The 89,043-nt window shown below is 40.8% G+C and carries 70 protein-coding genes; 47 read left to right on the plus strand and 23 right to left on the minus strand.

Features of this window, described 5'->3' with window-relative positions; all coding sequences use genetic code 11:
• Positions 1–132: 132 nt before the first annotated feature.
• The gene (locus H5180_RS15050; RefSeq protein ID WP_182758493.1) at positions 133–1,575 is read right to left on the minus strand and encodes a diguanylate cyclase domain-containing protein; all 1,443 of its coding nucleotides are present in this window, start codon (positions 1,573–1,575) and stop codon (positions 133–135) included.
• A 217-nt stretch (positions 1,576–1,792) separates the two neighbouring features.
• Between H5180_RS15050 and H5180_RS15055 the strand changes: the two genes are divergently transcribed.
• The gene (locus H5180_RS15055; protein ID WP_145236287.1) at positions 1,793–2,680 is read left to right on the plus strand and encodes a cation diffusion facilitator family transporter; all 888 of its coding nucleotides are present in this window, start codon (positions 1,793–1,795) and stop codon (positions 2,678–2,680) included.
• 76 nt (positions 2,681–2,756) lie between these two features.
• Positions 2,757–5,534, plus strand: a complete 2,778-nt coding sequence (locus tag H5180_RS15060; RefSeq protein WP_145236284.1) for an ATP-binding protein — start codon at positions 2,757–2,759, stop codon at positions 5,532–5,534.
• Positions 5,535–5,538: 4 nt separating this feature from the next.
• Here the strand turns inward: H5180_RS15060 and H5180_RS15065 are convergent, their stop codons facing one another.
• A complete protein-coding gene (locus H5180_RS15065; protein ID WP_310736505.1) occupies positions 5,539–10,077 on the minus strand; it encodes an EAL domain-containing protein in 4,539 nt (1,512 codons plus the stop codon).
• 133 nt (positions 10,078–10,210) lie between these two features.
• Here H5180_RS15065 and H5180_RS15070 point away from each other — a divergent pair, with 133 nt between their 5' ends.
• From H5180_RS15070 to H5180_RS15080, 3 genes are all read left to right on the plus strand, one after another.
• A complete protein-coding gene (locus H5180_RS15070; RefSeq protein WP_145236281.1) occupies positions 10,211–10,774 on the plus strand; it encodes a hydrolase in 564 nt (187 codons plus the stop codon).
• Positions 10,775–10,873: 99 nt separating this feature from the next.
• Complete coding sequence (locus H5180_RS15075) at positions 10,874–13,030, plus strand: TonB-dependent siderophore receptor (protein WP_182758495.1); 2,157 nt, start codon at positions 10,874–10,876, stop codon at positions 13,028–13,030.
• A gap of 17 nt (positions 13,031–13,047) precedes the next feature.
• The gene (locus tag H5180_RS15080) at positions 13,048–14,241 is read left to right on the plus strand and encodes a PepSY domain-containing protein (protein WP_182758496.1); all 1,194 of its coding nucleotides are present in this window, start codon (positions 13,048–13,050) and stop codon (positions 14,239–14,241) included.
• 13 nt (positions 14,242–14,254) lie between these two features.
• On the opposite strand, the gene H5180_RS15085 is transcribed toward H5180_RS15080, so the two are convergent.
• Together H5180_RS15085 and H5180_RS15090 are read right to left on the minus strand one after the other, a co-directional pair.
• On the minus strand, positions 14,255–14,812 hold the full coding sequence (locus H5180_RS15085) for a TMEM165/GDT1 family protein (protein WP_145236272.1): 558 nt from the start codon (positions 14,810–14,812) through the stop codon (positions 14,255–14,257).
• Positions 14,813–15,106: 294 nt separating this feature from the next.
• Positions 15,107–15,964, minus strand: a complete 858-nt coding sequence (locus tag H5180_RS15090; RefSeq protein ID WP_182758498.1) for a LytTR family DNA-binding domain-containing protein — start codon at positions 15,962–15,964, stop codon at positions 15,107–15,109.
• A gap of 103 nt (positions 15,965–16,067) precedes the next feature.
• Between H5180_RS15090 and H5180_RS15095 the strand changes: the two genes are divergently transcribed.
• From H5180_RS15095 to H5180_RS15110, 4 genes are all read left to right on the plus strand, one after another.
• On the plus strand, positions 16,068–18,116 hold the full coding sequence (locus tag H5180_RS15095; protein WP_182758500.1) for a TonB-dependent siderophore receptor: 2,049 nt from the start codon (positions 16,068–16,070) through the stop codon (positions 18,114–18,116).
• Positions 18,117–18,512: 396 nt separating this feature from the next.
• Positions 18,513–19,259, plus strand: coding sequence for a type 1 glutamine amidotransferase domain-containing protein (locus H5180_RS15100; protein ID WP_145236262.1), 747 nt, complete (start codon positions 18,513–18,515; stop codon positions 19,257–19,259).
• Positions 19,260–19,559: 300 nt separating this feature from the next.
• The gene (locus H5180_RS15105) at positions 19,560–20,186 is read left to right on the plus strand and encodes a YceI family protein (protein ID WP_259397088.1); all 627 of its coding nucleotides are present in this window, start codon (positions 19,560–19,562) and stop codon (positions 20,184–20,186) included.
• 231 nt (positions 20,187–20,417) lie between these two features.
• Entirely contained in the window at positions 20,418–20,612 is a 195-nt protein-coding gene (locus H5180_RS15110) for a (2Fe-2S)-binding protein (protein WP_145236256.1), read from the plus strand.
• A gap of 98 nt (positions 20,613–20,710) precedes the next feature.
• Here H5180_RS15110 and bfr (H5180_RS15115) read toward each other — a convergent pair whose 3' ends face one another.
• From bfr (H5180_RS15115) to H5180_RS15140, 6 genes are all read right to left on the minus strand, one after another.
• The gene (bfr, locus tag H5180_RS15115) at positions 20,711–21,175 is read right to left on the minus strand and encodes a bacterioferritin (protein ID WP_145236253.1); all 465 of its coding nucleotides are present in this window, start codon (positions 21,173–21,175) and stop codon (positions 20,711–20,713) included.
• Positions 21,176–21,185: 10 nt separating this feature from the next.
• Positions 21,186–21,659: a bacterioferritin gene (gene bfr, locus H5180_RS15120; protein ID WP_149980077.1), complete on the minus strand. Its 474-nt coding sequence runs from the start codon at positions 21,657–21,659 to the stop codon at positions 21,186–21,188.
• Positions 21,660–21,881: 222 nt separating this feature from the next.
• Positions 21,882–24,020 carry a TonB-dependent receptor gene (locus H5180_RS15125; protein WP_182758502.1) on the minus strand — a complete coding sequence of 713 codons (2,139 nt, stop codon included), beginning with the start codon at positions 24,018–24,020 and terminating at the stop codon, positions 21,882–21,884.
• 123 nt (positions 24,021–24,143) lie between these two features.
• On the minus strand, positions 24,144–24,425 hold the full coding sequence (locus H5180_RS15130; protein WP_182730858.1) for a hypothetical protein: 282 nt from the start codon (positions 24,423–24,425) through the stop codon (positions 24,144–24,146).
• Between the two features lie 289 nt (positions 24,426–24,714).
• Complete coding sequence (locus H5180_RS15135; protein WP_182758528.1) at positions 24,715–25,788, minus strand: PepSY domain-containing protein; 1,074 nt, start codon at positions 25,786–25,788, stop codon at positions 24,715–24,717.
• A gap of 112 nt (positions 25,789–25,900) precedes the next feature.
• Positions 25,901–26,764 carry a cation diffusion facilitator family transporter gene (locus tag H5180_RS15140; RefSeq protein WP_145236243.1) on the minus strand — a complete coding sequence of 288 codons (864 nt, stop codon included), beginning with the start codon at positions 26,762–26,764 and terminating at the stop codon, positions 25,901–25,903.
• A gap of 166 nt (positions 26,765–26,930) precedes the next feature.
• Between H5180_RS15140 and H5180_RS15145 the strand changes: the two genes are divergently transcribed.
• The 11 genes from H5180_RS15145 (at position 26,931) to H5180_RS15195 (ending at position 42,237) form a co-directional block, all read left to right on the plus strand.
• On the plus strand, positions 26,931–27,311 hold the full coding sequence (locus H5180_RS15145) for a hypothetical protein (protein ID WP_182758504.1): 381 nt from the start codon (positions 26,931–26,933) through the stop codon (positions 27,309–27,311).
• Between the two features lie 53 nt (positions 27,312–27,364).
• Positions 27,365–28,624 (plus strand): TolC family protein, encoded by a 1,260-nt coding sequence (locus H5180_RS15150; protein WP_145236236.1) that lies wholly within the window; start codon positions 27,365–27,367, stop codon positions 28,622–28,624.
• A complete protein-coding gene (locus tag H5180_RS15155; RefSeq protein WP_145236232.1) occupies positions 28,621–29,841 on the plus strand; it encodes an efflux RND transporter periplasmic adaptor subunit in 1,221 nt (406 codons plus the stop codon). Before H5180_RS15150 ends, H5180_RS15155 begins: the two co-directional genes overlap by 4 nt.
• An 11-nt stretch (positions 29,842–29,852) precedes the next feature.
• Positions 29,853–32,993, plus strand: coding sequence for an efflux RND transporter permease subunit (locus tag H5180_RS15160; protein ID WP_145236229.1), 3,141 nt, complete (start codon positions 29,853–29,855; stop codon positions 32,991–32,993).
• 112 nt (positions 32,994–33,105) lie between these two features.
• The gene (locus H5180_RS15165; RefSeq protein ID WP_182758505.1) at positions 33,106–37,848 is read left to right on the plus strand and encodes a PAS domain-containing protein; all 4,743 of its coding nucleotides are present in this window, start codon (positions 33,106–33,108) and stop codon (positions 37,846–37,848) included.
• A 27-nt stretch (positions 37,849–37,875) separates the two neighbouring features.
• Positions 37,876–38,367: a GNAT family N-acetyltransferase gene (locus tag H5180_RS15170; protein WP_149980086.1), complete on the plus strand. Its 492-nt coding sequence runs from the start codon at positions 37,876–37,878 to the stop codon at positions 38,365–38,367.
• 90 nt (positions 38,368–38,457) lie between these two features.
• Positions 38,458–38,964, plus strand: a complete 507-nt coding sequence (locus tag H5180_RS15175; RefSeq protein ID WP_182758507.1) for a hypothetical protein — start codon at positions 38,458–38,460, stop codon at positions 38,962–38,964.
• 31 nt (positions 38,965–38,995) lie between these two features.
• Positions 38,996–39,622 (plus strand): superoxide dismutase, encoded by a 627-nt coding sequence (locus H5180_RS15180; protein WP_145236217.1) that lies wholly within the window; start codon positions 38,996–38,998, stop codon positions 39,620–39,622.
• A gap of 78 nt (positions 39,623–39,700) precedes the next feature.
• The gene (locus H5180_RS15185) at positions 39,701–41,062 is read left to right on the plus strand and encodes a DNA-3-methyladenine glycosylase 2 family protein (protein WP_182758508.1); all 1,362 of its coding nucleotides are present in this window, start codon (positions 39,701–39,703) and stop codon (positions 41,060–41,062) included.
• Positions 41,059–41,532, plus strand: a complete 474-nt coding sequence (locus H5180_RS15190; RefSeq protein WP_145236211.1) for a methylated-DNA--[protein]-cysteine S-methyltransferase — start codon at positions 41,059–41,061, stop codon at positions 41,530–41,532. The genes H5180_RS15185 and H5180_RS15190 overlap by 4 nt, the downstream gene beginning before the upstream one ends.
• Positions 41,533–41,646: 114 nt before the next feature.
• A complete protein-coding gene (locus tag H5180_RS15195; RefSeq protein ID WP_145236208.1) occupies positions 41,647–42,237 on the plus strand; it encodes a thymidine kinase in 591 nt (196 codons plus the stop codon).
• On the opposite strand, the gene ltaE is transcribed toward H5180_RS15195, so the two are convergent.
• Positions 42,214–43,227 carry a low-specificity L-threonine aldolase gene (ltaE, locus tag H5180_RS15200; protein WP_145236205.1) on the minus strand — a complete coding sequence of 338 codons (1,014 nt, stop codon included), beginning with the start codon at positions 43,225–43,227 and terminating at the stop codon, positions 42,214–42,216. The genes H5180_RS15195 and ltaE overlap by 24 nt on opposite strands.
• Complete coding sequence (gene rlmF / locus H5180_RS15205) at positions 43,224–44,171, minus strand: 23S rRNA (adenine(1618)-N(6))-methyltransferase RlmF (protein WP_182758509.1); 948 nt, start codon at positions 44,169–44,171, stop codon at positions 43,224–43,226. Before rlmF ends, ltaE begins: the two co-directional genes overlap by 4 nt.
• Before the next feature lie 123 nt (positions 44,172–44,294).
• Between rlmF and H5180_RS15210 the strand changes: the two genes are divergently transcribed.
• Positions 44,295–45,209 (plus strand): alpha/beta hydrolase, encoded by a 915-nt coding sequence (locus tag H5180_RS15210; RefSeq protein WP_182758511.1) that lies wholly within the window; start codon positions 44,295–44,297, stop codon positions 45,207–45,209.
• Here H5180_RS15210 and H5180_RS15215 read toward each other — a convergent pair.
• The 3 genes from H5180_RS15215 to H5180_RS15225 all read right to left on the minus strand — a co-directional run bounded on the left by H5180_RS15215 (position 45,163) and on the right by H5180_RS15225 (position 49,782).
• On the minus strand, positions 45,163–46,617 hold the full coding sequence (locus tag H5180_RS15215) for a sulfotransferase (RefSeq protein WP_182734085.1): 1,455 nt from the start codon (positions 46,615–46,617) through the stop codon (positions 45,163–45,165). The genes H5180_RS15210 and H5180_RS15215 overlap by 47 nt on opposite strands.
• A 107-nt stretch (positions 46,618–46,724) precedes the next feature.
• Complete coding sequence (locus H5180_RS15220) at positions 46,725–49,301, minus strand: TonB-dependent siderophore receptor (RefSeq protein WP_145236193.1); 2,577 nt, start codon at positions 49,299–49,301, stop codon at positions 46,725–46,727.
• A gap of 310 nt (positions 49,302–49,611) precedes the next feature.
• A complete protein-coding gene (locus tag H5180_RS15225) occupies positions 49,612–49,782 on the minus strand; it encodes an oxidoreductase-like domain-containing protein (RefSeq protein ID WP_145236189.1) in 171 nt (56 codons plus the stop codon).
• 162 nt (positions 49,783–49,944) lie between these two features.
• Between H5180_RS15225 and H5180_RS15230 the strand changes: the two genes are divergently transcribed.
• Positions 49,945–50,394 carry a hypothetical protein gene (locus H5180_RS15230; RefSeq protein WP_145236186.1) on the plus strand — a complete coding sequence of 150 codons (450 nt, stop codon included), beginning with the start codon at positions 49,945–49,947 and terminating at the stop codon, positions 50,392–50,394.
• Between the two features lie 94 nt (positions 50,395–50,488).
• Positions 50,489–51,850: a M17 family metallopeptidase gene (locus tag H5180_RS15235; RefSeq protein WP_182758513.1), complete on the plus strand. Its 1,362-nt coding sequence runs from the start codon at positions 50,489–50,491 to the stop codon at positions 51,848–51,850.
• A gap of 20 nt (positions 51,851–51,870) precedes the next feature.
• Here the strand turns inward: H5180_RS15235 and H5180_RS15240 are convergent, their stop codons facing one another.
• Both H5180_RS15240 and H5180_RS15245 read right to left on the minus strand, forming a co-directional pair.
• Entirely contained in the window at positions 51,871–52,257 is a 387-nt protein-coding gene (locus H5180_RS15240; protein ID WP_145236314.1) for a VOC family protein, read from the minus strand.
• Between the two features lie 55 nt (positions 52,258–52,312).
• Positions 52,313–53,389, minus strand: a complete 1,077-nt coding sequence (locus H5180_RS15245) for a ketoacyl-ACP synthase III (RefSeq protein ID WP_145236180.1) — start codon at positions 53,387–53,389, stop codon at positions 52,313–52,315.
• A gap of 153 nt (positions 53,390–53,542) precedes the next feature.
• Here H5180_RS15245 and H5180_RS15250 point away from each other — a divergent pair, with 153 nt between their 5' ends.
• The 13 genes from H5180_RS15250 to H5180_RS15310 all read left to right on the plus strand — a co-directional run bounded on the left by H5180_RS15250 (position 53,543) and on the right by H5180_RS15310 (position 67,950).
• Complete coding sequence (locus H5180_RS15250; protein WP_145236178.1) at positions 53,543–54,856, plus strand: amidohydrolase family protein; 1,314 nt, start codon at positions 53,543–53,545, stop codon at positions 54,854–54,856.
• A gap of 8 nt (positions 54,857–54,864) precedes the next feature.
• The gene (locus H5180_RS15255; protein WP_145236175.1) at positions 54,865–55,269 is read left to right on the plus strand and encodes a DUF4440 domain-containing protein; all 405 of its coding nucleotides are present in this window, start codon (positions 54,865–54,867) and stop codon (positions 55,267–55,269) included.
• A gap of 70 nt (positions 55,270–55,339) precedes the next feature.
• Positions 55,340–56,581 (plus strand): ATP-binding protein, encoded by a 1,242-nt coding sequence (locus H5180_RS15260; protein WP_145236312.1) that lies wholly within the window; start codon positions 55,340–55,342, stop codon positions 56,579–56,581.
• On the plus strand, positions 56,578–57,108 hold the full coding sequence (locus H5180_RS15265) for a response regulator transcription factor (RefSeq protein WP_145236172.1): 531 nt from the start codon (positions 56,578–56,580) through the stop codon (positions 57,106–57,108). Before H5180_RS15260 ends, H5180_RS15265 begins: the two co-directional genes overlap by 4 nt.
• Before the next feature lie 284 nt (positions 57,109–57,392).
• Complete coding sequence (locus H5180_RS15270; RefSeq protein ID WP_145236169.1) at positions 57,393–57,797, plus strand: DUF1761 domain-containing protein; 405 nt, start codon at positions 57,393–57,395, stop codon at positions 57,795–57,797.
• 43 nt (positions 57,798–57,840) lie between these two features.
• Positions 57,841–58,092 carry a hypothetical protein gene (locus tag H5180_RS15275; RefSeq protein WP_145236166.1) on the plus strand — a complete coding sequence of 84 codons (252 nt, stop codon included), beginning with the start codon at positions 57,841–57,843 and terminating at the stop codon, positions 58,090–58,092.
• A 143-nt stretch (positions 58,093–58,235) separates the two neighbouring features.
• A complete protein-coding gene (locus H5180_RS15280; protein ID WP_145236163.1) occupies positions 58,236–58,499 on the plus strand; it encodes a hypothetical protein in 264 nt (87 codons plus the stop codon).
• 118 nt (positions 58,500–58,617) lie between these two features.
• Positions 58,618–60,594 carry a TonB-dependent receptor gene (locus H5180_RS15285; RefSeq protein WP_182732495.1) on the plus strand — a complete coding sequence of 659 codons (1,977 nt, stop codon included), beginning with the start codon at positions 58,618–58,620 and terminating at the stop codon, positions 60,592–60,594.
• 36 nt (positions 60,595–60,630) lie between these two features.
• Positions 60,631–62,367: a cache domain-containing protein gene (locus H5180_RS15290; protein ID WP_145236157.1), complete on the plus strand. Its 1,737-nt coding sequence runs from the start codon at positions 60,631–60,633 to the stop codon at positions 62,365–62,367.
• Positions 62,364–63,731 carry a sigma-54 dependent transcriptional regulator gene (locus H5180_RS15295; RefSeq protein WP_145236154.1) on the plus strand — a complete coding sequence of 456 codons (1,368 nt, stop codon included), beginning with the start codon at positions 62,364–62,366 and terminating at the stop codon, positions 63,729–63,731. The genes H5180_RS15290 and H5180_RS15295 overlap by 4 nt, the downstream gene beginning before the upstream one ends.
• A gap of 228 nt (positions 63,732–63,959) precedes the next feature.
• Positions 63,960–64,922 (plus strand): porin, encoded by a 963-nt coding sequence (locus H5180_RS15300; RefSeq protein WP_145236151.1) that lies wholly within the window; start codon positions 63,960–63,962, stop codon positions 64,920–64,922.
• Positions 64,923–64,933: 11 nt separating this feature from the next.
• Positions 64,934–66,409 carry a DASS family sodium-coupled anion symporter gene (locus tag H5180_RS15305; RefSeq protein ID WP_145236148.1) on the plus strand — a complete coding sequence of 492 codons (1,476 nt, stop codon included), beginning with the start codon at positions 64,934–64,936 and terminating at the stop codon, positions 66,407–66,409.
• Between the two features lie 110 nt (positions 66,410–66,519).
• A complete protein-coding gene (locus H5180_RS15310; protein WP_259399579.1) occupies positions 66,520–67,950 on the plus strand; it encodes a coniferyl aldehyde dehydrogenase in 1,431 nt (476 codons plus the stop codon).
• A gap of 40 nt (positions 67,951–67,990) precedes the next feature.
• Here the strand turns inward: H5180_RS15310 and H5180_RS15315 are convergent, their stop codons facing one another.
• Positions 67,991–68,716: a tetratricopeptide repeat protein gene (locus tag H5180_RS15315; RefSeq protein WP_182758515.1), complete on the minus strand. Its 726-nt coding sequence runs from the start codon at positions 68,714–68,716 to the stop codon at positions 67,991–67,993.
• A gap of 532 nt (positions 68,717–69,248) precedes the next feature.
• On the opposite strand from H5180_RS15315, the gene H5180_RS15320 reads away from it, so the two are divergent.
• Positions 69,249–70,115, plus strand: a complete 867-nt coding sequence (locus tag H5180_RS15320) for a DUF6279 family lipoprotein (RefSeq protein ID WP_182758517.1) — start codon at positions 69,249–69,251, stop codon at positions 70,113–70,115.
• A 129-nt stretch (positions 70,116–70,244) separates the two neighbouring features.
• On the plus strand, positions 70,245–71,282 hold the full coding sequence (locus tag H5180_RS15325) for a GGDEF domain-containing protein (protein WP_182758518.1): 1,038 nt from the start codon (positions 70,245–70,247) through the stop codon (positions 71,280–71,282).
• On the opposite strand, the gene H5180_RS15330 is transcribed toward H5180_RS15325, so the two are convergent.
• The gene (locus tag H5180_RS15330) at positions 71,279–72,223 is read right to left on the minus strand and encodes a LysR family transcriptional regulator (protein WP_145236132.1); all 945 of its coding nucleotides are present in this window, start codon (positions 72,221–72,223) and stop codon (positions 71,279–71,281) included. The two genes, H5180_RS15325 and H5180_RS15330, sit on opposite strands and share 4 nt — an antisense overlap.
• Positions 72,224–72,341: 118 nt before the next feature.
• On the opposite strand from H5180_RS15330, the gene H5180_RS15335 reads away from it, so the two are divergent.
• From H5180_RS15335 to H5180_RS15360, 6 genes are all read left to right on the plus strand, one after another.
• Complete coding sequence (locus H5180_RS15335; protein ID WP_149980115.1) at positions 72,342–73,508, plus strand: efflux RND transporter periplasmic adaptor subunit; 1,167 nt, start codon at positions 72,342–72,344, stop codon at positions 73,506–73,508.
• 8 nt (positions 73,509–73,516) lie between these two features.
• Complete coding sequence (locus H5180_RS15340) at positions 73,517–76,672, plus strand: efflux RND transporter permease subunit (protein WP_182734104.1); 3,156 nt, start codon at positions 73,517–73,519, stop codon at positions 76,670–76,672.
• Complete coding sequence (locus tag H5180_RS15345; protein ID WP_182758519.1) at positions 76,665–78,041, plus strand: TolC family protein; 1,377 nt, start codon at positions 76,665–76,667, stop codon at positions 78,039–78,041. The genes H5180_RS15340 and H5180_RS15345 overlap by 8 nt, the downstream gene beginning before the upstream one ends.
• A gap of 17 nt (positions 78,042–78,058) precedes the next feature.
• Entirely contained in the window at positions 78,059–79,084 is a 1,026-nt protein-coding gene (locus H5180_RS15350) for a zinc-binding dehydrogenase (RefSeq protein ID WP_182732503.1), read from the plus strand.
• An 84-nt stretch (positions 79,085–79,168) separates the two neighbouring features.
• Positions 79,169–79,573 (plus strand): NUDIX hydrolase, encoded by a 405-nt coding sequence (locus tag H5180_RS15355; protein ID WP_149980118.1) that lies wholly within the window; start codon positions 79,169–79,171, stop codon positions 79,571–79,573.
• A 41-nt stretch (positions 79,574–79,614) separates the two neighbouring features.
• Positions 79,615–79,938 carry a GNAT family N-acetyltransferase gene (locus tag H5180_RS15360; RefSeq protein ID WP_182758521.1) on the plus strand — a complete coding sequence of 108 codons (324 nt, stop codon included), beginning with the start codon at positions 79,615–79,617 and terminating at the stop codon, positions 79,936–79,938.
• Positions 79,939–80,040: 102 nt separating this feature from the next.
• Here H5180_RS15360 and H5180_RS15365 read toward each other — a convergent pair whose 3' ends face one another.
• The 3 genes from H5180_RS15365 to H5180_RS15375 are packed head-to-tail and all read right to left on the minus strand — an operon-like array spanning position 80,041 to position 83,555.
• Entirely contained in the window at positions 80,041–80,664 is a 624-nt protein-coding gene (locus tag H5180_RS15365; protein WP_182758522.1) for a membrane integrity-associated transporter subunit PqiC, read from the minus strand.
• Positions 80,664–82,319, minus strand: a complete 1,656-nt coding sequence (pqiB, locus tag H5180_RS15370; RefSeq protein ID WP_182734109.1) for an intermembrane transport protein PqiB — start codon at positions 82,317–82,319, stop codon at positions 80,664–80,666. The genes H5180_RS15365 and pqiB overlap by 1 nt, the downstream gene beginning before the upstream one ends.
• A gap of 9 nt (positions 82,320–82,328) precedes the next feature.
• A complete protein-coding gene (locus tag H5180_RS15375; protein ID WP_145236310.1) occupies positions 82,329–83,555 on the minus strand; it encodes a paraquat-inducible protein A in 1,227 nt (408 codons plus the stop codon).
• A 149-nt stretch (positions 83,556–83,704) separates the two neighbouring features.
• Between H5180_RS15375 and H5180_RS15380 the strand changes: the two genes are divergently transcribed.
• Complete coding sequence (locus H5180_RS15380) at positions 83,705–84,481, plus strand: ABC transporter substrate-binding protein (RefSeq protein ID WP_145236099.1); 777 nt, start codon at positions 83,705–83,707, stop codon at positions 84,479–84,481.
• On the opposite strand, the gene H5180_RS15385 is transcribed toward H5180_RS15380, so the two are convergent.
• Entirely contained in the window at positions 84,470–85,285 is an 816-nt protein-coding gene (locus tag H5180_RS15385; protein WP_182758524.1) for a thioesterase family protein, read from the minus strand. The two genes, H5180_RS15380 and H5180_RS15385, sit on opposite strands and share 12 nt — an antisense overlap.
• 244 nt (positions 85,286–85,529) lie before the next feature.
• Between H5180_RS15385 and dnaK the strand changes: the two genes are divergently transcribed.
• Both dnaK and dnaJ read left to right on the plus strand, forming a co-directional pair.
• Positions 85,530–87,446 (plus strand): molecular chaperone DnaK, encoded by a 1,917-nt coding sequence (gene dnaK / locus H5180_RS15390; protein WP_182732509.1) that lies wholly within the window; start codon positions 85,530–85,532, stop codon positions 87,444–87,446.
• A 187-nt stretch (positions 87,447–87,633) separates the two neighbouring features.
• Positions 87,634–88,776: a molecular chaperone DnaJ gene (gene dnaJ, locus H5180_RS15395; RefSeq protein ID WP_145236090.1), complete on the plus strand. Its 1,143-nt coding sequence runs from the start codon at positions 87,634–87,636 to the stop codon at positions 88,774–88,776.
• Positions 88,777–89,043: the final 267 nt, after the last annotated feature.

Here is an 89,043-nt window from a genome sequence, read left to right on the forward strand (position 1 = left end):
AATCAATAGCAACTAAATTACAATGTGCCATGTATGGACTCCTAATTTGGTAAAAGATTCTCTGCAGTTTCTTTATACCGTACTCTCCCGTTAATGGGGAGGAGTCCATACATCTGCTACGAATACATGGCTCTAATGCTCTTCATCAAAGATTTGAATTTGATTGCGGCCTGATTTTTTTGCTACGTAGAGTGCGCTGTCGGCGGCGAGGATCATCATATCTGCGGTGGTATGTTTATCTGGTGTACAGCTGTAACATCCGATGCTGAGGGTGAGGTGGTCGGCGATGTTTGAATTTGGGTGCAGGATATTTAGTTGACTGATTTGCTGTTGCAGTAATTTGGCAAATTTTAAACAGTGGGTTTTATCAATGCTGGGTAACACAATTGCAAATTCTTCTCCGCCGTAGCGGGCTGCTAAATCACCTTGTCGCTTACATAAGTTATGTAGTGCATGGGCAACTTGTTTGAGCGCTTCATCGCCTTGCTGGTGGCCATGATTGTCGTTATAAAGTTTAAAATAATCGATATCACAAATGACTAAACTCAATGGTTGATTTGAGCGTGTTGCACGTTGAATTTCATTAAGTAATGTTTGATCAAAACAGCGACGATTGGCGATATTTGTTAGGCTGTCGAGGTTTGCTTGTGATTGCAGTTCTTGGTTGACCAATAGTAATTGTTGTTGAGCTTGCTCTAAGCGTTGTTTATACAGAACGTTTTTGAGTGCATTGGCAATAATTTCACCCACCAGTTTGATCCGCATAAGATCGGTGTCGGTCCAGTGGCGTATATGTGTTACGCAATCACAGCCAATAAAACCAAACAAGGAGTTCTCAGAGCGAAGCCCAATGCATAAAACAGATTTGATCCCTTCGGATTCAAATTCAGCTTTTTCGGCTGCAGCGGCTGGAGGGAGTAAATTAACATTCGGTACCTTAAAAACGTGCTTTTCGTTCATCATAGTAAAAAAGTACGGTAGTAAATCTTGCTGAATACCTTGCAGCTTTTCTTTAAATGGCTTGATCTGTGTATTAACCCATTCATGGGTATTACTCATTTCTTTGCCGTCTTCGCTAAATTGAAATAAATAGCTGCGGTCAGCATCACAAAATGTACCTATGGTTTTTAAAGCACTTTCGATTTGTTGGTCTAGATTATCTATCTGTATATCAATTAGTTGCGTTGATATTTTTGCTATTACTTCGTCAAAGTCAGCTTGCACAGAACACGATGAGTGTGATTTTAACACCAGCATCATTAATTGTGGGCCAATTAGACTGTAGGTGACTGTTACACAGGATATTGTGTGTTTTGTGGCGATATTATAGGTTTGTTCGGTGTTATTTTGGGGAGTTAAAAAGGTGTGATAATCAACAATCGTGTGGTTTTCTGTTTGTTTAATAGATAAGTGCTGAAACGCTTTTTCTACTGGACTTATTGCCGGCATTAAATTTAGTAACTGTTGGCTCAATGCATTGGCGTGCAGCGTGTCTGTTTGTTGATCAAACAATACGATTGCAAGTGGTAAGGCTTGTAAAGATTGCCAAATTTCGTCTACAGAATACTGTCTCACTGGATTTCCAACTTCCTATTAACAAATTAAGCTTACATTCAATTTTAAGAAAATGGTACTTTAATTAGCCGTTTTATATATAAATTAACTCGATATTAAGTTTTTAGTGCGTTTGACTGATGGAAGTACTACAATTGATACTGTATATCATTACTCTTTTAACGTTTTTTAGAATGATGACTCTTAGCACACTAAAGCACAGGTAAAACCGCCTTTCATGACCGACATTACAACTCACCAAGCATCACGACGCAGATTATTAATTGCATTAGCCATCACTAGCTCATTTATGATTATCCAAGTGATTGGTGCCTATTATGCAAACTCTCTTGCTGTATTAGCCGATGCAGGGCATTTATTTGTTCATAATAGTTCTTTATTTATTGCTTTGATCGCATCGAGCTTAGCGATTCATTTAGCTAAAAACTACAACGATGGTTATCAAAAAGCAGAGTTGACCGGTGGTTTGATCAATGGCTGTTTATATTTGGCGATCAGCCTGGTGATTTTATACGAAGGCGGCGAGCGCTTTGTACATCACCATGAAGGACAAGGGCCAGTTGTAAATAGTTATTTAATGTCGGTTATTGCCGCCACTGGATTTTTATTTCACGGTGCCGCAGCATGGGTATTATATAAAGGTAGAAAGGCCAGCTTTAATGTTTATGCGGTATTTTTACATTCATTTTTTGATTTGATTTCAACCGTGTCTACGTTTATCGCCGGTATACTTATTTATCTAACGGGTTGGAGTGTTATTGATATTTTATCAAGCATGTTGATTGCGTTATTTGTTTTGTTTACAGGCGTAAAAGTAATTGTTGGTTGTGTTAAAGGTCTGCGTTTAAATAAAGCAAAACTACCTGATGTGGCCGATATTGAAAGTGCCATAGGGCAAGTTGAGCACGTAGAAAATGTACATAATGTTACGGTTATGCGCCGCGATAAGGAGTTAGTTGTAGGGGCGCATGTGGTACTTAAACAACATTGCACTAAAGAAAAACATGATGAAGCATGTCGACTTAAAGTTGAGCAATTGTTAGCCCAGCAATTTAATGTTGGTAATAGCGTTTTACAAATCGAAAGCCATGGTTGTCAGCATTAAATACAAGTAGTTAACTTGGCAAAATGCGTTTTTTCTTTTACTTTTAGATATAGTCTATTTTATTCGGAAGCAAACATTGCCGTTTTCTCAGCATCGATATTTTGCATTTAGCTGCACCATACTTTTGGGCGTGTTGGCCGGCTTTGTTAATTTACTGCCATTTTGGTTTCTAGACAGCTCTGAATTTTTATTTGGTCAGCTTTTTGTTTTAATTTGTTTGTTGCTATTTGGCTTACGCTACGCGTTAATTGCTTGCGCTATCAGTGCGGCTTTTATTTTTTATCGCTGGGGGCATTGTTGGCCATCAATCGTATTTGTTGGCGAAGTACTTTGGCTGTATCATTTTAGCTTTAAAGCCGCACGGCTGCTGTTTATCCGCGGTATTATTTATTGGCTGTTAATAGGTATTCCACTGCTGGGGCTAATTGGTTATTTTATCATTGAGCTACCCATACTTGCTATAGTAACAGCCTTAGTTAAGTACTTCTTAAATGCCGCTATTGTTTTATGTGTTATTGATTTATTGAGCTTTTTCTTTATTCAGCAGGTATGGCAAAAGCGACCAAATTCGTTGTATAAAATTCTTAATTACATTGTAAGCATTCTCATCATTTTAGTGGTGTTATTAACCTCCATTGTACTTACCAACAATCATTACGCGCGTATCGAATACGAAGTGAAGGCGCAGCTTTCTGAAAAATCTGAAGACATTGCCGAAAAAATCGACCTGTATTTAAATGACTATCGCCGTGGCATCGTATTAACTGCAAAAGCCATAGAGCAGGGGGTTGATAAACAGTTAGCACTGAGTCATTTGATGGCACTATACCCTAACTTTCTTACATCAATGGTTACGGATGAAAACGCAATTGCGCGGATATTTTACCCACTTAGTTTACAAGAAAGCTTAAAAGGTATCGATTTATCGGTTGCCGATCGGGATTACTTTACAATAGGTAAAGACTCGCCAACAGGCTATATTTCTAATGTTTTTAGGGGCCGAGGATTTGGTAATGAACCTATTGTTGGTGTTGCTGCACCAGTGCATATTAACGGGCGTTTTCGGGGAGTTGTTGAAGGCTCGTTAGTGTTGGGCTCATTTTTGCAATTTAGGCCAACCATATTTGATAATGATGGTGAATTGATAATTCTTGATGCCAAAAAACACGTGGTATTTAGCACCTTGCCTAATCATTATTCGGTATTGACTCAGCTCACTGAAGATAAATTTACCCAGTTAAAAGGTGATCAACAAGCCATTATGACCACCGACATTGATGGTGAACAATATTACGTAAAAATATATTTATCACAGCATCAAGGCTGGTATGTGGCAAGCTTATTAAAACGTAAATACGCTAATCTTGTGGCGGCAAGTGCGTGGGGGCAATCACTGTTACTGACTTTTGTGGTGATTATTTTGATCAGTATTTTTATCACCCAGTTGAGCCGTTGGTTGGTAAGGCCAATAGAAGAGCTTACCGAACAAATCGATGCCTTTGATCCTAAAGCTGATATCAGTGATTTACAGACTCAAAATAATGCGTGGCTGGAAGTACTGAGTTTACAGCAGCAATTTGCAACTTTAGCATTTAAATTGACCAGCAACTTTAAAGATCTAGAACAAGTAAATACTGAAAATGCAGCACTTAATCTGCATTTAAAACAGTTTAATGTAGAGTTAGAGTATCAAGTAAATGAAAAAACAGATGAATTAGTTAAAGCTGTGGCAACTGCAAATCAGGCCAGTAAAGCTAAATCACAATTTTTAGCGAATATGAGTCATGAAATTCGCACCCCGTTGAACGGTATTATGGGGCTGACTGATATTTTACTTAATGCTGATGACGTGAAGTTGGAATACCGTGAACAGTTGCAAATGATACAGCAAAGCGCAAAAAATCTATTATTGATTTTAAACGATATTTTAGATTTTTCTAAAATTGAGGCGGGGGCGGTCAAACTAGATATTCATATAGTTAATGTACGAAAACTGCTTACCCAGTTAGCGCAGGTGTTTACAAATACTGGCGTACAGCCAGGCGTTGAATTTGTCTTAAATATTGCCCCGTCAGTACCAGATGTAGTGCAGTTAGATTCACTAAGGTTAAGCCAAATTGTCAATAACTTGTTGAGTAATGCAGGGAAATTCACGAAAACTGGTAGTATAACTATGAACATTGATTATGCTGATAATCATTTGTTTGTGGCTGTAATAGACACCGGTATTGGTATTTCTGGGCAGCAGCAATCATCGTTGTTTAGTGAGTTTACTCAAGCCGATATTTCAACCACGCGGCAATATGGTGGTACTGGTTTAGGCTTGGCTATTTGTAAGCGAATAGTTCAGTTAATGGGGGGCAAGCTTAAATTACACAGCGAGATTGGCAAAGGCAGTTGCTTTACTATCACCATTCCTGTTGAGGTGGCGCAACTCAGTGACGAAGTTGACATACAGCAAAACATCCCTGATTTAACTGGATTGAAAGTATTACTGGTAGAAGATAACCAAATCAATCAAATCGTTATTGCTAAAATGCTCAGTGATACTCATTGCACCTTAGAGGTTGCTAACGATGGTGAAAAAGCACTGGCGTGCTTACAACACAACATGGCCGATATTATTTTGATGGATTGCCAAATGCCTATTATGGATGGGTACCAGTGCACAGCTGAAATCCGTAACAATGGTGCTCAATTTGGCCCTGTGGTTATTATAGCCATTACTGCTAATGCTTTTGAAGACGATCAAAAACGTTGTTTAGAAGTGGGTATGGACGATTTTATTGCCAAACCGGTCGATCGTGCCCAACTTTTTCAATGCCTTAAAAAGTGGGCTGATACATTGAGTTAACTAGCTATGTAGTTTGCAATTTCTCTTGCAGTGCTTGGATATACGCATCGCTAATGAGAATCTCGGCAGTTGTTGGTTTTGCAAAGTAATAGCCTTGAAGGTCATCGCAGCCGATACTGTTTAAAAAGCGTATTTGCTCAATTGTTTCTACACCCTCTGCAATGCAATACAGATTTAGGTTTTCAGCTAAGGTATGGATTGTTCTGATAATTGACTCATTATTGCTATCTCGCCCGATATTACGCACAAAGCTTTGATCAATTTTAATCACATCAATTGGAAATTGACTTAAATACGTTAAAGATGAATACCCGGTGCCAAAATCATCCAATAACAATTTAAAACCAGCGCTTCTGAGTGCTTGCAGCTGCTTAGCCGCTTTGTTTTTGTCATCAAGCAAGGTGTTTTCGGTGATCTCTAAACGTAACTGAACAGGTTTTATATGATGCTGATTTAGAATAAGTAATAAGCGTTCGGCTAAATTAGACTTTAAAATATGCACTGGTGATAAGTTTAAAGATAGGTAAAACCGCGGATTAGCTTTAAATAATGGTGCGAGATCTTCAAGTGCACGGGTCAGCGCTTGCTCGGTGAGTACATCGATTAAACCAGTTTCTTCAGCAATAGGAATAAACACTGCTGGGGATATCAATTCAGCCTGATGCTGCCAACGCATTAAGAGCTCTACACCTTTGATTTTTTTACTTTTATTGTTAACAATTGGCTGGTAATTATTAAAAAACAAATCGTCCTTGTAGGCGTCTTTTAAAGCATTTTCGAGCAGCAGCTTTTGGGTGATTTGGTTATTCATTTGTTCAGTGAAAAACTTAAAGCCGTTGCGGCCCGATTGTTTTGCATGCATCATCGCTATATCGGCATTACGAATAAGCTCATCGGTGGTATCGGCATCAAATGGGTAGAGTGCCACACCGATACTGGCCGAGATATTAATTGCAAAATCGTTGATCACCACCCGTTTTGCAAGCTCTGCAGTTAGGCTACGTACTAAGTTACTTAAACTTTGTGGTGAGTCTAAGTTTTTAATCAATAACAAAAATTCGTCACCACTTTGACGCCCGACAATGGCATTATTATCAAGCATGCTATTCATTCGATGGGTAATATCACATAATAGCTGATCGCCAACCGCATGACCAAACGAGTCATTCACCGGTTTGAATTTATCTAAATCTATAAACAGCAAAGCAACAAGGCTCGCGCGCGTATCGGCATCTTTGATCGCATGCGATATCTTTTGATACATTAATGTTCTGTTTGGCAGCTTAGTTAATGGATCATAGTTTGCCAGATAACGAAGCTCATTTTCAGCACGTTTTTGCTCAGTTAAATCAGAAATAACTACCACATAATAGCTCACCACATTACTGTCTTTTGCCACTGCGGTAATACTGATATGAATGGGGTGCGACGGATTTATCTTAGTTTTTATATATGCGTCACCGCGCCAGTTCTGCTTTGGCTGCAATGATTTTAGAATATTGATGAAGTCGACATATTGTTTTTTACCCAGTGCCGCTAAAAACCTTTTTAGCTCAAGCTTTGCTGGTTTTTTTTGCATTGAGAAGGCTTCAGCAAAGCTATTATTAACAGAAAATGGAATGAGTTGACTGTCTAAAATAAGTAGCCAATCGTTTATTTGACTAAAGGCTTCACCTAATACCGCAGCTTGATGTGCTGTAGCACGCTGCTCTGTAATATTAGTATAAATTCCAGCTAATCTTGTAGGATAGCCTTGCTCATTCGTTTCTATCACTTTACCTATGTCGTGGTACCAAAGCCAGTTTCCATTAGCATGTTGAAGCCGATACGTGACCTGCCATTGTTGAGCATTTTTTTGAGTGATGAATATATGCCAATCATGCAGTATTTTGCGCTTATCATCAGGGTGTATTAATGCGCAAAAATCGTCAAAATTAAACTTCTGAGGCAAAGTTTGATAGCCTAGTTCGTGTTTTAAGCGCTGCTGTTTTATCCAATGTGCGCCAATATCAACTTCCCATACACCGCTTTTACTACTGTTTAAAGCAAGCTCAGTTTGTTGTTGTGATTGCAGTATTTCATCATGAGTATGCTTAATAATGCGCTGACGAGAGCGGTATTGCCAAAAAATAACAAATAGCACTAAAAACGTAAGTAATAAATAAAGACTTATTGCAAGAGGAGAACGCCACGGGGCATAAGCAACGTTAAAGTTAAGCGTTTTTTCATCACCGAGGCCTGAGTCATTTAAGTTATATGCTGCGATTGTAAGTTGATAATCACCAGCAGGAAGTTTAGTAAAAAAGACTTTATTGTTATTTAGCTTTTCATAGCTTAATTTACTTGGGCCAGTTAATGACACCTTATAGCGTGTTCTATCAACATTTTGAAAATCAAAGTTGGAAAAACTAACTTCTAAACCCATGTCTTCATCAGTCAGTTGTAAAGGCTGGTTGGCGTATTGCAATGGATGATAATTAAGTGAGCGTGAGAGTAACGATATATCGGTGATTTCAGTCACAGTGCTGTCACGATCATTAGGGACGGATAAAAAGTCTTGTGGGGCGAGTGTTAGCACGCCACGTGTGCTGCCAAAGGCTAAGCGGCCATCGTTTAACAGTGTATGTGAGTCGATATTAAATTCATTCACAGTTAAGCCATCTTTAACAGTATATGCATTGAGTTGCATTGAACTTAAATCGAGCCGATAAAGGCCATTTTTACTGCTGATCCATAAAAAGCCAAATTGGTCGATTTGCAAAGCGACAATTTTTTTAGTTTTAATGCCATTACTGAGGTTTATACGGTGTTTTACTTCATAGCTGTTGGCGTCAAGACCAATTAGCCCTTCTTGGGAAGAGGCAAGCCATAGCGTATTGTTATAATCGATCACCCAGTCATCAATAGTGACATAATTTATTGGGTTATAATTTTCAACTTTGTATATTAAGGTGAGTTTTTGGCTAGACTCATTATAACGATATAACGCCCCAGATACGCTGATCAAATAGTCATCGGGTTTATTAGGTAACGGTTTTAAAAAGGTGTGCACGTTGACGGGATCTAACTGCTCTTTGAGTCCTTTAATTACGTTAGTCTGACCACTGTTTCCATCATACAGGAAATAATCATTCTCGCTAAAAAATGCAAAGGTATCAGTCGTGATTTGGTGATAGCTATAAGCTGGGCCGCTGTCGATAATGGCTTGTGTATTGCCTTGCATTGGTAGAGCTATTTTTTGTTCGGTTTTTTTGTCAAATAAAGCAAGACCATCATAAAGTAGTAACCACAAATAACGATCTGGCTCATTTAAGTGTGCCGAGGCAATGCCATACACAGCAAATTGGCCATAAAACGCTTTAGTGTCATTGCTGACTAAGTAAGTTTTCTTTGTTGTCCCATCTTGGCGCATTTTGGCAAGACCATTATCGGTGCCCAGCCAAACGTTATGATTGTCTTGGTAAACAGCAAAGATCACATTACTGTGCAATTTATCATTACTGGTGATTTGAATATTGCCAAAACGCCTTGCTAAAGTTGACCAAGTAAAAACACCTTGTGAGCGCGAGGCAAGCCACATAAGCCCTGTTTTATCGACCATTACATCTAAAATCGTGTTGTCGGTCATGTTGAATTTACTTTGATCAAAACGAAGAAGAAACTCATTGTGATCAGTATGGCGATGGTATTCATACAGACCATCCTCGGTGACTATAAATTCACCATAAGGGGTATTAACGTAGTCCCAAATATTATGTTCTGCAAGCAGCGTTTTTACGTTGTTGAAGTCTAGTAACTCATTGTTATTAAATGCAATAGAATAAAAACCTTCGACCGTGCCAACCAGCAGGCCAAGCTGCGAGTCGACGGTTAAAAACTTGATATTATTGTTATCGAGGTTGAGCTTATCCTTGGCAACTAAAGGTATTTTAGTTATATGTTCATCAATTAATGATTTAGAGTACAACCCATCAGTGGTGGCAATATACAAAAAGTCATTATGAACAGTAATTGCGCGGACAAAATTATCATCTTTACTGATTGAAAACTCATGGGTATAGGTATTTTTTTGTGGATCAAAGGCATACACATGTTGGTTAATGGCGTAATAAAACAGCTGCTGATGTTCGGCGATGGCAAAAATAGGAGAAAAGTGTTTATCTTCAGCGTTTAACTTACCTGAATAAACTTTACTGACTTTAAGTGTCACAGGATCTATAAGAAACGCACCAGAATATTCAGTTGATACAAAAATATCGCCATTGCTTGTTTCAAACAACAGAATAATCGAGAGTTGATCCAGTGTGTATTCACCAGAGAATATTTTTACTTCGTAGCCATCAAACCGGTTTAAACCTTGCATCGTTCCGATCCAAATAAACCCTAGTTTATCTTGCAGTGTGCTAGTAACGTGGCCTTGTGATAACCCTTCATCAGTGGACAAGCGTTGTAATTGCTGAGCATAGCTTTGAGCACTTGAATTAACACTAAACAAAGTGCATAAAATACTAAATAAAATGAAAAAAAAGTTATTCAACCGCACTTATGATACAGCTCCCCTGAGGTAAAATAGTTGTTATCCGTTAGTAAATATAGCATAACAACTTACAGTTTAATTAAAGAATTAACTTTATATAACAAATCACTTATGCTGTTAGTTATGTTTAGATTACAGGATGTTCACATTGCCTCATTCATTTAATGCTCACACCATGCAAAGTCTGCTGTTAGTTGTCGATATTCAAGACAAATTAAGTCCTGCGATGCCTCGGTATGAACAAGTAAAACAGGTCACAGTGCAATTAGTAAAAGCCGCACAATTGTTGCATATTCCTATTTTAGTCACCGAACAATATAAACAAGGGCTTGGCGAAACTGATCAGCAATTAAAAGCTCAGATTGGGCAGGCTGAATACTTTGATAAAACCCACTTTAGCGCGTGTAAAGAGGCTGGTTTTTTAGAGCTTATTGCTAGCTATAAACGCCCGCAAATTATTGTAGTTGGTATGGAAGCGCATGTATGCGTATTACAAACTTGTTTAGATTTACTGGCGCAAGGTTATCAGGTGTTTTTAGTCATGGATGCGGTTAGTTCGCGTAATGATCTGCACCGCGATTTAGCTATAGCTCAGTTAAGACAAGCAGGTGCTGTGATCAGCTGCGCTGAAAGTGTGATTTTTCAATGGACCGAAGTGGCAGCGACACCTGTATTTAAAGAGATTTTAAAGATTGTTAAATAAGCTTGGCAACAAGAAGAGAATAATTTCACTTCGGCATTGTAAATGATAGTGGTTTTTATTATCATGCCGTAAATTATTTTGATTGCTGTATAAATATCAATGAAACCTTCTTTAATAGCATTAGCCCTAAGTTCTATTACCATTACGCCTGTTGTCGTTGCTGCGCAAACAACAGCAGCAGGATCTGCAACTGATGAGTCTACTGTTGTAAAAAACGACATAGAAACCATTTCAGTCGTTGGACGAGCGTTTTCACTGTATCGCCCAACAGAATCAACGTTTGGTACTCGTACCGATACGCCGCTAGAGAAAATTCCACAGTCAATTCAGGTTATTCCGCAAGCGTTAATCAGCGATCAGGCTGCACGTCAAGTAACTGATCTGTACAGCAATATTGCGGGTGTTAATGGCTTTAGTTACTCAGGTGTTACGTTTCGTGGTTTTCGCCAAGATGAAATTTTATACGATGGTGTAAAAGGTGACCCATTTAGTGGTTTTGCGGTACCACAGTTGTTTAATATTGAGCAAGTGGCTGTTTTAAAAGGCCCTAGTGGCGCTGTGTACGGCAGTGGTAACCCTGGCGGGATCATTAATTATATGACCAAAAAGCCCAGCTATGATAGTAAAACAACCGTTGCAGTTGAACTGGGTAATGATGATTTTTTTAGTGCCGCAGTCGAATCAACGGGCAGTGCCAATGACGCACAGACCCAAGCCTACCGTGTTGGTATTTATAAAGATTCAGATAAACCATTTCGTGAAAATACCAGCGAAGATAATACTATTATTGATTTAGGCTATCGTTTTGATTTTAATAACGACACTAATCTGGTATTGCAATATACCCATGTTGATCAAGATCTAGGCGGCGCTAGATTACGTGGCGTGCCAGTGGATAAAAACGGTAACTTCATTGCTGACATTAGTTGGAATCATAATGAAGCAACGGATTATCAAACTGTTATTGCTGACGTGTTTCAAGCAAGTTTTCAGCACCAATTTAATGAGGTATTTCGCAGTGATATCACTGCGCGTTATTTTAGTAACGATGCCAATCAAAACTATCATGAGCCGCGTGGACTAAGTGACACAGATGGCGATGGAGTACTGGATTGGAGCGAGCGCGAATTTCGTGATCAACAACGCGAAAATACCGGGCTTAGTTTTACTGCCAATTTAATTGCTGACACTGAGCTTGCCGCTATGCAACATGTGATGCTGGTGGGGGTAGATTGGTATAAACATGAGTTTGAATCAGCATATAGAACAGCTGTACAAGCCAGCAAAGGCGGCCCAGTGCCAGGGATCTCAATATTAAATCCTGTGTATGGACTGACTTCAAAAGATGATTATGATTTAGCAAACGTAACGCCGCGTTTAGCAAGTACTGAGTCAACACGTATTGGCCTGTATGCACAAGACCAAGTTGATGTTACCGATAAATGGAGTGTTACGGTTGGCTTACGGTACGATCGTTTTGAAGACACCGATGTGCTTAATAACACCGAGTTTTCAGACAGCGATGTGACGTATCGTATTGGCACAAGTTATAACTTAAACGATACTTTTTTCCCTTACGCGCTGTATGGCACAGGCTTTATGCCACAATCGGCCAGTAACCAAAATCAAGATGTAGGCGGGCCATTTAAACCTGAGCACAGCAATATTCGTGAACTTGGTTTACGTACTAAGTTACTTGATGACTCGTTGGCTGTGAACATGGCAACCTATCGCATTATCCGTAACAATATTTTACAAGCCAGCACTGAGTTATCAGACACCGGCGTTGATCAAATGGAAGCGTTAGGCGAAGTTGATAGCCGAGGCTTTGAACTTGAGATTGTTGGTGATATCACTGAGCGATTAGTGATCACAGCAAGTTACGCATACAACGACACGCGTATTGTTGAGCAAAGTGAAAAATTTTCCGCGCAAGCAAAAGGCAGCGATAAATTTGCCAATGCGCCACAAAATACCGCAGGGTTGTGGACGCGTTATGAGTTACCGCAGTTGCACTCATCAATCGCGGCAGGTCTTGATTATGTTGATGAACAAGTCAGTTTAGACAGTGATAAAGTACAGCCGTATACCGTTTATAACATGGCTTGGAAGACTGAATATCAACAATGGGTTTGGCAGCTCTCAGTTAAAAACGTGTTTGATAAAGAGTATGCATCAAGTGGCTTTATAACTCGTGCTGGGCATTTCCCGGGGGAACCACGCCGCGTCTATTTGTCGGCTAAGTACACATTCTAAACTGACAATTTCGTACTATGAAAGCAAAGCAGTGGTTTAACTTACATGCTTGGGCAGGGCTCTTGGTTGGCAGCTTGTTATTGATAACGTGTTTATCTGGCACGTTGGCAACCTTGAGCCACGAAATTGAATATCTTAGTGATAGTAAATTTCGTGCCCTCTCGCATTCCCCTAATACTGACTTTGCTGCAATTGAGAATACACTTGCCCAGCGTTATCCTGGCAGCCAAATCATTAGCATATTGCGCCATCAGCAACCTTACTTAGCAACCGAAGTGTCGCTTAAGTGGCAGCAACAGTTTTTGTTTGTGTATGTTGATGGTGCGACGGGGCAATGGCTTGGCGAAGGTCAGTGGGGGCGAGTATCGCGCTTTTTACGTAACTGGCACATGAATCTATCGATGGGTTGGACTGGTAAGTTGATCGTCACGAGTTTAGCCATTCCCTTGGTTATTTTAGTGGTTACTAGTCCGATTGTTTATCGCCAGTGGTGGCGACATTTTTTAAAAAAGCCACGGCAATTAAAAACAACCAATCGTAGCAGCTGGGCTGATTGGCATAAATTACTGGGGCTTTGGAGTTACTGGTTTATTGTGGTCATGGCCATTACTGGCGTGTGGTACTTAGTTGAACACACCCTACAAACAGCCAAAATTGACCATTATATAAAAACCCCCGCAGAGGTTACGGATCTACAAACTGACGCCGCGCATCCGCCAGCGATAAGTGTCATGGTAAACGCGGCGCAATCAGCGTTTCCAAGTTTACAGATTCGCGCTATACAATACCCAACAAAGGAAAACAAACCGGTTGTGGTACTGGGCGATAATGATGACGTTTTAGTACGTTTACGAGCTAATAAAGTGTATTTAGATCCAGCTTCAGCAGATGTACTGGCAATTCAAAAAGCCGCAGATTTAGCTATTGTCGCGCGCATTAAAGATACCGCAGATCCTTTGCATTTTGGCAACTTTGCAGGGCTAGGTACGAAGTTAATTTGGGCTGTGTTTGGTTGTTTAATGACCTGTATATGTATGGCTGGATTGTATATGAATTGGCTGAGAGTAAAGCGTAAGCAGCGTTCATTATTGCAATGGTTTGGTATCATGGGGGCAGTAAGTGTTTTATTAGTATGTTGTTCGCTACTTCTCACAACGCAAACATTTAGTGTACGCCAAGCACCAGCAAAACTATATTCGCCGGTGCTGTAACGTGCAGATAAAGTTAGCTAGTAACTAGGCCGTAACAACCCAAAGCAACAAACACTATTGCAGCAAGCATTCTTACTTTTGCCATTGGAATACGTTTTAGTAAGGCATTGCCAGCATAAATAACCGGCACATTGGCAAGTAACATACCTACAGTGGTTCCTATGGTTACCCACAACACTGATTGATACTGAGCGCCAAGCAATACTGTTGCTATTTGGGTTTTATCGCCAATTTCGGCAATGAAAAACAGCACCAAGGCAACTAAAAAAGCCCCGTATTGATCGTATTTATTGCTTACTTCTTCATCTTTATCTGGGATCAGTAGCCATAAGCCAACGACAATAAAACAGCCGTTCACAATCCAAGGCAGGTACGAAGAGGTAAAGCTTTGCGATAAATAATCGCCCAACCACGCAGATAAACCATGATTGATAATAGTAGCGACTAAAATACCTAAAATAAGTGCAGGTTTATTGGCAAAGCGGGCAGCTAACAACAGGGATAAAAGTTGCGTTTTATCGCCTATTTCAGCTAAAGCAACGGTGACGGTTGATGTGATAAATGTATCCATTTTACTTCTATAAGGCGGGAACATTAAACCAAGGTAAACGCCTATCTCCCGCCATGAGGATAGTGTTTACCCAGGTCTTGCCGATAATGCTTGCTACATTACAAACTTACCATGCACATGAGGTGCAATTATGTTGATAAGTTTACTTGCTGCGCTTTAAGTTAAAAGGCATCAAGCAGGCTACTCCCCCGAGAAGTGCGCACTTTGCCACATTTCTTTTTTAGAGTAAAGGTACAACAATAGGTTTTGTGGTGCAGCTGAAGGTGAACTCTGTAATTGAATATAAACGTATGCTTAAAACCATGCTTTTACTTTTTGCATATTATTCCTACTTACCAACACTTTATCATCATTGCTCATGAGTAGTGTTGCTTGGCGACCTTTACTCTTTACACTGCGAATATACGCCCGATTGACCCAATAACTACGGTGAGTTTGACTCATTGTATGCTGTTTATCAGCTTCGGCCAAAGCCGATATGGCATCTTTTAAATTAAATAAGATCAGTTTTTCGAAATCATGTGCAACGACTTTTAAATAATGTAGCTCGGCTTTTAAATAGACTATTTCATCCACGCTATTTACAGTAGCGAGCTGTAAAAATGCGGTAAGCTTTTTTGTTTCTGGTTCTATTACTTCTGCAGCTTTGAGTGGCGCTAATGGAGGGGATATCGGTATTGTGTGAGCAATTGCTAAAGTTGGCGTGTCGGGCGGCGTTTCTGGTAAAGGTGTTCTTCTTTGCAAAGAAAGCCCAGTTAACCAAGGTAGGTTTACAACTAACCAAGAAAACATTGCCGTGGGGATCATATCACTGCATTCTTGGACTAAAGCTGCGAGGGTATAATCAGTATCATGTAGCCAATAAACATCAAATAGCAGTGAGACGGGGGCATAAAATAGAGAGGCAATAAATGCGCTCACTAGCAACTTTAAAGCACTGTTAAGTCCTGATAATCGGCTAGTTAAAAATAGGTGAGTGGCGATAAAAAATAATGATCCGCTATGAACTTGAAGCTGCCACTGTAAAAAAACTTCAACAACATGACGCGTTTCATCATCGTTAACGAGGGTAAATAAGCTTGCTAAAATAAACCCCAAGATAAAAAAATATCGCCAAGGATTTATCTCACCTAACGGAAAATGCCCATTCATACAAAAAGCTGCCCATTCGTTCAAAATCAACAAACTTAATTAAAGCAAATTCAATCCATGGCGTAAATTGTTGTCATCACAATTTATACAAGGAATGGATACTATGAATAAAATGACACGATTATTACCTTTAACAATCTGTGCTTTGGCAGTCATTAACGCTCAGGCTAGTGATGAAAAAGAGCTCGAAGAAATAACGGTGATCGCAGTAAAACCAGATGGTTTAAAGATCAGTTCAGACAAGCTCTTATCATTACCAGGCACCGGGAATGATCCATTAAAGGGCTTAGAAGCACTGCCGGGGGTTGTACTTGCAACTCCCGCCACCGGAGGCCCGGTTGCGCAGCCTGCAATACGTGGTAGCTCGAGCAATGACAACTTATATCTTACCGATGGCTTGGAGATGGGGTATGTTTTTCATAATGACGGGTTAAGTGTTTATAACCCACTTCTCGTTGAGAGTTTTGAGTTAAAAACGGGGGCTTGGAGCAGTCAATACGCAAATGCGAATGGCGGAGTGATATTAACCAATTTAAGAGATCCCAATGGTGTGGAGCCGGCACGAGTGATCGACTTAAGCTTTTTTAGAAGTGGGTTTTTATATGAACAGGCCTTATCAAGCAACGCAGCGTTCTACGTTTCTTTTCGAGAAAGCTTAGTTCATACTTATGTTGATAATTTTATAGAAGACGAAGACTTTTCTTTCGCGGTACCACCGAGAAATCGAGACTATCAGGCAAAATTTATTTGGGATTTTGACGCAAACAATATTATTCGATTCTCCGCCAGTGGCGCAAAAGATTATATCGAAATAGCGTTTGATCAAGACGGTAGAGATATTGCTAAAAATCCTGATCTAGCCAGCGGCGAAAGATATCAAACTTACTACCACAGTCAAGCGGTGAGTTTGCAACATTTTGGCGATGTAATAGAGGCTAATTTTAGTGTTAATTTATTGACTCAAAATCAGCAAGAGCGTGAAGGGGAGGTTTTTAGATGGGATGCAGATATCACAAAATTGATTTTCAAAACTGAAAACCAATACGTAGCAGAATCCTTTACGTTAAATTTTGGTGCCACCTATAGAGACACGTCGGTAGACTATCTAGCCAGTGGCCGGTTGATGCCGTGTAATACCGAATTTGAAATGTGCCCACCTAGCTACTTTAGTCCTAAATTTAATGAGCAAGGGACTTTAACTATTTCAGATTATCATGCTTACACCCATCTTACGGGGCAAATCACTGCTAAACTTGATTATCAAATCGGCATTGCTGTTGTTGGCACAGACAATAACAGCCAAAGTTATGTTGAACCAAGATTAGGGATTGGCTTCGACCTCGATGACAATCACACGCTCAGACTAAACTACGGGATCCATCATACCTTTATAGATGACTATCAATTTTTAACCGCTCAATATGGAGAGCCAAGCCTTGAGGCGAGTAATTCATCGCAATGGGTTTTAGGCCTTGATTCACAATTAGCTGATGGAATAGCTCTACGAACAGAGCTTTTTTACAAAGAATTGAAAAACCTCGTTGTTGCAAACCCGCAAGCACAAGCTCGCAGCGAAAACGATGTAGCACTCAGTGATCTGCTTTTTGATGATGTTGCCAGTGGCGAAGCGTATGGGATTGAAATACTTGTAAATAAGCAACTGTCGAACGACTGGTTTGGCTGGGCAAGTATTGCTTATAGTAAAACAGAGCGAAAGAACCCATTAACAGCAGAGGCGTTTAATTCTGAATTTGACCTGCCTTGGGTTGCAAACTTGGTTTTAGATTATAAATGGAATGATCACTGGCAAGTCGGTGCAAAATGGCGATTTCAAAGTGGCAGGCGCTATACGCCAGTATTATCTGCACAGCCTTATAAAGAAACTGGCAGTCAAAATGCGCTCTTTTATATTCCAAAATACAGTGAATTTAACAGTTCACAATGGAGCAATTACCACCGTTTAGACATTCGTGCAGATTATAAAACACAGCTCTATGGCTTTGATGCTAATTTATATTTTGAAGTGTTAAATGTTTATGCTTCACGCGCAGTACAGGAGCTAGAATACAATCAAGACTACAGCGAGTTTGAAAAAGACTACCAGTTCCCTGATATGCCTTTACCATCTATTGGCATCACAATTAACTTTTAAAGATGATAACCCTCTTACTTTAAGTGTGAGAGGGTTGAGCATCTGAAATATAAATTTAGCGTTTTATGGTTGATAAAAAATTTAGAAAATCTAGCACTAAATGAAATTAAAGGGGTTAAGAATTTTCGATAAATTGAAATTTGCCAGCAGTTATTAGCGTTTAAAACCCAACCAGAAAATAAGCTGCAAAGACTAAGACTACATAGGCACTCTTTTTACAGTTGGCTGCGTTCGGATAGCGGTCGTTCATTGATAACTATTTTATCTGGCTTGACTAAACCTCTATCTTGCAGGCCTTCCTAATACGCTTTTAAGTACCGATACAAATTCTATATTTAAACCTTTTCGTCTTTTGTCTCGTCTAAATAATAGTTTAATTATTTATAAAGGAAAAAAATGAAACTCTTATCCATTATTTTACTAACAGGCGCTTTGCTAGCCACAAATGCAATAGCAGAGCCTAAAAAGAAGGTACTGATAGTGGCATCTAATATGATAAATATGGGGGATCCTGAACAGCATGACGCAAGAAATAATTTATGGGAATTTGCACCTCCGTATCACATTTTTTTTAGCCACGGCTTTGAAGTTGACTTTGTATCACCTAATGGTGGAGAAGTTAAGTTTATGTTGGAGCCTTTAGGTATAAGTAGTTACACCATCAAATATGAAGGTTTCTTAGAAAAAGCAAACAGCTCATTCAAACCTGCTCAAATTGACCCAAATGACTATTGGGGCGTATTCATAGGTGGTGGCTATGGAGTAATGTTTGACGTTACAGATAACAAACAAATCCAATCCATTATCAGTAGTATTTATGAGTCAGGTGGTATTTTAGGTGTTGGTGGTCATGGCTCAGCGGGCATTGTAAACGTGAAATTATCTAATGGGGAGTTTTTGGTGAAAGGAAAAAAAATAGCTGGTTTTCCTAACTCTACTGAAACATCGAAACCATGGGCAAAACAAGGAACACTTTTACCTTTTCTTATTGAAAATCAACTTAATAAGAATGGTGCTATTGCTCAAAATAAAAAAACATTAAAAGATAAACACGCTGTGATTGCAGATCAACGTATTATCTCAACAATGTTTTTGCCTTCAGCTGCACTTGTAGCAAAAGAAATGATAACCTTAAGACAGTAATAACGGCGCTTAATAAGCTAATTAAGGCGGAACTGCTAAAGTTTGACTCGGTTTCGCTCAGCTACGCACTTTACTTTTTAGGGCGTTACCACCGTCCGCTAAATGCACTTTTGAGTAGTTCGGCTTTGAGCGTGAAGGAAAAATTCACGGCTTCACTCCATCAGAATATAAAAGAGAAGTGAAAATGGAAAATATGAGGCATTATATATTTTGATTTTATGAAAAATGACGTTTTATTTTACCTACACTCAACACATTACTAATGGCTTTACTACTATGAACTCAGCGTTAAAGAATACAATGCGAACATTTATACATTCGGTCTCTGTTATGTGTGCTGCGCTGTTACTGACAAGTTGTGTGAGTTGGATTGCACCAACTGTTAAATCTGAGTTGATAGCGCTTCAAGCGGGCGAATATCAGCTAGACAGTCAACATGCTGCATTAATATTTAAAATCCAACATTTAGGGTTATCAACCTATGTAGGGCGTTTTAATAAATTTGATGCACAACTCAACTTTGATCCTAATAATATGACTGCCGCGTCATTAAACGCAGTGGTGGATATTAGCTCTATTGATATTAATAATGCTGACTTAGCAGAAACCTTACAAAATGACACTTGGTTTAACAGTGAGCGTTTTGCGCAGGCATCATTTACTAGCAACACTGTTACAGTTATATCTGATAACAGTTTTAATTTCTCAGGTGATTTAACTCTTAGAGGTGTTACCAAACCTGTGACGTTTAAAGCCACATTTCACGGTGGAGCAGACAACTGGATGACAGGAAAATACACCATTGGTTTTAGCGCGGTAGGTCAAATCAAACGTTCTGACTTTGGCATGGACAGTTATATACCGATTGTTGGGGATCAAATTGACTTAGAAGTTTATGCGGAATTTCTTAATGTTGGTAAGCAATAAGAAGTAAGTAGATAGCTACTAAATCGTCAATGAGTGAAATTTGCAGATAGAATATAATCCCTGAATGACCGCTAGGGCACATATCAGTTAACCGGATTGCGGTGAGCATCTAAAACTATATGGAATTAAGCAAATAAAAATAATTCTCAATTTTATGCGATTATTAATTGCGAACCGTTTACGTTTAGATTAATATACAAGCTCGAATGTAATTGAGAGTGGTTTGTATTCATGTATATCTGTTTATGTCACGGTGTGACAGATAAAAAAATTGAACAAACAATCGACGAAGGCGCGACTACAATGCGCGAGCTTTCTAAAGAGCTTAAAGTCGGTAGCCAGTGCGGCAAATGCTGCGGCTGTACTAAAAAGATCCTCAACCGTAAGCTTATTCAAATTGCTGATATTACTGAGCAAGTGGCGTAGCTATTGCTTATTGGTAATCGTTTAAACTCAGTGACATTTATCTGTATTATAAAAACTAAAAAAGCAGCCTAAGCTGCTTTTTTGGTATTAACCAAACGTTACATTTGCGACTGCAGGTAGTTTTCAATACCGGTGCTTTTAATTAACTGTTGTTGCGTTTCTAGCCAGTCAATTTGCTCTTCTTGCTCAGATAAAATGTTATCGAGCGCTTCGCGGCTAATATAATCTTTTTTACTTTCAGCAAGTTTGATCGCATCTTTTAGATCAACCAATGAATCTAGTTCAAAACTCATGTTGCAGGCAATCATTTCTTCGCTGTTTTCGCCAATGCGTAAACGGCCAAGATCTTGAAGATTAGGTAAGCCTTCTAAAAATAAAATACGCTCAATTAAACGGTCAGCGTTTTTCATTTTTTGAATCGAGGTTTTGTAATCGGCTTTGTCTAATGCGCTAAAACCAAAATCTTTAAACATACGGGCATGCAAAAAATATTGGTTAATGGCTACTAATTCATTTGCCAGTATTTTATTTAATGCAACAAGAACGTCTTTATCGCCTTTCATAATTTAGCTCCTATTCGCCCATTTGTGATTGGTGATAGTTTTGGCTACCAATTTTATCAATCAAACCAAGTTGTTGTTCAAGCCAGTAAACGTGATCTTCTTCGGTATCGAATAATAGCTTTTCAAGGATCTCACGTGACTGATAGTCTTTTTCTTGCTCACAGACTGCAATTACTTCTTTAACACACTCAACGACTTCAAGCTCTAGGGTTAAGTCATTTTGCATCATTGATTTAACATCATGACCAATAATTAGATCACGACGTTTGGTCATGTTCGGTACGCCTTCGAGGAATAAAATACGCTTAATTAACCAATCAGCGTGATCTTTTTCTTCTTCCATTTCATGATTAAGGCGTACATAAAGTTTATCTAAACCCCAATCATCGTACATACGTGAGTGGATGAAATATTGATCGATTGCTGCAAGTTCATTTGCAAGCAATGTGTTAAAGCTGTCGATAACTTTTTGATTACCTTTCATAACGGCCTACCTTGAAATTCATAATTGCGACAAGTTTAGTGTAAAACCACAAAATTGCAAGTATTTTCCTTTTAAATCATATGGTTAATATTGCGTGTGATTCTCGTTTAAGTTTGCATTGTTGGTTGCTTTATGAACAGATTGCTATTTATATTTAAGGTTAAAGGTTAAATTAAGAAAGGCTCGTTCATTGCACAGCGCAATGAACGAGTTTAATGATGCTTAAAATTTATATTTAACGCCAACAGTTGCTGTTGTTCCTAAACCTTTGATGTTATAGCCGCCGAATGTATATGACTGAGCGCGGGCTGGAAAGTAATCTTCGTTAAATAAGTTTTCAATACCTGCAAACCCTTGCCAGTTATCAGCAAATTGGTATTGGCCAGTTAAGTTAAAAATATTATAACTTTCGACAGGGCCCTGATCGCCCACATATTTGCCATCGTCATTTGCTGCAAAGCGTTTTCTATCGCCGACATACAGGTAACTTAATGTTAGAGACATAGCATCACTGGGTTGCCAGTTTAGGTTAGCTGTCGCTTTTGGTGGGCTGATCTGTTTAGAACCTAAATAAACATCTGCTTCGGTGTTTTTACCTTCAACATAGCTATACGTTGCCAGTAATTTTAGGTTTGCAGAAATTGTATAATCTACCAGTGTTTCGTAGCCCCAAATTTCCTGTGGTGCTCGTACTGGTTCATATACGCCGGTCACTTCATTAAATTTATTGGTTGTGCCAAGTTCAGAGGTACTACGATAGGCGGCAACTTCAATACGTACATTATCAAATTGTGAATTAAAACCAATTTCATAGTTGTCGATGATCGAGGCTTCAGTTTGGATCTGTCCAATATCGTTTACCGTGGCAGCACGCAACAAACGGCCAATGTCTGAAATATCGGAGCCTTGTGAGTAGCTTAAAAATGGGCTGAATTTTTCATCAAGGTTGTACTTAATACCAACATTATAGGTTGTCGCATCGTAATCTATAGTGTCGCCTTTAACGTTAATAGGTACTGAGCACTGAGTTGGCGTTTTACATAGTTTAAGTGTGCGGTAGTCGTCTACCGTTAAATCAATGCTTTCTTTGTGAACACCGGCTTTGACAATAAGGTCATCAGCAATCACCCATTTGGTTTGTAAAAAGCCAGCAACACTTTGCATATCCATCTCTGGAACCCAGATACGGCCATCAACAAGTGGCTGCGAAGTCACATCGGTTAATGCATCGATACCATAAATAAATGAGGCTTCGATAGAATCAAAATCTATTAGGGTATTAAATGTTGCGCGTGCGCCTTTTTTCTCTGATCTTATAATTGACTGGCCGCCGTCATAATTTTCGTCTTGATTAGCAAGATTGGGGGAGAAGAAAAACACGTTTTCTATATCTTGCATATAAAGATCTAAGGTCATTTGGGTGTTATCAAATAGCGCGTAGTCTATGTACTTTAGGGTGATATTTTCGTTGCCTTCGGGGCCTTGTGGTTTACCTTGTTTTTGTAATTCAGGTGGTACATGGATTGCGTAGGTTTTTTCGCCTAAGCTGATATCGCCAGCAACATCGCCAAGGTCAGTTTTTTGCTGCGAACTGAAGTAGTTATAACTAAATTGTAGCTGTTTTTCGTCATCAAAATCATAGCCCAATTTAGTAAAGTAGTTTTGTGTAACTGCGTCAGATAAACCATATTGTAAACCGAGTATGTCACCCTGGGCATCGCGTTGTACGCCATTTTCTTCATAGCTGGCAGTAACTAAATAGCTAAATTTGTCAGCACGGCCATTAATGGCTGCTGATAGCCTTGCACCGGCACTTTCCTCAAGTTTTACCGCACTAAAGCGACTCGATAAACTTATTTCACCTTCGGTTTTACCATCACTTTTTGCTTGTTTAGTGATGTAATTAATAATACCGCCTGATGCACCGTTCCCGTAAATAGAGGTGGCACCTTTGATCACCTCAATGCGGCCGATAGCACTTGGGTCGAGGCTCTTTATACCTAAAGAGCCATTACGCAGTGGGGTTGATTGCGGCACGCCGTCAATCATTATAAGTGGTGCGCGACCACGCAGCGTTTGCCCGGTATTACTCGAACTACCTGTATCAGGGGCAAGGCCCGGCACCATTTGCGCAAGTAAGCTTTGTAGCTCTGGATTTACTTTTAAATGCTCCTCGATTTGCTGTTGATTGATAATAGTAATTGATGCGGGAACCTCATCAATGCTTTCAAAAACACGGCTACCAGAGACAACCACACGCTCCATTTGCGTATCGGTTAATTGGTTTTTATTGATTGCTTCATCGGCAAAAGTGGCAGTGCTTACAGCGAGGGCTAATAAAGTGAAAGAGGTTTTAAACATGAAGATCCTTTACGACTATGTAATTATGAGATATTGCTGTTTTTATTGGCGCAATAATAAGTGTAAAGAAGTGTAAAGGCAAGGGTATTGATAGTTATTATCAATTGCATTTTGTTTTTTTTGCTATTCAAAAAAGTTAAACATCAGCATTATGCTTGCAAAAAATGCTAACCAAAGCGGCGCACTTGCTTGATATTTTCCGACATTAAAAAGTTGATAACAAAAGCCAATAAGCAGTAGTAGCTCAATAAGTAACTGGAGCGGAAAACCCACAAAGGCATAAATGAGTCCTATCACTGATAGAAAGCTATTATCTGATGGTTTGCTCAAGGTGCCAGTAAAAAACTCGGCTGCTATAAAAAAGCACAAGTGGTTGATTATAAATAATAATAGAACACTTTTCATAGCTCTCGTCCTTAAGCTTTTTTCCTGATACGCTAATAAGTGATTAATTTAATGTAATTGGTACGATTAATTTTAGGAGCTAAAATAGGAAAAATAAAGCAACATCACTTGTTTAAAGTATGAGTTGCTACAAGGCAAAAAGTACATTTACATCGAGTCAGGAACGGCAGTTATTTGAAAGGTAAGGGTGGCATGAGTTGATCTGACAGTGTTACTGGTGGTGTGAACTTAAAGTTATTGTTCAACATCACCAGTGCGAGCTGATTTATTAAAACGTTATAATGCTGGGTTATCTATAATGGCGCTTATACCAAAAGTAACCCCCGCTGATAGTAAAAAAAGCAGGCAGTAGTGCAACCAATAGCCATAACATTTGCACCAAAAAACCGGCAAAATCGCCAATATGAAATTTGTATTTAAAATTCCACGCGCGAGTTGTGAGGTTGGCCTTTGAGGCATCGTAAGATTGCAGGACTTGACCGGTGTATTGATCGGCCCATACCCAACTATAAGCATGACTTTCATCAGGGTTTCTTACTCTAAGTGCAACTGGGTCGCTGGCTTTTTTAGGTAAATAGATACGAAATAATTCTGCCTTAGGAAATACAGCTAATGCGTTTTGTATAGCCACTGCAAAATTATCGCCATTGATTATATTTGGCACCTCGAGTTCCGGCGCTTTAGGGCGTGCCTCTACATTATTTTGTGTTACAAACTCAAGCACTGCTTTGGTCTCGTCTTTCCAGTGAAATGCCATACCAGTAAAGGCAATTAAAATAAGAGGGATAAACAGATACATGCCAATCACTGTATGGAGTTGGTAAAGCAAAATACGTAATTTAGCCTTGGGTTTTATCACTAAACGTTTTAGGCGATTTTTAGGTTTAAGCCACATGTATACGCCAACGAATATATTGATAATAAAAATTAACGCACAGATAGAGACCCAATTGCGCAGCGGCTTTTTGCCATCTGCATCTTGGTATAATAGCCAACGATGAACGGCCATGGTAAAGCCATATACTGTACTGTAATAATCATATTTGAGCAGTACTTGTCCGGTATATGGGTTAACGCTGATATAGTTTTTATCAGCAAGCTGGGCTTGCCATGCAACAGTGGGCTGCTGCTCTGGCATAAGTAAAGTGACATTTTGTTTGGAGTGAATAGCCAGCGTATTGATAAGCACCGGATAGGCCAGTGGTGTTGATTGCGGGGTTACTGTCCAATATTGCGGGTTAATGATTTGCTGAATGTCTTTTGCGTAAATTAAAATAGCGCCGGTGATGCTTAAACAGATCAAAAACAGCCCACTAACTAATGTCAGTATTAAATGAGTACGGCGTAACCACAGCTTTAACAACACAGATATCCTATGATATTTATAAAAATAAAGATGCGATGATAAATGAGAACGCGAGCTGTTTTCAATAAAAATCCGATTAAATGCAATTATGAGTTCGCATCATGGTTTGTTATTGTGGCTGTTTATATTCAATAATACATTGCTCAATAGCAAATTCATGGTGTAAATAGTCTTTAATTGCGTCAATATCAAGTGGCTGAGTAGCTATGATCACCAGTTCACAACAGGTCGTTTTCTCATCAATTTGCCAGGCTTTAATGCTGTGTACTTGGCTAATTGTAAAGTGCTTTTGTAACGCATTAGTGATTGCTTCACGATTAAAGTTATTGGGCGCAGCTTGCATAAGAATTTTGCAACTTTCAATCAGTAGTAATACCCCGTGATAAATTACATATGCCGAAATGAATACTGTGGCAATCAAATCAACAATATACCATTGATAGAGAATAATTAAGGTACCAGCCACAATTACCACGATCGAGGCCATAGCATCAGACACATTATGAATAAATGCAGCGCGAATATTCATGCTATTTTTTGCCCCCGCACGAAAGGTCAACACCGCCGTCGCAACATCAATTACTAGTGCTAATGCTGCCACCCACACTACAATCCAGCCATCGATTGGGGTTGGGTTAAAATAGCTGTCAATGGCTTCTAGTATTAAAAATCCACCAATAATGATTAAGGTGCTGCTGTTTAACAATGTGGCTAAAATTTCTGCACGTTTATAACCAAAATGATAGTGCTCGTTAGCGGGTTTATTACCAATTCTACGGGCGATTAATGCGATAAAAATAGCCGCTGCATCACTGAGATTATGCAATGCATCGGCAATTAAAGACAGACTGCCAGAGATAAGACCGCCAACAACTTGGGCAATAGTAAGTAGCACATTGATAAAAACAGCGAAGCCTAGCTGGCGATCACTTTGGTCGTCATTGTGATGACTATGAGAATGTTGATGAGCCATATTCAGTATTGCCTAAGTTGTTATTATATTGATACTACAATACTAAATGAGCATTGCTGAATTAGCCAGCGGCATAAAGTTGGCATCTGTCGCGAGCGGTTAAGCACTTCTCAGTAACGAAAAGATGTGTTAAGTTAGCTTGGAAATCGTTCAAAGGATATATTGCTTGAAGCAATTAGTGTTGTTTATTTTAGCGTTTGTACTACTTCAGCCTGTGCTGGATAGTTTTGACGTGGCTGATCATAACACTGCTATTAATGTAACCTCGCAATTATTACATCAACAAAGTCAATTAGACGAACACTGCTCTGTCAATAACGATCATGATATTCACCAACTGCAACATCAGCAATTAAGCCAAGCCTTAGCTGATAACGCCGATGATGCGCATTGTCATGTATGTCATATCCCTGCATTTTTTACTGAGCCGTGGCAGCAGCATGTCAATTTACCAAGCTACGACATTATTAGTTTGAACGCCCCTGTATTTAATTCGCGTCTGCTTATTCCTGATCTACGCCCTCCAATTACTCACTCACTAAGTTAATTTTTAGCTGGCCAATATTATGGTCACCGATTTATTTAGTAAGAGTATATGTTATGAATTTATACAAACCATTTGGGTTTGCTTGTCTGTGTGCGACTGTATTAGCTGCACCACCCGCATTGGCTGCGCCAACGCACAATACCGCCGATTTAACCTGGTTGTTGTTGCAATTAAAACAACACCCAAATTTACAGGCTGATTTTCAGCAGCTGCAAAGTGCCACTGCATCTGTGCGAGCCGCAGGGCAATCTCTATATAATCCAAACCTTGAGTCGAGTATTGAAAAAGAAGGCGATGCTAATAATTTTAGTATTGGGCTGAGCCAAACATTTGATATTAATGATCAACAACAGGCACAACACAGTGCGGCGCTACTGACACTGGTTGCACAGCAGCAGCGTTTGCAATTAACGTATTTACAATTAGTTGAACAAACCCTGATTGCGCTTATCAATTGGCGCAGTAGTAAAGCAGCTTTTCAGTTAGCGCAACAGCAAGAGCAGCAATTAGAGCGTTTAGTTACCGTGGTTAAGCGCCGTCGAGTGGCCGGAGAAGTCGGGTTGCTGGATGAACAATTAGCATTGTACTCACTATCAGAACTTTTGAATCAAACCGCCCAACAAGCCAGTGCTTATGCAGATGCTAAATTAGCTGTGCAGGCACTGTTACCAACGTGGCACGAAGATGGGCAGCTGACACCTGAACAGTTACTCAGTGGTATTAAACTCACTACAGATACTGAAAATGTGGTCCAACATCCACAACTTTTGCTGGTGAAATCACAATGGCAACAACAGCGTCAGCAAGTAAAGGTGATCAAAGCAGAACGAGCCGTCAAACCAACCATTGGGCTTGTAGCAGGTAAAAATGGTGATGATAACCTTGTCTCTGTGAGTTTTTCTATGCCGCTGAATATAGTGAATAATTTTAGCGATGAATACCAAGCCGCTGAATTTACGGTGATGTCAAAAGAAGCCGAATATCAAGCTTTAAAGCGCACTATGACGTTTCAAGCACAAGCCAGTAAAGAGGTGATGCAAGCGTACGCTCAGCGCGTTAAGCGTTGGCAGTCGATTAACCAAGCAAATGCAGATAGCAGCCTTGCGTTGATAGAGCAACAATGGCAAAGCGGTGATATCAGTACCGCTGAGTACTTAACCATGCGCCAACAGCGTATTTCAGGATTACTTGCTGGCATTGAAATTGTTCAGCAGAGCCAACTGGCGAGTGTGAATTGGTTAACGCAAAGTGGTCAACTTAGCCATTATATTTCTACCTTTACGGATCCCCTAACTGATGGAGCTGCACTATGACGCGCTTAAAAATTATTCTTTCTGCTCTGCTATTTATTTTTAGCAATTTAGGGCAGGCAACCACTGTTGCACAACAAAAGTTTGATGATACAAAAACAGGTCATCAACACAGTGAAGAAGCACCGCACGCTCATACACCAGATGCAGCCCTTGATCATAGTGCTACCACAGCAGTACAACCGAGTGAGAATGTTGCACATGATCAAGCCGGCGGGGTACGTTTAACCCCGACACAAATGCGTTTAGCAAATGTGCAGATCAGCCCATTAGAAAAGCACACTTATCAAGCGCAGTTGTATGCCCCTGGTGAAATCAAAGCTAATGGTTATAGCAGTTATGTGTTGTCGCCACGAGTAGATTCAATTGTGGTGAAACGTCACGCAACCTTAGGACAACATATTCAAGTAGGCGCACCGTTAGTGACTTTATTTAGTGCTGAGGTCGCCAGTGCACAAACCACTTATCGATTAGCTAAAGCACAGTGGCTGCGGGTGCAAAAAATGGGCAAAGGTACGGTGAGCGAAAAACGCTTACTCACAGCCAAGGCAGAATATGAAGTGGCTCACAGTCAACTTGTGGCGTTTGGTTTATCGGCTAAAGCAATTGCGCAAAGTGCGGTAAGCCCAGCCGATAAACTGGGGGAGTACACATTATTTGCTGGTACGTCAGGGGCTGTGCTCAGTGATAATTTTGCACAAGGGCAGCGGGTCGATGCAGGAATTGAACTTATGCTGATTGCTGATGAAAGTCTACTATGGGTTGAAGCGCAATTGTCGGCAAATCAAACCATTAATATTGATACAGGCACAATAGCGCAAGTGAAAGTGAATCAATTCACATACCCAGCCAAGGTGATCCAAGAAGCACACACTATAGATCAGATCACTCGTTCACGGATTGTGCGTTTAAGTGTACAAAACAGCCAGCATCAATTACACCCGGGGATGTTTAGTGACGTGTATTTTGAATTTTCAACTGAGCAACAAGTGTTGGCAGTACCAGAGCAAGCTCTACTTAGGAACCCAGATGGTGATTGGGCGGTATATGTGCAAGATGAAGACGGTGAACTTATAGCAACTGAAATTGAACGTGGCCGGCGGTTTGGTCAGCTTCGTGAAATTAAAGGATTGGCTGAGGGCACTAAAGTCGTTACTCAAGGAGCATTTTTTGTCGCATCAGAACAAGCTAAAGGCGGTTTTGATCCGCACAACCATTAGGAGCTAACACTATGTTTAATAAAATAATAGATAGTGCGATTGCTAATCGACTACTGGTTTTGCTGACTCTTTGTGTATTCATTGTCACCAGTGTTGTGGTGATCCCAAAACTCAACCTTGACGCTTTTCCAGATGTTACCAATGTGCAAGTGGCTGTTAATACCGAAGCACCAGGTTTGGCTGCCGTTGAAGTTGAGCAGCTGATCACTTACCCAATTGAAGCGGTCATGTATGCATTACCTGATGTAGAGCAAGTTCGTTCGATTTCTAAAACGGGGCTTTCTGGTGTTACCGTGGTGTTTAAAGAAGGGGTGGATATCTATTTTGCCCGCCAACTGGTATTTGAGCGTTTGCAAGCAGCGAAAGAACTGATCCCGGACGGGATTGGCTTGCCAGAAATGGGCCCGAATACGTCAGGGCTCGGGCAGGTTTACCAATACTTATTAGCGGCATCACCTGAGTCTGGCTTGGATAGTATGGCGCTGCGCAGCTTAAACGATTGGATTGTGAAGTTACTCATCTTACCCGTTGATGGGGTTACCGAAGTACTGTCGTTCGGTGGTGATGTGCGTCAATACCAAGTAAATCTTAACCCAAATAAGTTATTGGCTTATCAGCTCGAGCAACAACAAGTTGTAACTGCACTGGAAGAAAACAACACCAATGTAGGTGGCTGGTATATGAACCGCGGCCAAGAGCAGTTAGTTATTCGTGGAACAGGTTGGTTTAATGCCGGCACACTAGGGCTGCAAGAAATAGCACAAACACCATTGAAAACCATCAATGGCACAGTGATCACCATTGCCGATGTGGCAGAGGTGACGCTTGGTAGTGAAATTCGCCAAGGTGCCGCTACGATGAGTAAAAAAGATGGTCAAGGTAATGTGCAATCATTAGGTGAAGTGGTAACAGGGGTGGTATTAAAACGCATTGGTGCAAATACCAAGCAAACCATTGATGGTATTAGCGCGCGGATTGCGATGATCAATCAAGCACTACCAGAGGGGGTAACGTTTGAACCGTTATATGACCAAGCTGATTTGATCACCAAAGCGGTTGATACTGTGGTAGATGCCTTGCTATTAGCGTTTGTATTTATTGTGGTTGTGCTGGCGTTGTTTTTAATGAATTTACGCGCCACATTATTGGTTTTATTGTCTATACCAATCTCCATTAGTATGGCTTTATGTGTCATGTCGTGGTTAGGGCTCTCGGCTAATTTGATGTCACTCGGTGGTATTGCTGTGGCAATTGGTATGCTGGTGGATGGCTCGGTGGTGATGGTGGAAAATATTTTTCGTCACTTAACTAACAATACTCATGCTGATCACTCACCGGCTAAATTGATTACTATGGCGGCTAAAGAAGTTGCCAGGCCGGTATTTTTTGCTGCACTAATTATTTTAGTCGTGTTTATGCCGCTGTTTAGTTTTGAAGGTGTAGAAGCTAAATTATTCCAGCCAATGGCTATAAGTATCATGTTAGCTATTATTTCTGCTGTGATTGTTGCGCTAGTAATCGTGCCAGCAATGGCAGTGTATTTATTTTCTAAAGGTGTCAAAGTTAGGCGCAGTGTATTACTTGAGCCGTTAGATAAAACTTATCAAATATGTTTACGCTGGGCAATGGACGCACGTAAAACGGTGATCTCGCTGGCGGGAATATTAGTGGTGATTGCTGGTATCTTATTGCCGCAACTAGGCACTGAGTTTGTGCCAGAGCTTGAAGAAGGCACTATTAACTTACGGGTAACACTGGCACCTTCGGCAAGCTTGGATACAGCATTAATGGTCGCTCCTAAGTTGGAAGCGATATTATTGGCCTTTCCTGAAGTTGAGTATGCACTTGGCCGAATTGGTCGCCCAGAAGTCGGGGGGGATCCAGAGCCAGTTAATAATATTGAAATTTACTTAGGTTTAAAGCCGGTGAGTGAATGGCAATCAGCTGCTAATCGTGCACAACTGCAAGTGTTAATGGAACAAAAATTAGCGCAGTTTCCTGGTTTATTGTTTAACTTTTCACAGCCGATAGCCACGCGGGTGGATGAGCTACTATCAGGGGTGAAAGCGCAACTAGCGATTAAGCTGTTTGGTGCTGATTTAGATGTGTTAGTCGCTAAAGGGCAGCAAATTGAGCAAGCTGTAAAAAGTGTTGCTGGCGCTAAAGATGTGGCAATGGAACAAATTGCTGGTGAAGCACAATTAGTGATCAAACCGAACCGGTTAGCACTTTCTCGCTATGGTTTATCTGTGGGTGATTTAATGTCGATAGTGCAAGATGGCATTGGCGGCACTGCGGCAGGGCAAATTATTAATGCCAATGAGCGGTATGATATTTATGTGCGCATTGGTGCAGAGTTTCGTGACAGCCCAGAAGCCATTGCAGACCTACGTTTATCCTCACCGACAGGTGCCGTGGTTAGGGTTGGAGATGTCGCAACGGTTAATATTGAATCTGGTCCGCCACAAGTGCGCCGTGATGACGTTCAGCGCCGAGTAGTGATCCAAGCCAATGTACAAGGGCGCGATATGGGCTCAGTCGTCGCGGATATTCGCCTTGCCATAGCTGAGCAAGTTGATTTACCCGCAGGTTATGGTGTGAATATCGGCGGTCAATTTGAAAACCAACAACGGGCGCAGCAACGTTTATCTATCGTGGTGCCTATTTCGCTGGCTTTGATTGCATTACTTTTGTATTTTGCATTTGGCTCAATAGGCCAAGCATTGCTGATTTTAGTCAATGTGCCGTTAGCAGTTATTGGTGGTGTGGTTGCACTTTACGTATCAGGGCAATATTTATCAGTGCCAAGCTCTGTGGGTTTTATTACCTTGTTTGGGGTGGCAGTGCTTAACGGCGTGGTGATGGTTGAGAGTATTAATAATCGCGTTAAAGCGGGAGATAGTCTACAAAGCGCGGCATTTAATGGCGCACTATCTCGGCTGCGACCGGTACTAATGACGGCGTTAACCTCAGCGCTTGGTTTGATACCCATGTTGATATCAACAGGCATCGGCGCTGAAATTCAAAAACCATTAGCAACGGTTATTGTTGGCGGATTATTTACCGCAACCTTTCTTACTTTATTTGTATTGCCGGTACTCTACGCTCAATTTAGTCAGCAGTTTTATCGTGTCAATGGGAATAAAAACTAGCTCTACTGCAGTACCTTACACAAGGCGCATAAACTTGCGTCTTGTGTTATTTAGTGCATTAATATATGTAAGTAAGTGTCTAAAACAATAAAAAGTTGATTATGGAAATACAATGCTGAATAGCCTGTTAAAAAATAAAAGCCAATCTATACGGACGAAACTGATTGTTACTTTTATTGTCATTGCGCTAGCGCCATTGTGTTTACTGTCGTGGTTTAGTTTACAACATGTTATTGATTCTCTGGAGCAAAGTGCTGAGGTGCAACTAGTTGAATTGAGTAGTATAGGTAAGCAATTTGCTGATATTTGGTTTGCAGATCATATTAAAGATTTGTACCTGTTAAATGATCAACTCAGCCATAAGCAGTTGGATAAACAATCACTAATCAACGAATTTGTTGCGCGCTATGACTTTGTAAATGACATTGATATTATTATTGACCCTCTTAATCGTACTAATTTAGTTAATAATGCTGCATTCTCTGAGTTAGATAGCGAACAGCTAAACGCTATGCTTACCGATTTAGAGCGAGGCGCAGCGAGTGTATTTATCTCAACGCAAGCAAAGCCGCAACGACACTTTGTGGTGTTGTCAGTAACCAATACCCAACAGATATTAAACTCTATTATTTTGGTTGAGGTTAATTTTCAAGGGTTGCTCGAAAACTTAGCTCATGTTCATGAAAATAATGAAGAGTTGACCTTTCATATTATCAAAAGTGGCGTTGTACAAGATGCAACGCACACCTCACTTTCTGAGATGTTAAGTAAGCATTTAGCAAAGTTTGATCATGTCTTTACTTATCATAAAAGTGATAACACCAAGCACTACGCGATACTTACACAATTAAACTTTGCTAGTGCAACTGATTGGCAACTACTGGTGGAAAAGCCTGCGGTGGTTATGCTCAAAGGCGCCACTACTTATAAAAAAGCGGCGATGTTAGTTAATATTATTGCTTTATTAGTCATTCTGGTGCTGTCGTGGTGGTTCGCTCGGCGGCTATCACGGCCACTTATTTCGCTTGCTAGGGCATCGACTGAGATTAGCAATGGTTCGCGAAGCCGCATACCTATTTTAGCGGATAGCAGTGAACTGCAGCAGTTGTCGATTGACCTCGATCATCTGGTTAGTAGTAAATTACAGCAGCAATCAAGGTTGCAAATGCAAAGTGAAGCACTGCAATTAGCACTTAAGCAACTAGCGGAACAAAAAAGCGCACTTGATGAACATGCAATTGTTGCAGTGACCGATATCAAGGGCACGATCACCTTTGTTAATAAGAAATTTTGTGAGATCAGCGGTTACTGCGAAAGTGAATTGTTAGGAAAAAATCACCGTATTTTAAACTCCGGGACTCACCCTAAAGATTTTTTTAAAGGCATGTATAAAACCTTAATCGCAGGCAATGTATGGCATGACCAAATCTGTAATCGAGCAAAAAATGGTGACTTTTATTGGGTCGATACCACCGTAGCGCCTTTTTTAGATGAGCATGGGCAACCGCAAAGTTATATTGCTATACGCACAGACATTACCGCATTGAAATTACAAGAATTTGAACTCGAACAGCATAAAACACAATTGCAATTAGTGCTGGACAGCACTGCAGTAGGGATCTGGGACTGGTATGTAGATACCGGCAAAGCATATTTTAATAACCGCTGGGCGAGTATTATCGGCTATAAATTAGAAGAACTACAACCAACTGATTTTAATACATGGAACAAATATACTCATCCAGATGATCTTGTTACTTCAGGGCAGCTTTTAGAACAGCATTTTGCGGGTGAGAGCGATTATTATGTCTGCGAAGTTCGTATGTTGCATCGTCTCGGACATTGGGTGTGGGTACTGACCACAGGACGTATCGTTGAGCGCAATAGTGATGGCTCTGCAAAACGAATGATAGGTACTCATCTTGATATTACAGAGCGAAAAGAAACAGAAGCACAATTGCAATTGAGTCGCGACCGATTTGTGTCTCTGGTTGGCAATATTCCAGGCATTGTGTATCGATGTAAATACGATGCCCAATGGAGCATGCTCTATCTGAGTGAACAAACAAAAGTTATTACCGGCTATGAACCAAGTGATTTAGTTGATAATCATAAGCTGAGCTTCATTGAATTAATTCACCCGGATGATGTCTCAAGCGTGGCAGAGAAAGTGAGAGTCGATGTTGATGCTCGTCAGCCATGGTCATTAGAATACCGTTTGGTCGCTTCTGACGGCAGTATTCATTGGGTACATGAAAAAGGTCAAGCAGTGTATGATCAGGCTGGCAAAGTATTGTATTTAGATGGTTTTATTCATGATATAACCGAACGTTATCATACTCAATCAACACTTTATCGCCAACAAAGTTTACTTGAAGCAATGAGTAAACAAGGCCAAATTGGTGCCTGGGAAGTGGATTTAGAAGCACAGACTATGTATTGGTCCGATGAAGTCAAAGCAATTCATGAAGTCGCTGATGACTACCAGCCAGTAATAGGGCAAGCTCTTGATTTTTATAAGCAAGGTGAACATCGTGATAAAATTAGCGAACTGTTTGAAGGTGCTGTTCTTAATGGTAACAGCTGGGAAATTGAGTTAATCCTTGTCACAGCGTTAGGCAATGAAAGGTGGGTTAAGTCGATAGGCCAAGTTGAATTTAAAAATGAACGTTGCGTGCGTGTGTATGGTTCATTTCAAAATATTGATACTTATAAACATCTCGAATTAGATAGTAAAAAAGCCAACCAATATAATAAAAACCTAGCGAGTTTAACCGTCTCACCTGAGTTATTGGCAGGTAATTTCGATGTAGTAAAAAATTTAGTGACGCAGTCAATGTGTGAAGTACTTGATGTGCAACGCTCAGCAGTGTGGGTGTTTGATGAAGCTAGCGATGAAATGACGTGCGTGAGTTTATTTATCGATGATCAAGGTTTTGTTGAGCAGCCTTTAGTGCTTAAAGCGAGTGAATTTCCCGCTTATTTCAAAGCAATATTTGCACAAGGTTTAGTGGCAATTAATGATGTTAATAGCCATCCTGCAACCGCCGAATTGATTGACACTTACACAACACCATTAAATATTAATTCGATGCTCGATGCCGTTATATCTACCGGTGAGGGTATATTAGGAGTGCTATGTGCGGAAAGTGTCGGTAGCTATCGCTGTTGGAGCCAAAATGAAGAAACCTATTTACGCTCTTTAGCGACATTAGTGGGCAGCGTGTTAATGTCGCAAAGGCGGAAGCAAACCGCCCAAGAGCTGAAAATTGCATTAGTCAAAGCCAATGCTGCTGCAACAGCAAAAAGTCAATTTTTAGCAACCATGAGTCATGAAATCCGTACCCCAATGAATGGGGTGTTGGGTATGCTTGAGCTGATCGAACTTGAAGCGTTGACCAAGCCGGTGCGAACGAAAGTCGCGATAGCAAAAAATAGCGCGCATTCTTTATTGTCGGTGATCAATGATATTTTAGATTTTTCGAAAGTTGAAGCCGGTAAAATCGAGCTAGAAAGTATCAACTTCAATGTTTGTAATTTACTCGGAGAGGTGGCGGAATCTCAAGCCCTTGCGGCGCAAGATAAAGATATCGAAATCATTATTGATTTAGTGGCTGTGACACCGGTGCAATTTAAAGGCGATCCGGGGCGTATTCGCCAAGTGCTGACCAATTTACTGAGTAACGCTGTTAAGTTTACTGCGCAAGGTGAAGTAGTGATCCGCGCATCAGTAACTCCTATTGAACAACAATATCAGCTCAGTATTAGTGTAAAAGACTCTGGCATCGGAATTGATCTAACCAAGCAAAAAGATTTATTCAGCCCTTTTTCACAAGTTGATGCGTCGACTACGCGCGAATATGGCGGTACTGGCTTAGGTTTAGCAATTTGTATGCAGCTGTGTGAGCTGATGGGCGGAACTGTCACTTTAACCAGCGAAGTTGGCCAAGGCTGTGAATTCACAGCGACGATTATGCTACAAGAGGGGAGCGAAACCGAACGCAGTATACCGACCATAGATCTGACCAAGCTCACTATATTGGTGGTTGATGATAACGAAACCAACCGGATTGTGATAAGCCAACAGCTTGCTCATTGGGGAGCTAAAGTAGAGCTTGCATGTAATGCAAGGCAGGCGCTTGAGCTGTGTGAAAAGCGTATATCTGCTCAACAGAGTTTATATGATATAGCGTTATTAGACATGCAAATGCCAGAAATGGATGGCTTAGCGCTGTGTCGAAAATTAAAAGCTGATGATGATTTTAAAGCTATGCCATTAGTAATGATGACCAGTATTGCGGGGATGGAAGGCGCGCAGCGGTTTAATGATGCTGGATTTCAAGCGTACTTTCCAAAACCGATTACCACTGCTGATTTGATTTCAACAATAGCAGTGATCGCTGATGAACAGTGTTCGACAGACTTACCTTTAGTGACATCAAGTTATATATCCTCACTGCGTAGTGATCAGCATAGAGCAAATAGCCATATTTTATTGGTTGAAGACAATCCGATTAACCAGCAAGTATCTAAACTAATGTTAAGTAAACTGAATTTTACCGTAACGCTAGCGGAGAATGGTCAGCAAGCTCTTGATATTTTAGCGAAAGTACCTGCAGAACACTTTAATTTAGTGCTCATGGACTGCCAAATGCCGGTGATGGATGGATTTGACGCTACTCGCGCAATTCGTGCCGGTGAGGCGGGTGCTAAACATCAACAGATCACGATTATTGCACTCACAGCCAATGCAATGGATGAAGACAAACAGTTGTGTTTAGCATCTGGAATGGATGACTACTTGGCTAAACCGATTCAACTACAAATATTAAAAGATAAACTAGATCAGTATTAAACAATGCAGTAATAAATAAGAGAGCTTATGACAGACCAAAAAACGATTACCTTAAGAGATGCGCAGCCTTCGGATGCTGCTACTATTTTGCATTTTATTACCGAATTGGCAATTTATGAAAAAGAGCCCGATGCAGTTAAAACCGATGAACAGGCGATTTTAAAAACCCTGTTTAGTGAAGGTGCAACAGCGCATAGTTTAATTTGTTTTGAAGGCGATACGCCAATTGGCTTTGCGGTGTACTTTTACAATTACTCGACTTGGCTTGGCAAGAATGGCCTGTACCTTGAAGACTTATATGTTAGCCCAGATAGCCGAGGTAATGGTGCGGGTAAATTGATTATGCAACATTTGGCACGCCAAGCTATCGCAAAAGATTGTGGCCGTTTTGAATGGGTGGTACTTGACTGGAATCAACCTGCGATCGATTTTTACAATAGTATGGGGGCAGAGCCACAAAATGAGTGGATCATTTATCGACTTACAGGACAAGCATTAATTGATTTTGCCGAGAAATAAAAATACGCAAATATAAATAAAAATCATTTGCATTAAGTTGTTTGGCTGTGTAAATTAATCACATCATTTAATTTTGTGCAGGTGATTTTTATGTCACACCCACAGTTTCACAGCAGTAATAAATTGTCTCAGGTTGAGCAAGTATTAAGTCCTTGGCAAGCCAACATTATTGCTGGAAATACAGCGTTTGAACGCGGTGCTTTAATTGAAGCTCGCGATAAATACACGACAGCACACACCCTCGCAGCTCGTTTATTAAGCCAATTTAGCCAAGCAAAAATATGCCAGTCAGTTATTAGCGCAATTGAACATTGCTGCCCCGCATTCGTTGTTGCCGCTCATAATTTAGCGGATACATATCGAGCGATGAATCAAGCAGAGCAAGCGTGTCAGTGCTTGTGTGATGTGCATATAAGTTTAAGTCATTTGCTCCAGCATTCATGCGATACGGTGCGTACAGTGGTTGTGCACCATCATCACAAAACCTACACAGAGTTAGTACGGTTTGCCAAATTGCACAGTCATTCCCCGCAATTAATAGAACAAATCAATCAGACGTTAAGTTACACCCCAGATCAAACTGCCACTGTGCATTGATCACTTATTCTTAATCCGACAAGGAACAATTATGGCGTTTACATTACCCCCATTACCATATGAGTACGATGCGTTAGAGCCACATTTAGATGCTAAAACTATGGAGATCCACCATACTTTGCATCATCAAACATATATCAATAAAGCCAATGCGGCACTTGAAAATACCCAGTATAGCGATACTGATGTACATGAGTTACTCGTAAAGATTGACACGTTGCCAACTGAGCTGCAAAAAGTAGTGCAAGAGCATGGTGGCGGACATGCAAACCATTCATTGTTTTGGACAGTAATGAGCCCCAATGGTGGGGGTCAGCCAAAAGGGAGTTTATTAGATGCGATCATAGAGCAGCTTGGCAGCTTTGATAACTTTAAAGAGGCATTTACAGCAGCAGCTGTTAGTCGCTTCGGCAGTGGCTGGGCGTGGCTAAGTGTTAATAAAGATAACCAGCTTGTGGTGGAAAGTAGTTTAAATCAAGACAGTCCATTAATGCACGGCAACACGCCGATTTTAGGTTTAGATGTGTGGGAGCACGCCTATTATCTGAAATACCAAAACCGCCGCCCGGAGTATATCGCAGCATTTTATAATGTTATTAATTGGGCTGAAGTTGAGCGTCGTTATTTAGCTGCTACCAGTAAATCAATCAGCGAATAAAGGTTGAGTGCCGAAAATGGCTAGTAAACTGTGTTTTTTCACGTACTCTATTAGCAGATGTATAGTTAAGAGCACCTTATGGATACTAGCCATTGGCAACTTGCCAGACAAAGCCGCGACCATCGTTTTGATGGACTCTTTTTCATCGGTGTTAAAAGCACCGGTATTTATTGTCGGCCAATTTGTCCTGCCCCTACTGCAAAAGAGCAAAACGTAGAATACTTTCAATATGCCCATAATGCTGCCCAGGCTGGATTTCGCCCGTGCATTCGTTGTCGCCCAGATAGCGCCCCTGGAAGTAGCGCATGGCAAGGAACAAAAACCACAGCGCTGCGAGCCAAACATCTGATAGACAGTGACTTAACAACACAACAAAGCTGTGAACGGTTAGCTGAGCGACTAGGCGTGAGTAGCCGCTATTTAAGGCAGTTATTTCAGCAACATTTTGGTATCTCAGTAACTCAATATCGGTTATTTAATCAATGCCATTTCGCTAAAAAATTATTACAAGAAACAAGCCTGTCGGTATCCCAAGTTGCTTTTGCAGCGGGCTTTAATAGTATTCGTCGCTTTAATGATGCTTTTTTACAGCAGTTACATATTTGCCCGTCAAAAATGCGTGGTGAGCGTAGTACATCACGTGCGATGTTGACGCTTAAATTACCTTTTCGGCCCCCTTATAATTGGGCTGCGTTACAGCAATTTTTAGCTAAGCGGTTAATTTCACCTCTTGAGTGGCTTGGTGAGACATATTATGGTCGCAGCTTTAAAAACCAGCATTGCCAAGGCCAGTTTACGGCTGAGTTTGTAGAGCACAAACATCATTTTTTAGTCAGCATTGATATTGATCAGCCACGCTTTTTACAGCCTATTTTAAGTGAAATTCGCAGGGTGCTCGATTTAGATGCCGATACTGCGCAAATCGAACAACACCTAACAACTCAACTTCAAGGGGCAATTGTGTTAACCCAAGGGCTGCGGTTACCGGGTATTTGGTCGGTATTTGAGGCTGGTATTCGTGCGGTACTTGGCCAACAAGTCAGTGTGACTGCCGCGCATAACTTAGTGACTCAGCTGGTGGATGAACTGGGCGAACAAGATGGCGAGCGAGTGTATTTTCCAACCCCTGAGGTAGTGGCAAACAGTGAGCTGGCATTTTTTAAAATGCCTCAAGCGAGAAAGAATGCGCTGCGTAATTTAGCGCAATTCTGCGCCGATAACCCTGATTGTCAACAGCTTGATCAATGGCTGCTACTCAAAGGGATTGGACCTTGGACAGTAAACTATGCAAAATTACGCGGCCAAAGTCAGCCCGATATTTTATTAGCAGGAGATTTAGGTGTAAAGAAAGCACAGGCGGGGGCAAAACCATTTAATGATGAGATGTGCGCGCCATTTCGCTCCTATTTAACCTTTCAACTATGGCAGCAGCTAACATGACTATTATTCAAACCCGAATACCCAGCCCAATTGATGAGATTATTATTCAAGGTAACCAACACGGGGTGAGTTATGTGGGCTTTTATCCAGTTATAGAGTGCTCAGAAACCCCATTTTCAGAGGTTGAGCAGCCACATATTTTAAATTGTGCTGCGCAGCTTAATGACTACTTTACAGGCAAGCGAACAACCTTTGATGTCACTCTAGCTACCCATGGTACTGCTTTTCAACAAGCGGTATGGCAAGCGCTCACCGCGGTGCCATTTGGACAAACACAGAGTTATTCAGATATTGCTCATGCACTCAATAATCCAAAGGCAGTTCGCGCAGTGGGGGCTGCTAATGGTAAAAACCCAATCAGTATTATTGTGCCGTGTCACCGTATTATTGGTGCCAACGGTAAATTGACCGGCTATGCGGGTGGGCTAGAGCGCAAGCAGTGGTTACTTGAGCACGAAGGGCTGATTTAATCTTCAAAAAAGGGTCAATAGACTCCAGGAATTAGTTTTAGCACGGGTAAAAAAGGTGATGTTCAATCAAGATTAAGGTAGCATTAGCGCACTTTTTTCAGGGTAGGCATTTTCATGGCTCAGCTGTACTTTTATTATTCTGCAATGAACGCAGGTAAATCTACCACGCTTTTACAATCGGCATTTAACTATCGCGAACGCGGCATGGAGCCTGTTATTTTAACGGCTGCATTGGATGATCGTGCCGGTGTTGGTAAGGTATCTTCTCGAATTGGTTTACAAGCTGATGCACATATTTTTGATGCTGACAAAGATGTTTTTGAACTGATCAAACAGCTTAATAGTGAACAAAAACGTCACTGTGTGCTGGTGGATGAATGTCAATTTTTATCACGTCAGCAAGTAATGCAACTGACCGATGTGGTGGATGAATTAGGCATTCCGGTGTTGTGCTATGGCTTGCGTAATGACTTTAGAGGCGAGTTATTTAGCGGCTCGCAGTACTTACTGGCGTGGGCTGATAAACTGGTTGAACTTAAAACGGTGTGTCATTGCGGTCGCAAAGCGAACCATGTATTGCGTACGGATGAGCAAGGCAAAGCGATTGCCGATGGTAATCAAGTGGAAATTGGCGGCAACGACCGTTATGTGTCGGTGTGCCGCAAACACTATAAAGCTGCGTTAAACATGCAGCGCCGAAGTTAACGCTGCTATAAATTGATCAATATCGGCTCGAGTGATCTGTAAGTGAGTTACTAAACGCAAAGTTTTGCTTGGGCTGAATACTATCCCTTGTCCTTTTAGTTGCTGCGCAATGGCATTAATATCAACATTATCAGCAACATTTGCATAGACCATATTGGTTGTATCGCGCGACAAGTCAACGTTAAAGCCTTCAATGGCACTGAGCTGCTGCGCTAAGTAACGCGCATTGCTGTGATCGTCGGCTAAACGACTAACATTGTGCTCAAGTGCATAGTGGCCAGCGGCTGCCAGCATACCAGCTTGGCGCATAGCGCCGCCAAGTACTTTACGCCAACGCCTTGCTTTATTGATCAGTTCAACAGAGCCAAGTAGTAATGAGCCTACTGGTGCGCCTAAGCCTTTTGATAAGCAAATAGACACGGAGTCAAAGTGTTTGGTTATCTCGGTAATATCTACCTTAAGCGCAACCGCAGCGTTATAAACGCGAGCACCATCCAAATGCAGTGCTAATTGATGGCTGTGAGTGAACTCACGCGCTTGGGCTAAATAACTTAATGGCAGCACTTTACCGCCAATGGTGTTTTCTAAACTGAGTAAGCGGGTATTAGCAAAGTGAAAGTCTTTGGGTTTGATAGCGGCGCGTATTTTGTCAAAGCAGAGGCTGCCATCATTTTCATTCTCGATAGGTTGCGGTTGGATTGATCCAAGCACTGCCGCGCCACCGCCTTCAAATTTATAATTGTGTGCATTTTGCCCACAAATATATTCATCACCACGTTCGCAATGAGCCATTAACGCTAATAAGTTTGCTTGGGTGCCGGAGCTACAAAACAATGCACTGGCAAAGCCATGACGCTGTGCTGCAACGCTTTCTAATTTATTAATACTGGGATCATCACCATATACATCATCACCTAAAGGGGCGTTGAACATAATTTCGCGCATTTTAGCGCAGGGCTTAGTGACAGTATCAGAACGAAAATCAATCATGATATCTCCGGTTGTGTAAATTGCTGGCTGATCTCTTGGCGAGTTTGTTGATCAAAATAACTCCACGCAATAAAGCGACTCACTTTTTGCCCTTGCGCCATTTCAATGATTTTAACTTCAGCCACAGGGTGTGTTTTTAATTGTGCTTGTAACGTGGCTAAGTTTTCTTTTTTTGAAACTAAAGAGGTAAACCACATACACTGCTCAGCAAATAGGGCACTTTCATCGATCATGGTACAAATGAATTGCGCTTCGCCACCTTCACACCAAAGCTCATTATGTTGCCCGCCAAAATTTAAAGACGATTTAGGGGCTTTGCCTAAGTTTTTCCATTTCCGCTCGCTACTTTGAGCTGCTTGTTGTTCACTGGCATGAAAAGGAGGGTTACACAATGTAATATGAAAAAGCTCTTTTGCATTTATTACCCCCTGAAAAATATGCTGCGACTGCTTTTGTAGCTTGACGGTAATTTTGCGATTATTAAATTGTACGATTTGTTTGGCTAATTTTACAGCGCTCGGATCTATATCTGAGCCTGTGACGCTCCAGTTATATTCATGGCTTGCTAGTAACGGGTAAATTATGTTCGCACCAGTACCTATATCCAGCACTTTAACTTGTCTGCCTTGAGGTATAACGCCTTGATTATCGTTTGCTAGTAAATCGGCTAAGTAGTGAATGTAATCAACGCGTCCTGGAATCGGTGGGCAAAGGTTGTGTTCAGGTATATCCCAAAAATCAACGTTATAGTACGCTTGCAAAAGTGCTTGATTAAGCGTTTTTACTGCTTTGTTATCACTAAAATCAATACTTTTAGTACCATTGGGAGTAAGCACGATATATGGTTTTAAAGTGGGCACTTTAATACTTAGGTAGTCTAAATCATAGCCTTTGTTATGGCGATTTCGAGGGTGTAGTTTTGATTTTAATGGTGTTGATTTCATAACAAATAATTAGCTTAACAAACAAAAAAGTTATTTTACCAGAGAAACACATTGACGTGTGATCTTGTTTAAATTACTGGTAGGATGAGTTGCGGTTCATAACAATGACAACAAGGAACTGAAATGGCGATCGTACAAGAATCAGTATTTATTAAACTAACTGAGCTACAAACATTACATTTGCGCCGCATAGCAGATAACAGCAAAGCCGCTGGGCCAGCTGTGTTGTTTATGCATGGTGCTGTTGAAAACGGTAAAATATTTTATACGCATTTAAATAAGGGGTTAGCACCTTTTTTAGCTGAGCAAGGATATGTGTGTTATGTGGCTGATCTACGAGGTCGTGGTGACAGCAAACCGGCTATCTCAAAGCATGCTCACTATGGCCAAACCGAAGCTATTATTGAAGATATTCCCGCTTTTATTGCTAAAATTACCGAGCGTGAAGGTAGACCACCAGCGTATTGGGTAGCCCATTCCTGGGGTGGTGTATTAATGAACAGTGTGTTTGCGCGTTTCCCACAGTATATCAATGATGTAAAAGCATGTGCTTACTTTGGTACTAAACGCTCGCTTTATAATCATCATCCACAAAAATACCTTCAAGGAAATTTGATTTGGTATTTTTTAGCGCCAATACTGGCTAAAAAACATGGTTATTTACCCGCCAAAAGACTCAAGTGGGGCAGTGATGATGAAACTAAAAAGTCGCATTATCAAAGTATGCAATGGGCTAAACGTAAACCATGGTTAGATAGCGACGACGGGTTTGATTACGCGCAAGCTGTGGCTGGCTTAAGTTTGCCACCGACCTTACACATAGGGGGGGTGAAAGACAAAGCGCTTGCACAACAAATTGATATTGAAAAATTTATTGCCGAGTCAGGTACTGGTATTCAACACCTGCAAATGTACGGGAAAAAACACGGCCATCAATATGATTACGATCATATTAATATGTTAACGCACGCTAGTGCTAAAGCAGATCAATTTAAGGATCTAGTGACGTGGTTTGAGCGTCATTCAGCAACGCCCTGAGTGGCGTTTCAAAACGTTTCCAGTGTTCTATTGCACGGTTATGTAGCGGTTTTCGTACAGCTGCTTTGCTAAGCGTGGTAACTGGTTTTTTTGATTTATAAAAGTCTAAACATTGTGCTTCAAATGCGGTACCTAAAAATGTAAATACGCTTTTTAACGTATCGCGCGGCTCGCTGATCAGTTGCTCATAATGAACATCTAAGATAGCCGAAGGTATTGCTTGTTGCCAATGCGTCATCAAACCTTGGTATAAATCATAGTAACGTTTAAATTCAGGTAATGAGCAAAAATAAGGTTCATTTTCTGCAAAGTAATTACTATAAACGGACCAAGCTGTGGCATTAAAATCGCGCTGCAAGTTAATAAACTTAGCATTTGGAAACAATAAATAGATAAGCCCTAACGATTGATAATTAGCGGGCAATTTGTTGATCATGAACGCGCGAATAGGTTTTGCTTGTTTTAACCGTGCGGTATAAAGAGCCCGCGCTTGCTCAATCAGTTGCGGTGTTAGTGCGCTGATACATTCAGGGTAGGACAACTTGGTTTGTTGTTCTATGAATGCAACAACTTGCGAGCTAATACAGCGATCTTCCCCAAGGCTTGCAAATTCACTATGTGAAGCTAACATTTGTTCTAATAATGTTGAGCCACTGCGTGGCATGCCAATAATAAAAACGGGCGTAACAGTACCAGTAAATCCAGGCTTGATAGTGGCAAATAAACTTTTTGGGTTATAACGTATAATACTTTGATAAAACGGCGTTAATTGTTCAGTGTTGAAGCTACTCAATTGCAGCTGCAATTTATTGGCTAGTTTATAATAATTTACAGCTTGTTCTATATCATTGAGTTGATCATAACTTTTTGCCAAGGCGTAATAACAAACCATTTTTAAACGTAAATTATTGGTTTGTGTGAGTAAATGATGCAAGTTACTGATGTAGTTATGCTGTTGATCAAAGCGGCCAAGTTGTACCAGTTCAAATAAAATATAAGCAGTGACCGGATATAAACCAATACTTAGTGCTTGTGCAAAGGTGGTATGTGCTTTATCTAATTCGCCATGGGTTAAATAATGTTGTGCGAGATAATAGTGTGGCTCTGGGTTATGACTAGCAATGCTTTTTGCATACTCCAGTACGGTTAATGCATCATTTGGCGAATTAACGCCATTAAATGCATCCGCTAACGCGTGCAGTGGCTCCAACATATTAGGTAGACGTTCACAGCTTCTTTGTAATAAATAAACTGCAGCATCAAAGCGCTCTAAGCGCAGGGCAATACGGCCCAAACCAAATAGCGCTTCGCCATTTTGGGGATCACTTTCAAGCAAGGTTTTATAGTGAAACTCCGCTTCTTGGAGTTTGTTTTCGGCAAGTAGTTGGTTAGCTTTTTTTAGCAACATACATCACTTTTTTTATTTTTTAATTACTATATTTATTATTTGGGTATAGCACGAAAAAGGCGAAATGTCTTGAGCATTTCGCCTTTCTTTTCAACGCTTAATTATGATTAAAACGTATAAGTTGCTTTGGCATAATAGAAGCCGCCGTTTATACCATATGGCGAAGTTTCATAGTATTTACCACCCCAGTTATTATTAGGTGCCACGGTAAAATCAAGTTTCTCTGCTTCTTGGTCGAGCAGGTTTTGTGCGCCGACTGAGAAACTAATCGAATCATTCAAAAAGTAAGTTACTTCAGCGTCGAGCGTAATTGCCGCATCTGCCATTTTTGCTGTATCGTCATAATCTACATGCACACCTTGGTATTCACCAAAATAATTTGCACGAGTAAACATTGAGAAACTTTCCCATTGTTGTGACCAACTAAGCGTACCACGGTGATTTGGTAAGTCATTTTCTAAACGGCTTACTTTAAACACCCCAGTAATATTAGTTGAGCGAGTAACCTCAGTTTCATTCCAGTTGTAAGCTAAACTAAATGTTGAGCTACCACCGAGTAAATCTGTGGCATAGTTTGCTACAAAGTCTATACCTTGAGTTGTGGTATCAAAGTCATTAGTAAAGAAGCTTACTTGCGCTAAGCTTTGCACGTTTGGAACACCAGCGGCTTCAAGCGTATCTTTATCAGCTTGACTCAGCTCGATTTTATCAGATTGACTAATACGGTCATCAACTTGGATATTGTAATAATCAATGGTTAGAAATACTTCACCGATGGTGTATACCGCGCCAAAGGTATAACTTTGCGACTCTTCAGGCTCAAGCTCTGTACCGCCTAACTGTACCGCAATTGGATTGGTCGGTGGTAGTAAAGCAGAGTCGACCAATACGCCACTGCTTAGGTTTGTTTGCACGTTACTGACATTGGCTTGGCCAACTGTAGGCGCGCGAAAGCCTGAACTGATTGAACCACGAACATTTAAATCATCGGTTAAGTGATATTGAGCCATCAATTTATAGTTAACAGTAGAGCCAAACGTATCATAGTCTTCATAGCGTAGGGCTAAACCCATTAAGAACTCTTCAGTAAATGGGGCTTCAATATCAAGATAAGCCGCGTAGTTGCGACGAGTATATTCACCAGCGTCAGATGGTTTAAAGCCAGGGAAACCATTTGAACCGATACCAAAACCTTGATCCGTTAGTGGGCCTGCTGTAAATGATGCTACATCGCCAGAGGTAACTGTAAATGTTTCCTCGTGCCATTCAAGGCCACCGGCTATGTTCACATCGTATGCTAGATCAAAATCAAAGCCTTTTGATAAATCAAAATTAAAGTTTTTCTCTAATTGTGAGTATTTACCTGGGCTAAAATCACGCGGGCTATCAGGGCCTAATGACGCATTAATAGTGTCGTAAATAAAGTAACGAGATTCATTAAAGCCGACCGTACCACTTAAGTCGTAGTACGCACCTTCTAACATACCACCAGTGAACTCGCCTTTAGTACCTATTGTAAGCGAGGTATCTGTTATGTTGCCACCAAAGTTAGGCGTAAAACCGCCAGGTAACATTTCATTGAAGGCAAAACAGTCTGGATTATTAGCTACTTGGTTGATGTAAACTGGGTTATCTAATACGTTGTCATCAATCATGATGTTAGTAGGGCAGTTACCACTCATATCGCCAGTTAAATCGCCAACTAACAATGTTTCACCACCATCGTTTGAATAGACCCCAGGGCGAGTGTGAGGATTACGATAGTAAAAACCACCGCGTACATCACGCTCTGAATAGTTACCAAACATGTAAAATTCGGAGTTTTTAGTCAGCTCAAGGCCGACATTACCAAAAATAGAGATATCGTCATCAACTTCTGGTGCGCCCCATATTTGTGTAATCGGGGCAATGTCAGGAACACCAGCCTCAATTAAGTTTGCTGCATCAAAACGTTGCACTGAACGACTAGTTGCGTCAGCCGTTTTGTATTGGAAACTTAAATTTGCGAAGCCATTGTCGGTAAATGGTAGACCAATGTTACCGGAAATCTGTGTTGTATCACCGTCGCCTTCATAGTACTGACCTTGGCGTACTTCGAAACTGCCGCCTTCCGAGGCATCTTTTAGTACAAAGTTGATAACCCCAGCAATCGCATCTGAGCCGTACTGAGCGGCTGCGCCATCTCTTAGTACTTCAACTTGTTTTAGAGCGATACTTGGAATAACTGAAATGTCCGCACCTTGTGCGCCATCGTTTATGCCGCCACCTAAAAAGGCAATAACAGAGGCACGATGACGACGTTTACCATTGAGTAATATCAATGTACTGTCAGAAGGTAAGCCACGTAAGTTAGCTGGACGAACCAAAGATGCTGCGTCACTAATAGGCATTGAATGCACGTTTAATGATGGAATTGAGCCTTTTAATAGCTCGAGCATATCCGTATTACCTGATTTACCAAGTTCTTCACCACCGATGATATCGATAGGTACCGGTGAATCACCAATAGAACGCGGTGCAGAGCGAGTACCCACTACGGCTATTTTTTCTACATTTTTATTTACTTTAGTTACTTCAGCTTGTTCATCTGCAGCTAAGGCAGTCCCCGAAATAAATAAGCCTGCGGTGGTTGTCGTTAATGCAAGTTTAACTGCATGATTTAATATGTTATTTCTAAATTTCATTCTAATTTCCCCAGTTAGAATTATTGTAATTTCGTAACTATATGATTTTTAAAAAGCCAAATAGTCTATTAAAGTTATACAACTTGTTAAATAATTGTGCAAGGTGTTAAATGATTTGGTTTTTTTTGGTTTTTCTATAGAGGAAATTAGAGGTTTACATACCTATATGAAAAGTAATGATATTTTGAAAAGGGAAATTAGAAATAAAGTAATAAGTGGGATTTTTTTATAAGTAAATGAAATAATAATTTTGTAAATAAATCTTTAGACTAAGTAAAATTCAATAAAGTTCAATAAAGTTCAATAATTATTAATGATCAGTTTGTTCAGGATTTTGTTGTCGCCAAACTTTTAACGCTTCTCGGTATTCATCCCAAACACATGGGCAACAACTGCCACCACCGCAGCACTGATCAGCAGTCGGTCTGGTTGGTTTTGTGTCGTCAACTCGGTATGGTATATCGGCTGTGTTTTGCGGCATTTTATTCATTATTTACAGATTTAATAGCATGGGCTGTTTATTGGCCCGTGATTATACTTAATCATGGCTTTTTTGCTAGTTGAGAAATGATGTTGATCTGTTAATCGGTGATTGTATTAAATTATGCTTTGTGAAGCGTTAAGGCTATGTGAGAATAGCGTTATGCGACTATATAAAGTTATTCATCGTGCCCCAATTCGAGTGGCAAAAATTAGTACAAAACGCCAACAGTTGCGTTTTAAGCGCGCTATGGTAGCACTTAAAATTGCACTGGCGCAGGAAAAGCAAGAAACCAAAGAAATGCTCACAATTTATCGTCGCTACACCCAAGGAGATGTGAGTAAAGAGGATCTGCAAAAAGCGAATGCCCAGTTTGTTGATATTCTCAAAGGATTGGGTTTAGGTGTTTTTGCTGTTTTACCTTTTGCACCTGTGACTATTCCACTGGTTGTTAAGTTGGGTCAATGGGTTGGAGTTGATGTACTGCCAAGTTCATTTAATATAAATAAATCACTTAAAGATATTGACCAGCAGATCGCTGATGAAGAGCAGCAACACCACCACGCTGAAAAAACGGCAAAATCAGACGTAAAACCACCTGTAAAAAAATAATGCCATGCAGTTTAAAGGATAGTCTTTGTGCTATACCTTTTATGCTGAGTTATTGATATGCTTGATCATCATATAATTTTAAACGAGTCATTTAATGAGTACATTAATTCGTCATAGTTCTACGGGTATTCCTTTATCTTTTATTGTTAAAAATGACTTAGCTACATGGCAAGCACAGCAGCCAATTTTTTTACAAAACTGGCTAAATAGCTGTGATTTTGCAAAACAAGGTTTAGCCTTGGTGGTCAATCCACAAAGTGGAGCGCTAAGTCAGGTGTATTGTTTAGTTAATAGCGTTGATGACTTTTGGCTCGCGGGTGAATTAGCCAGCAAACTGCCAGCAGGAATTTACCAAGTTCAAGAGTGTGAACAACAATTAGAACAGATTGCTCTGGGTTTTATACTTGGTGGTTATGAATTTAGCGAATATAAAGCCAAAGGTGCTGTAAAAGCACAATTAGCAATTGCCGATGAAGCATTGTTTGCGTGTATTACACGCCAAGCAAATGCGATTAACTTAGTTAGAGATCTAGTTAATACTCCCGCCGTAGACATGATGCCACAGCACTTATCACAAGTGATGGCTGATTTAGCACACACTTACAATGGTCAATTCAATGAATGGATAGGGGATGAATTATTAGAACAAAACTATCCAACTATCCACATGGTAGGCCGCGCCAGTGAAAATAAACCGCGTTTACTTGATTTACACTGGGGCGCTGCAGATGCTCCTTTGATCACCTTAGTCGGCAAAGGTGTTTGTTTTGATTCTGGTGGTTTAGATCTTAAACCAAGCTCAGGTATGCGCAATATGAAAAAAGACATGGGCGGCGCAGCTCATGTAATTGGTTTAGCGCAGTTAATTATGGCGGCAAATTTACCAATTCGTTTACGCGTGTTGGTACCCGCTGTTGAGAATGCGGTATCGCGCAATGCATTTCGCCCTGGCGATGTAATTAAAACACGTAAAGGGATTATGGTCGAAATCGATAACACCGACGCAGAGGGGCGTTTAGTGTTATGTGATGCACTCACGGAAGCACAAAATGACAATCCTGAGTTGATCATTGATTTTGCAACCTTAACCGGTGCTTGTCGTATTGCGTTAGGCACTGAGTTACCAGGGTTTTTCTCAACTGAGCGTGATGTTGCCAATGGCATTATTGACGCCGGTATTGCAGTAAGCGACCCCGTTTGGCAATTACCGCTTTTTGAACAATATAAAAGTTTATTAAAAAGTGATGTTGCTGATATGGCTAACTGTGCAAGTACCCCATTCGGCGGCGCAATTACTGCTGCACTTTATTTAAAAGAATTTGTAGAGCCAACCACACCATGGGTACATTTTGATGTAATGGCATGGAATATCCGCTCATTACCAGGTCGTCCAGTCGGTGGTGAAGCACTCGGTATTCGTGCCGTATTTAACTACTTACAAAGTCGTTTTAAATAAATTTATTGAGCTTTGTGAGGTTATGCCTCATAAAGCTCAAGCGGTAACCCATCAGGATCTGCAAAAAAGGTAAATTGTTTACCTGTGTATTCATCAGTTCGAATCTCTTCTACTGCCACACCTTGGCTTTGCAAATACACTTTACTTTGCTCAATATTGGCCACTTTAAATGCTAAATGTCGTAAACCTTGTGCTTCTGGGTAACTAGGTCGCTTTGGTGCATTATCAAATGAAAATAGCTCTATTTGGCTACCATCAGGCAAGGCTAAATCTAATTTGTATGAGTGGCGATGTTGGCGAAAATGCTCTGCAATTATGGGCAGCTGTAAGATCTGATGATAAAAATGTTTTGAGCGGGTGTAATCGCTGCATATAATTGCAGCGTGGTGAATTCCTAGCAATTGCATCATTTTTAGCTATCTGTGGTAAATAGCGCAGTATAGCTGCGCCATATTGAGTATGTTATTGATCACTACCTTTGCAAGCTGCTACTGCGGGGGCCACTAACTCTAAACCGGTTTTATCACACGGTGGTAGTGCTGCATCGCTAACGCTGATTGGCGTGACGCGTTCGCCCCATTTTATGTAACTAGCAGCCCAAGTTAATCCGGCACCAAATGCTGCAGACATGATATTAGCATGTGGTTTAATTAATCCTTGCTCAACAGCTTCGCATAATGCGATTGCAATAGTTGCTGCCGATGTATTGCCGTATTCGCCAATGTTAACCATTACTTTTTCATCTGGCACTTTTAAGCGATGTTGAATGGCTTGAATGATACGTAAATTTGCTTGGTGTGGCACAAGTACATCGATATCATCAAGGCTCAAATTTGCTTGTGTGAGCACATCGTCACAGGCTTCACTCATGCCCTTTACTGCGCGCTTAAAGATTTCGCGACCTTCAAATAATAAATCAGATGGCCCAATAGGCACATATTTATTTAAGTCACTACCAAAGTTAGTGATATGCAAGATATCACGGTCTTCGCTATCACAGCCTGTTTTTGTCGCGAGTAAACCCGCTGGCGTGTCTGCTGCTTCAAGTACTACGGCACCGGCGCCATCACCAAATAACACCGCACTGTCACGGCGATCCCAGTTTACATACCAGGTCATACGTTCAGCAGCAATTACTACAGCTTTTTTGATCATACCGGCTTGAATTTGTGCAGTCGCTGCTTGTATTGCATATAAAAAACCAGAGCAAGCTGCATTGGTGTCCATAGCGGCAGCGCCAACTGCACCAATGTTTTTTTGTACTAACGAAGCTGTGTTTGCCACCATAGTAGAGGGCGTACATGTTGCTAATAACACTAAGTCAATGTCTTTAGCATCAATGCCAGCACAGGCTATTGCATGTTTAGCTGCTACAGTGGCAAGCTCTGCAGTACTAACGTGGCTTACTCTACGGGCTTTTATACCAGTGCGGGATGTGATCCATTCATCATTGGTATCAACTAATTGGCTAATTTCATCGTTGCTAATACGCGCTGGTGGGATACATTTACCCCAACCCGTTATGTGTGCGTAGGTCATAGTGTGCTCTCTTTAAGTGGTCAGACATGTGTCATCTATGTTTGATTTATACCAAAAATCCAGTTCTAAGACTAGTTTATAACTTAGCTTACGTCGTAAATAGTGGTAATTAAACGTAATTTAGGCTAATGGTAGTAGAAAAATGAGGTAAACATGAAACAAAAATTAATTACTATCTTGGCTGCATTGGGTACGACGGTATATTCTGCGGCGAGTTTTGCAACACAAACTCAGGTTATTTACGCAGGATCAATGTTAGCAGGTGCTGAACAAATACTAGAAAAGCAACGCACTATTGTTATAGAAGACGCTATCATCACGCGCATCGAAAAAGGCTATGTGAGTGTTATTGATCTAGCATTGCCCGATGCAAAGATCATTGATTTAAAAAATCAATTTGTTATGCCTGGATTAATTGATATGCACGTACATGTTACATTTGAGCGTGACGCAAACGCAAACCCTCATCAATGGCTTACAGAGTATGAAGCGGACTATGCTCTGCGCTCAATTAAATATTTACAGCGTAGTCTTGATGCCGGTTTTACCTCGGTACGTGATTTAGGTAGCAGTTATAAAGTGATCTTTCCACTACAGCGTGCCGTTGAGCGTGGAGATATTCAAGGGCCACGTATTTTTGCTGCAGGAGATACAATTACCCCAACGGGCGGGCATGCTGATCTGCACGGTTACCGTAAAGATATTAGTGATGTGATAAGTGGAGGGTTAGGGGTGTGTGATGGTGCTGATGATTGTCGCCGCGCGGTTCGTGAAGTAATTAAATCAGGTGCTGATGTAATTAAAATTACCGCAACGGGTGGGGTGTTAAGTAATACCGCAGCGGGTGTCAATCAGCAGTTCACAGATCAAGAGTTGATGGCGATTGTTGATACTGCACATAACTTAGGGCGCAGCGTAACAGCCCATGCTCATGGTACATCAGGGATCAAAGCGGCATTACGTGCAGGTGTTGATTCAATTGAACATGGGTCTTACCTAGACAAAGAGACTGTAAAGTTATTTAAGCAATATAACGCTTATTTAGTGCCCACGTTATTGGCAGGCCAAACGGTCAGTCAAGAAGTACTCAGTAACCCAAATATGCCAACAGCTATTGCTGATAAAGTACGCACCGTTGTACCAAATGTTGCAGCTTCATTTAAGCTGGCATTAAAAAACAATGTTAATATTGCTTTTGGTACAGATTCTGGCGTATCACGCCATGGTAATAATGCTGATGAGTTTTTATGGTTAGTTAAATATGGCATGACTGAAAAGCAGGCTATTATGTCAGCAACAGTTAATGCCGCTAAGTTACTCGGCCAACAAGACCGACTAGGGCAGTTGAGTGTTGGTAAACAAGCAGATATCATCAGCGTTAATGGCTCTCCTCTTGATGATATAACGACATTGCAAAATGTACAATTTGTGATGAAAGCAGGGCAAATATATAAACACCAATTGTAGGATACAGTATGGGCAGCAAAATCAAGGCATCATTGTTTAATCATTTGATTGACGCTGAGCGCCAGTTATTAGATCCTGAGATCCGTCAATCTGAGCAGGCATTGGATGCTTTGCTCGATGATGATTTTATTGAAATTGCCGCTAATGGTACTGTATTTAATAAATATCAAGTATTAACGCGGTTACCTACCGAAGTCGTGCCGCAGTTTTACAATCAGCATTTTAAAGGCCGAATGCTTAGTGATGATATTGCCCAACTAAGTTATCAAGCGGCATATCGGCGCTCTGCGCGCGCTGAGTTTAACTATTCGTTACGGATGTCGCTGTGGCGATTAACCGAAGGCCAGTGGAAAATGGTGTTTCATCAAGGAACGCCGTGTGCTGTGTTTAGTATCTCTATGGATGATGATTAGGTTAACCTTCTTTAATTAGGCATTTTTTATTAGGTATTTTTTTGTTAGGTAATTATGTATGGCGTTTTTAATGCGCACTGATCCTGCGATTAGCCGTTTACTGATGTTACGCAGTGGTGCAATTGCAATTCAACTATTGGCCGTTGTAGCAGTCTATTTTTTACTTGAGCACCAAATCCCTTTATTGCCTCTACTGGTAGTGATCTCCCTTGAAGCCGTATTCCAAATTTTAAGCGTGATTGCTTATCGTAATGTCAGTAAAGCGAAAGAACTTGGGATGTTAATGCAGCTTACGGCCGATGTGCTTTTTTTATCGGTATTGCTGTCTTTGAGTGGTGGTGCGACCAATGCATTTGTGTCGTTACTGTTGTTACCAATAATGATTGCTGCGGTGAGTGTCAGTGCTCGCGGCTTAGCTTATATTGCTGTATTAGCGATCACCGCCTATAGCGTGCTGCTATTTAAAATGCCTCAGCACAGCATGCATCATATGCAAATGACCAGTCACTTTGTGGGTATGTGGGTTAACTTTGTGATCAGTGCTAGCGTTATAGCATTCGTTATCGGCACTATGAACCGTGCACTGCATTCGCGAGAGCGCACAATTGCAACTGTGCGAGAAAAACAATTACGAGCAGAGCAGTTAGTCACGCTTGATGGTGCTGCGGCACAAATTACTCATCAATTAGCCAGCCCAATCGCCAATTTACAATTATTGTATGAAGAGCTTCTTGAAGAGCAGCCCGATAATGAGATTGTGAAAGACATGCAGCAGCCCTTGTTGCAATGCGCACAGCAGTTAAAACAGTTTCGTACCCTGTCATCTGAACTACGCACACAAACGGTTGCAGCGACTGTATCGTTAAACGCATTAGCTCAACAAATTAGCGATACAATGCTATTACAGTATCCCGATCAACAGCTTAATTGGCTAAATGCAGCGCCTGCTAGCTCGGTTACTAATGATGCTATGTTACTGCCAGCGATATTAAACTTGTTGCAAAATGCTGCTTTTGCCAATCAACAGGCACAGCAACAAACACTGGAATTGAACTGGCAACAGACTCCAGATAACCCTAAAACAGTGAGTTTAGTTATACGTGATTTTGGTAAAGGATTTAGCGCAGCACAATTGGCAGAGTTAGGGGGTCAGTTAATGCCTAGTGAAACGGGGATGGGGCTTGCAGTTATGCTTTCAAATGTAACATTTGAGCGTTTACAAGGCTCTTTAACATTATTTAATCACCCACAAGGTGGCGCGGTTGCCAAAGTACAATTAACCATTGATGAGCCACAAGTCGAGCCTGTATGAAGCTATTAATTATTGAAGATGATATTAATCTTGCCAATACGTTAGCGCGGCGCTTAAACAAACACGGTTTTGCATGTCAGCTGGCACATGATAAAGCCGAGGCTATTGGCATAGCTAAAAACTTCGCACCGACACATATTCTGTTAGATATGAAATTAGCTGACGATAACGGTTTAGCTCTTATCGCACCACTGAGAGCATTACTAACAGACGCACATATTGTATTATTAACAGGCTATGCCAGTATTGCCACAGCGGTAGAGGCTATGCGCCTAGGTGCAAATGATTATTTAACAAAACCCGTTGATATGCTCACGTTATTACGAGCCTTAACAGGCACATGCGTGCCAACTACTGAGTTAATTGCAGATGATATTGTAACTATGTCGCCAGAGCGTCTTGAGTGGGAACATATTCAGCAAGTGCTGCATACCAATCAAGGCAATATTTCAGCAACTGCTCGGCAACTTAATATGCATCGGCGGACTTTACAGCGTAAGCTACAAAAAAAACCAGTTCAGCAGTAAATCCTAGCGTAATAGTGAGCGTTATTTCGGATCACGGTTTCCGGTTTAGTAATGCTCAGTAAGTTTATTGTTGCCTTTTAGGCAATAAGTTTTACCCGGTCAACTAAGTAATACAGTCGCCTTTAGTCACTTTAAATGGAGCTCAGGTTACTTTAGTGTATTTATATTTTGGCACCAGCCACGCATCATAGATAGTTTTGCAGTTTAGATAGTTGCTGCAATGGCGTTCATTAACTACAGTAAAAATATCATTGTATTTTTTGCAATCAGCATAAGTAGTCATTATGGATTTATCACAACTGGATTTTGTAGCCGTATTATTAGCTGCGATGTCTTCTTTTATGTTAGGAGGCGTTTGGTATTCACCTTGGTTGTTTCAACGAGCCTGGTTAGAAGGCTGTGGATTAACGGAGCTGGATTTAAAAGCAACAAATCCAAAATGGGTATTTGGTGGCGGTTTTGTTTTATCTTTATTTATCGCTTTTGGCTTATCACTGTTTTTAGGACCACATCCACATTTAGGGGTTGCTGTAGGCGTTGGCTTTGCGGTTGGACTATGTTGGGTAAGCAGTGCCTTAGGGATGAGCTATATTTATGAACAACGACCACTAAAGCTGTTTTTAATCAATAGCGGTTACCATATTTTACAGTTTACTTTAATGGGCTTAATCTTTGGACTTTGGCCATAAGCTGTTAATCTATTCGCGTGTTTGTAGTAAAAGTAACAAAATAATGGCAAAACCGAATAAAAAAGGCCCTACTAAAACGGTCGATATTTTTTGTAGTCAATGTAAAGCTCCCCTATTCAAATATCGTAAAGGCGGCAAAGGGGCATTGCTTAAATGTTTTATCGAACGGATCAGTCAAGATTTCACCACAATTCCTTGCGTATGCCCCAACTGCTCACGCCCTTTTGCTCGAGAAGCAATTATCCGAGGCGCACCCGCGTATAAAATGATCGGCGGCAAAGTTACGTTTAAATGAACTCGCTAAAGCGGACATTTATCCTGTGCGCTTTTGGCGAGGCTGCTAAACTTACCCGGTTTGCTGTTTCAATGATTGAAAACAACCCTCCCCATGGAATGGGCCAGTTTGTTGGGTATGATTAAAAAGGATAGGGGACACCCGTGATTGCACTTTTATTTGATATTGTTGGTATGACAGGTACGTTTTTAGTGGTTGGCGCGTTTTTTATGCTACAACTGGGTAAAGCCACGCCAACAGGGCTTTTATATAACATGATGAATTTATCTGGCGCTATTTTGTTGCTTATAAGTCTTTGTTATAACTTTAATTTAGCAAGTTTTGTGATTGAAATATTTTGGATCGCAGCCTCATTAATTGGTTTATATAAATACCTAAAAGCTAAGCAGATTTCAGCTGTAGCCTAAATTTATAAATTAATAGAGAAAAACTCTCACGCCGTCGCGTATTTGTATTAATATTGTAAATAGCACGTTACTTATGATGTGCTAACTCCAATGAAAAATATAGGTGTAAAGCGGCGTAATGATTTTGAAGCAAACAGCATGTCTTTTTTTGTGTGTTTATACAACTCCCTTATTGGCGAGCGAGGCTGAGGATTTATTTGCGCTTAGCTTTGAGGATTTACTTGACGTTCATGTCGATATTGCCTCAAAAACCTTAGAAACTCTCGCTTCAGCACCTTCAACCATCACAGTTTTTAATCGCCAAAAAATAGCCTCGCTTGGGGTGAATAATGCGTTTGAATTGATGAATTTTGTTCCTGGTATGCAATCTACTCGTGGTGATTGGGTAGGCGCTGTACCAAAAGATCACGCAAGAGGTGTTTACCTTGATAGCGGCAATATCTTAGTGATGATCAATGGTGAACGTTTAAATGAGTCATCATTTGGCAAAGCGTCAGTTTATATCCCTTATATACCTATAGAAATTATTGATAAAGTTGAGTTCATACGTGGCCCTGGGTCTGCTTTATATGGCAGTAATGCATTCTTAGGGGTGATGAATATAGTGACTAAAAGCCAAAATAATGAAATGTCGCTGGCTGTGGGAAATGTAGGTCAAACCGGCGCTGCATTCTCGGTTAGTCATCAAGTTAATCAGCAAACACATCTATTTGCTAATGGCGCGTATAACCAGAAAAGTGGTAAGCGTTATCCACAAGGGGTAAACGATCCACTGCAATCAGTTTACTTTGAAGCGGGTGTCGATATCAATAAACTGGCTTTGAGAGCGCGTTATAATCAGGTTGAACTGAATGAGTTTTTAAACCTTGGTGGTTATTCTGACAGTAATCAACATCGTAGTGAGAATACTTTCCTATCTGTAGGTTATGATTGGCTTGAAACTGATACACGTACTTTGGCTACAAAAATAGCGTATGCACATCATCAAATACAAAGTGCTGGATTAATCGCACCTGCAGTAGCCTTACCCAATGCCAGTTATGATTTTTTTATTGGTCCTGATTGGCATACGACGGATTTAACAGTCAGTGTAGAGGCCAGTCAGCAATTTAATAATGGTTGGTCAATTAATTCAGGCTTGCAATATAGCCACGCAGAGCAACATAAAGCGGACTTACGTGTTAATTATTTTGATATTAACAGCGGTGAAATTATTGTTGAAGATCCGTTTTATCAAGGGGGGATTGTTACAATCAGTAATTATGCGCCATTTCAGAGTTTGCAATCTACCTTTGAAACCCGAAGTATTTATGGGCAAATCAAAGTGCCTTTTGCTGAGCAATTGACCTTATTTTTAGGGGCACGTTATGATGATGTTAAAGCGATAGACAGTAAATTATCGCCGCGCATTTCCGCAATCTACTCACCAACTCGCGCGCATACTTTTAAATTACAATACGGTGAATCGTTTCGCACTCCTGTGACGAATGAATTGTATTCAGATGATGATGTGACTAAGGGCAATCCAAACTTAAAGTCTGAATATGTTAAAACCACAGAGCTTGTTTGGCGCTACGAGGGACAAGATTGGCATATTAATTCGGTGCTTTTTTATAATCAACTTGTTGATTTTATTAATCTAGTGCCAAATTCAGCTGCCAATAATCAGTTTACCTTTGAAAATCAATTAGATGACATTAATCGTGGTGTTGAATTAGATAGCATGATCCACATTACTAGTGATTTATCAGTGGAAGCGACCTACAGCGAGTATTTTGATACGCCAATTAAGCCAACGTTTAAGCGCTTTGCTAGTGTGATTGCTAATTATCATCATCAGCAATGGGTGCTGAGCCTCAATAGTGTTTGGCGCGATGCCGTCAGTGGCCCGACAATGACAAGCGACTTTACTCAACCGGCTTACTTTTTGCTCGGCGGGGCTGTGAGTTGGCAATTTTCTGCACGCAGTGAAATTAGTTTTAAAGCCCATAATCTCTTAGATAAGCACTACCGTGTGTACGATCCAAGAGTCACAGATGGTGCTGTTGCTGGTGTCGGCAGTGAATACTCGTTACACTATCAAATCAAATTTTAAGTTTTAGGGACGCTCAGGTGTGCCCTTTGGTTGAACATGCTGCGTTTTCCCCGAAAAATATTAATCGCTGTTGCCATTTTAATCAGTGTATTGTTGCTTAGTTTTCTATTTGGCCGACACTATGATTTAAGTCAAGCCAAGCAGCAAGCTGAACTCCAAGTGGGTCAATTGCGTAATTATCTTGATACCGAACTCTCTCGTTTTGCAACTATTCCTCATTTAGTTACTGATAACCAGTTACTCACTGCATTTCTCAGTGATACTGATCAGCCCGTGCAGCCTATTAATAATTACTTGGCTGATATCCAACAAGCCAGTGGTGCATCAGACGTCTATGTACTTAATCGTGAAGGGGATGTTATTGCATCGAGCAATTGGCAACTTGATTACAGTTATATCGGTAATAACTTTGCATTTCGTCCGTATTTTTCTCAGGCATTGGCGGGTAACAAAATTGCCTATTTTGCTCTTGGTTTACGATCTAAAGAGCGTGGCATTTATTTTTCTGAACCGATTTATCGCGATGGCCAAGTAATAGGTGTGGTCACCTTAAAAGTGAATGTATCTAAGTTTGAAACTGATCGACAATTACTGAATGCGTCCCACGCTAGCCATTTTTATTTAAGCTTAGACGATAATATTATTGCTATGTCCGATAGCCCATCATGGCGACTCAATTCGTTGCATAGCCTCACAGCAGCAGACTATCAACACTTTACGACAAGCCGACGCTACCTAGAGTATGTACCAAAAGTTATCACTGCTGAGCACATTACTAGCCAAGGGATGCCCCTGTTATACGTTAATGATGCGAATAAACGCAGTAAATATGTGCCTGCAAGTGCGCCGATTGAGCGACTTAATGCAAAAATAACTGTGCTTGTTGATATATCGTCGGTGAATATTAATCAACTAGGACGATTGTTTTGGTTGAGTGTGATTTATGCTGGGGGGTTAATGCTTTTTTACAGTTTAATGGCACGTTTTGCCGGCTATAAAAAATTACTTTTTTCTCGTCATAGCCTTGAGCAAGAAGTTATAGAGCGCACCCATGCACTCGAAAAAGCACAAACAGCGCTGGTGCAAACAGCCAAATTGGCCACCATAGGTCAACTTAGTGCTGGTATCAATCATGAGATTAACCAACCCTTGAGTGCTATGAGTACGTATTTGGTTAGTGCTAAGCGCTTGATTGCCAAAGGTGATATTGCAAAGGCCGCTGAAAATATTGTTATTGTGCAATCGCTGATCGAACGAGTACATAAAATTGTTGGACAATTAAAGCACTTTAGCAAACCAGCACAAACACAGTTAAGGGAGCAAAGCTTAAGCCAGCTACTTAAAAATGCCATGGTGATCGCCTCCGCGCAATTAAAGCAGGATGATGTCAACGTTAACGCCGCTGATATTGCTGACACTGTAAAAGTATGGGTTGATGGCATTAAATTTGAGCAAGTATTAGTGAATGTGATCACCAATGCCAGCCAAGCAATGGCTGACAGCACAGTGCGAGAGCTGAGTTTTGAGATAGAGCAGTTTGACGACCGCGTTAAGCTGTCTATTTTGGATACTGGGCCTGGTATCGAGTTACATGCGCTTGGGACTATTTTTGAGCCTTTTTATAGCACTAAATCAACTAATGGCCTTGGCTTAGGGCTATCTATTTCTAAGCAAATTATTAATTCATTTAATGGCTGTTTAAGTGCGCATAATCGCCCTGGCGGTGGTGCTCAATTCATTATTACCTTAGCAAGTACTAAAGGAGCGTTATGAATACGTTAGCAACTGATTGTAAACAGGTCATTGTTATTGATGACGAAGCGATGATCCGCGATTCACTTGACCAATTGCTGACACTCGAAGGCTATCAAGTACAGTGTTTTAGCGATCCAATGAGTGCTTTATCAAAACTTAATCGTCGTTTTAACGGGGTGGTGCTCAGTGATATTAATATGCCGAAAATGGATGGACTGGCTTTTTTAGAACAAGTTCAAGCATTTGATAGCGAATTACCGGTGATCTTTCTGACTGGATTTGCTGATGTATCAGTGGCTGTTAAAGCAATGCAATTAGGGGCTTACGACTTATTTGAAAAACCTCTCACTGAGCAGTTATTAGATTGCATTGCCAGAGCGTGCGATAAGCGTGCCTTGGTAATGGAAAACCGTGCTTTAAAATTAGCGGTAGAAAAAACGTCAGCCCCAGGTGTGCGGATCTTAGGGGAAACCGTGCAAATGCAGCAAATGATGCATCTGCTCAATGCGGTGATCGACACTCCCGCAGATGTGATGATTGAAGGTGAAACTGGCACCGGTAAAGAGTTAGTTGCACGCTTTTTACACGATCAAAGCAGTCGTTCAAACTGTAATTTTGTGGCAATTAACTGTGGTGCCATACCAGAGCAACTGATTGAAAGTGAACTATTTGGTGCGGCCAGTGGCGCGTTTACAGGGGCAACACACAGTCGCCAAGGTAAGTTTGAGTTTGCTCAAGGTGGTACGGTGTTTTTAGATGAGATAGAAAGCACACCGGCATCATTACAAGTAAAGTTACTTCGCGTTTTAGAAGAGCGAAAAGTGACCCCCGTCGGCGCTAATACCGCGGTTGACTTAGACATACGTATCGTTGCGGCAACCAAAGTTGATTTATTATCCTTGGTCGAAAAAGGGGACTTCAGAGCTGACTTATATTATCGACTCAATTTAGTGAGGGTAAGTATTCCGGCATTGCGTGATAGGAAAGCTGATATTCCTTTATTATTCAAACATTTTAGCTCTATTGCCGCGACTCGTTTTCATAAACCTCCGGCTCCTCTAAGTAGCGATATATTACAGCGTTTACTTAGTTACCAGTGGCCAGGTAATGTCAGAGAGCTTAGAAACCAAGCTGAACGAGCGGTGCTGCTGGGTGCTGAATTAGCGTTCGCCAATACCGAAAATAATAATGGCAGTGAGTTATCGCCCGATCTGAGTTTGGCGGAAAAAGTGTGCTTTTATGAGCAATCTTTAATCGAAGAAGCCCTTGAGCGCCACCAAGGTAGTATTAAAGAAACTATGAATACCTTACAGATTGCTCGTAAAACCTTGTATGACAAAATGAGTAAATATGGCCTCAATCGTGACATGTTTATTGATTAACCAGAGCTGTGCTTAAGTGATTTACCTGCTCAGCTTAATTTGATGGGTGGAAACAGTGACACAGACGCTTTGATAGTGTGTGGGATCCCGCACACTTTATTGTAAGTATAATTTAATTTTAAATTTAACTATCTGAATATATTAAACTTTACTTTTTTATAAGCAGTTGGCAGTAAACTTGCCTTTATTAGCGGGAACAACAAATGATCCTAACAATAAGGGCACACAATGATAATAATAGACAAAAAGCTAACCCCTGTTTTTGTAGCAACGAGTTTTGCAGCAGCTTGCTTTGGACAAAGTGTTCATGCTGCAGAGTATGACATTTATGGTAAAGCAGAAGTACAAATTGCTAATACTGACAACGGTGTAATGCGCTATGCTAAAAAAGGAACGCAAATCGATGCGCCTTTTTCACGCATTGGTGTGAAAGGGCAACATGTACTCACTGACTCGTTAAAAGCGGTATTTAAATACGAAGTGCAAGTAAAGGGCTTTGAGCACGATGATACCGATGAGCCATTTAGTGCCCGTAATACATATTTAGGTTTAGCGGGAAATTTTGGTGAAGTTGTAGTTGGTCGAAACGATACACGCTTTAAGTATTCAGAAGGTAAAGTTGATAACTTCAATGAAACTCAAGCCGATATTGCTCAATTACTACCGGGTCAAGATCGCCTTGGTGATACCATAACGTATAGTTCAAAATCATATGCGGGTGCTCAGCTATCACTTACCTATGCTTTGAAGGATGACAGTGCCAATAATGAAGCCGGTTATGCCGCTACGTTAATTTATGGTGACCGTGGTTTAAAAAATAAAAATTATTATGTGGCGATCAGCCATATTGATTCACTCAATAATATCAACGCCAGTCGCATCGTTGGCGCGTGGCAAAAAAATGATTTACAACTAGGTGCTATTTACCAGCACAGTGAGTCAGTAGATGGTACTAAATCAGGAAACGGCTATGTGTTGAGTGCCAGTTATACCATTGACAAATGGCAGCCAAAACTACAATTTGCCAGTGATGACTCAACTATTCGCCAAAGTACTAAGGGCAGCCAGTGGACTGCAGGTGTGGATTATTTATTTGATAAACAAACTACCGCGTACTTATTCTATACTGACTTAGATTTGCAACAGCAAACGGATAGTAGCTTAGCCCTTGGCTTAAAGTATAAATTTTAAGGGGGTTGAATATGAGCACACAAACTTTAGACGATAAACCTGAAAAAAATCCAATGATACAGATCTTGCTGCTGTTATTGGGCCCTGCGGTCATGTTACTTACGTGTTTGATCGATCCTCCTGCTGGCATGAGTACCGCTGCTCTTCGTACTTCAGGATTAGCATTTTGGATGGCATCATGGTGGGTGAGTGAAGTAGTTCCTATCCCAGCTACGGCGCTATTGCCGTTGGTATTTTCTCCGTTGGCTGACATTGCTGCGATAAAAAGTGTCGCTGCACCGTATGCGCACCCCTTAATATTTTTGTTTTTAGGTGGCTTTTTAATTTCCATTGCGATGGAACGTTGGGGCTTACACAAGCGCATTGCTTTACGTACTATGCTCTACGCGGGCTCAAAACCGAGTTTGCAGATATTAGCGATGATGTTAGTAACGGCATTCTTATCAATGTGGATGTCAAATACTGCAACAGCAGTGATGATGTTACCTATTGCTATGTCTATCACCCATTTAGTGCAAAAATCTAATCCAAATAATAATGGTTTTGGTAAAGCACTGTTACTTTCTATTGCTTATGGTGCCAGCATTGGCGGCATTGCAACATTAATTGGTACGCCACCGAATGCATTGATGGCCGCTTATTTATCAGATAGTTATAAAATTGAAATTGGTTTTGCGCAATGGATGATGGTGGGTGTGCCATTGTCACTGACTATGTTGATCATCTGTTGGTTGTGGCTGACCAAGTTTGCTTACAAAGTTGATAAAACGGATGAAAAATCTAAAAAAGTCGACACCAAGTCACTATTTAGCTCGCAGTTAAAAGGTCTGGGCACCATGCAACGCGCTGAGAAAGGGGTGTTATGTGTGTTTTTATTTGCAGCTGTGTGCTGGATATTTAGACCTCTGATCGCTGATTTTTCTGGTTTAAAAATATCGGATACCGGTATTGCCATTGCTGCTGCATTATTATTATTTGTTTTACCTGCTAATAAAGGCAGTGATGAACGTATTCTTGACTGGCAAAGTGCGGCAGGAGTTCCTTGGGGAGTGTTATTGTTGTTTGGTGGTGGCTTAACCCTAGCGGCACAAATAAAGTCATCAGGTTTGGCTGAATACATAGCTCATATGATTGAAGGCGTCAGCGCCATTCCATTAGTATTGAGTGTATTAGCAATTGCAACCTTAATCACTTTCTTAACTGAGATCACCAGTAATACAGCAACCGCAGCTGGATTTTTACCACTTCTTGGCCCTGTCGCTGAGTCAGTCACAGGTTCGCCATTGGTCTGGGTTATTCCTGCGGCTATAGCCTGTAGTTGTGCGTTTATGATGCCTGTAGCGACCCCGCCTAATGCCATTGTGTTTGGTTCTGGGCAAATTCAAATGCGGGATATGATCAAAGCCGGCTTTGCATTAAATATTGTTGCAATTGCGCTGATCACATTTGTCACTATGACCCTTGCTGCATCGGTATTTAATTTTTAAGTAATTCAAAGTTACCCAACCGGAGCGCTATTCGTTTGTTGATAGCGCTCTATATTGCCCCTGCTAAGAAACAAAGTTATAGTGGTTAAATCTTTATTTTGTTTATGAGTATGCTTTTGTCTGACACTCGCACTGTATGTAACCCTGAGCTAAAAGCGCAATTTGATGAAATGCAGCTGCATTTTGATGCCCAGCCATATTTAGCATTATCACAGCGGATCCGTTTATTAAAATCTTTAAAACGTGAACTGTTGGCATTAGAGGCTGAATTGGTAGCTGCAAGCTCGAAAGACTTTGGCTTTCGCACTGCTTTTGATACGATTTTGGGTGATATACTGCCTACGGTCAAAACGATCAGCCACACCATCAAGCATTTACCTAAATGGGCAAAAAATTCACCACGAAAAGCGGGTTTGAGCCTAGCGCCATCAAAAGTTGCTGTGAGCTATCAACCCAAAGGAGTGGTGGGAATAATTTCTCCATGGAATTACCCAATTCAATTATCAATCGTGCCGGTGATAACCGCAATTGCCGCAGGTAATCGGGTATTATTAAAGGTCAGTGAATTTACTCCGCACACCAATCAAGTAATCAAAAAACTATTTATCGGCGAGCTTAGCGAACATTGCGCAGTGATCGAAGGTGAAGCGCAATTAAGTCAACAGTTTAGCTGTTTGCCATTCGCACACTTATTTTTTACCGGCTCTACAGCTGTAGGGCGCCATGTTATGGCCGCTGCGAGTAAAAACCTTACCCCAGTAACTCTTGAGTTAGGTGGCAAATCGCCCGTTATCATTACCGCGCAAGCGGATATAGATAAGGCGGCTAAAGCTATTTTATTTGGTAAAATGACCAATGCAGGGCAAATTTGTGTTGCCCCCGATTATGTTTTAGTGCCGGAAAACTTACAGCATCAGTTAGTCAGAAGTCTCTGTAGCTTATATAAAAAACATTATAACTTAGGTGTCGAGGGTAAAAATTTAACCTCGGTTATTAATCACCACCATTTTCAGCGTTTAACCGATTTATTGGCAGATGCACAGCAACAGGGCGCACAGATAATTAAGCCGTTAGATGAAAACCAAAGCGACGAACATAAGCATCGTCTTGGTTTGCACATTGTGACTGATGTGAATGACAATATGAAGTTGATGCAAGAAGAACTGTTTGGACCAATTCTTGCGATTGTCAGTTATCAAGCTTTACCTCAGGCGATTGCATACATAAATCAACGTCCTCAGCCGTTAGCTTTGTACATAATGGGGCAAGATAAACAAATCAATGAAGGTATTCAACAGCAAACACAAAGTGGTACCTTCGCAATAAATGACACCTTAATGCAGGTGACTGCTGATGATGCGCCATTTGGTGGCTTAGGTCCTTCTGGGATGGGAAACTATCACGGTATAGAAGGCTTTTTAACCTTTAGCCATGCACGTAATACATTGAAAACGGGTGGTTTTAATCCTAAATTAGGATTGTTGTTGGCGCAAAATAAGATATTGATTAAAATACTCAAATGGTTGTACTTGCGGCCATAAATTGGCGTTAAGTACAATCCAATAGCGTTTTAACTGGCAGTTAAAACATCCGATCTTCGCCCGCATACAGCCCAGCTTGGATTTTTTCATACAATGCATCAGCTTTTTCTTTGGCTTCTGCAATTTGCGCAGGCATCAGCTTGCGCTCATCTAGCTTGCGACTGTGACTGGCATCTAAATTACCATTATACTCAGCAACAGTGTTCCAGATGTATGATTTTTCGATGTTTTTTTCGACTCCATGGCCTTCGAAATACATCAGCGCCATATTAAACTGTGCTAGCGTATAATTATTACCAGCGGCTTTTTCATACCATTTAATAGCTTCTTTATAATCTTGCGCAACGCCATCGCCGTTGGCGTACATCACACCCAAGTTAAACTGAGCAGCAGGTAAGTTTTTTGCCGCGGCTTGCTTAAAGAGTGAAACTGACATTTGTTTATCAAGTTTAACGCCTTTACCTTCTTGGTAAAGTACAGCTAATGCAAACATTGAGTCGACGTGGTTCTTTTTAACGCCTTTCTGGTAAAGTTCAGCAGCTTTGTGATAGTCGCGCGTTACGCCGTGGCCACCTTCATATAGCTGCCCTAGCTCGTAAATTCCTGGTGCAAAGCCTTTTTCTGCAAGGTAGTTAAACTCTCTAAGTGCATCTTCAAATTGACCTTCATTGGCTGCGCGGATCCCTTCTTCAAGTCCCGCATGAGCAACACCACAGATGCTAAGTGCACCGACCATCAACAATATCTTAAACTTCGGCTGCCACATGACAATACCTCCAATTAGCGTGTTACTGTTTAATTTTAGTCCCAACAACCACAATTGCCCAGCTTCGCACTATAAATGATAAAACTTAGACATAAGATACAGATATTACAGAAAATTTAAAGGAATAAAAAAAGCCCCTGATGGGGCTTTTTGGGTCATATCAACCGTCACCGATATGAACAATGTAGCAAGTGAGTGTGATCTTTTAATTATATTACTTGGGTCGAGTAAGTAATATGCTCGAAGCGTCACCATCTTCATCAACAACTTTGTACTAAAGGGGCCCAGCATCCTTACTGGTCGATCTTCCCTAGGGCACTGAGGTCGGTACGTTCAATTATTACAAGAAGCGCAAACGTGTCGTGTTGGGCTGCTTGGTGTTGATGCGATCGATTATTACTTGTATTTGAATGTGCGTCAATAGTTAAATGATAATTATTTCCATTTGTTCGGTTTTATTTTAATCCCCTCATTTACATAATGCGCTAAGTTGATTAACGTAGTGCTATAAAGAACCGTAAGAAAAATAAAAATGTCTATAAAAAACATGTGCTTGAATTATAAATCCGCAGTAGTTGGTGTGTTTCTATTAGCTCTGACTGGATGCTCAGCTACATTTACCTACAATAATATAGGCTGGTTATCGGCGTTTTGGATTGATGACTACGTTGATTTATCGAAGCAGCAAAGCAAACAAGCTAAAGACTTAATTAAGAAAAGTCGGGATTGGCATCGTAAGACGCAATTACCTTTGTATCGACAGGATCTGTTGGCATTACAAAAGCTACTTGATGAAGACCCTTCAGAGCAAGCATTATTAACGTATTTTCAAGGCTTTAAAACACATTGGCAATCGTTAGTTATGTATGTAAGAGACGATCTTATTGAACTTGCTATTGGTTTATCCACGGAGCAAAGAGAAGAATTTGTTGCTGCCATTGCAGAGGATATAACAACAGAAAGTGACGAGTATAATGAACAAACCCCAACACAGCGTGAGCAAGATCGCCTTGAACGTCAGTTAGATACTTATAAACAGTGGCTTGGTAAACTGAGTGAACAACAAGTGTCTTTGATCACCCAAGCGAACAGCGAATTTCAAGCAACATTTTTATTAAAGCAAGCTTACAAGCAAACTCGGCTGGATAAACTCAAACAGGTATTTTTTGATAGCCAACTTAGCCGCGATCAGTTTATTAGCCAATTATCAGCTGTCATTACTGAGCGAGAGGTGTTTATGAGTGACGAATTAATTCGCTTAGATGCTGAAAATTCAAAGCGCTATGCGCGTTTACTTGTGAGTTTAAGAGCCACGTTGACAGCAAAACAGCGCCAGCATGCTAATGCTGAGTTCTCCGATATGTTAGAAGATATAGAACAATTAATTAATGATGAATAGGCTGTTAGTTGCTAAGATCTTAATTTTAAAAATTTTTTATAAAAATGAATATATCAAAAACAAATAGAGCTTGTACTCTTTCAATTAACCGTTAGACTGACTTTTTTTCGTTCGAATTAAAGTTAATCAATGGATATCGCAGCCTTAGATAGCGCTCAAGTATTACGTGAAAATTTACTGAAATGGATTTGTTTCTGTTTCGGAATTTTAGCGAGTGTTTTTACCTATTTTAATCTTTTTATTAATGACTTTTACTCATTAGGGATTTTAGAAGGGGTTTTTGCTATTTATTGTTTTTATACTTTTAACTATGCTCGGACACGAAAATTTCAGACTTGGCAGCCGTTATTATTGTGCCTTTGTATTATGCTATTAGTAATCTTGGGCACTTACCTTGCTGTTGTTAAGAGTGGCCTGTTCGTCTGGACTTTTACTTTACCTATATTATTTTATTTATTGTTAGGTTGTAAGTGTGGTTTTTACCTATCGTTGTTATTAGTGTGTGTACAAACGGCTGTGTTTATTAGTAAACCCTCCTTAGCACCATTTTCAGAGCTTAACCTGTACCTAAATATGAGTTTTAGCTATGTGATAGTTTGGGTTACTGCGCATATTTTTGAAGCGAGCCGAGCACAATTTTCAGAGCGACTAGAAAACCTTGCCTTGTTAGATCCGCTGACAAACACCGGCAACCGTTTAGCAATGAACCATTACTTTGAAGTTGAGTTGGTAGACAAAATTAATTTATTTATTATGGTGCTAGATCTTGATTACTTTAAAAAAGTAAATGACGAATTTGGTCATGATGTGGGCGATCAAGTTCTGGTTGAAATTGCCACTATATTAAGAGAAACACTTAACAAGGGGCGAGTTTTTCGTACTGGCGGCGAAGAGTTTGCACTGTTCATTCCTGATTCAAATCAACAAGAGTCTTATCAAATTGCTGAAAATATCAGAGTCGGTTTGCAAAGTACGGCTATCAATGTTGGTGCGCGTGAAATAAGTTTAACAGCAAGTATCGGTTTAGCTGCTTATCGTGATGGCGATAGCCTAAAACAAGCGATTAAAGCAGCAGATGAGCAACTTTATTATGCAAAAAAACATGGTCGAAACAATGTTTATTTTGACTCGCAGCAATACTCAGCAAAACTAGAACAGGTTTCTTAACCTAGATACATGTGCTCGAAACCGGGAATGTTACTTTCCCAAAGTGGTGTTTCTTTACCTAAGTGATCACGTATCGCATCAAAAAATAACCGTGTTCTTACAGGTAAATCACGGTGTGGATATACCGCGTACATCGCACTGTATTCTTGTAATTTGATGTCTGTTAATAAGGGCACTAAACGTCCTTGCTTTATTTCATCATTAATGATAAATGCTGGCGCGAGCACATAGGTTGTTCCAGAAAGCGTTTTATCGAGCAGTACCTCGGCATCATTGGCTCTAAACACACTCTTAATTTTTTGCTCTTGCGGTAGACCATATTGATCTACATAACGAATACCCTCAACGCGCAACGAAGTGCTGGAATAACTGGCTGCGGGTAAATCAATTAAGTCCTCTATTTTACTTGGCAATCCATACGTTTGAATAAACTCAGGTGCGGCTAATATTAGTAATCTATTGCGCGCAATTTTACGTGCGATCAGTGATGAGTCTTTTGGCTCACCGACCCGAAAAGCAAGATCAAAGCCTTCAGATACCAGATCAACTAACTTATCATCGAGTCTTAGTTCAACTTCTACTTGCGGGAAGCGTTTTTGAAAATCATTAATTACAGGTTGTAGATAACGCCTGCCGATAATGGTTGATGAAGTGATTTTTAATACACCGCGTGGCTCTTGGTGATAATTCTCGGCTAAACGTACAGTTTCACCTAGTAGTTGCCTCAACTCACTGGCCTTTTTAATCATTTCGGCCCCTGCAGCTGTCAGTGAAAATGAGCGGGTGGTGCGGTTCAGTAAACGTACTCCTAAATCATCTTCGAGACGACTTATTTGTTTTGAGATCACTGAACGATCAATATTACGGGTTTCTGCTGCTTTAGCGAATGAGCCTCGCTCAACGACTTCTAACAACATCAATAAGCGACTTGTGGTATCCATTAATTACTCACCAATATTTAATTGATGCCATATTGGCATTAATGAATTTAAAAATCTATGGTTTTTGTCCACAAAAATGTTCCGTAACATAGAAAAATACACTAAATGGAGCGTCGTCATGAACAAACACTTAATAGCTATTGCAGTTTTAGGGGCATCACTTGCCCTCACCGGTTGTGCAGAAGAGCCTGCTCAACAGAGCAATCAACCACATCTTCAACCAATAGATGTTGCCTCAGTGATCATTAAGCCAGTGCAAAACTGGCACACCTACACTACGCGTTTAGAAGCGCCGGAAGAAGTATCACTTATGCCACGTGTTGCCGGAGTTATTGAGCATATTGCGTTTAATGAGGGCGACGAGGTTAAACAGGGTGACTTACTGTTTAAACTTGACGCTCGCCCATATGCTGCGGTTGTAGCAAGTTTAGAGGCACAAGTAGTCAGTGCTGAAGCCGCTTTATCGCAAGCGCAAAGTGAAGCTAAAAGAGCGGTGCGATTAACCGAGCGAAAAGCGATTTCAACAGAGCAAGCGGAATCACGTACGTCAACGTTACGCCAACGTGAAGCACAACTTGCGGCCTTAAAAGCCCAGCTAATTGCAGCTAATTTAGATTTAGAATTTACAGATATACGTTCACCCATTGATGGTGTGATCTCGCGTGCAAATATTACCAAAGGTAATAATGTGCTTGCAGGGCAAAGTGTACTGACTTCAATCGTATCAAATCAAACTATGTATGCTTACTTTGATGTTGATGAACGTACTTGGAATAGTTCATTTGATGAAGTAACCGCCGCTGCTCATCAGCAAGTAGTCATGCAAAAAGTTGGTCAAAATGGCTTTGCACACACCGGTTATATCGACTTTATTGATAATCAAATCAATGCAGCAACAGGTACTTTGCGAGTTCGTGCACGATTTGATGAAAATACCGCCTTACGCGCCGGTTCATTTGCACGTATTAAGTTAGCGGCCAATGACGTTACAGAGCAAGTTATTGTGCCTGATAGAGCAATTGGCACCGATTTGAAAAATCGCTTTGTGCTCACTGTAGGTGAAGGCAATATTCTTGAATATAAACTGGTTACAACCGGTGAGCGCTATGGCAGTTTTCGCGCTATTACCTCGGGCTTAAAAGCTGGCGATGTGATTGCGGTTAATGGTCCTGCGCGTGTTGGACCTGGCATGCCGATTTCACCTAATACAGTGACCCTAGACACCACCGGTGTTGCTTTTACGTTATCGCCAACGGCGCAGCACACACTTATGGCTAAGAAGTAGGACGAATAATGAAATTTTCTCACTTTTTTATTCAACGACCGATATTTGCAGCCATGCTGTCATTGGTGATTTTAATTGCCGGTGGTATTTCGTTGTTTCAACTGCCGGTCAGTGAGTATCCTGAAGTTGTTCCGCCGACAGTTGTGGTAACTGCGAACTACCCAGGAGCAAATCCAACCGTAATAGCACAAACTGTGGCCACTCCATTGGAGCAAGAGATCAATGGTACTGAAAACATGTTGTATATGTTTTCCCAGGCGACCAGTGATGGGCGTATGACACTGACGGTAACGTTTTCATTGGGAACGGATTTAGATCGTGCGCAAGTACAAGTACAAAATCGGGTTAACAGTGCTTTGCCGCGACTACCACAAGAAGTGCAGCGCTTAGGCGTCGTCGCTGAAAAATCATCACCGGATCTAACCATGGTGGTGCACTTATTCTCACCGGAAAAAACACATGATACAGCGTATCTATCTAATTACGCTGACTTATATGTGAAAGACCAAATTGCACGTTTGAGTGGCGTAGGCGATGTAAAATTATTTGGTGGTGGTCAATATTCAATGCGAGTGTGGCTTAATCCCGATGCATTAGCGGCACGAGAATTAACCGCAATGGACGTCGTCAACGCATTGCGTGCGCAAAACCAACAAGTTGCAGCGGGTAGCTTAGGTGCACAACCTGCTTCAACAGACAGTCAATTTCAAATATTGTTAAATGTAAAAGGACGCTTAAACAGTATTGAAGAGTTTCAGCAAGTGATCATTAAAGTGGGTGAACAAGGTCAATTAACACGTCTAAGCGATGTTGCACGTGTCGATTTAGGCCAAAATACTTACTCACTTAGAGCTGAACTTGATAATCAACCAGCACTGGCGATGCCGATATTTCAACGTCCTGGCTCTAATGCGATTGAGCTTTCAGATCAAGTACGCGAAACCATGGCGCGTTTATCGAAAGATTTTCCAGCTGGTGTTGAGTACGACATTGTCTACGACCCTACGGTATTTGTTCGCGGTTCGATTGATGCGGTGATCAAAACGTTACTTGAAGCTATCGCGTTAGTGGTAATTGTAGTGGTGTTATTTTTACAAACCTGGCGTGCTTCGATTATTCCACTTATAGCTGTGCCAGTTTCACTGATTGGTACCTTTGCGGTGATGCAGTGGTTAGGGGTCTCGATCAATACGCTGTCGTTATTTGGTTTAGTACTTGCCATAGGTATTGTGGTCGATGATGCTATCGTGGTGGTCGAAAACGTTGAACGTAACATTGAACAAGGTTTATCACCTCTGGAAGCAACGCGCGTGGCGATGACTGAAGTGACAGGGCCTATAATCGCGATTGCGTTAGTGTTGTGTGCAGTGTTTATTCCTACCGCGTTTATTAGTGGTTTATCAGGTCAATTTTATAAACAGTTTGCGTTAACTATTACTATTTCAACGGTTATCTCAGCATTTAACTCATTAACTTTATCACCGGCGTTGGCGGCACTATTACTTAAAAGCCATGATGCTAAACCGGATGCGCTGACGCGTTTATTAAATCGTTTATTTGGTCGCTGGTTATTTGCACCCTTTAATCGAGTATTTGACCGTGGCGCCAAAGGCTATCAAAAGCTGGTACAAAAACTAATGCGCATGAGCGTGGTAGTGGTGATTGCATACGTGGTTTTATTAGGCGGAACAATTAAGCTATTTGATGCCGTGCCGGGTGGTTTTATTCCTGCACAAGATAAGCAGTATTTAGTTGCGATAGCACAATTACCTGATGCAGCGAGTTTAGACCGTACTCAAGATGTGGTTAGGCAAATGCAAGAAATTGCACTGCAAGTACCAGGGGTTGCTCACACAGTTGCCTTTCCTGGCTTGTCGGTAAATGGTTTTACTAACAGTCCTAATAGCGCCATTGTATTTACACCGCTAGAAGCCTTTAGTGAGCGAAGCGATCCTAGTAAATCGGCGATGGCTATTGCGGCACAGTTAAACCAGCGTTTTAGTGCCATTGATGAAGCATTTGTGGCTGTATTCCCACCGCCGCCAATTCAAGGTTTAGGCACCACGGGTGGGTTTAAACTGCAAATTGAAGATCGCGGTAATAAAGGCTTTGAAACACTATTTAACAGTTTGCAAACGGTGATTACTAAAGCTCAGCAAGATCCTGCGTTAATGGGGCTCTATTCAAGTTTTAGAATTCAAGTACCACAAATGGATATTGATATCGACCGAGAGCAAGCGCTTATTCAAGGTATTCCATTGGATGAAGTATTTAATGCGTTGCAAGTGTATTTGGGCTCAATGTACGTTAATGACTTTAATTTATTTGGCCGTACGTACCAAGTTAATGCCCAAGCTGATGCTGATTTCCGCCTTGATCCAGAACAAATATTGAATCTAAAAGTGCGCAATAACCAAGGGAATATGGTGCCATTAGGTTCGGTATTAACGGCAACGCCTACAACAGGTCCTGATCGAGTGATGCATTACAATGGTTACCCAAGTGCAGAGCTTAATGGTAGTCCAGCGCCTGGTTACAGTTCAGATCAAGCACAGCAGGCAATTGAGCTGATCTTGGCTGATAATTTACCTACGGGTATTGAGTACGAATGGACCGAAGTTACTTTTCAGCAAATTCTAGCGGGTAATACCATGGTCTACGTATTCCCATTAGTGGTGTTATTAGTGTTCATGGTATTGGCTGCGCAGTATGAAAGCTTACGTCTCCCACTGGCTATTATTCTTATTGTACCAATGACAATATTCTCAGCATTAATGGGTGTATGGTTGGTTGGCGCTGATAATAATATTTTCACGCAAATAGCATTGATTGTATTGGTTGCCTTGGCTTCTAAAAATGCCATTTTAATGGTGGAGTTTGCACGCGATAAAAATAATCATGGGTTGAGTCATTTCGACGCTATTTTAGAAGCTTGTCGGATGCGTTTACGACCTATCTTAATGACGTCAATTGCCTTTACTGCGGGTGTTATTCCCTTAGTATTAGCAACGGGAGCTGGAGCAGAAATGCGCCATGCAATGGGCAACGCAGTGTTCTCGGGTATGATTGGTGTAACCGTGTTTGGTTTATTATTTACCCCTGTATTTTATATTTTGGTAACTAAAACCCGTAAAGTGACTACGCAGGAGCAAATTAATGAGTAAGTATAAGTTAACCGCTCTTGTTGTGGCGGGTTTATTAAGTGGCTGCGCCAGTAAAATTGATGAGCAGCAACAGCAAAATCAGCTACAAGAATTTGTTGCAAAAACACAAATCGCAGCACAATTACAAGGTCAAGATGAGCTTAACTGGTGGCAACAATTAAATTCAACCCAGTTAAATAATCTTGTGATCAGTGCGCGCGCTAATAATCATGATTTGCACACTAGTCAGTTGCAGTTACAAAGCGCGCTTGCTCGTTTAGGTGGGCAAAAAGCACAGTATCTTCCCCAAGGTGCAGTGGCAGTTGATGCCACTCGCTCAAGTACTGGTAACGTTAACACGCGTCAATCGGAAGCCAATGTTAATCTTGATTGGCAACTTGATTTATTTGGTAAAGTAACTGCGCTTGTTGATGCTGCGAATGCAGGGGCAATGAGTCAAGCGGAACAATTGCGCGCTTTGCATATTGAAGTTGTTACCTCTGTGGTAAAAGGGTTTGTCAGTTTTCAAGGTAATAAGCAAAAACAGCAGATCATTAACCTACAAATTGAAGCATTAGAGCAAAGTATTGCGGTTCTGCGGGCTCGCGTTGAGGAAGGGGTCGCTAATGAGCTTGATTTAAATCGAACCTTAGCACAATTGAAGCAGCAGCAAGCTTTGTTGCCAGATATTGAATACGCGCAATTTCGTGATCTAGCAACGCTTGCGACGTTAACAGGGCAGTTACCTGCTGATCTAACCTTAGTTGATGAGCAAGCGCTGTTTGAGCATGCATTTACTGTAAGTTTAGCCACCCCAAGTGATGCCATTGCACTGCGTCCTGATATTAGCCAAGCATTATTTGAATTTAGCCAAGCTAATTCATTAAGCGTGGCTGCGAGTAAAGCATTATTACCTGATATCAGTTTAACGGCGTTTGCAGGTGTATTGAGCTTAGATAACAACCAGCTTTCTGACACTTCGCAGCAATGGCAAGTTGCCCCACGCATTCAGTGGTCATTATTGAGCTACCCTGCGTTATTGGCGCAACGTGATGCTCAGCAATATCTCAGTGAAGCCGCTTACAGCCAATATCAACAAGTGGTGTTAGAGGCATTAGCGCAGAGTGAACTTTCACTGCAGTTATTAGTCAAACAAACTCAACAACTAGGCTATGCCAAAGCACGTTATGAGTTTGCTAATAATGCCTTTTTACAAGCGCAGGCGATGTACCAAGAAGGGCAAATACCTTACTTAGAGTTGTTAGATGCGCGACAGGATGTTTTAATAGCGCAGGAAAATGCAATTGACTCAACGATTTCATCATTACTTGCTAAAGTAGACACTTACCAAGTATTTAATGGTCGTTGGAGTTATGCGTTAGTTAATTAAGTTAAGTTGAGTTTTTGATGCCACATACTGATCTTTTATCAACAATCCCCGCGACAATGCGTGCGATTGCGTTACTTGAACCTAATGAACAGATTAATTTATCTGAGCTCGAATTGCCGGTGCCTGATGTTGTAGACAACGAATTGTTGATAAAGGTTGAGTATGTTGCGTTGAATCCGGTTGATGCGTATTTTGCTAAACAAGGTTTTTGTAAATGGCACTATCCTCATACCCTAGGCCTTGATGCTGTAGGGTTGGTGGTAAAAGCCACTAAAGGGGTATTTCCAAGTGTCGGTACTCGGGTTATGTGGCATGGTAATGTTGGCGACCATGGGGTGTTATCGCAATACGCTAAAGTCCCTAACTTTGCTGTATCGCAAATTCCTGACAGCGTTACGTTACAGCAAGCCGCGACATTACCCTGCGCAGGGATGTCGGCATTAATAGCTCTTGATAAACTGCAATTAACCGAAGGTGATTCACTTTTAATTGAAGCTGGTGCGGGGGCCGTCGGTCAGTTCGCCATTCAATTTGCCAAACAACGTGGTGCTACGGTATTTACCACCGCGAGCAAACGCAACCATAAGCTTGTTAAACAATTGGGTGCTGATGTGGTGTTTGATTACAACGATAAAACGCTTAGCGATAAAATTCGTAAAGAACTTGGTCCACAAGGCTTTGATGCAGTGCTCGATTCGATTGGTGGTGAAACCACGGTACGTAATGTTGAATTAATGCGTTTTTGTGGCCGTATTGCGTGCTTAAATCCACTGCCTAAGTTTGAGCAGGAGCTGATGTTCAGACGTGCGCCAAATATAGGTATTGTTTCTTTAGGTGGAGCGTGGTTAGCAAACAGTTTATGTGCTCAGCAAAAAATGAGTTTTATGGGCAATTTATTGCTAGACAATTTAGCCAGTGGCAGTATCAAAATACCGCAGATCATTGAGGTTGAATTTAACGCCAGTAGTATTTCACAGGCGCTGAATAAACAAATTGCTGGTGGCTTTACCGGAAAGCAGGTAGTGAAAATTAGCCATGATTAATTATTAACCGTGATTCATAATCTTTAAGCCTCGCAATTGCGGGGCTTTTTGTTATTGTTTAAGATTATCAACTTAGAGGGAAAGATGGCATTTACAGATTTTTATCGACTCAGCGCCCATGGGGTGATCACTAATGCCAGCGGGGAGGTTTTGCTGCTAAAGGCAAGCTATGGTGAGCTAAGCTGGGGATTACCTGGTGGCGCCTTAGATGTCGGTGAAACTGTACATCAAGCACTCATACGCGAATGCCAAGAAGAGCTCGGCTGTGAAGTGAAAATTGAACACTTAACCGGTATTTATTATCACAAAGCGTTTAATTCTCATGCTTTTATTTTTAGAGTTAGTTTGTTAAAAGATGCTGTGATCACGCTCAGCGATGAACACTTAGCACATCGTTATTATAAATTGTCGGAGCTTTCCAAGGTTCAACAACATAGAGTCGCAGCCTGTTTAAATTATACTGGTACAGTTGATAGTGCTGCATTTTAATTTAGCTTAAACGATCACTATCATTAATAGGAAAACGAGATATGAATACGCAACGTTTAATTCTTCGCCATGGCCAGCTAAGTGATGCGTCGTTTATCTTGAGTTTATTAAATCAGCCGAGTTTTTATCGTTATATTGCTGATAAAGGCATTTATACCAAACAACAAGCCGAAGATTATTTACAAAAAACCTTTATTGATGGCCACCAACAGCAAGGTTTTGGACCTTATATTGCGGCAAATAAACAAGGCATTGCCATGGGCATGGTGGGCTTGTTCCAACGAGAAGCACTAGCAGTGCCTATGAAGCGGCTGCAAAACTATTACACTCGTATCAAGGTAAGTTCAGCTACATTGCCGCGATAGCCGATGCTGACAATACCGCTTCGCATGGGTTATTAAATAAACTCGGGTTTGGGTATATAGGCAAAGCAGTGCTTAATAATGATGGCACTGCTTTAGTGGTGTTTATTCTTGAATAAGAACGCTCAGGGTGGTTGCTACCTGTTGATTAATATTCTGCCAGTTTTGCTCTAAGCTTTCGACAAGGCCTTCGTAATCATCACCAGTTAAAGGGTTAACCTCACTAAAATAATGAATTGCTTTTAAAGAGCGGCCACTTTCAAACGACGTATAATACAGGCGCCACAAACCAGAAATATCCGCATTACCTTGGTTATCACCATTGAAATGATGTAGCTCATATTCTAATTCATAATAACTTTGCTGATCTTTGTCTGTTATAACAGGTAATCCTTTGACCACCATCCAGTTATCAAGCGTGGTAAATAATGTTTGATGGGCGCTTGCTGTTAGCATTTGATCTGGCGCTTCACTCCATAAGTGATAATTAGCAGCATTGACCTGATTATTATCCATTTTCATTGCAATACCACGGTTATTTAATGCGCCTCGTAAACTTACTGTATTGATCCGTAATTGAGCTGATGTGTCAGTGCTACTGCGCTGCATTGGTTTAATACTTTGCTCAAACTGGTAGTATTTAACGGGTGTATTAAGTGATTGGCTACAACCTGATAATAATAGCACCCCAATAACAGCAAAAAATTGTATACGTAAAAATGTCCGCATTATTGTTTCCTCGGCGTTGGATCGGCAGGCAATGATTTATCAAAAATAAACATATTTGGTTGCTCATTTAAGCCACGCGAGAGTGGCTGTAGCTCTTCACTTAAACGCTTAAACTCTGAGAGTGTTTGTTGTAATTGCTGATGAAATGAGGAGCCTTGTTGATAACTGGCCATGGTTTTTTCAAACTGTTTCATGGTGACATCAAATTGCTGCATACTTTTTGTCATTTCAGCAAAATTACGATTAATATCACCGGGTAAATTTTGGGTATCTTGTTTACTTAACAATGTACGCATTTCATTCGCCAGCGCTTGGTAATCAGCAAACGCGGAATCAATTTGCGCTAAGCTGTCTTCAATTTTTAAATTATTTACTTTATTTAATACGTCAGACACTTGATCTGCTAATACGGTAATGCCACTGGAGACACTCGGAAATACTTGATATTGAGACAGTGTTTCTAACTTAGCAGCTGGGGCATCGTGGTAGATATCAAAATCGACATACACAGCGCCAGTAAGCAAATTGCCTGGTTTTAAAGAAGCGCGCATGCCATTTTTGATCCAACCATCAACACTGCTTTGCCAAAATTGTTTGGCTGAGGCATTGTCATGGTAAATACGGCCATACTCTATTTTTATTAAAGCGGGCACTGCAGTATTATCAGTTCTAAAGTGTGCGGGTTTGCCATCGATCATCACATTCGCAGGTGCTTCTACAACAGTACCTACGCGCATGCCACGATATTCAACCGGTGCGCCGGCACGTAAACCTCGAATAGACTGCTCAAACTCAATTAGGTAATAATCAAAATTATAAAAGCGTTCCTCAAGAGCATCTTTGTAACTATTACTAAGCGAAAAGCTATGACCTTCTTGAGCAAAATCACCCGGCGATTGTTGTTCAGGCAAACCAACCGAGATCCCTCCTTTTAATAACCTGCTTAATGAACCTGTTTTTACATTAATGCCATCGGCAGATAAATCAATTTCAACACCCGTATTGACCCAGAAAATAGAATTTAAGGTGATCAGGTTTTGATAAGGTTCGTTGATGAAAATACCATACTTCATCGCTTGATTCTTCCAATCAAATGTCGCTGTTTCAACTTGACCAATTTTATAATTCTTAAAAAATATACCGGTGCCGACATCCATAACCTCAGCATCATAGCTGAGTAATGAAAAGCGACCGCCTTTGACATCTTTATCAATCAGCGCTGGCTCTTCTTGTAATTTAAAATGCTCTTTTGTTTTACTACTTTCACCTGGTGAAAATTCTAAATATACACCCGATAGTAACGTGCTCATACCGCTGATACCCGTTTCATCAATACGTGGTTTTACTACCCAGATGTTGGCGTCTTCCGTGAGTAAGCCATCATAATGTTTATCAATTTGAGCTCGAGCAATCACACTGTTTTTAGTATCAGAGAGGCGAACGTGATCAATTTGGCCGATTTTCACACTACGTACTTTTATTTCAGTCTTGCCTGCCACGATACCCTCAGCATGAGGCATTGAAATATAAATGGTTGCGCCTTTATTAGCTTGGTATTGGTAAAGCATCCACACACCAACGAGCAAAGCTATAACCGGTATGATCCAAATCGCAGAAATAATAGGTTCTTTTTTTATATTAGCCGTTTCACTCATGCTGTTTCTCTAATTTATGGTCTTTTTATCATTGTTTGGCGAATCCCATAATAGCCGAGGGTCAAACGCGTGTGCTGCAAGCATTTGGCAAATCACCATGATAGTAAAAAATACAGTGCCTAAACCTGGCGTTACTGACATTAAATTTCCTAATTGCACTAAGGCTACTAGAATCGCGACAACAAATACATCGATCATAGACCACTTACCAATAAACTCGGTTAATTGATAGACTTTCGTATAGCCTTTTGTCTGGCCGTTAGCGGGTTTGCTAACCAAAAAGCATAAAAATGTTAAAATGAGCGCTTTAGCTAATGGTACTACTACACTCGCTAAAAAAATGATTAATGCAATAGGGTATGAGCCAGCTTGCCACAGTGTTATTACCCCACCAATTAATGTTGAGGGGGATTCATCCCCCAAACTAGTGGTGTACATTATTGGCAATAAATTTGCCGGAATATAACAGGCAATTGAAGTTATTAACCATGCCGTTGCTTTTTGTACGCTGTGGGGGTTTCTGATATGGGTTTTGCTATTACAGCGAGAACAGTATTCGCTATCGCTTAGTTGATGGCAGACATGACAGGCTCGAATGTTACTATCTATGGCACGATAAGAAAGTTTTGCGGCTGCAATTTCAGCCTGAGGCTGTACTTGATCCCATAATCGGGCACGATTCAAGTGTGCTAATGAGCCAATATAGAAGAGTACAAACGCGGCATAGGCCCAAAAACTAACGCCAAAGCTGACTTCCGCTAACGACATTATTTTTACCATGCTGACCAATACACCGATTAAAAATATTTCTGACATTATCCATGGCTCTAGCGCTAAGGTGAATTTGAGTAAGCGTCTGGCAATCGTTTGTGGAAGTACTTTAAGTAAGCCTAAATGCAGTGGGATCAAAATAGTGAGTAATGCCATTGGTAAACCAATAATACTAACATCAATAAAAATGCCTAATAAATTGCTGTCGTAATTAAACAAAATACGAGCGGCATCGGGCAAGGTAATCGTCTGTGTAATGCCATTACTACTAAATGAGATAAATGGATAAAACATACTGCTTAGCAGCATGAGTAAAGCACTAATACTGAGTGCTACAATACGGCTGTCATAATTTATATTTGCTGCGCATAGTTTACTGTGACAATGTGGACAGACAGCCATTTGTTTTGCAACTATGTGCGGGATATCAATAATCAAGTCACAATTAGGGCAGGCAGTTTGCAAATTAATAACCACTTAGAAGTATCTTAGATCAAGTTTGCATCAATTATATGCTAAATACAAATGCGAAATTGGTTTAACTAGGCTAGCCTAATAAGAAAGTTGTCATGTAATTTTACAGTTGCTAAAAAGCATCTATCTGTGGGTGGTGAATGAAGTATTTTATAGTGTTTTTTTTTGTTTTATATAGCACTTTTGCATTGAGTTTAGCTGCGCCAAAATCTAGCGACATTATTACCGTTGCGGTAAGCCCTTCTTTGCCTCCTTACGTCTTTAGTGAGGATGATACCGGCTTGCAGTTGCAGATTTTAAAATCTGCGTTTAAAGATCAAGGTATAACAAATCTAGATATAGTCTATATGTCTAATAAACGTGCAGGGCAATCCTTAGAACAAATGAAGGTCGATATTGCGATGAATTATGCGGGGCTCACCACTTCTGCGATTTATCCAAGCCAAAGCTTATTGGCGTATCAAAATGTGGCAATTAGCTTACGTAAAAATAATTTTAAAATTAATACTGTCTATGATCTACTGGGGAAAAGTGTTGTTGCCTTTCAAAACGCCACCGAATTTCTGCCGCCGCCATTTAAAGCATTAACGACTAAATTAAGCGCTTATGAAGAAGTCGTATACCAAGCTGCGCAAGTGGATCATCTAATGAAAGAGTGGGTTGATGTGGTGGTACTAGAAAAACGGGTGTTTTTATATTATCTACAGCAATATAAAGAATCGCACCCAATCAAGCCTATTACTGTACACCCGATATTTCCTGAGGCTCCTCGACCAGCCTATTTTAACAGTAAAGTGTTACAAGAGATTTTTGATATGGGACTTGCCCATATCATTGAAAATGGGCAATACAGTAAAATAATGGCTTTTGATGGCAGTGATTATGCTCAGGTTGTAGAACCAAGCTCAATCAAATAATGCTACGGTTTGGCGGGTAAGCGCAAGCAATTCGCCGGATTGTGACCAAATACAACCATCCTCTAAACCATAGCCATCTTTACAGTGATGAGTTTCTGCTTCAAATCCAAGCCACTCATCGGCTGCCAACTGCGGTGTTTTTACAAACTCTAAATACCACGACATACTACTGGCGGGCGCTGGTTGGTTAAACATTTGTAATAAAGTAGGTGGCCATGCATCCGTTAAGGCAATAATATGTGCTTCACTAAGTTCTGCTGGCGATTGTTTAAACTTCATCCATCCGCCTAAATGCGACGTTTGGGCTGCTGAAAACGGCATTCCACCTTGCTGAGGGCAAAGCGCGACGTGTTGGAAAAATTCCGGCATGGCACCTGATTTAAATGGCAGTGTGTAACGTTCGTTAACCGGTTTTAGGCTCATTGTTTTTGTCACTGGTACTTCAATGGCTGAATCTCGCGATTTTGCAAAACACGCTTGTACGACCACGCTTACTTGGCCGTTCTGCAACGCTTTTGCCAGTACTTGTGTGCTACTTTTTCCTTCCCGTAAAATTTCAACTGAGAGGGAAAAATCAATATCTGCTAACAAAGGACCTACAAAATTTGTACTAATAGACAACAAACGACGACTTGGTTCTATTTGTTGACGCATTGCCTGATACAGTAGTGAGGCTGATAAACCGCCAAAAGCAGTTCGACCTTGACACCAGTTTGCAGGAAATTGCATCGTTGCGTGAGCTTGTTCAGAATGGGGCAGCTGGCCTATGAGTGCCGCTTGCTTTAATAGTTGATCAAAATGCATGGTGATCCTTTGAGACATTTTTTAATTATTAGTGATTTTATAACACATAAAAACTCATCAGACCAGATTGTGAAATGGCCCCTAATGATGCAAAAAAAGACAATCCACACATTAATTAGGGTTATTTGCAAAATAAATTACAAAAAAGCACTTTTTTTTCATTTTTACAGTTGAATTAAGTTTGTGGCATCCCTATCTACTAGTCATCGAACGTATTAATGAATTTTGAAGTTGGAGATATTTCATGGGTAAAATTATCGGAATCGACTTAGGTACTACTAACTCTTGTGTTGCAGTACTTGATGGTGGCAAAGCACGTGTTATTGAAAACGCGGAAGGCGATCGCACCACTCCGTCTATTATAGCTTACACGCAAGACGGAGAAACTTTAGTAGGTCAATCTGCTAAACGTCAAGCGGTTACTAATCCGACAAACACATTATTTGCAATTAAGCGTTTAATTGGTCGTCGCTTTGAAGACGAAGAAGTACAACGTGATATCGGCATCATGCCTTTTAAAATTATCAAAGCAGATAATGGTGATGCATGGGTTGAAGCGGGCGGCGAAAAACGCGCTGCACCACAAATCTCAGCTGAAGTTTTGAAAAAAATGAAAAAAACAGCTGAAGACTTTTTAGGTGAAGCAGTAACTGAAGCGGTTATTACAGTACCTGCTTACTTTAACGATTCACAACGTCAAGCTACTAAAGATGCTGGGCGTATTGCAGGTCTTGAAGTTAAACGTATCATCAATGAGCCAACTGCTGCTGCCCTTGCTTATGGCATGGACAAAAACAAAGGCGAAAACGTTGTTGCAGTATATGACTTAGGTGGTGGTACTTTCGATTTATCAATCATTGAAATTGATGAAGTTGAAGGTGAGCACACATTTGAAGTACTTGCTACAAATGGTGACACTCACTTAGGTGGTGAAGATTTCGATAACCGCGTAATCAACTATTTAGTTGCTGAATTCAAAAAAGATCAAGGTTTAGACTTAAAAACTGATCCACTTGCAATGCAACGTGTTAAAGAAGCAGCTGAAAAAGCAAAAATTGAATTATCATCTGCACAATCTACAGAAGTAAATCTTCCGTACGTAACTGCTGATGCAACTGGTCCTAAGCACATGAACGTGAAACTAACACGCGCTAAGCTTGAGTCACTAGTTGAAGATTTAGTAATGAAGTCACTAGAGCCATTAAAACGTGCCCTTGCTGATGCTGATTTATCAGTAAGCGACATTGACGACATCATCCTTGTTGGTGGTCAAACACGTATGCCTTTAGTACAAAAAACAGTTGCTGATTTCTTCGGTAAAGAGCCACGTAAAGATGTTAACCCTGATGAAGCAGTAGCCGTAGGCGCAGCGATTCAAGGTGGTGTACTAGCTGGTGATGTGAAAGATGTACTATTACTAGATGTTTCGCCATTATCTCTAGGTATCGAGACTATGGGCTCTGTAATGACGGCGTTAATTGAGAAAAATACGACTATTCCAACGAAGAAATCGCAAACATTCTCAACTGCTGAAGATAACCAAGCTGCGGTAACTATTCACGTATTACAAGGTGAGCGTAAACGTGCTAGCGACAACAAGTCACTAGGTCAATTTAACCTAGAAGGTATTCGTCCAGCACAACGTGGTACACCACAAATCGAAGTTACTTTTGATGTGGACGCTGATGGTATCTTACATGTATCGGCAAAAGATAAAGATACAGGTAAAGAGCAAAAAATCACCATTCAAGCATCTTCAGGCTTAAGCGATGAAGAAGTTGAAAAAATGGTTCGTGATGCCGAAGCACACGCAGAAGACGATAAAAAGTTTGAAGAGCTAGTTGCAGCTCGTAACCAAGCTGATGCATTAGTGCATGGTACGCGTAAGCAAATCGAAGAAGCGGGTGATGCATTACCAAGCGAAGACAAAGAAGCGATTGAAGCGGCTGTTGTTGAGCTAGAAGCTGCGATTAAGAGTGACAAAAAAGACGAGATTGAAGCAAAAACTCAAGCGCTTGCTGAAAAGTCACAAAAGTTAATGGAAATCGCACAAGCTAAAGCACAACAAGGTGGTGACGCCGGTGCCGAGCAGCAACAATCTGCGAAGAAAGATGACGACGTAGTGGATGCTGAGTTCGAAGAAGTTAAAGACGACAAGTAATTGTTGTTAGCGCTTCGCCTAACTGAAAACACGATGACTGATATCGCAATTTAAGTTAGGATGAACAACTAAGGCGCGCGGGCTAAAGCTTGACGCGCCTTTTGCATGTAAATTAGATGATAAATCGATACGATTTATCGATTTATCCGCAGCAATGCTGCAGTAAGAAAAGAGTAGTGTGATAGATATGTCAAAACGCGATTATTATGAAGTCCTTGGAGTGGCAAAAGACGCCAGCGAAAGAGACGTAAAAAAAGCGTATAAACGCTTAGCGATGAAATATCATCCAGATCGTACCGCAGGCGATAAAGAACTTGAAACTAAATTCAAGGAAGTAAAAGAAGCTTACGAGATCCTCACTGACAGTCAAAAACGTCAAATGTATGATCAATACGGCCATGCTGCGTTTGAACAAGGCGGTGGCGGTGGTGGTCATGGCGGCTTTGGTGGCGGTCATGGTGACTTTGGTGATGTATTTGGTGACGTGTTCGGTGATATTTTTGGAGGCGGTGGTGGCCGTCGTCAATCGCGTCAGCAACGAGGTTCAGACCTACGTTACAACATGGACTTAAGCTTAGAAGAAGCGGTTCGTGGTAAAGAAGTAGAAATTAAAGTACCTACGTGGGTAAGCTGTGAGCCATGTGACGGCAGCGGTGCAAAAGCGGGTTCTAAACCGAAAACATGTACGACTTGTCATGGTGCAGGCCAAGTGCAAATGCGCCAAGGTTTTTTTGCTGTGCAACAAACCTGTCCAACCTGTCAGGGCACTGGTCAGATAATTTCTGATCCATGTAATAGCTGTCATGGTCAAGGCCGTGTGGAAAAAACCAAAACATTATCGGTTAAAATCCCAGCCGGGGTTGATACTGGCGACCGCATTCGTTTATCTGGTGAAGGTGAAGCAGGGGTACATGGTGCACCCGCTGGTGACTTGTATGTGCAAGTATCGGTACGTGAACACCGTATCTTTGAGCGTGATGGTAATAACCTATATTGTGAAGTGCCGATTGGGTTTACAACGGCTGCTCTTGGTGGCGAAATTGAAGTACCGACTTTAGATGGTCGTGCTAAATTGAAGATCCCAGCTGAGAGTCAAACGGGCAAAATGTTCCGTATGCGCGGTAAAGGTGTTAAGTCTGTCCGTAGTGGCGCAGTTGGTGACTTGATCTGTAAAGTGGTAATAGAAACACCCGTTAAGTTAAATGAACGCCAACGCGAGTTATTGCAAGAGCTTGAGCAAAGCATGGGTAAGGATGGTTCTAAAAACCGTCCAAAAGAAAAAGGCTTTTTTGATGGTGTAAAAAAGTTCTTTGATGATTTAACTAAGTAATCACTCATTACTTATAAAATGGCGCTAATTAGCGCCATTTTTTATTGGCTAACAAAAGCTTATTAATCTGAACTCTGGTTAAGAGATTGACCCTCAAGAGTTCAGGTTTTTATTTGGCTACAGCTTTGCTGAAAACCACGCAGTAATACCAATCGACTTAAATATTTAACCATTCTAGCGAGCTAAATAAAGCGCTAACTGCGTTATAATTTTTTCAAGTAGAACAACTACATGTCAAAATTTACGCCTTGTTATCACTGTATTTAT

Origin of the sequence: Pseudoalteromonas sp. SR41-4, assembly GCF_014163985.1 — a bacterium.
GTDB lineage: Bacteria > Pseudomonadota > Gammaproteobacteria > Enterobacterales > Alteromonadaceae > Pseudoalteromonas > Pseudoalteromonas rhizosphaerae.

Excerpts from the sequence above, each read along its gene's own strand:
- H5180_RS15275 (WP_145236166.1), top strand. The coding sequence starts at position 57,841 with ATGGCAAAACCGAATAAAAAAGGCCCTACTAAAACGGTCGATATTTTT.
- H5180_RS15255 (WP_145236175.1), top strand. The coding sequence starts at position 54,865 with ATGGGCAGCAAAATCAAGGCATCATTGTTTAATCATTTGATTGACGCT.
- H5180_RS15320 (WP_182758517.1), top strand. The coding sequence starts at position 69,249 with ATGTCTATAAAAAACATGTGCTTGAATTATAAATCCGCAGTAGTTGGT.
- H5180_RS15355 (WP_149980118.1), top strand. The coding sequence starts at position 79,169 with ATGGCATTTACAGATTTTTATCGACTCAGCGCCCATGGGGTGATCACT.
- H5180_RS15210 (WP_182758511.1), top strand. The coding sequence starts at position 44,295 with ATGGCGATCGTACAAGAATCAGTATTTATTAAACTAACTGAGCTACAA.
- H5180_RS15250 (WP_145236178.1), top strand. The coding sequence starts at position 53,543 with ATGAAACAAAAATTAATTACTATCTTGGCTGCATTGGGTACGACGGTA.
- H5180_RS15310 (WP_259399579.1), top strand. The coding sequence starts at position 66,520 with ATGCTTTTGTCTGACACTCGCACTGTATGTAACCCTGAGCTAAAAGCG.
- H5180_RS15365 (WP_182758522.1), bottom strand. The coding sequence starts at position 80,664 with ATGCGGACATTTTTACGTATACAATTTTTTGCTGTTATTGGGGTGCTA.
- H5180_RS15155 (WP_145236232.1), top strand. The coding sequence starts at position 28,621 with ATGACGCGCTTAAAAATTATTCTTTCTGCTCTGCTATTTATTTTTAGC.
- dnaJ (WP_145236090.1), top strand. The coding sequence starts at position 87,634 with ATGTCAAAACGCGATTATTATGAAGTCCTTGGAGTGGCAAAAGACGCC.
- H5180_RS15315 (WP_182758515.1), bottom strand. The coding sequence starts at position 68,716 with ATGTGGCAGCCGAAGTTTAAGATATTGTTGATGGTCGGTGCACTTAGC.
- H5180_RS15075 (WP_182758495.1), top strand. The coding sequence starts at position 10,874 with ATGAAACCTTCTTTAATAGCATTAGCCCTAAGTTCTATTACCATTACG.
- H5180_RS15380 (WP_145236099.1), top strand. The coding sequence starts at position 83,705 with ATGAAGTATTTTATAGTGTTTTTTTTTGTTTTATATAGCACTTTTGCA.
- H5180_RS15230 (WP_145236186.1), top strand. The coding sequence starts at position 49,945 with ATGCGACTATATAAAGTTATTCATCGTGCCCCAATTCGAGTGGCAAAA.
- H5180_RS15240 (WP_145236314.1), bottom strand. The coding sequence starts at position 52,257 with ATGCAATTGCTAGGAATTCACCACGCTGCAATTATATGCAGCGATTAC.
- H5180_RS15165 (WP_182758505.1), top strand. The coding sequence starts at position 33,106 with ATGCTGAATAGCCTGTTAAAAAATAAAAGCCAATCTATACGGACGAAA.
- H5180_RS15225 (WP_145236189.1), bottom strand. The coding sequence starts at position 49,782 with ATGCCGCAAAACACAGCCGATATACCATACCGAGTTGACGACACAAAA.
- bfr (WP_145236253.1), bottom strand. The coding sequence starts at position 21,175 with ATGAAAGGCGATAAAGACGTTCTTGTTGCATTAAATAAAATACTGGCA.
- H5180_RS15180 (WP_145236217.1), top strand. The coding sequence starts at position 38,996 with ATGGCGTTTACATTACCCCCATTACCATATGAGTACGATGCGTTAGAG.
- H5180_RS15055 (WP_145236287.1), top strand. The coding sequence starts at position 1,793 with ATGACCGACATTACAACTCACCAAGCATCACGACGCAGATTATTAATT.
- ltaE (WP_145236205.1), bottom strand. The coding sequence starts at position 43,227 with ATGATTGATTTTCGTTCTGATACTGTCACTAAGCCCTGCGCTAAAATG.
- H5180_RS15290 (WP_145236157.1), top strand. The coding sequence starts at position 60,631 with ATGCTGCGTTTTCCCCGAAAAATATTAATCGCTGTTGCCATTTTAATC.
- dnaK (WP_182732509.1), top strand. The coding sequence starts at position 85,530 with ATGGGTAAAATTATCGGAATCGACTTAGGTACTACTAACTCTTGTGTT.
- H5180_RS15260 (WP_145236312.1), top strand. The coding sequence starts at position 55,340 with ATGCGCACTGATCCTGCGATTAGCCGTTTACTGATGTTACGCAGTGGT.
- H5180_RS15285 (WP_182732495.1), top strand. The coding sequence starts at position 58,618 with ATGATTTTGAAGCAAACAGCATGTCTTTTTTTGTGTGTTTATACAACT.
- H5180_RS15385 (WP_182758524.1), bottom strand. The coding sequence starts at position 85,285 with ATGCATTTTGATCAACTATTAAAGCAAGCGGCACTCATAGGCCAGCTG.
- H5180_RS15300 (WP_145236151.1), top strand. The coding sequence starts at position 63,960 with ATGATAATAATAGACAAAAAGCTAACCCCTGTTTTTGTAGCAACGAGT.
- H5180_RS15325 (WP_182758518.1), top strand. The coding sequence starts at position 70,245 with ATGGATATCGCAGCCTTAGATAGCGCTCAAGTATTACGTGAAAATTTA.
- H5180_RS15195 (WP_145236208.1), top strand. The coding sequence starts at position 41,647 with ATGGCTCAGCTGTACTTTTATTATTCTGCAATGAACGCAGGTAAATCT.
- H5180_RS15150 (WP_145236236.1), top strand. The coding sequence starts at position 27,365 with ATGAATTTATACAAACCATTTGGGTTTGCTTGTCTGTGTGCGACTGTA.
- H5180_RS15295 (WP_145236154.1), top strand. The coding sequence starts at position 62,364 with ATGAATACGTTAGCAACTGATTGTAAACAGGTCATTGTTATTGATGAC.
- H5180_RS15245 (WP_145236180.1), bottom strand. The coding sequence starts at position 53,389 with ATGACCTACGCACACATAACGGGTTGGGGTAAATGTATCCCACCAGCG.
- H5180_RS15305 (WP_145236148.1), top strand. The coding sequence starts at position 64,934 with ATGAGCACACAAACTTTAGACGATAAACCTGAAAAAAATCCAATGATA.
- H5180_RS15105 (WP_259397088.1), top strand. The coding sequence starts at position 19,560 with ATGCGAACATTTATACATTCGGTCTCTGTTATGTGTGCTGCGCTGTTA.
- H5180_RS15335 (WP_149980115.1), top strand. The coding sequence starts at position 72,342 with ATGAACAAACACTTAATAGCTATTGCAGTTTTAGGGGCATCACTTGCC.
- H5180_RS15340 (WP_182734104.1), top strand. The coding sequence starts at position 73,517 with ATGAAATTTTCTCACTTTTTTATTCAACGACCGATATTTGCAGCCATG.
- H5180_RS15170 (WP_149980086.1), top strand. The coding sequence starts at position 37,876 with ATGACAGACCAAAAAACGATTACCTTAAGAGATGCGCAGCCTTCGGAT.
- H5180_RS15270 (WP_145236169.1), top strand. The coding sequence starts at position 57,393 with ATGGATTTATCACAACTGGATTTTGTAGCCGTATTATTAGCTGCGATG.
- H5180_RS15350 (WP_182732503.1), top strand. The coding sequence starts at position 78,059 with ATGCCACATACTGATCTTTTATCAACAATCCCCGCGACAATGCGTGCG.
- H5180_RS15160 (WP_145236229.1), top strand. The coding sequence starts at position 29,853 with ATGTTTAATAAAATAATAGATAGTGCGATTGCTAATCGACTACTGGTT.
- H5180_RS15140 (WP_145236243.1), bottom strand. The coding sequence starts at position 26,764 with ATGGCTCATCAACATTCTCATAGTCATCACAATGACGACCAAAGTGAT.
- H5180_RS15100 (WP_145236262.1), top strand. The coding sequence starts at position 18,513 with ATGAAACTCTTATCCATTATTTTACTAACAGGCGCTTTGCTAGCCACA.
- pqiB (WP_182734109.1), bottom strand. The coding sequence starts at position 82,319 with ATGAGTGAAACGGCTAATATAAAAAAAGAACCTATTATTTCTGCGATT.
- H5180_RS15110 (WP_145236256.1), top strand. The coding sequence starts at position 20,418 with ATGTATATCTGTTTATGTCACGGTGTGACAGATAAAAAAATTGAACAA.
- H5180_RS15070 (WP_145236281.1), top strand. The coding sequence starts at position 10,211 with ATGTTCACATTGCCTCATTCATTTAATGCTCACACCATGCAAAGTCTG.
- H5180_RS15125 (WP_182758502.1), bottom strand. The coding sequence starts at position 24,020 with ATGTTTAAAACCTCTTTCACTTTATTAGCCCTCGCTGTAAGCACTGCC.
- bfr (WP_149980077.1), bottom strand. The coding sequence starts at position 21,659 with ATGAAAGGTAATCAAAAAGTTATCGACAGCTTTAACACATTGCTTGCA.
- H5180_RS15085 (WP_145236272.1), bottom strand. The coding sequence starts at position 14,812 with ATGGATACATTTATCACATCAACCGTCACCGTTGCTTTAGCTGAAATA.
- H5180_RS15175 (WP_182758507.1), top strand. The coding sequence starts at position 38,458 with ATGTCACACCCACAGTTTCACAGCAGTAATAAATTGTCTCAGGTTGAG.
- H5180_RS15090 (WP_182758498.1), bottom strand. The coding sequence starts at position 15,964 with ATGAATGGGCATTTTCCGTTAGGTGAGATAAATCCTTGGCGATATTTT.
- H5180_RS15345 (WP_182758519.1), top strand. The coding sequence starts at position 76,665 with ATGAGTAAGTATAAGTTAACCGCTCTTGTTGTGGCGGGTTTATTAAGT.
- H5180_RS15080 (WP_182758496.1), top strand. The coding sequence starts at position 13,048 with ATGAAAGCAAAGCAGTGGTTTAACTTACATGCTTGGGCAGGGCTCTTG.
- H5180_RS15190 (WP_145236211.1), top strand. The coding sequence starts at position 41,059 with ATGACTATTATTCAAACCCGAATACCCAGCCCAATTGATGAGATTATT.
- H5180_RS15220 (WP_145236193.1), bottom strand. The coding sequence starts at position 49,301 with ATGAAATTTAGAAATAACATATTAAATCATGCAGTTAAACTTGCATTA.
- H5180_RS15185 (WP_182758508.1), top strand. The coding sequence starts at position 39,701 with ATGGATACTAGCCATTGGCAACTTGCCAGACAAAGCCGCGACCATCGT.
- H5180_RS15265 (WP_145236172.1), top strand. The coding sequence starts at position 56,578 with ATGAAGCTATTAATTATTGAAGATGATATTAATCTTGCCAATACGTTA.
- H5180_RS15360 (WP_182758521.1), top strand. The coding sequence starts at position 79,615 with ATGAATACGCAACGTTTAATTCTTCGCCATGGCCAGCTAAGTGATGCG.
- H5180_RS15330 (WP_145236132.1), bottom strand. The coding sequence starts at position 72,223 with ATGGATACCACAAGTCGCTTATTGATGTTGTTAGAAGTCGTTGAGCGA.
- H5180_RS15130 (WP_182730858.1), bottom strand. The coding sequence starts at position 24,425 with ATGAAAAGTGTTCTATTATTATTTATAATCAACCACTTGTGCTTTTTT.
- H5180_RS15095 (WP_182758500.1), top strand. The coding sequence starts at position 16,068 with ATGAATAAAATGACACGATTATTACCTTTAACAATCTGTGCTTTGGCA.
- rlmF (WP_182758509.1), bottom strand. The coding sequence starts at position 44,171 with ATGAAATCAACACCATTAAAATCAAAACTACACCCTCGAAATCGCCAT.
- H5180_RS15215 (WP_182734085.1), bottom strand. The coding sequence starts at position 46,617 with ATGTTGCTAAAAAAAGCTAACCAACTACTTGCCGAAAACAAACTCCAA.
- H5180_RS15235 (WP_182758513.1), top strand. The coding sequence starts at position 50,489 with ATGAGTACATTAATTCGTCATAGTTCTACGGGTATTCCTTTATCTTTT.